This window comes from Sphingobium sp. FG58 (assembly GCF_057809055.1).
Window position 1 is genome coordinate 1 of sequence record NZ_JBMDJF010000002.1, and the last position, 112186, is coordinate 112186.

Below are 112186 nucleotides of genomic sequence, written 5' to 3' on the forward strand. Positions count from 1 at the left end.
CCCGCGACCTCCGGCGTGACAGGCCGGCACTCTAACCAACTGAGCTACACCCGCGCAGGGTGACATCCGTTCGGGATTTTAGTCCCCAGACGATGCTGTCTGATCCACCTTATTCCCACCTTCCGGTCAAGGAAAGTGGCGCGAGTGACGGGGCTCGAACCCGCGACCTCCGGCGTGACAGGCCGGCACTCTAACCAACTGAGCTACACCCGCGTTCGGTGTGGAAGCGCCGTCTATGTGCGTCCGCCGGGACTGTCAACCGTCCGCATCGGCTGTTTTCGCATTCTCGTCACTTTCTTTGCGCGGCGCGACCGTCAGCGTCCCCTGCTCGAACAGGAAACCGGCGATATCGGGCGTGCCAGCGGCCGAAACGACGGTCTGGATGATGATCAGCAGCGGCACGCCCAGCAGCGCGCCCGGCGTCCCCCACACCCAGCCCCAGAAGGTGAGCGACACGAGAATCAGCAGCGGGTTCATCGTCAGCCGCCGCCCCAGCACCGTGGGGGTGATCACATTGGCCTCGACCAGATGAAAGCCAACCTGGAGCGCGGCAGGCATCAGCGCCACCCACACATCGTCAAACACCATCAACCCGCCCAGCGCCAGCAGCACCGCCGCCAGCATCGGCCCGAAATAGGGGATGAAATTCAGCAGCGCGACGATACCGCCCCACATCAAAGGCGATGGCATCCCTATCAGCCACAGTGCCAGCGCGACCGCCAGCCCCAGGCACAGGTTGATGACGGCAATGGTGATGACATAGGCCGATGTCGCGTCGACCACATTCTGGATCACCCGCGCCACCGCCAGCGCGCCGTCGAAACTGTCGCGACTGTTGATCGTGCGCCGCCGCAGCCGGGTCCAGCCCGCCAGGAAGAAGTAGATGATGAGCAGAGCGAACACCATCTGGATGATCGCCGCCGGCGCGGACATGGCGGCAAATTGGAGCAGCGATCGCGGCGTATCGACCGTGGCGGTCTGCGCTGCCGCCACCGGCCCGGTCGCCAGCATCTGCACCGTTTCATCGACGAAGCGCTGGAGGTTGGAATAAAAGTCGATGAGCGGGGCCAGGTTCGCCTGAATCTGCGGCAGTCGCTGCGGCAGGATGCGGAACCAGTCGGTCGCTGGCACGATGATCAGCACCAGCGCGGTGTTCGCCACAACCAGAAAGCCGATCACCGCCAGCAGCGCGGCCAGCCCCGACGGCAGCCGGTGCCGCTCCATCCATTCGAGCAGCGGCACCAGCGCGATCGCAATCACCAGCGCGGCGGTCAACGGCAGGAAAAACTCCGCCCCCGCGCGCAAGGCAAAGGGCAGCGCCAGCATCAGCCCGATCCCCGCCGTCAGCGCGATCGACGCCAGCAGCCGGTCGCGCCTGCGGTTGATTTCCTGCTGTTCGGGCAGTTTCACGGTGGATTGATTCTCCGGTCGAAGGACCCGTCCGATGTGCGCCCGCTGCCACCGGGCGTCAATTTGCAAAGCGGTGCCGGGCCATGTCCGGGCGCAGGAAAACAGCGGCTTAACCAAATATTGGCCCAGCCGTTCTAGGGACGAACATGGGAACGCAGAACGGGAATGGGCATGAAGGCAGCCACATTGTCATGGATGATCGCGCTGACGGGCCTTGTGGTGCCGCAGGCAGCATGGGCGCAACCGGGCGTCCGGCTCGATACGCAGATGTTCGTCGAGCGGGTGACGACCGACGTCAACGGTCGATCCCGCCGGATATTGGCCAGCGCAGACCGGGTTGCGCCTGGCGACCAGCTGATCGTCATCGTCCATTGGCGCAATGACGGCAGCGCGCCGCTGCGCGATCAGGCCGTGGTTCGCCCGCTGCCGCGTGGCGCGCAGATAGACCCGACCGATCCCACCATGCAGGTGTCCGTCGATGGTGGCGCGCATTGGGGCCGGATGGAGCAGCTATGGCTGCCCACGCCACTGGGCGGCACCCGCCGCGCCGTGGCCGCCGATGTCACCCATGTCCGCTGGTCGCTGCCGCAAGCGGTGCCGCCCGGTCATGCCGGACGGCTCAGCTATCGGGCAACGATGCGCTGATTTTTTAATCGACGAACAGCAGCGCCGGGTTTTCCAGCAACTTGCGGATCGCCTGCACATAGCTCGCCGCGTCCCAGCCATCGACAACGCGGTGGTCGCAGCTGATCGACAGGTTCATCAGCTTCGCCGCGACAATCTCCTTGCCCCGGAACACCGGCCGCTCGATCACCCGGTTGGGACCGATGATCGCGACTTCCGGTCGGTTGATGACCGGGGTCGTGGCGATGCCCCCCAGCGGACCCAATGACGTCAGCGTCAGGGTGGAGCCGGACAGCTCCTCCGACTTCGCCTTGCCTGACCGCGCAGCGTCGGCCAGGCGGCGGATTTCGGTCGCCAGCTGCCAGACATTGCGGTCCTGTGCGTCGCGGATCACCGGCACCATCAGTCCCGCATCGGTCTGCGTCGCCAGCCCCAGATGTACCGATCCATGGCGTGTCACCACGCCCGCCTCATCATCATAGCGAGCGTTGAGCATCGGGAAATCGGGCAAAGTCTTGCAGATGGCGACGATCAGCAGCGGCAACATGGTCAGCTTTGGCTTGTCGCCGCGGCTGGCGTTGAGCTGTTCACGCAGGGTTTCCAGCGCGGTGACGTCGATTTCCTCGACATAGGTGAAGTGCGGGATGTGCCGCTTGGACGCGGCCATATTCTCCGCAATGCGGCGGCGCATCCCGATCACCTTGACCTGCTCGTCGGGACGGCGCGCGGACGCCCCCGCCGCGCGATAGCCCTGTCCCTGCCCATAGAGCAGATAAGCGTCGAGATCGGCATGGCGGATATGGTCGCCCGCGGACTTCACCTGCGCCAGGTCTATGCCCAGGTCCTTTGCGCGGGCGCGGACGGCGGGGGAGGCGAGGATCTTTTCCTCCCCGGCACGGGGAGGGGGACCGCCCGAAGGGTGGTGGAGGGGGTTGGCCTCCCGCACGACATTCGATGGGTTCGCCAACTCTTCCAAGGGCGCGTCCAGACGCTCGCCCCCTCCACCACTCGCTTCGCTCGCGGTCCCCCTCCCCGTTTCGGGGAGGAATGGAACTTCCACCTCAATCACCTCGACCCGCGGCATCGGCGCGGCGACTTCTTCGCCCTCGACCTCAATCTCCACCAGCATTGCGCCGATCGAGACCTGATCGCCTTCTTCGCCCGCCAGTCGCACGACTATGCCTGCGACCGGGCTTTCCATCTCGACGGTCGCCTTGTCGGTCATCATGTCGGCGATCGGCTGGTCCTCTTCGACCCGGTCACCGACCTTGACGTGCCAGCCGACGATTTCAGCCTGCGCAATGCCTTCGCCGATATCCGGCAGCTTGAATGTGAACAGAGCCATGGCGCTCAATCCTTCATGATCTTGTTGATGGCTTCGCGGATACGGACGGGACCGGGGAAATAGGCCCATTCCAGACTATGCGGATAAGGCGTGTCGAAGCCGGTCACCCGCTCGATCGGTGCTTCGAGGTGATGGAAGCAGCGTTCCTGCACCTGGGCGAGCAATTCCGCGCCAAAGCCGCTGGTGCGGGTCGCTTCATGCACGATCAGGCAGCGTCCGGTCTTTTTGACGGACGCCTCGATCGTTTCGATGTCGAGCGGCACCAGACTCCGCAGGTCGACAATCTCCGCGTCCAGACCCAGCATCGCGACCGTATGTTCGACCACATGGACCATCGTGCCATAGCAGAGGATCGTCAGCGCTCCGCCCGCCCGCGCGATCCGCGCCTTGCCAAGCGGGATGCGATAATAGCCGGTTGGCACCTGCGCGTCGGCATGGCCGGCCCAACTGGTCGCGGGCGTGTCATATTCGCCGTCGAACGGGCCGTTATAGATGCGCTTGGGTTCAAAGAAGATGGTCGGATCATTATCCTCGATCGCCGCGATCAGCAGCCCCTTGGCATCATAGGGGGTGGACGGGATCACCGTCTTGATCCCCGAACAATGGGTGAAGATGCCTTCCGGCGACTGCGAATGCGTCTGGCCGCCGAAAATGCCGCCGCCAAAGGGCGACCGCACCGTCATCGGCGCGATAAACTCGCCCGCCGAGCGGTAGCGCAAGCGTGCGGCTTCCGACACCAGCTGGTCGAGCGCGGGATAAATATAGTCGGCAAACTGAATTTCCGGCACCGGCCGCAACCCATAGGCGCCCATGCCGACGGCCACGCCGATGATCCCGCACTCAGTGATCGGCGTATCGAACACGCGGTTCTTGCCATATTTCTGTTGCAGCCCGGCAGTGGCGCGGAACACCCCGCCAAAAAAGCCCACATCCTCGCCCATCACCACGACCGTCGGGTCGCGCTCCATCATCACGTCCATGGCGCTGTTGATCGCCTGGATCATGTTCATCTGTGTCGTGTCAGTCATAGCACCATCCTTCCCTCGCCCCTGCGGGGAGAGGGATGCGCAGACTTGGCAGCTTGCTGCGTAGTCGAAGCTGGGAGAGGGGGAACAGCGGTCGAGTAAAGAGCGGGCATAGCCCCCTCTCCAACCTTCGCTAGGCGGCGAGCCGCCAAGCTACGGTATCCTCTCCCCGGCGGGGAGAGGAGATGATGACGCGCCCTCACAGCCCCGCCGCCTTCCATTCGTCCAGCATCTGTTGCTGCTGTTCCTTCAGGTGCCAGGGCATTTCCTCGAACACATCCTCGAACATGCTTTCCATCGGGTGGTGCAGGCCGTGGCCCAAGATGCCGTTCTTCTCCGCCTCACGCGCGGCGTCACGAACCATCTCGGCCAGTTCCTTGTCCATCGCGGCGTGGCGATCCTCGTCCCAGATGCCCAGTGTGATGCAATGCTGTTTCAGCCGCGCGATCGGGTCGCCCAGCGGCCACAGGCTGCTTTCCTCGGCAGAACGATAGGCGGTCGGGTCGTCCGACGTGCTGTGGCCTTCGACGCGATAGGTGAAATGCTCGATCAGCGTCGGCCCGGCATTGGCCCGCGCCCGGTCCGCGGCCCAGCGGGTCGCGGCATAGACCGCCAACACGTCATTGCCATCCACCCGCAGCCCCGCAATGCCATAGCCCACGGCGCGCGCGGCAAAGGTGGTCGCTTCGGCCCCCGCGAACCCCGAAAAGCTGCTGATCGCCCACTGGTTGTTGACAACGTTCATGATGACCGGCGCGCGATAGACGCTGGCGAAGGTGCAGGCGCTGTGGAAGTCGCCCTCCGCCGTCGATCCCTCGCCGCACCAGGTCGCCGCGATCCGCGTATCACCGCGCGCCGCGCTCGCCATCGCCCAGCCGACTGCCTGCGGATATTGCGTCGTCAGATTGCCGGAGATGGAGAAGAAGCCCGCCTCACGCGCCGAATACATGATCGGCAGCTGGCGGCCCTTCAGCCGGTCGCCCTTGTTGGAATAAATCTGGTTCATCATGTCGATGATCGGCCAGTCGCGAGCGATCAGGATGCCCTGCTGGCGATAGCTGGGGAAGCACATATCATCGCGATGCAGCGCCAGCGCCGCACCGATCGACACCGCCTCTTCGCCGGTCGACTTCATGTAGAAGCTCGTCTTGCCCTGCCGCTGCGCCCGGAACATACGCCCGTCAAACGCGCGCGTCAGCGCCATGGTGCGCAGCATCCGCAGCAGCGTTTCGGGCGGCAGATTGGGGTTCCATTGCCCCACCGCCGCGCCATTCTCGTCCAGCACGCGCACCAGCCCATAGGCCAGGTCGCGCATCGTCGCAGGCTGCGCCGTCTCGTCAGGGCGCAGCGCTGCGTCGGCAGCGGGAATGTCGAAATGGGTGAAGTCCGCGCTCTCGCCGGGGCGGGCGGGCGGCTCAGGGACGTGCAGGCGAAGCGGGGGCAGATTACGCCCGGCCTCACCCTGCAATCGCGCCGAATCGTGCGGATCGGTCATCCTGCCTCCTATGCTGCATCGCAATAATGTTACTTGCTGCTAACATTATATTACGTCACCGCAAAAGGCAAGCCTTCCTTACCTATTTTTCCTTTTTGCTATGTCCGGCTCACTGTCGGGTTAGACAGCGACCGGCGCGGAAATATGGGCCTGCGGCGCGTAGTCGATCACCTCGAAATCCTCGATGGCGTAGCTGAAAATGTCCGAAGGCCGCCGATTGATCCGCAGCTTTGGCGCACCCGACGGAATTCTCTCCATCTGCGCCTCCACCAGTGCGGCATGGTTCAGATAAAGATGCACGTCGCCCCCCTGCCATACCACTTCGCCCGGCTCCAGATCGCATTGTTGCGCCAGCATCCGGGTGATCATCGACAGGCCGAATATGTTGAAGGCAAAGCCCAGCCCCAGGTCGCAACTGCGCTGGAACAGCAGGCCGTTCAGCTTCCCGTTCGATACCTGAAACTGATAGGTCATATGGCAGGGCGGCAGCGCCATATTGGCGACTTCCGCGACATTCCAGCCCGTGAACAGCAACCGCCGCGACCCCGGCGTCGCCCGGATCGCCGCAACCAGATCGGCAATCTGGTTATGCCCCTTCTCGGCCCGCCGGTAGAGGCCATCGCCCGCCGCTTCATAACGCGGCCAGTTGACCCACTGCGCGCCATAGACCGGACCCAGATTGCCCCATTTCAGCGCGAACCCTTCATCCTCGATGATTCGCGCCTCGAACGCATCGCGGTCGATCGCCTCGCCGGTCGCGCGGCGATAGGCGTCGAGCGGCCAGTCGGTCCAGATATGCACACCCTGCCGGACCAGTTCGCGGATATTGGTGTCGCCCGACAGGAACCACAGCATCTCCCGCGCCGCGACCTTCCAATAGACCCGCTTGGTGGTCAGCAGCGGGACTGCATCATCGGCCAGCGAAAAACGCATCGTCGCGCCCAGGATCGACCGGGTGCCGACACCGGTGCGGTCGATCCGCTCGTCACCATGCCGCCAGATGTGGCGCATCAGGTCGAGATATTGCTGCTCATAATGGGGCGTCGTGTCGCGCAAGGGCGGGCATCCTGAACTGAAAGGCTGTGGATTGCCACCGCTGTAGCCCAGCCAGTCCCGCCCGCCAATCTCCCCTTCGTTCTGGACCAGATTGCGGGTGCCTTTCACCATAATGGCGCGGCTTGCGCTGGCGAGGCGGAACCGGGCTGGGTCACATTTCCCCCATGGCTGGACTGGACCTGCTCATCCTCGATCGCACCTGGCGTCCGCGCGACCGCGTGCCATTGGCGCAGGACTGGCGTACCGTCATCGGCCAGTTGCTGGCGCTGGAGGGGCGATGGCTGGCCATCCACCAGCAGCGACCCGACGACACCCCCGCCCTGCCCCGCCCGGACGACATCACCCTGACCCGCGCCCTTGCCCGGCGGCTTCGCCCGCTCGACATGCGGCTGGCCGATCATATGATAGAGGCCGGGGAAAGCCGATTCAGCTTCCGCGCTGCCGGGCTTTTGTGAGGTGCAAAAAAAGCCGCTCTGGCCGCTTGCCAGTCCGAAAAGCCGTCTCTATAGGCTGCGGCCTGCCTTACGGGGTCGCCTCAAAGCGGCTTCGGCATCGGTCGGGGAATAGCTCAGCCTGGTAGAGCACTGTCTTCGGGAGGCAGGGGCCGGAGGTTCGAATCCTCTTTCCCCGACCAACTTTCTTCACAACATCATGAACTGATCCACCCCTTCACGGGGAACGGCCATCCGCGCCGGATTTTGTTGCGTCCACGCAACGTCCGGCCTGTTCCGCGCTGGCCAGCGACTTTCGACAGATGTCATATGTCGAAAGCGCGCGGCCCCAAGTTGCGCAGTCGTAAAAGATGTTTGACCCGGCCCCGCCCTGTCGCGATGATCCCGCCCATCGGTACGGCCGACCGGCCGCATCCCAAGCACAATCCGACCCGCGTCGCGCGGGCATTTGCAGGTGGAGACGAACCTTGCACAGAAGAGATTTTCTGGCCTTTGGCACCATGGGCGTGGGCGGCCTGATCCTGCCGTCAATGTTCGGCAAGGTCATCGCCGCAGAGGAACTGAGCAGCGTCATCGACGTCGCGGTCAAGAAGGCCTTGGCCGACGCAGCGATGAACGCAGCCAAGAGCGCGGGCGCAACCTATTGCGACGTGCGCGTCGGCCGCTACCTGCGCCAGTTCGTCATCACCCGCGAACGCAATGTGGAAAATATCGTCAACACCGAATCGACCGGCGTGGGCATCCGCGTGATCGCAGGCGGAGCCTGGGGCTTTGCCGCGACGAACGAGATGACCAAGGAAGCCGTGGCCAAGGCCGCGGCCCAGGCCGTCGCCATTGCCAAGGCCAACGCCCCGACCCAGTCCGCGCCGGTGCAGCTCGCCCCGGTCAAGGGTGCTGGCGAAGTCAGCTGGCGCACGCCGATCGTCAAGAACAGCATGACCGTACCGATCAAGGACAAGGTCGACCTGCTGATGGGCGTCAATGCCGCCGCCATGGATGCAGGCGCGGACTTCATCCGCTCGATCCTGTTCCTGGTCAACGAGCAGAAATATTTTGCCAGCACCGACGGCAGCTATATCGACCAGGACGTCCACCGCATCTGGGCGCCGATGGAGGTCACCGCCGTCGACAAGGCGACCGGCAAGTTCCGCGTGCGCGAAGGCCTGTCCGCGCCGATGGGTCTGGGCTTTGAATATCTGGATGGCGCGGCGTCCGGCAAGACCGTGCTGCCCAACGGTGTCACCGTCTATGGCAACAGCTATGATATGAAGGAAGATGCGATCGCCGCCGCCAAACAGGCGCGCGCCAAGATCAAGGCACCCTCGGTCAAGCCGGGCAAATATGATCTGGTGCTGGACCCATCGCATACCTGGCTGACCATCCACGAATCGGTCGGCCATCCGCTCGAACTCGACCGGGTGCTGGGCTATGAAGCCAATTATGCCGGCACCAGCTTTGCCACGATGGACAAGCTGAAGGCCAATTTCCAATATGGCAGCGACAAGGTGAATATCGTCGCCGACAAGACGCAGCCCGGCAGCCTGGGCGCGGTCGCCTTCGATGATGAGGGGGTCAAGACCAAGAAGTGGGATTTGATCCGCAACGGCAAGCTGGTCGGCTATCAGGCGATCCGCGATCAGGCGCATATCGAGGGCAAGAGCGAGAGCGACGGTTGCTGCTATGCCGACAGCTGGTCCAACGTCCAGTTCCAGCGCATGGCCAACGTCAGCCTTGAACCCGGCAAGGCCAAGCAAAGCGTGGCCGACATGATCGCCAATGTCGAGGATGGCATTTACATCATCGGCGACGGCAGCTTCTCGATCGACCAGCAGCGCTACAACGCGCAATTTGGCGGGCAGCTTTTCTACGAGATCAAGCAGGGCAAGATCACCCAGCAGATCGAGGATGTGGCCTACCAGATCCGCACGCCGGAATTCTGGAACGCCTGTGCGGGGGTGTGCGACGCCAGCGATTATCGCCTGGGCGGCTCCTTCTTCGACGGCAAGGGCCAGCCTGCGCAGGTTTCGGCCGTGTCGCACGGCTCCAGCACCGCGCGCTTCAACGGCATCAACGTCATCAACACCGCCCGTTCGCTCGGTTGATCGGTCAGGGAGAGAAAATATGAGCATCCTTTCCGAAGCACAGGCCAAGGCGATCCTGACCAAGGTCGTGGGCTTTTCCAAGGCGGACGAATGTACCGCGCAGCTGACCGGTTCGATCCGTGGCAATGTACGCTTCGCCCGCAACGACGTGTCGACCGCAGGCATCACCGACAATATCGAACTGTCGGTGCAGGTCGCCTATGGCAAGCGGGTCGGCATCGCGACCATCAACCAGTTTGACGACGCCGCGCTGGAACGCGTGGTGCGGCGGGCGGAGGAGCTGGCGAAACTGGCCCCGGAAAACCCGGAATTCATGCCCGCTGTCGAGAAGCAGACCTACAAGCCGACGCCCACATATAGCGCCGCTACCGCCGGGATCACCGCTGACTATCGCGCCAAGGTAGCGATCGATTCGATCGCGCCCTGCCGCGCCGAAAAGCTGATCGCGGCAGGCTATCTGGAGGATCAGGCCGGGTTCGTCGCCTTCATGAACAGCAAGGGCAATTACGGTTACCAGACCGGCACCAGCGCCGATTATACCTGCACCGTCCGTACCGAGGACGGGCGCGGGTCCGGCTGGGTCGGGCATAATGTGCAGGACGTCGCGACCTTCAACGCAGGCGAGGATATCCGCGTCGCCATGCGCAAGGCGAGCGCGTCGGCGGATGCCAAGGCTCTGGAACCGGGCAAATATACCGTCATCCTGGAACCGGCGGCGGCGGCTGGCCTCATCCAGTTCATGTTCTTCTATTTCGACGCGCGATCGGCTGACGAAGGCCGCAGCTTCCTGTCGAAAAAGGGCGGCGGCAACAAGCTGGGCGAACAGGTGTTCGGGCCGCAGGTCAATTTCTTCGCCGACCCGGCCTATCCGGGCGCTGCGGTTTACCCGTGGGACGAAGAAGGCCTGCCGCGCGGGAAAATGCCTATCGTCGAAAATGGCAAGCTCGTGAACATGGAATATTCCCGTTACTGGTCGCAAAAGCAGGGCAAGCCCGCCATGGCGCAGCCCGGTAATCTGATCATGACCGGCGGCACCAAATCCACCGCCGATCTGGTGCGCACGACCGAGCGCGGCATATTGGTGTCACGCACCTGGTATATCCGCATGGTCGATCCGCAGACAGTGCTGCTGACCGGCCTGACCCGTGATGGCACTTTCTATATCGAAAACGGCCAGATCAAATATCCGATCAAGAATTTCCGTTTCAACGAATCCCCCGTCATCATGCTCAACAATGTCGAGGAACTGGGCAAACCCGTCCGGGTGAAGGGCGACGAAGCGGATGCGCCCATGGTCGTGCCGCCAATGAAGCTGCGCGACTTCACCTTCACGTCACTGTCGGACGCGGTGTGATATCAACGGATATGATCCTCCCCTGTAAGGGGAGGTGGCTGGCCGTAGGCCAGACGGAGGGGTGTCGCCCTATCGAGAGCATGACACCCCTCCGTCAGCACTACGTGCTGCCACCTCCCCCGCCGGGGGAGGATTTTCCTGACGGATCAACTCCCGTTGCATGACTCTCAAATCCTGAGACGCAGGGCGTTCATGACGCTGATGGCGGGCGGTCTGGCCAGCGCAATGCTGGCCCGGCCGCTCGCCGCCGCCGGGGGCTATGATTTCTGGTTCACACGGCTCCGCTATGATTCGGGCGACTGGGATGTCGACCAGCGGATGCCGTCCAACCTGATCACGTCGCTGATCGACTATACGACGTTGCGGGTGGACCCGAAGGAGCATGTCATTGCCCTCTCGGACCCCAAAATGCTGACCGCGCCCTTCTGCTATCTGGCCGGACACAAGCTGGTCGAGTTTTCAGCCGCCGAACGGCGCAATTTCGAACGCTATGTCCGCAATGGCGGCTTCGTGCTGGTCGATGATTGCAACCACGACATTGACGGCCTGTTCGCCCGATCGTTCGAGGCGCAGATGGGCAAGATTTTCGGGGCCAGGGCGCTGAAGCAACTGCCCAATGCCCACCCGCTCTACCGGTCCTTCTTCAAATTTGACGGGCCGCCCAATACCGGCCTGGAATTGAATGGCTGGGGCGATGATCTGGTCCATGACTATCTGAAAGGGATCGAGATCGAAGGGCGGCTGGGCGTGCTGTACAGCAACAAGGATTATGGCTGCGAATGGGACTATGACTGGCGCAACAAACGGTTCCTGGCCGAGGATAATACGAAATTCGGGGTCAATATCGTGATGTATGCGCTGTCGGTGTGATCGATAATTTTTACGCCTCCAATCAAACCCCGTTCGGGCTGAGCCTGTCGAAGCCTTGTTCTTCCCTTCAAGAAGGACGCCCCTTCGACAGGCTCAGGGTGAACGGGATGCATGAAATTGCCCAGTAAGGGACCGTCTATGAACAGCATCACCGAAGCCGATATTCAGGACCAGCTTGCCCGCCTGACGCAATTGCGCGCCGCGATCGGGCAGGCGATCGTGGGGCAAGGCGAGGTTGTCGAACAATTGCTGATCGGCCTGCTGGCGGGTGGGCATTGCCTGCTGGAGGGGGTGCCGGGGCTGGGCAAGACCTTGCTGGTGCGCTCGCTGGGTGAAGCGCTCAAGCTGGAGTTTCGCCGCGTCCAGTTCACGCCCGACCTGATGCCCAGCGACATTTTGGGCACCGAATTGCTGGAGGAGGACCATGGCACCGGCCATCGCAGCTTCCGTTTCCAGAAAGGGCCGGTGTTCACCAACCTGCTGCTGGCCGACGAACTCAACCGCACCCCGCCCAAGACGCAGGCGGCACTGCTGGAGGCGATGCAGGAAAAAACGGTCAGCTATGCGGGGGTGACGCATCAACTGCCCGCCCCCTTCTTCGTGCTGGCGACGCAGAATCCGCTGGAGCAGGCCGGCACCTATCCGCTGCCCGAAGCGCAGCTCGACCGCTTCCTGCTCCACATCCGCGTCGATTATCCGACCGAACAGGAAGAGATGGATATCCTGTCCCAAACCACCGGAGCGAAGGCAAACGCCGTCCCTGCCGTCATGCATGGCGAGGAAGTGCTGGCATTGCAGGCCTGGGTGCGGCAGGTGCATTTCAGCGACGATCTGCTGCGCTGGGTGACCCGCATGGTCCGCGCCAGCCGCCCCGGCGAAGGCGCGCCGGACGATATCCGCAAATATGTGAAATGGGGCGCAGGGCCGCGCGCCGGCCAGTCGCTGATATTGGCGGCCAAGGCGCGCGCGCTGCTGCATGGACGGCTTGCCGCGACGCGCGAGGATATCGTCGCGCTGGCCGCGCCGGTGATGCGCCACCGTCTACTCCTGTCCTTCGCGGCGGAGGCGGAAGGACGCAGCGCCGACGACGTCGTGGCCGCCCTGCTCCGTGCCGTGCCGCTCAGCTGAGCTTGCGGGTGGTCGATCTCATTCCCCCGGACGTGCGCAGCAGGCTGAAAAGCCTGCGCCTCGTCACGCGCCGGGCGGTGGGGTCGCATGGCATTGGCCTGCACCAGAGTCACAGCCGGGGTGCGGGTCTCGAATTCGCGCAATATCGCGCCTATGAGCGCGGCGACGAGCTGCGTCAGATCGACTGGAAGCTTTACGCCCGGTCGGACAAATTTTTCGTGCGCGAAGCCGAGCGGGAAAGCCCGGTCGCGGTATGGATATTGATGGACGCCAGCGCGTCCATGACGCAGGCCGATGCGGCCCGCCCCGACTATAGCCGATTCGACGCGGCAAAAGCGCTGGCCGCCTGCATCGCCGATCTGGCGATGCGGCAGGGCGACCGTTTTGGCTGGATGGCGCTGAGCGATCAGGGGCTGGCGCTGCTGCCGCCTGCCAGCGGCGCACGGCAGCGGGACCGGCTGTTGCTGGACCTGATCGCGGTGGACGCGGTAGGCGGCTTTGCGCGGGAGGACCAGCTTGGCCCGCTGTGGGAGCGGATCGGCGCGCGCGATCTCGTCATCCTACTCAGCGACTGTTTCGATCCCGGCGCGGTCGAGCTAGCAGAAAAACTGGCCGCAGCGGGGCGCGAAACGCTGGTTATCGAAATGCTGACGGTCGCGGAGCGCGATTTTCCGTTCGATGGCGGCTATCGTTTCCACGATCCTGAAACGGGCGAGGAGTTGCTGGCGGACGGGGCGGCGTTGCGCGGCGAATTTCTGGCCCGTTTCGGCGCGGCGCGGGACGCGCTCCACGACCGGCTCGATGCTATGGGCATCCGTTACGCCACGCATGTGCTGGACCAGCCGATCGACCTGCCCCTGCGCCGCCTGTTCGGTGCGCATGAAGCGGCGGAATATTCATGACGCCAGCCCTGTTGCTGCCCGGCGCACTGGCGGCGCTGCTGGCGCTCGTCATCCCGCTGGTCATTCATATCGCCCGGCGCAGCGAACAGGTGCCGACCGATTTCGCCGCCTTGCGCTGGCTGCGGCAGAAGCCCAAGCCCCGATCCCGACTGCGGTTCGACGAATGGGTGTTGCTGTTGCTGCGCCTTATGTTGTTGGCGCTGGTGGCGTTGTGGCTGGCGCATCCGGTGCTGTTCGGGGCGGGCGACCGCACGCCGGTCGTGGGCGTGGTTCCCGGTGTCGATCCGGCGCGCGCGCCGACTGGCGACATCCGAACCATATGGCTCGCACCCGGCTTTCCGCCGATCGACCAGCCATCGCCGACCGGGACGCTGCCGGTTGCCAGCCTGATCCGTCAACTCGACGCTGAAATGCCCGCAGGGGTTCCGCTGACCATCATCACGCCGCAAGTGATCGAAGGTGCCGACGCCGACCGGCTGCGACTCTCGCGCAAGTTAAGTTGGCGCATCGTGTCCGGTGCCATATCCGCACCGCGCAGCCAGCCTGTCGCCATGCCGTTGCTGTCGATCCGGCACGATGACCAGCATCGTGGCGGCGTCCGCTATCTGCGCGCCGCTGCGCTGTCGTGGCAACCCGCTGGACGTGCGGCGGCGATCGACATTGGCTCGCTCAATGCGCCACTCCCGGACCAGCGCCACCTCCTCATCTGGCTGGGCGGCGGCTCGATGCCGGACGGTCTGACCCAGTGGATCGCGCAGGGTGGCACAGCGCTGGTCGCTTCGGTCCCTGCGGACAAGCCGCGCGTCCCGCTCTGGCGTGATCCCCTCGGCGAGCCGCTGGTCGAGGCGTTACCGTTGGGTCGAGGGCGGCTGTTGCGTTTCACCCGCCCATTGACCCCGGCGATGATGCCAGCCCTGCTGGAGGCGGACTTTCCAGCGCATCTGCGGGCTGTGCTGACGCCCCCTCAGCCAGCGCCAACGCGGGTTGATGCCGCTGATTATGCCCCGCTCACTGGTGGCCGCGCCTATGACCAGCCGCCGCAGGATATGCGCCCGTGGCTGGCCATGCTGATCGCGGCGCTGCTCATCGCCGAACGCTGGCTGGCGACCCGCCGCAGCCGGGGGACCAGTCCATGAGCGCGGCGGATTTGCTCACGCGTTGGACGGCCCCTGCAAGACGTCGGGTGTTGGCCGACAGTCTGGCGCTTGCCATCCCGCTGATTTTGGCGCTCGCCGCGATCGGCTGGCGCTTGTCCGGCATGGTCGCGGCCGTCGTGATTGTCGTGGTCGGTGTCGCTATCGCCCTGCTGGTCGCCCGCCATCGCGCCCAGCACTACGATCAGCGCTGGCTGGTCCGCGCGCTGGATGCCAATCGGCCGGAGTTGGAGGACAGCGCCGACCTGTTGTTCGCTGACCCGGCCATGCTCGGTCCACTCGAACGGCTCCAGCAGGGGCGTCTGGCGGACAGGATCGACGGCGACAGTCCGCAAAACCTGCGCCCCGACTGGTCGCGCCGCCTGATCCTGATCCTGTGGATCGCGGGCTTGATCGTGATCGGACTGGTGCTGTTCTGGCCTCGCCCCGGCCACGGCCCGCCGACCCTTGCCCCCAGCACCGAAGCACTCCCCGCAATTCCCGGCATACCGCGTCTGGTCGCCCAAAATCTGCGGATCATCCCGCCAGCCTATACCGGCCTGCCGCCGCGCGATTCAGCGTCGCTGGACGCCCGCGCGCCCGTGGGATCGCGGATCGAATGGACGTTGCGCTTTGATCCGCAGGCGACTGTTCCCGCGATCCAGCCGGTCGGCGGCGCGCGGCTTGCCCTGCGCCGGGATGGCGCCAACTGGATTGCCAGCCGCACGCTCGACGCTTCCTTTCTCTATCGCGTCGATCCAGCCTCTGGCCGTGGCCCAACGCCACCGCTCCACCGGATCGACGCCATTGCCGATAGCCCGCCGCAGGTGAGAGCAATCAGCCCCCCCGCCAGCCTGACGATGGTAACGGCCGGTCAACGCAGCTGGACCCCGGCCTTTGCCGCTACGGACGACTATGGCGTCACCGCCACCGCCCGACTGCGCGTCACGCTGGCGATCGGCGAAGGGGAGAATGTGACCTTCAGCGAACGTGAGATCGCCCTGTCCGGCAGCGGTCCGGCGCGCGACCGGCGTTTTACCCCACGGCTGGATTTCGGCGCTCTGGGCTTTGGCGCTGGCGGCGATATGGTGGTGCAACTGATCGTTCGCGACACGCGCCAGCCCGTCGCCAACGAAGTGCGCGGCCCCAGCCTGATCCTGCGCTGGCCATCACCCAAACAGCCCGAAAGCAGCGGCCTTCAGGGCATGGTCAACACCACCCTGCCCGCCTATTTACGCAGCCAGCGCCAGATCATCATCGACGCCGAAACGCTGATCAAGCAGAAGCGCCACCTTGCCGCCGATCGCTATCTCGCCCGTTCCGCCAGCATCGGCGGCGACCAGCAGATATTGCGCGGTCGCTACAGCCAGTTTCTGGGCGGCGAGGAGGAAGGCGCGCCCGAACCGCCCACCAATGACGGCGAGCAGCATAGCGACGATGACGGCCATGATCATGGCGGGCCGCCGCGCCAGCCCGCACCCGCCTTCGGCGCGCCGGAGGATGTGCTGGCAGATTTCGGCCACCCCCATGACGATTCGCCCGCCTCCAGCCTCGACCCCGAAACCCGCGCTATCCTGAAAAAGGCGGTCGATGAAATGTGGCAGTCCGAACTGCAACTGAAACAGGGGCATCCCGATCTGGCGCTGCCCTACGCCTATCGCGCGCTGCGCTTCATCAAGGAGGTGCAGCAGGCGACGCGCATCTTCCTGTCGCGGGTCGGACCGGAACTGCCGCCGATCGACGCCAGCCGCCGCATGACCGGCAAGCGGGAGGGGCTGGCGAGCCGCATTCTGGCGATCAGCCCTGTCGAGGGACGCGATGGTCCCGCCGCCGCGGCCTGGCGCGCTTTGGGCGATGGGCCGGGCGCAATCCGGGGACCGATCGAACTCGATGCACTTGATCGCTGGGCGCGGGGGCAGGCCGCGCATCTGCCCGATCCGCTGGCGCTGTCGGGCGCGATCGACGCGGTGCGTCGCGACCCGGCCTGCGTCGCATGTCGCGCCAAGCTGCACGCCTTGCTGTGGACCGCCATGGCGCGGCCGCCTGCGCATCTGACCCGTCGCCGTCCGGCTGATGCTGGTGGTGCAAGCTATCTGGGCGCGATGGGAGGCGGCACGCCATGACCCCCACATGGATCACCGCTGGTCTGCTGGGCGCGGCCGTGCTGTTGGCGAGCGTGCGGCTGATCCTGTGGTATCGCAGCGCCGCTGCGCCATCGCCCAAGCGCCTGATCGCGCTGCTGTTGCTCCAGCCAATCTGTGCGGTGCTGCTGTTCCTGGCGCTATTCCCGCCAGCGGTAACAACGGGTGGCGACGCGCTGCGTGTCGCGACGCAGCGAACGCCGCGTCTTGCCGCTATGGGTAGCCCGCTCATCCTTCTGCCCGAAGCCCCGGAGTTTGGCGCTGGTGAGCGCGTCCCGGACCTTGCGACCGCGCTGCGTCGGCATCCCGGCACGAGCGAGATTATCGTGCTGGGCAACGGCCTGACTCCTCGTGACATCGAAGCGGCCAAGACTGTTGCCGTTCGCTTCGACCCGCCGCCGGAGCGTGCGGGTATCAGCCATATCGCTCCCCCTGCGATCGTTGCGCCGGGGAGCAGTTTCAGCATCGGCGGACAGCTAAGCGCCCTGCCCCGCGCCACCGTCGAGTTGCTGGACCCCGCCGGACAGGTGACGGACAGCGTTCAGGCTGATGCCGATGGGCGCTTCGCGCTGACCGGCACGGCGCGCGCCGCCGGAGCCGTGCTGTTCACCCTGCGCGTGCGCGATGGGCGACGTACAGTCGAACAGGCTAATGTGCCGGTGCTGGTAGCGGACAGCCCCGCCCCGCGCCTGTTGATCCTCTCCGCCGCGCCCAATGCCGAGATCAAATATCTGCGCCGCTGGGCAAGTGATGCGGGCTTTGCCGTCACGACGCAGATGAGCGCGGGCGGCGGGATCGCGCTGGGTGATGCCCCGATCGCAATCGACGGCGCGACGCTGCGCCGGTTCGATGTCGCCATCATCGACGATCGGAGCTGGGCGGCGCGGCGTGGTGTGGTGATGGGCGCGGTGTGGGACGGGCTGGGTCTGATCCTGCGCGCCAGCGGGCCGATCGACGCGGCGACGCGCGGCCAGTGGCGGGCGTTGGGCTTTGGCTTGGCTGGCAAGGATGGCGTGGCACCGCTCGCTTTGCCCAAGGCTCTCCCACCCGCCATCGCCCGTACCCGTCAGGGCATCGGCAATGACGATGTGCCAGCCGACATTGCCTTGCCCGACGAGATGCTGCCGGAGATCAGCCGCCTTGGCCTGACACCGGACGGCGGCGATGCCGTGCCGCTGCTGCGCGATGCGGGTGGCGCGACGCTGGCGGCCTGGCGCGCGGTCGGCACCGGGCGGGTTGCGCTGTTCACCGGGATCGACAGCTATGCGTTGACGTTGACGGGGTATCGGACGCTCTATGGCGACTGGTGGAGTGCGATGCTGGCGACCGTCGCGCGCCCCGCGCCCGGCAGGCCCCCGATCACCACGTCAGGCTGGGCGAGCGAGCGCATGATCCTGTGCGGGCTAACCGCTGCGGCACAGGTCGAGCGCCCGGATGGACGGATGGCGAGCCTGTTGCCCGTGGGCGGCTGCGGCGCTTTCTGGCCCGACAAGGCGGGTTGGCACCTGTTGCGCAAACCCGGAGATAGCCAGTCGACGCCCTTCTACGTCCAGCCCGCCGATGCTCTGCCGATGATGCGTGCCACACGCGATAGAGACGCCATGCTGATGCTGCGCCCGCCAGCACGGGACGACCGGGCGGCGACCGGCCAGCCAAGCCCTGGATCGCCTTGGCCGTTCGCTTTGGGCTGGTTGCTGGTCAGTGCGCTGCTGTGGTGGCTGGAGCGGGCGCGGATCGGCCGCGCAACTGTGCCTCAATCGGCGAAGTAGAAATCCCGCAGCGCCCGCGCGTCATGCAGGGCGTTGTGCGGCACCCGGCTGTTGGCCGCCGCACTGAAGCCCGCCGCGTTGATCAATTCCAGCCGCAGACCGAAATCGACCCCGGCCATCAGCGCCGGTCCCTTGACCAGCAGGGCGCAGAAATGGGCCAGATCTTCCGGCCAGTCGGCGATGATCAGCGGATCGTCATCGCCCTCCAGATAGGCGGCGACATGGTCAGCGGCATCCACCCGGTTGAGTTCCAGATATATGCCCGGCGGCACATGGCGCAGATAGGGGACGACATGCTGCGCCACCCATGGCTCGACATCGTCGGGCAGTGGCAGCGCGACATAAAATTCCTGGTCGCCATGCTCCGGCACCAGCGCGACGCTCATCAGCGCGCCGCCAAAGCCGTTAAATTCGGTGTCGAGAAAATAGCGCATGAAAAGAGGAACTGCCTGCCGTTCGATATGTCTGGCCATCGCGCGACGGCATCTGGCACATGCCTGTAGCATTTGCGCCGTGCTTGCCAAGCTGCCATGCGCGCCAGCGACGCATCATAAGGAAAGACGCCAGCATGACCCCGCGCGAATATCTTGGCTCTGCCGCCATTCCGGGCGGGGAGGAATTGAAGCTCTACCGCCGGGGTGGCGATTTCATGATCGTGCTGGACCGCAACGAATTGATGAGCAGCCGGATGAGCGGTTCGGAAAAGGCGCTGGCCGTCATGACGATCGAGCGGCTGGCGGGGCGCAAGGCACCGCATCTGCTAATCGGCGGCTATGGCATGGGCTTCACCCTGCGTGCGGCGCTGGCGATCTTGCCCGCCGATGCGCGAATCACGCTGGTCGAACTGGTGCCGGATATCATCGCATGGGCGCGCGGGCCGATGGCGGAACTGGCGGCGGGATGCCTGGACGATCCGCGGGTCGAACTGGTTATGGGTGATGTCGCGACGGCGATCGCGGACGGGCGTGGGAGTTATGACGCGATCCTGCTGGACGTGGATAATGGTCCCGACGGGCTGACGATGGCGGCCAATGACCGGCTCTATTCCGCGCAGGGTCTGGCGGTGGCGCGCGATGCGCTGACCCCCGGCGGCATATTAGCCGTTTGGTCGGCGGGATCGGACGATGCCTTTACCCGTCGCCTGCGCAATGCGGCCTATGCTGTCGATGAAGTGGTGGTGAAAGCGCGCGATAATGGCAAGGGGCCGCGCCACGTCATCTGGTTCGCGGCGAAACGCTGATCTCTAGATACCGTCCGGCACTATGGGCCAACCGCCCTGTTCCAGCGCGGCACTGAGCGCTGCGACACACTGGTCTAGCGCGCTGGCATCGGTCGATCGGACCACGAAGTTGGCGCCGGTGCGGCCTTCGCGGAAAAAGGGATAGCTGCCGATCTGGCAGCCCTCATGCGCGCGTTCGGCGGCACCCAGCAGGTCGGCAATCTCACTTTCCGCGACCCAGCAGCCGATGGTGGCGGAGAGGACCGGCAGCCCACCCTCCAGCGTTCCCGTAAGGCTATCTAGCATCCCGGCGGTGATGTGCGGCACGCCGGCCATGATGAAGATATTGCCATGGCGGATGCCCGGCGCGCCCGACATGCGGTTTTCGATCAGGCTGGCCCCGGCAGGCACCCGCGCCATGCGCAGTCGCGCTTCGGTCAGGCCACCGCGCGTTTCATAATAGCCTGCCAGCATCGCCCGTGCCTGTGGATGCACCTCCACCGGCACGCCCAGTGCCGCCGCGATCGCATCGACAGTGATGTCGTCATGGGTCGGGCCGATACCGCCGGTGGTGAACAGATAGTCGTTGCGGGCGCGCAGGATATTGACCGACTCGATGATCGCGTCACTGTCATCCGCCACGACGCGCACTTCGCGCAGGCGGATGCCCTGGACGTTCAGCCAGGTCGCGATCTGGCTGACATTCTTGTCCTGGGTGCGGCCAGAAAGGATTTCGTCGCCGATCACGATCAGCGCTGCGGTCCAGATGCGGGTGGGATCGGCCATGGCGCGTCCATAGCCTGCCATGTCCGGCCTGCCTAGCCGCCCTCTCGCATTATGGCGCATCTGCCCCTATAGTCATGCCATGACCGAATATATGACGATGACGGCCGATGCGCCGATTTCCCGTTCGTCCGCGATCAAACTGTATGACGCGGCCGGTTTTGAAGGTATGCGCCGCGCCGGACGGCTGGCAGCGGAGATACTCGACGCGCTGGTGCCGCATGTCGTGCCGGGCGTGACGACGGGCGAGCTGGACGACATTGTGCGGCGCATGACACTGGATGGTGGCGGCGTGCCTGCGACCTTGGGCTATCGCGGCTATACCCATAGCTGCTGCACATCGATCAACAATGTCATCTGCCACGGTATCCCCGGCGACTATCGGCTGAAGGATGGCGACATCGTCAATATCGACGTCACCCCGCTGGTCGATGGCTGGCATGGCGACACGAGCCGGATGTTCATCGCTGGCGACGCGCCGATCAAGGCGCGGCGGCTCGTCGAGGTGACCTATGAATGCCTGATGCTGGGCATCGAGCAGGCGAAACCGGGCAACCATCTGGGCGACATCGGCCATGTGATCCAGCGGCACGCGGAAAAGCACCGCTATGGCGTGGTGCGCGATTTCTGCGGCCATGGTCTGGGCCGGGTGTTCCATGACAGCCCGGAGGTCGTCCATATCGGCCGCCCCGGCACTGGTCCTGAACTCAAGCCCGGCATGTTCTTCACGATCGAGCCGATGATCAATATCGGCAAGCCCGGCGTCAAGATGATGGACGATGGTTGGACCGCGGTAACGCGCGACCGAACCCTGTCCGCCCAGTTTGAACATAGTATCGGCATCACCGAAACGGGGTGCGAGATTTTCACCAAAAGCCCTGCCGGACTGGACGCGCCGCCCTATAGCTGAGCGCGCGCCATGCCCTGCTTAAAAAACGGGCAGTTTGGCACGAAAATGCCCTGAATCCGGGCAATATGGACAAAGATTGCTGCATCGCCGAAAGCATGTTCTAGCGATTCGCCATTTGGCACGGTAATTGGATATCAAGAGGGACGGCGCTTGGCCTTTGGGGGGACATGACGATCGTCACTTGAGGAGAGAGGGATGCGGGTCGCGCCCGCATTCTGTCGTGCGTCATGGGTTGGGATTACAAGTGATGAAAAAGATAGAAGCGATCATCAAGCCGTTCAAGCTGGACGAGGTGAAGGAAGCGCTCCACGAAGTGGGCGTATCGGGCATTACCGTGACCGAGGCCAAGGGCTTTGGTCGGCAGAAGGGCCATACCGAACTCTATCGCGGCGCTGAATATGTCGTCGATTTCCTGCCCAAGGTGAAGCTGGAAGTCGTCGTTGATGATGCGCTGGCGGACCGTGTGGTCGAGGCGATCTGCGCCGCTGCGCAGACCGGGCGCATCGGCGACGGCAAGATCTTCATTTCCAACGTCGAGGGCGCCGTGCGCATCCGCACCGGCGAGCGGGACAGCGACGCGATCTGATTTCACGCAAATTCTCGTCACCCCGCTATCGGGCTGACGGAACAACGGGCATCCATCTACCCCTTCGGGGGGGTAACAAACGAGAAGGGCAAGCGCACATGGCCAATACGCCAAAAGACATTCTCAAGATGATCGAAGAAAAGGAGATCGAGTGGGTCGATGTCCGTTTTACCGATCCCAAGGGCACCTGGCATCACCTGACGATGTGCGCGAACGTCATTGGCGAAGATGAGCTGACCGACGGTCTGATGTTCGACGGTTCCTCGATCGAGGGCTGGAAGGAAATCAACGAATCGGACATGATTCTGAAGCCCGATCTGGACGCGGTGTTCTTCGACCCGTTCAGCGCGACGCCGATGATGATCCTGGTATGCGACATTGTGGAACCTGAAGATGGTTCGCTCTATTCGCGCGATCCGCGTTCGACCGCCAAGCGCGCCGAAATGTTCCTCCAGTCGACTGGCCTTGGCGACACCGTCTATATCGGCCCGGAACCTGAATTCTTCATGTTCGACAGCGTCGAATTCGACAACACCTATAATGGCAGCTTCTACAAGCTGGACGATGTCGAGCTGCCGACCAACACCGGCACGAAATATGATGGCGGCAATATGGGCCACCGTCCGCGCGCCAAGGGTGGCTATTTCCCGGTCGGCCCGGTCGATGTGACCACCGACATCCGTGCGGAAATGGTGACCACGCTGATGGAAATGGGCCTGCCCATGGACAAGCATCACCATGAAGTCGCGGGCAGCCAGCACGAACTGGGCCTGACCTTCGGCAAGCTGGTCGAAACCTGCGACCGCATCCAGATCTACAAATATGTCGTGAAGATGGTGGCCCAGGCCTATGGCAAGACCGCGACCTTCATGCCCAAGCCGATCAAGGCCGACAATGGTTCGGGTATGCACACGCATATCTCGATCTGGAGCAAGGGGCAGAATACGTTTGCCGGTGACGGCTATGCCGGTCTGTCCGACACCTGCCTCTATTTCATCGGCGGCGTGATCAAGCACGCCAAGGCGCTCAACGCCTTCACCAACCCGACCACCAACAGCTACAAGCGTTTGGTGCCGGGCTTTGAAGCCCCCGTGCTGCTCGCCTATTCGGCGCGCAACCGGTCGGCTTCGTGCCGTATCCCCTATGGTGCCGGCACCAAGGCGAAGCGCGTCGAATTCCGCTTCCCCGATCCGCTCGCCAACTCCTATCTTGCCACATCGGCGCTGCTGATGGCCGGGATCGACGGGATCGAGAACAAGATTCATCCAGGCGAAGCCATGGACAAGAATCTGTACGACCTGCCGCCGGTGGAACTGGCCAAGGTGCCGACCGTGTGCGGTTCGCTCCGCGAAGCGCTGGAAAGCCTGGAAAAGGATCAGGACTTCCTGCTCAAGGGCGGCGTGTTCACCAAGGACCAGATCGACGCCTATATGGAACTGAAATGGCCCGAAGTGTATCGCTGGGAAATGGCGCCTTCGCCGGTCGAATTCGACATGTATTATAGCGGCTGATCTTTTTCAGCTCTGTACAAAGGAAAAGGCCCGGTCGCTTCCAAGCGGCCGGGCCTTTTCCTTTGCAGTCACGCTGGGGCAAAATTTCTTTACAGGCGCGAAATGTTAAGGGCTGGCGGCCTATGGTCGGGCGGGAATGGACCAGAAGCACAGGGCGGTAATGCGGAACGAGCGGATTGGGATGGCGCGGGCGACGCGAGGCGACATGCTGTTCGCTGCGCCATGGTCCGCGCTCGAACGGCTGCTGCTGGCGGCGATCTGCGCCGCGACGCTGTTCTTTGCGGTGGTGACGCCGCCCTTTCAGGCGCCGGACGAAAACCAGCATTATATGAAGGCGCTGCTGCTGTTGGAAGGCGGCGTGCTGGCGACGCAGCATGGCGAGGCGATCGGGGCGCAATTGCCTCGCGCAGCGATCAACCTTCATGCAGTAGATTTCCCGACCGATGTGCCTGCCACTGTGCGCCGGTTCGACACCGCAATGCTGGCGCACAGTTGGAACGCGGATGCCTCGCGGCCCGGCACCGTCTTTGCCGAATTCCCCAATGTCGCCAGCTATGCGCCGACGCTTTATGCGCCGGGCGCGGCGGGGTTGCTGATCGGCGATGCGCTGGGCCTGCCGCGATTGGGCAGTTTCTATGTCGGGCGGATCGTCAATGCGCTTGTCGCGCTGGCCCTGCTGATCGCGGCGCTCCGGCTGTTGCCCTTTGGCCGGATGGCGATGCTGGGCGTCGCGCTGCTGCCAACCTTTGCTTATCAGATTGGCTCGCTCTCGCCCGATGCGGTGATCAATGGCATGGGCTTTCTGGGGCTGGCACTGGCGCTGCGCGTCGGGTTCATGGGGCAGGCGTCGGCGGGACTGTTCCTGGCCGCGTCGTTGCTGGCGTTAGCCAAGGGCGTCTATCTGCCTTTGACGGCGGCGGGCCTGCGCTGGCCGCAGCATCGGCGTGATATGCGGCCGTGGCTGATCCTGGGCGCGATGGCGCTGGGCGCGGCGGTGTTCATAGGCTGGATGAAATTTTCGGGCGGCAGTCAGGCGCTCTACCATATCATGTCGCGCAAGACCGGCGAGAGCGTGTTGACCGCGCCGCTGGCCGATCAATTGGCGGTGATCCTGAACGATCCGGTCGGCTATGTCCGCATCCTGACGTCCAGCGTGATCGAGCGCGCGCCGGTCTATGCGCTCCAGATCGTCGGGCGCTTTGGCTGGAACGCCATCCTGCTGCCGTTGATCGCCTATCCGCTGGCAGCCGTGATGCTGGGCGCAGCTGTGCTGAGCGGAGCGGAGGCGCGTTTTGGTGCAGCGCAGCGACTCTGGTGGCTGGCTGTCGCAGGCGGGGTCGCGCTGCTGATCGAAACCGCCATGTATCTGACCGGCACGCCGCCGGGCGCGGATTTCATCCAGGGGACGCAGGGGCGCTATTTCCTGCCTGTCCTGCCGCTGATACTGCTTGCGCTATCCCCCGACCGGGCGGTGCGTGGCGCACGGGCAGCGCTTGCCACCTCCGCGCTGCTCCTCCTGCTGATCGCAGCAGCCAGCGCCTATGACAGTTTCTGGGTCCATGGCTTCATCACCAGCGACGGGATGCCGCCGCATGACAGCCTGACGCGCGCGTTGCTGCTACCCTCGCCGCGCTGGTAGCCAGACGCGGCACAAAGCGAGCCAACCCAACCCTTCGATCCATCCGGCGGTCACGTCGCTCGGCCAATGCACGCCCAGCCAGACACGGCTGGCCCCGATCAGCGCGATCATCACGCCCGCGGCCCAATAGGCGCTACGCCGTCCTGCCAGCATCGCCAGCGCACCGAACATCATCATATTGCCCGCCGCATGGCCGCTGGGAAAGCTGTAGCTGTGGACGATGTCGAGATGCGGCAGCAGGTCCGGGCGCGGCGCGGCGAAGATCTGCTTGAGGATCAGGTTCAGCGCGGTCCCGCCCGCCATCATCAGCGCCAGCCAGAGCGCGTCGGCGCGGCGGTGCCGCCACAGCAGCGCAGGCAGGACCAGCGCCAAAATCGCAAGCCTGCCGATCGTGTCGCCGATCGCCGTCGCCAGCCGCATCACCGGCGTCAATTGCTGGCCGATCCCGCTATCGCGCGCCGTCCCAGCCCAGCCCATCAGCCCGACATTCAGGCCATCCAACCACCCCGCCCGCTGCATCAGCGCAACGCCCAAGACGCAAAAAAGCGCGAGAGCCAAAGCCCCCGCGCCTTTCAGCAGTGATGTACGCCGATCAGATATGGAGCGCACGGCCATAGGCCGCCAGTACGCTTTCATGCATCGATTCCGAAATGGTCGGATGCGGGAATACCGTGTGCATCAATTCCGCCTCGGTCGTCTCCAGCGTCTTGCCGATGGTATAACCCTGGATCATCTCGGTCACTTCCGCGCCGATCATGTGTGCGCCCAACAGTTCGCCGGTCTTGGCGTCGAACACCGTCTTGGTGAAGCCTTCGGATTCGCCCAACGCGATCGCCTTGCCATTGCCGATGAAGGGGAACATGCCGACCTTCACATCGTAACCGGCTTCCTTCGCCTTCGCCTCGGTCAGGCCGACGCTGGCGATCTGCGGGTGGCAGTAGGTGCAACCGGGAATGTTGCGCACGTCCATGGCGTGGGGATGGACATCCGTGTTGCCCAGCGCCTGCGCGATCGCCTCGGCGACGATGACGCCTTCATGGCTCGCCTTATGCGCCAGCCATGGCGGCGCGGTGACGTCGCCGATCGCCCACATGCCGTCGACATTGGTGCGGCCATAGGCGTCGGTCTTGATGTGGTAGCGCTGGTCGGGTTCGATCCCGACATCTTCCAGACCCAGATTTTCGACGTTGGGGACGATGCCGATGGCGACGATGACATGGCTATAGTCGGCCTCGATCGCCTTGCCTGCCTTGTCCTTGATGGTCGCGGTCACGCCCTTGTCGCCGGTCGCGATCTTCTCGATCTTCGCGCCGGTCAGCACGGTCATGCCCTGCTTCTTGACCGCCTTTTCGAGGAAGGCGGACACGTCTGCATCCTCGACGGGAACGATGCGGTCCATCATCTCGACCACAGTCACGTCCGCGCCCATGTCATTATAGAAGCTGGCAAATTCGATGCCGATCGCGCCGGAGCCGATGACCAGCAGCTTGGTCGGCATTTCGGGCGGCGTCATCGCGTGGCGATAGGTCCACACCCGCTTGCCGTCGGCCTTGAGCTGCGGCAGGTCGCGGGCGCGCGCGCCGGTGGCGATGATGATATGCTTGGCGGTCAGTTCCTCGACCTTGCCATCCTTGGTGACGGTCAGCTTGCCTTTGCCGGTCAGCTTGCCATCGCCCATATGGACGGTGATCTTGTTCTTCTTCATCAGGCCGGTAACGCCCTGATTAAGCTGCTTGGCAACGCCGCGCGAGCGCTTCACCACCGCTTCAATGTCGGCGGTGATATTGTCGGCGGCCAGGCCATAATCCTTGGCGTGCTGCATATAGTGGAAAATCTCGGCCGAACGCAGCAGTGCCTTGGTCGGGATGCAGCCCCAGTTGAGGCAGATGCCGCCCAGATTTTCGCGCTCGACAACGGCGGTTTTCAGGCCAAGCTGCGCGGCGCGGATCGCGGCGACATAGCCGCCGGGGCCGGAGCCAAGGACGATGAGATCGTAGGTATCAGCCATGGGTCACACTCGCTTCTTATGATTAGGCTTCCGCGATTGGCGGAACGGAACGGGGCTGGCGATCCTCTCCGATCGCTACGAAAGTAAAGGTCGCCTGGGTCACGCGATAGGAACGGTCGTCATGACGGGCGCGCCGCCAGGCTTCGACCATGATCTTCATCGACGTGGAGCCGACCGACGCCAGGCTGGCAAACACCGACACTTCATCGCCGACAATGACCGGGCGCAGGAACGTCATCCCCTCGACCGCGATCGTCACCGCCCTGCCTTTTGAATGACGGGCGGCGACTGATCCAGCTGCCGAATCCATCAGGCTCATCAACCAGCCGCCGAAAATATCCCCATGGGGATTGGTATCGGCGGGCATGGCGATGACGCGCACCGCCGGACTATATTCCGGCGGCTGCTCGTCGATCAGCGCCATCAGGCCAGCATACCGATCGGGTTTTCGATCAGTTCCTTGAACGCCTTCATCAGGCGCGCGCCGTCAGCGCCGTCAATGGCGCGATGGTCGAAGCTGCCGGTCGCCGACATGACGGTGGCGATCTGGAGGCTGTCGTCGATGACATAGGGCCGCTTTTCGCCCGCACCGATCGCCATGATCATGGCCTGGGGCGGATTGATGACCGCCTCAAACTGCTTGATGCCGAACATGCCCATGTTGGAGAGCGACGCGGTGCCGCCCTGATATTCATTGGGCGACAATTTGCCCGCCTTGGCGCGATCGGCCATATCCTTCATCTCGGTCGAGATAGCGGCAACGCCCTTGGCATCCGCGCCGGTCACGATCGGGGTGATGAGGCCACCGGGGATCGACACGGCGACGCTGATGTCGGCGCGCTTGAATTGCAGCATCTGGTCGCCCGCGAACTGGACGTTACATTCGGGGACTTCGATCAGCGCGACACCCAGCGCCTTGATCAGCAGGTCGTTGACCGACAGCTTGACCTTGCGGCTGGCGAGACCCGCATTCAATTCGCCACGCAGCTTGAGCAGCTTGTCGAGCTGAATGTCGACGGTCAGGTAGATGTGCGGCACCTGCTGCTTGGATTCAGTCAGGCGGCGCGCGATCGTCTTGCGCATACCGCTCAATTTGACGACGTCGTGCGGGATGCCGAAATCCTGCGCGCCGCTGGCGGCGGCGGGTGCCGGGGCTGCTGCGGGTGCCTTGGCTGCGGGCGCGGCGACAGGTGCGGGCGCAGCGGCTGGCGCGGCGACGCCTTCCTTTGCGCCGTCCAGGTCGCCCTTGACGATCCGACCGTTGGGACCGGTGCCGGAAACAGCGGCCAGATCGATGCCCTTGGCCTGCGCCAGACGGCGGGCGAGCGGGCTGGCCTTGACGCGGGCGTCGGCGGAGGCTGGCGCAGCGGGGACCGCGTCTGCCTTCGGCGCGGCAGCGGCGGGGGCTGCGGCCTCTGCCTTGGCGGGAACGGCGTCGGCCTTGGGCGCGGGCTTGCCGCCACTGGCAGCGGCAGTCGCGACATCCTCGCCCTCTTCGGCGATAATGGCGATGACGGTGCCGACCTTCACGCCTTCGGAGCCTTCGGACACCAGGATCTTGGCGACGATGCCTTCATCGACAGCTTCAAATTCCATTGTCGCCTTGTCGGTTTCGATTTCCGCCAGCAGATCGCCGGACGATACCGTATCCCCTTCCTTAACCAGCCATTTGGCCAGCGTCCCTTCCTCCATGGTCGGGGACAAAGCGGGCATCTGGATCGTCTTGCTCATGCGTTCGGGGCCTCTTCTTATCTGTACGGCACGCGCCAATGGCTGCCCGTTTTCACCCATTCGCCGGATCGGTCAAGCGAGCGCTTGCGGAAGGGGCAAATATGGCCCACATTTCACCGCACTGGTTAGTTGGACCGGCAATGACCCCCGGCGGGGCCATAAAAGCGACGCGGGGGCGATGGAAAGTGCGGACATATCTGGTTGTCGTGGACGAATCGCCGGAAGCGGAAACCGCGCTGCGTTTTGCCGCGCGGCGGGCAGCCCAGACGGGCGGCGCGGTCCGCATCCTGGCCCTGATTCCGCCTGCCGAGTTCGTCCAGTGGGGCGGCGTGCAGGCGACCATGGAGGATGAGGCGCTGCAACGCGCCGAAGCGCTGGTGACCAGCGCTGCGGGGACGCTGACCGACGAGTCCGGCATCCGCCCCAGCATCACTGTGCGGCAGGGCGATGCGGTGACCGTGGTGCGCCGGACGCTGGACGAGATGGACGATGTCGCCGCGCTGGTGCTGGGTGCCGCGGCCAGCGGGCCACCCGGCGCGCTGGTGTCGCATTTTGCCGGGGCCGATGCGGGGCGGATGCCCTGCCCGATCATGATCATTCCTGGCGCGCTGGACGCTGAGGCGATTGATCGGTTGAGTTGAGTCTATTGATTGATCCTCCCCTGCAAGGGGAGGTGGCGGGCGCAGCCCGACGGAGGGGGGAGGCGTATCAACGCCGTGCGGGTGGATGGCCCCCTCCACCACTTCGTGGTCCCCCTCCCCGTGCCGGGGAGGATCGAGGTTAGCGCTTATGCTTGCCCCGCTTGCTTCCGATATGGCGCACATTGGTCGGCCGTCCGCGATGGCTGCCCGGACGAGTGCGGTCGCGTTTGATCGGGCCGCCACGTGAGGGAGGCGTGTCGGGCAATTCGAAGCGCAGCGCGCCGTTGATCGGATCGGCCTCCGCCAGTCGCAATTCCAGCCGCTGGCCTACGGTATAGCGATCGCCGCTTTCCACGCCTTCCAGCGCCCTTCCTGCCTCATCGTAGAAAAAGCGTTCGCGGCCCATGGTCGATACCGGGACCAGCCCGTCGCCGCCCAGTTCCTCGACCGTGGCGAAGAAGCCGAAATTCTGGACGCCGGTGATCCGTGCCTTCACGATTTCGCCGACATGGGCAGAGAGGAAAGCGGCGACGTAGCGGTCGACCGTATCGCGTTCCGCCTCCATGGCGCGGCGCTCGAACTGGCTGATCATTTCGCCGACACGGCCCATATTCTCATAATCCTCGACACTCAGCGAGGATTTGGCCGGGATGGTGCCGCCCTTGGGCGCGGGCAGTTCCAGGCCATGGGCGCCGACCAGCGCGCGATGGACCAGCAGATCGGCATAGCGGCGAATGGGTGAGGTGAAATGGCCGTAGGAGCCGAGCGCCAGGCCGAAATGGCCCATATTGACCGGGCTGTAATAGGCCTGGGTCTGGCTGCGCAGGATTTGCTCCATGATCAGCGGCTTTTCCTCCGCTTCCCCTACCCGCTTGATCAGATGGTTGAAGGTCGCGGGGCGAATGACCTGACCGAGAGCGAAGTCGATGTCGAAGGTCGCGAGATAATCTTTGAGCGCGACCAGCTTGTCACGACTGGGCGGTTCGTGGACGCGGTACATGACCGGGGCCTTTTTCTGCTCCAGCGCCTTGGCCGCTGCCACATTGGCGGCGATCATATAATCTTCGATCAGCATATGGGCGTCGAGCCGTTCGCGCACCGCGACGCTGACGATCTTGCCCCATTCGTCCAGCACCACACGCCGTTCGGGCAGGTCGAGCGCCAGCGGCTCACGCTTTTCCCGCGCCTTGTGCAGCAGCGCCCAGCAGGCCCAGAGCGGCCTCAGCGCAATGTCGAGCATCGGGTGATCGGCCTTGCCGTCGATCGCAGCTTGCGCATCTTCATAGGCCAGCACGGCGGCGACGCGGATGATGGCGCGGGAGAAGCGCCATGACGTCACCTTGCCAGCGGCGTTGATGACGAGGTGGCAGGCCATCGCCGCGCGGTCCTGCCCGGCGCGGAGCGAACACATGTCGGAGGACAGCTGGTGCGGCAGCATCGGCACGACGAGGTCGGGGAAATAGACGCTGTTGCCGCGCTTGCGGGCTTCGCGGTCCAGCGCACTGCCGGGGCGGACATAGTAGCTGACGTCGGCGATGGCGACGATGGCGCGGAAGCCGCCGGGGTTGCCCTCATCCTCGTCCGGGGTCGCCCAGACCGCATCGTCATGGTCGCGGGCGTCCACCGGGTCGATCGCGACGATCGGCAGATGACGCAGATCCTCGCGCTTTTCGGCATGGAGGGGGAGGGCGGAGGCGGTGACGGCTTCCTCTTCCACCGCGTCGGGAAAGACGTGGGGGATGCCATGTTTGTGGATGGCGATCATGCTGAAGCTGCGGGGGGCGAAGGGGTCGCCGAGAATGTCGGTGACGCGGGCGCTGATCCGGGGCGGGCGGCCAGTCGGCTCGGCCAGCACCAGATCGCCCTTTTTGGCCGAACCAAGATCGCTGATCGGCGTGTCCTTGCGGATTCGCTTGTCGACCGGGCGTAACCACAGCTTGCCGTCGGCCATTTCCTCGACCACGCCCAGCAGCATTTCGGTTGCCTTGGGCAGCTTCTTCATCGGATGGGCGATCCAGCCCTTCCCGGCTTCCTCGGTGCGGGCGAGGATGCGGTCGCCAACAGTCAGCGCGCCGCGTTTGCCGCGCTCGACGATGCGCAGGCGGGGCGCGGGCTGGCCTTCGGCTTCCCACCGTTCGGGGGTGGCGATCAGGGTGGTGTCGTCGACATCGATGATGCGCAGCACCGTGACCTTGGGTACGCCGCCCAGCTTGTGGAAAGCGCGGGCGGGGCCGAGGTCGATCAAGCCTTCGTCGGCCATATCCTTCAGCAAAGCCTTGAGCGCGATCTTTTCCTGGCCCTTGAGGCCGAACGCCCTGGCGATTTCACGCTTGCCCGCTGGCTGGTCGGACGTGGTGATGAAATCCATGATTTCGTTGCGGGTCGGGAAACCGGCGGGGCGCACTTTGTCGCGGGCGGGGCGCTTGGGGGCGGGCGCCTTTTTGTCGTTGGATGTCATAGGACAGCTATAGGGGGCGCGCCAGCGCTGCGCCAGAGGGATGGCAGAGAGGCAGAATGTTGGAAATGCGAGGCTTAACTTCGCATATTTCCCGGTAAATGCGATATTTTCGGTCCTTGGTGAGTAATAATAATATAAGATGCACTTGTGCGGATTTACGCGGGAAAGAGCCGGGTGGCGGTATAGCAGGATGGGGGTTTGTAGGACAGAGAACGGCGCGCCGTTCCGTTCCCCCTCTTCCAACTTCGCCTAGGCGGCACGCCGCCAAGGCTTCATATCCTTCTCCCCCAAGGGGAGAAGGGCTAGGGGGCGAGCCTGCGGGCGCGGTCGCGCCAGGCTTCGGCCAGGACCGGGGTGTTGGCGAGGGTGCGGACGGCGGACGGGTCGCTTTTATGACCGCCGCCGATCAGCAGGCGAAAGACGCGGGCGATGCTCCAGTCAGGGAGCGGGCGGTCGATCAGGGTCATGGCGGTGCCTGCCTGCGCCTCCCCCTGCTGGATCACGCGGAAATAGAGGCCGCTGCGCGCGGTTTTCACGATGGTCGCCATGACGTCGCGGGCGGCGAAGCGGTGGTCGAGTTTCCAGCAGGGCTGGCGGCCATGGCTGACCTCCACGATCGCGCTGCCCAAGGTGAAGCGATCGCCCAGGCAAATCTGATCCTCGGTCATCCCGCGCGAGGCGATATTTTCGCCAAAGGCGCCGGGCGCGTCGAGCAAGGGCTGACCGGGTTTGCGATCGCGCCACCAGTCATAATGATCCTGCGGGTAGAGATGGATCGCCTTGTCCCAGCCGCCATGGTGGATCGGGTCGGCGACCTGATTACCGACGAAGCCGTCCCATGTGATCTGCACCGGGCCGGTGACAGGCGTTTTGGCGATGGCGCTATAGTCGCCGTCGCGAAAGGGGACGGGCGTGCCGACAAGCAGCGCGTCGATGGTCATGAAGGGCGTGTCCATGCCCCGTCATGCCATGGCTCCGCCGACGATGCGAGAGGCCGGCTGCAAGCCAGTGGCGTCAGGCGGTGTGGATTTCGGAACTGAGTTTCAGCACCTGTGCGCCATTATCGGCGTGGATCAGATAGGCGGGATTGGCGGGCGATCCGTTGCGGCGAACAGGCACGCCTTCGATATGGCGCTCGACGGGACGGTCGAACCGTTCCGCTATATGTCCCCGGCCGACGCCCTGCCCCCAATTCCATCTGACTCGCGCACCTTTACGGAATGTCTGCGGCATCGGGGCATCCTCTATCCCTTGGGCGCAACCGCGTCAGCCGGTGTCCCAATCCTAACTAAGGGCATAATTCCCAAAGGCTTACCCGGTTCCCTTGGGTTTTCACATTTCTTGGGCTAAGGGGGCTGCGATGGATGCTAGCGGCCTTCGCATTGCCCTGTTCAGCGGCAATTATAATTATGTGCGCGATGGGGCCAATCAGGCGCTCAATCGCTTTGTCGGCTATTTGCTGCGGCAGGGCGCGGCGGTGCGGGTCTATTCGCCCACCACCGATACGCCGGCCTTCGCGCCCGCAGGCGACCTGATCAGCACGCCGTCCGTGCCGGTGCCGGGCCGCAAGGAATATCGGATTCCCTATGCGATGTCGGCCAGGGTTCGCCGCGATCTCAAGGCGTTCGCGCCCAATCTGATCCACCTGTCCAGCCCCGATCCGCTAGGCCATCGTGCGCTCAGCTGGGCGCGGCAGAATGATTTGCCGACGGTTGCTTCGGTGCATACGCGGTTCGAGACTTACCCGCGTTACTATGGCCTCGCCTTTCTGGAGCCGGTGATCGAGGGGATATTGCGCCGCTTCTATCGCCGCTGCGACGCGATCGTTGCGCCGTCCGAATCGATGGCCCAACTGCTGCGCGAACAGCGGATGAGTTATGATGTCGGCATCTGGACGCGCGGCATAGACCGGGAGATTTTCAATCCGGGTCGCCGCGATCTCGATTGGCGGCGGTCCATCGGCATCCATGATGACATGCCCGCCATCGGCTTTATCGGTCGGCTGGTGATGGAAAAGGGGCTGGACGTGTTTTCCGATACGATCGACCAGCTTGCGACGCGCCAGGTGGCGCACAAGGTGCTGGTGGTGGGCGAAGGGCCGGCGCGCGAATGGTTCCAGAACCGCCTGCCCGGCGCGATCTTCACCGGTTTCCAGCAGGGGCATGATCTGGGCCGCGCGGTCGCCAGCATGGACATGCTTTTCAACCCGTCGGTGACCGAGACGTTCGGCAATGTCACGCTGGAGGCGATGGCGTGCGGCGTGCCGACTGTTGCGGCGCGGGCCACAGGCAGCGAAAGCCTGTTGAGCGATCGGGTGACCGGGCGGCTGATCCGCCCCGGCGCGATCGGAGCCTTTGCCGATGCCTTGCAGGATTATTGCCTGGACTGCGATGCGCGCGGACAGGCGGGCGCGGCGGCGCAGACGCGGGCGGAGCGCAACGGGTGGGATCAGGTCAATCAGGCGCTGGTCGACACCTATTTACGGATCATCCGCCAGCGTGAGCAGGGCATGATGCCGCGATCCAGCCCGGTTCCCTGAGCGCGCATTCATCCCTATATCACCAGGCATGGCCGACCTTTTCGCTTCCGATGACGCCCTGACCGGCACTGACGCCGTCAGCGATACCGCGCCGCTGGCCGACCGCTTGCGTCCACGCAGCTTGGCGGAGGTTGTCGGGCAGGAGCATCTGACCGGGCCGGAGGGGGCGATCGGGCGGATGGTGGCGGCGGGGCGACTGTCCTCCATCATATTGTGGGGACCGCCCGGCACCGGCAAGACCACGACCGCGCGCCTTTTGGCCGATGCGGTGGGGATGCGGTTTGAGCCGATTTCGGCAGTGTTTTCCGGCGTTGCGGACCTGAAGAAAGTCTTTGCCGCCGCCAAGGAACATGGGCGTCGGGGCGACAAGACCCTCTTGTTCGTGGACGAAATCCATCGCTTCAACCGGGCGCAGCAGGACGGATTTCTGCCGTTCGTTGAAAATGGCACGGTGACGCTGGTTGGCGCGACCACCGAAAATCCGAGTTTCGAGCTGAATGCGGCGTTGCTGTCGCGGGCGCAGGTGTTGATCCTGCGAAGGCTGGATGCGGGGGCGCTGGAGCAGTTGCTGGACCGGGCCGAAGCCGTGACGGGGCGTCCCCTGCCGCTGGATGCAGACGCGCGCGAGGCGCTGGTGGCGAGTGCGGATGGCGACGGGCGCTTTTTGCTCAATCAGGTCGAGACGCTCTATGCGATCGACATTGCAGAGCCGCTCGATCCGGCGGGGCTGTCCGCCCTGCTCCACCGCCGCGTCGCGGTATATGACAAGGATCGGGAGGGGCATTATAATCTCATCTCCGCGCTGCATAAGTCGCTGCGCGGGTCGGACCCGCAGGCCGCGCTTTATTATATGGCGCGGATGCTGGTGGCAGGCGAACAGCCGCTTTATGTGCTGCGGCGGCTGGTGCGCTTTGCTGCCGAGGATATTGGTCTCGCCGACCCGCAGGCGCTGGTCCAGTGTCTGGCGGCCAAGGAGGCTTACGACTTTCTGGGCAGTCCCGAAGGCGAAGTGGCGATCGTGCAGGCCTGCCTCTATTGCGCGACCGCGCCCAAATCCAACGCTGCCTATATGGCGATGAAGGCGTCGTTCAAATCGGCGCGCGACACCGGATCGCTGATGCCGCCGCAGAATATATTGAACGCGCCGACCAAGCTGATGAAGGATGTCGGCTATGGCAAAGGCTATCAATATGATCATGACGCGGCGGACGGCTTTTCCGGCGCGAATTACTGGCCGGACGAGATGACGCCGCAGACCTTCTATGCGCCGACCGACCGGGGCTATGAGGCGCGGATCGCCGAGCGGATTGCCTATTGGCAGCGGTTGCGGGCGGAGCGCGGCGCAGGGTGACGCCCGGCTTCACGCGCTTTGTCGCTATCGACTGGTCGGGCGCTAAGGGCGCGCGGCATAAGGGGATTGCGGTCGCACTGTGCGAGGCGGGGAGCGCGGTGCCGCGGCTGGTGGAGGCGCCGGGCGGGGTCTGGTCGCGGACCGGCGTGGCCGATTGGCTGGTGGGAGTAGCGGGCGAGGCCCCTACCCTGTTCGGGTTCGATTTCAGCTTTGCGCCGCCCTTTGTGGCGCGGGGCGGCTATCTGCCGGGTGACGTCGTGCCGGACAATGGGCCGGACTTCTGGGCCTATGTCGATGCCGTATGCGAGGATGCTGACCTGGGTGCGGCGAGCCTGCTGGAGGTGGCGCACCGGCGGCATTTCTACTTCGGCAAGGCGGACGGGGTGAAGGCCGACTATATGCATAATCGCGCGTGCGAGGCGCATTATCTGGCGGGTGGCGGGGGCAAGCCGTCGACCGTCTATGACGCGATCGGCGCGGCGCAGGTGGCCAAGGCGAGCTTTGCCGGGATGCGATTGCTGCACCGAGTACGTGGAGATGTGCCGGTATGGCCGTTCGATCCCTTGCCCGCGCACGGATCGCTGATCGTGGAAATTTACACCAGCCTTGCCGCGTCAGCGGCCGGACGGGCGAAGGGACGAGCCAAGATGCGCGATTCTGTGGCGCTGAACGATGCGCTGGAGAGGATCGGGTCGCAGCGGCATGAGGGCGCAATGCCCGACGATCATGGCGCGGACGCGATTGTGACGGCGGCGTGGATGCGGGCGGTAGCGGGGCAGGATGCGCTGTGGACGCCAGCCCCGCTCGATCGACAAATTGCTGTAACGGAGGGCTGGACGTTCGGCGTCATCTGATAGTAAGGGCGTGTCGCCTGACTGGTGCGCCGGATTAGCACAGTGGTAGTGCAGCGGTTTTGTAAACCGAAGGTCGCGGGTTCAAATCCTGCATCCGGCACCAGTTGGCGTGATGTTCTGATAATTGGAGCGTCATAGCTCCAGCCTGGGCGATGTTGAAACATCTGGTGAGCCAGCGCTTCATTGTTGGCACAACACCCCTCCACCACTTCGTGGTCGCCTTCCCCTGACGGGGATCGTTGCGAAACTTTATGACCTTACAAAACCGCGTCATTCCCGCGCAGGCGAGACACGTCAGTGCGCCGAAGGCAATCCATCTCCCACCATATCGCCTTGATTTTAAGTACGGAGATGGATCCCCGCCTGCGCGGGGATGACGGAGAAATCTATAAACTGCGAATTTCGCAACGATCCCCATCAAGGGGAGGAATTGGTCGCGTCCAGCCCTCTCATGTCAGCGCCAGGCTCCAAACGCAAAATGGGGGCCGACATTGCTGTCGGTCCCCACTGCCGTCGGGTCATGCGATCCGCTTCTCTGGCGAGAGGCGATCATCGGCCCGGCGTTGTCCTGGCACCGGCCTGAAAGGCTGTTTGCCAAAGACTGCTCCAGATCGGGCCAAGGGCAGCCGATCCGGCTCTGGTCCTCCAATATCCGATGCCCGACGTTCACTTTCGCGCGTACCCGGCAGCGGTCTTTTTGGACCGATCCGTTGGTTGATGTCGTCCTTGCGAACGGCGCCTTCCAGCGGACCTTCAGGACAGCATTAAATTCCTGTTTTACCAGGGATTTCTGGAAATGGATCGCTCCGTTTCCTACTGTTCCGATAGAGGGATGCTCTCACCAAAAGCGAGTCGCGCAAAGCGGAATCGGCAGTGGGGCGTATCAGGACTGTCACAAAGCTGTGGATAACTTTTGGCGGTCGTCAAAGTGATGGATTCCAGCCCGACCGCGCGAGGATGAACATCCCAATTCCGGCTTGCATCGCCCGTTCGTCCCTGCCCGGCGTGCATTCGTCTCAAAATTTAGTGTATTATAAACAACGACTTATCTCGTTGTGACAGGTTCATGCAACCTCAGCCAAAGTGCAGGGGTTCAAGCGTCAAATCAACGCAAATGGAGGAGATACTCATGCGTAAAGCCCTACTCGCCCTGGCCGCCGTCTCGCTGGCCGTTCCGCTGTCCATGGCCGTGCCGACCGATGGCGCACAGGCGCGCAAGGATTATCGGTACAAGGAATGGCGCGGTCGCGATGGCCGGACCTATTGCCGCAAGTCCAATGGCACGACCGGTTTGATCGTTGGTGCTGCAGGTGGCGCACTGCTGGGCCGCGCGATCGATACCCGCGGCGAACGCACGACCGGTACGATTCTGGGTGCTGTCGGCGGTGGTCTGCTCGGCAAGGAAGTCGACAGCAAGCGTCGCTGCCGCTAACCCGGCCCAACAAAAAAAGGCCGCTTCCCGTCGGAAGCGGCCTTTTTAATGGCTTGAAAGGCGTGACGCTCAGTTCGAGGCAGCGCCGCGCGCTTCGTCAACCTTGAACGTGACAGGCTGACCGCCCGAAACGCCGGAAACCTTGCCATTCTTGACCGAGAGGTTGAAGGCAACCGCATCGGGGAAACGACGGCCGGAAATCACCTTGCCCGACTTGGTATCCTTGACGTCATAGACGTAGGTATAGCCTTCGTGGGTGAAGCGCTGCTTGGCGGCTTCTTCAGCCTGGGCAGGGGCTACGAGGGCAACAAAAGCGCCAAGGGCGCTGGCGGCAACAAACTTGGACAGCATTCGCATGGGTAAACTCCTTGTGAATGCCGATCAAACACCTCTGTAATATTCTTATTCTGTTGAGGCGCTTCTATGTCGCAGCGCAGCAAAGCGACAATCGCAAAAAGCGCCGGAACAGTTGCGCAGAACGCAACCGGAACGATTCTTATGCCTTAAGCCTTTGATAGCGCGACAATATGATCAAACTCAGCCTTTGACACCGGTGACACGGACAGGCGTGATTGGCGCAGCATGACCATGCCAGCCAGGGCCGGATCGGCCTTCATCGTCTTGAGCGTGACCGGTTTGGCGAGCTTTTCGCGGGCATGGACATGGACCGCAATCCATTTGCCGCTATCGTCCGTGCTGTCGGGGGCCGCTTCCTCGACAATTTCCATGATGCCCACGGCCTCTACCCCGATATTGCTGTGGTAGAAGAGCGCCAGGTCGCCCCGGCGCATCGCCTTCATATTGATCTGGGCGGTGTGATTGCGCACGCCGTCCCATTCCGCCTTCCCCTTGGCGACCAGGTCGTCATAGGAAAAAACGTCGGGTTCCGATTTCATCAGCCAATAGTTCATTTTGCCTCCTTGCATCACCGCTTCGCCGCGATCAAGGATGGGAATATCGGTGCGCGTTCCCTATGTTGCGCGCCCTGCCCCCGATGTTTTCGGACCCAAGTTTTTGGAGAAGTGCAAAGTGTCGCAATCGGTGCTGGATCAGGTGCCCGTCCTGTCGATGGCGGAGTTGAGCAAGGCGGATTTCGCGCAAGGGTTCGGCGAATCCTTCCAGCGATTCGGCTTCGCGATGGTGCGCGATCATGGCATGGACCCGGCGCTGATCGACGCGGGATGGACGCTGGCCCGCGACTTTTTCGCCCTGCCTGAAGCCGCCAAGCGCGCCTATGATGCCAAATATAATGGCGGCCAGCGCGGCTATACCGCGTTCGGCACCGAAATCGCCAAGGGCGCGAGCGAGAATGACCTGAAGGAATTTTGGCATGTCGGGCGCGATCTGCCGCCGGGCGATCCGCTGGCCGAGACGATGCCGCCCAATGTCTGGCCCGACGAATTGCCTGCTTTCCACCCCGTCTTTTCCAAACTCTATGCCGAGTTCGACCGGGTCGGCGCGGAATTGCTGTCGGCGATCGCGCTCTATCTGGGGCTGGAGGAACGCTGGTTCGACGGGCCGATCGACCGGGGCAATTCCATCCTGCGATTGCTCCATTATCCGCCGGTGTCGCCAGAAGCGCCGGGCATCCGCGCTGGCGCACATGAGGATATCAACCTGATCACCCTGTTGCTGGGGGCCGAGGAAGGCGGGCTGGAACTCAAGGACCGCAACGGCAACTGGCTGCCGGTGGTGCCGCCGCCCGGCGCGCTGGCAATCAATGTCGGGGACATGCTCCAGCGGCTGACCAACCATATGCTGCCATCGACCAGCCACCGCGTGGTCAATCCGCCGCCGGAGCGACGCGGCCATTCGCGCTATTCGATGCCCTTCTTCCTGCATCTGCGCCCCGACGTGATGATCGACGCGCTGCCGCAATGTGTGAGCGACGCCAATCCGCGCCGCGACCCGCCGATCAGCGCGCATGATTACCTGACCGAACGGCTGATCGAGATCGGGCTGATCAAGAAGGGGTGAATTGCGTGCTCCCGCGAAGGCGGGAGCATAGTTGAAGCCCCGGAACTGGACTCCCGCCTTCGCGGGAGCACATTCCGTCATTTGGAGCCGTTATTTCCGGCTGCGGCCAAGCGTGATGCCGATTTCCTCGCCACGTTCGGACAGGGCCAGTTTGACGATCTTCACTTCGACATGGGTCACATTGTCGCCATGAAGGAAGATGGTGTCGATGATATGGTCCGCCACCGCCTCTATCAGGGTGAAATGGACCCCGTCGGGCAAGGCGGTCGAGGCCGCATGTTTGAGGTCCATGTAATTTTTGGACTGCGTCAGCGGCGTCGCAGGATCATAATGATCGGCGATCGTCAGCCGCGCGCGGATGGAGATGCGCAGCGGCTGGGGGAGATGCGTCTCCTCCGAATAAATGCCGGTCAGCACATCGACATGGAGGTTATTGACCTCCAGCGTCAAAAAATCGTCAAATCCAGTCTGCATGGCCCGCCATATCCGGCCCTTTCCTGCTGTCAGGCGGGGCCAGTTTAGTCTTTCATTTTGCGATGCGGGCGGTAAAGCCCGCCGCTCCCGGCGCGGTCCATGCGCCATTGATGGCGGATCGGCAAGACGTGTCTATGATTGTCCCTCTTGAAAGCCAGCGGCCAGACGCAATCGAGCGGCTGCTCGACGATGCGTTCGGGACGGATCGGCATGGACGGACGGCCTATCTGATTCGCGGGACGGTCGCGTGGATTCCCGCGCTGTCCTTTGCGGTGGTGGACGATGACGGTGCGCTGATCGGATCGCTGCAAAGCTGGCCGGTGGCGTTGACGCAGGATGACGGAACGCAGCGTCCCTATATCATGGTCGGCCCGGTGGCGGTCGATCCGGCGCATCAGGGCGGTGGCCATGGCCGGGCGATGATGGACGCCGTCGTCGCCGCTGCAAAGGCGCAGGGGACCGCGCCGCTGATGATGATCGGCGACCCGGAATATTATGGCCGCTTCTGGGGCTTTAGCGCCGACGATACCGGCGGATGGCGCGCGCCTGGCCCAGTCGAGCAACGGCGGTTGCTGGCGCTGTCGGTCGATGGTCGCAGCGTTGGTGGCACGGGGATGCTTGGCCCCGATATTCGCGTCACCGCCTGATTCCCCCTTTGCCATCAGGGCGCAGCGATCCTATCTGCTAGGCCATGCCGATGGACCCATTGCCCGACCTGGCCGACCTGTCGCTGAGCGACATTGCGCGTCTGCTTGCCGAAAAAAAACTGCCGCCGGTGGAGAAATGGAACCCGGCCCATTGCGGCGACAGCGAGATGCGGATCGCGCGCGACGGCACATGGTTTCATCAGGGATCCCCGATCGGGCGCGAGGCGATGGTGCGGCTGTTTTCCACCATATTGCGGCGCGAGCCGGACGGCAGCTATGTGCTGGTCACCCCGGTCGAGAAGCTGAGTATCGCGGTCGAGGATGCGCCGTTCGTGGCGGTCGAACTCAAGAGCGAGGGCGAAGGGCGCGAACGGGCGCTGGCGTTTAGGCTGAATACCGGCGACCTGATCGCGGCTGGGCCGGACAATGCGCTGCTGATCCGTGAGACGGCGGACGGGCCGCATCCCTATCTGCATGTCCGCGCCGGACTGGAGGCGCTGGTCGTGCGCAGCGTCTATTATGAGCTGATGAATCTGGCGCTGGACGAAGGGGCCGAGCGGATCGGCCTGTGGAGCAATGGCGCCTTCTTCCCGCTGGACGGCGCGGCATGACCCTGGCGGAGCGGCTGCGCGCCGCGCTGGCCGAGGGGCATAGCCGCGATGGCGTATTTCTGCCGTCCGACACGCGCGATCCGCGCATCGACGGGGATATTGCACTGTCACCCGCCGCCGTGCTGGTGGCGATTACCGACCGGGCAGAACCGGGGCTGATCCTGACGCAGCGGTCGGAACGGCTGCGCAAACATGCCGGGCAGATCGCCTTTCCCGGCGGGCGGGTCGATGCGAGCGATGCCGACGAGATTGCAGGCGCGCTGCGCGAGGCGGAGGAGGAGATCGGCCTGCCGCCGCATCTGGCGCAGGTGATCGGCACGTCCGACCGTTATCATACCTTCACCGGATTCGACATCGTGCCGGTGCTGGCGGTGATCCCGCCCGACCTGCCGCTGCGGCCGCAGGAAAGCGAGGTGGCGGACTGGTTCGAACTGCCGCTCGCCTATGCGCTGGACCCGGCCAACCGGACGCAACATACCGTCGAATTTGAAGGGGCGGTGCGGCACTATTATGAGATTATGTGGCAGGAACGGCGGATATGGGGCGTGACCGCCGCGATCCTGGCGAACCTGTCGCGCAGGCTGGGGGCGGCATGAGCGTGCTCTTGCCCGATGCGCCATGGCGGCATCGTCCGGGGCTTGATGACTTGCTGGTGGCGCTGGATGCGGCAGGCAGCAAGGCGCGCTTCGTCGGCGGGGCGGTGCGCGACGGGTTGCTGGGGTTGCCGGTCAACGACCTGGACATTGCGACGACGCTGGACCCGCATGATGTGGTCGACCGGCTGAAGGCTGCGGGGATCAAGGCGGTGCCGACGGGGATAGAGCATGGCACGATCACCGCCGTGATTGCGGGCTGGCCGGTAGAGATCACGACGCTGCGCCGTGACGTCAGCACGGATGGGCGGCGCGCGATCATCGCCTATACCGACGACTGGCGCGAGGATGCGGCGCGGCGGGACTTTACGATCAACGCGCTCTATGCCGATCCGCTGAGCGGGGAAATTACCGACTTTTTCGGCGGGATTGCTGATCTGGAAGCACGGCGGTTGCGCTTCATCGGCGATGCTGACGCGCGGATTGCCGAGGATCATCTGCGCATATTGCGCTATTTCCGCTTTCTGGCGCGCTATGGCGACGATGAACTGGACAATGTCGCCTATGCAGCCTGTGTCGCGGCAGCCAACAGCCTGATGGCGCTGTCGCGTGAGCGGATTGCCGATGAGCTGCTGAAATTGCTGGGGGTGGCGGCACCGATCCATGCGCTGCGGCTGATGGTGGATGGCGGGATATTATTGCCGGTCCTGCCCGAAGTGGATGGCGCGGGGATCGACCGGCTGGCGCGGTTGATGGCGCGCGAGGAAGCGGCAGGCGTCGCGCCATCGGCGCTGCGGCGGCTGGCGGCTCTGTTGCCGCCAGATGCGGCGCGGGCCGATCTGGTGGGGGCGCGGCTCAAATTGTCGAACAAGGCGCGCAAGCGGCTGACGATCGCGCTGGAGGCTGGATTGGGCGATGCGCCTTTACGAGCGCTGGCGTGGCATATCGGGGTTGAGGGGGCGATCGACCGGTTGTTGCTGGATGGTGATGCGGACCTGTCGGGCGTGGCTGCATTGGCCGACTGGACCCCGCCCAAATTGCCGATTAGCGGTGGCGCGCTGATCGCGCGGGGGCTGGCGCCTGGCCCCGATGTCGCCAAGGCATTGAATATCGTGCAGGATATGTGGGTAACGGAGGGATTCCCGGATGCCGCGCGGGTTAGCGCGATCGCCGATCAGACGGTTTCGAAATTCCAGCGGGCGCGCCAATAGTCGAAGGCGTCCTGTTCCGCCATCGGCTTGGCGAAATGATAGCCCTGCCCCTGCCAGCATCCCATTTGCTGGAGCGCATGGGCGAGTTCCTGCGTCTCTATCCCTTCGGCCGTGACCTTGAGATTGAGCGATTCGGCGAGCGAGAGGATGGTGCGGACGATGACCGTCTTGTCGCGATCCTCCAGCATGGACGACACGAAACTGCGGTCGATCTTCAATATGTCGATCGGCAGGCTGTGCAGGCTGGCGAGGTTGGAGAAGCCGGTGCCGAAATCGTCCATCGCGATCGACATATGTAAATCCTTGAGCGCGAACAGCAATTTGCGCGCCTTGTCGGGATCGGCGATGATCGCGCTTTCGGTGACTTCGGCGGTCAGGCGACGGCCTGCTATCCCCGAATAGCGCAGCGCTTCCTCAAACATGGAGGCAACGTCATCGCGCGCCATCTGGATCGGCGAGAGGTTGACGTTGACGCCGACGGGCATGGGCTGGCCGAATTTGGCGTCCCAGCGCGATAGCGCCTGCGCCGCTTCATAGGCGGCCCAGCGGCCCAGCGGGGTGATGAGGCCGCTTTCCTCAGCCACGGCGATGAATTCGACCGGGGAGACGTTGCCCAGTTCCTCGTCATCCCAACGGGCGAGCGCCTCGAACCCGGTAATCTCGCCAGTCTGGAGGTGGATGAGCGGTTGATAGGCCAGCGACAGGCCGCCCTGGGCCAGTGCGTCGCGCAGCCGGCTTTCGATCGAAAAGCGACGCTGCGCTTCCTTGAGGACGCCGTTACGGTAGATTTCCACCTTGCCGCTGCGCTTGGCGATCTTGACCGCGGCCTGCGCCTTGCGGACGATATCGTCGGGGTCATCGCTCAGGCTGGTCGACAGGGCGCAGCCGATCGCGCAGTCGACCCGGATTTGCAGATCGCTCAGCCGAATCGGCGAACTGAGCGCTTCCTTGATCCGCTGGACGATATGCAGTGCGTCGGACAAGCCATTGTTGAGGCGCGCAAATATCGCAAAATCATTGCCGCCGATCCGCGCCAGCACATCGCCCTGCCGCAGGCTGGACTTCAGCCGCTTGGCGACTGTGATCAGCAATTCATCGCCCGCCATTGGGCCGAGCGATTCATTGACCCGGCTGAACCGGCTAAGGTCGATGGCGATGATGCCAAACTGGGCGCTGTCGGGCCAGATCGTGTTGGTGATCCGGTCGTCAATCTCTTCACCAAAGCCCGTGCGGTTGGGCAGCGCGGTCAGGCCGTCGGACAGCAGCTCGCGGCGCAGATTTTTTTCGATCGTGCGTTCGCTGGTGCGGTCGGTCGCGGTGAACAGATAAAGTTCGGGGTGATCCGAATCAGCCGGGAGGCGGCCGATGGTACACATGAAATATTCCGGCCCCAGCTTCCCATCACGGCGGATTTCGAAACTGTCGGCGGTCTGATTCGAATGGATGAATTTCAGGATGCGATCGCGCCATGTCGTCGCGGACGGCGTGATGGCACCGTCCTTTTCCTGATGCTGGCGAAAGGCTTGCAGAAAACGCTCATTGCCTTCGACCAGCGATAATATGCTGTCATCATGCGATAAAATTGCGGCCGCCTGCGACAGGGCGGCCAGCCATTGGGTCGGCGCTACGACGAACGATGGATGCGCGCCCGCATCCCCTGACGAGGGGTCACTGCTGGTCTTGCCGACTGGCCAGTTGCGCACCGAAATGGATTCCATGCGTTGGCCATATCGGGAAGCGGTAAATTTTCAGGAAACGATGCGGCAGTCGTTGTAAAAAATGGTCATTAAAAACGATTGTCGCGCGGGAAGCCGGTGGGCGGCATCCGTCCTGCTGCCCCGCGAGCCACTTTCCACGGCGTCATGTCCGATTCGGTGCGGGTCCGGCCGGTTTCACCACCCATGGTCCAGCTGAGGCCATCGGACAGGCGAAAAGCGATCGCGTCGGACAGGCCGCCGTCGCGATAACGCTGCATCTGCACCCCCTGCCCGCGCGCCATGCGCGGCATTTCATCGAGCGCAAAGACGAGCAATTTGCGATTCTCGCCGATCACCGCGACGCTGTCCGCGCCCGGCGCGACCGGGCGGATGACGGCGAGCTTCGCGCCGGTGCGGATGTTGACGACCTGACGTCCTTTACGGGTCTCGGCCATGATCTCCGCCACCGCCGCGATGAAGCCGCGTCCGTCGGAGGAGGCGAGCAACAGGTCCGTGCCAGAGCGCGCGGGCATGAAAGCGACGATCGTGCCTTCATTGTCCATGTCGACCAGCGAACGCACCGGATCGCCAAAGCCGCGTCCGCCCGGCAGCTTGTCCGACCCCAGCGTGTAGATGCGGCCGGTGGAGGTGGCGAGCAGCAGCTTGTCGGTGGTGTAGGCGTGGAAGGCAAATTGCGGACCATCGCCTTCCTTGAATTTCAGCGTATCGGCGGCAGCAAGATCGCGGTGACCGCTCATCGCCCTGATCCAGCCGCGTTCGGAGAGGATGACGGTGATCGGTTCGCGCTCGATCATCGCCTCCAGCGGGATTTCCCGCGCGGGTCCGGCTTCCTCGACCAGGGTGCGGCGATGGCCAAGGACAGTATCCGGGCCGTAGCGCTTGCGCAGCGCGGCGATGTCGCGCTTCAGCTTGGCGCGCTGGCGTTGCGGGCTTTCGACCAGCTTTTGCAGATCGTCCCGCTCCGCCACCAGATCGGCATGTTCGCGGCGCAACTCCATCTCTTCCAACTTGCGCAGCGAACGCAGCCGCATGTTGAGAATGGCTTCGGCCTGCCGGTCGGTCAGGGCAAATTCGTCCATCATCACCAGCTTCGGCTCATCCTCTGTACGGATGATCTCGATCACCCGGTCCAGGTTGAGATAGGCGATGATATAGCCGTCGAGCAGTTCGAGCCGGTCGGCGATCTTGGCGAGGCGATGCTGCGCGCGGCGGACCAGCACGTCGATCTGATGCTTGAGCCATTCGACCAGCACGGCGCGCAGCCCCAGCACGCGCGGCGTATGGGTGGCGTCCAGCACGTTCAGATTGAGCGGGAAGCGGTTTTCCAGATCGGTCAGCCGGTAGAGACTGTCTTTCAGCACCTGCGGATCGACATTGCGGGTCTTGGGCGTGATGACGATGCGGATCGTCTCATCGCTTTCGTCGCGGACATCCTCCAGGATCGGCAGCTTCTTGTCGTTGATGATGGCGGCAATCTGCTCGATCAGCTTGCCCTTCTGCACCTGATAGGGGATTTCGCTGACGACCAGTTGCCAGGTGCCGCCGCTCAATTTCTCGATGCCGGTCGGTTCCCAGACGCCCTGATCGTCCTTGCCGGTCGAAAAGCGCGCACGGGTGCGAAACGCGCCGCGCCCGGTGGCATAGGCTTCGGCGATGATCGCCGGGCTATCCACCAGCACGCCGCCGGTCGGGAAGTCCGGCCCCTTCACCACGGCCATCAGCGCGGCATGATCCGTATCGGGATTGTCGATCAGCAAGCCTGCTGCGTCGAGGATTTCTGTGACATTATGTGGCGGGATGCTGGTCGCCATGCCGACTGCAATGCCGCTGGCGCCATTGGCGAGGAGATTGGGGAAGAGGCCGGGGAAAATCTCCGGCTCTTCATCCTCGCCATTATAGGTCGGGCGGAAATCGACCGTGCCTTCGTCCAGCCCCGCCATCAGATCCGCAGCGGGCTGGGTCAGGCGCGCTTCGGTGTAGCGCATGGCGGCCGCATTATCGCCATCGATATTGCCGAAATTGCCCTGCCCGTCGACCAAAGGCGTGCGCAGGACGAAATCCTGCGCCAGCCGCACCATCGCGTCATAGACGCTGCTGTCGCCATGGGGGTGATATTTGCCGATGACATCGCCCACGACGCGGGCGCATTTCTTGTAACTGGTGCCGTTGCGGGCCGGGTTGGCGACCAGCACGTCGGGCGATGCGCCGGACGGTTCCATCTTGAGCAATCGCATCGCCCAGAGCAGGCGGCGATGCACGGGTTTCAGCCCGTCGCGCAGATCCGGCAGCGACCGCGCCGTGATGGTGGACAGCGCATAGACGAGATAGCGTTGCGACAGCGCAGCGTCGAACGGATGGTCCTTGATACTGTCGAAGGGATCGCGAAAATCGGTCATTACAGGCGGGATAGCAGCACGGGGACGAAACGGAAACGGAGATTTGGCCGGGATCGGACGGGCGCGTTAAAATCCCACCAGCAGCATGTCGAGCGCGGCGGCGATGGCATCCTGATGACGATCAAGCGAAAGGAGACGCTTGCTCAGCAATTTCACCGGCACGGATGCGGCCATGTGCGTCGCCATAACATAAGCACGTCCATCAATCTCGAATTGTGGATGCAATCGACGGATTGGTGCTGGAATCTTCTCAGGCGGAATGAGAGGCACGACAAAGCGCCTGTCGAGATAATCCAGAAGGTCCGCCTGACAATCGACAACCAGTGTATCGTTCAAGTTGTAAACGTCGAACCGCGCCATCAGAATTGCCGATATTTGTCGAGCGGCGAACCATGCTCCTGATGATAGGCATTCCAGGCTGCGATCGCCTCCTTATTCTCCTCCTGCCAGCGTCGTCCGCGTTCGGCGGCGATTTCCTTGCGCAGCGCATCTTCGCATGTGCGTGACAGATTGATTCCCAAATCCCGCGCATCCGCAACCAGCCCTGTGTCCAGCGACAGGTTGGTTGCCTTGCGCGTCCCGATCCGTTCATGCTTGGTCACAACCGACTCCTGCATATCATATGCGCATGAACATACGCATCATGCGTCACGGGGCAAGTAGCGTCCTTCCGGGTCATCGGCGATGGCGGCGGCAAATTCGGCGCTGATCCAGTCGCGAAAGGCCTTCACCTTGGGCGTGTTGCGGGCGTGGGGCGGATAGACGATCCAGTAGCTGGCAAATTCGCGGACATAGGAGGGCATGGCTTCGACCAGCAGGCCCGCCTCCACCTCCGCCTTCCACAGGAACAGGTTGAGGATGGCGATTCCCTGCCCGCCAATGGCAGCACGACCTTCCATCACCTGGCTGTCGAGCGCGATGCCGGGCGGCCCGTCAGCCGGGTCAGCCTCCACCCCCATGGCCGCGAACCATTCATGCCACCACATATCGTCGGGCGACAGGCGCGGCAGGGCGTGGAGCGCCTGCGCATCGGCGACGGGACCATTGCGCGCCAGCCAGGCGGGGCTGCACATCGGCGCTAGGCGGTTGTGGGTCAGCAGCCGTGCCTCCAGCCCCGGCCAGTCGCCCTTCCCACCGCGGATCGCCAGATCCGCCCCGGCGCGGGCGAGATCGACCACGGCATCCTCCGCCTGAATTCGCACGGCCAGCCCCGGATGGCGCATCTGGAACGCACCGATCCGGGGCGCGAGCCAGAGATGGGCGAAGCTGTTGGTGCAGCTGATGGTGAGGACAGTCGAATGATCCTGCGCCAGCGCGGCGAAACCCTGCCGCATCTGATCGAAAGCGCGGATGATGACCGGCGCGATCTCCCGCCCCTTGTCGGTCAAAAACACGCGGCGGCCAGCACGCTGGAACAGACTCAGCCCCAGCCGTTCCTCCAGCAATTTGACCTGATAGCTGACGGCGGCCTGGGTCATGCCCAGTTCGTTTGCGGCTGCCGTGAAATTTTCGAGCCGGGCGGCGGCTTCAAACACGCGGACGGCGGAGAGCGGGGGCAGGACGGACATGGCTTTACATAAGGCAGGCTTATTATTGCTGTCCATGCTTTTGTTGGTGATCGCTAGGGAAACGGCGCATTGGGGGTTTCGCAAAGCTGCACTATTTCAATCGAAAGGATCGCGACCATGCGCGACCAGTATGACGCCCAATTGTGGACTGAGAACCATGTCGAAACCAGCAAGGGGATCGACCGGCTGATCGCGCGGATCATGCAGGCATTCCGCGTGCTGCATGGCATAAACTGGTCAGCCCCCTGGTCCGACAACAGCCGGTGCGGCGCGTAAAATCGAGAACGGGGCTTGTGTATCGCGGGCGAGACGCCACTTTGCGCCCGTGCTTGACCATCCCCTACCCCCGCCCCCGCCCGCACTGTTGACCGGTGCCGCGCTGTTTCTCGACTTTGACGGGACGCTGACGCCCATCAGCGCGACCCCGGACGGGGTGATCGTGGACGATGGGCTGGTGCAGCTGCTCCTGACATTGCGGGAACGGCTGGACGGGCGGCTGGCGATCGTCAGCGGACGGTCGGTTGCGACATTGCGGGAGTTGGGCTTTGGCGATTTCCTGCTGGCGGGGACGCATGGGCTGGAATTTGCGCGGCCCGGCGGCGCGGTCGAGGCGCCACCGCGCCCGGCGGCTATTGATGATGCCGAAGCCGCCTTCTATGCCTTCGCCGCCGACAAGCCCGGCGTGCTGGTCGAACGCAAGTCGATCAGCGTCGGGCTGCACTATCGCGGCGCGCCGGTCTGGCAGGAGGCCGCCCATGCGCTGGCGCGCCAATGGGCGGCGCATGATGGGCTGGCGCTCCAGCAGGGCAAGATGCTCTATGAATTGCGGCCCGATGGCGCCGACAAGGGCAGCGCGGTCCATGCGCTGATGGCGCAGGGGCCGATGGCGGGCGGCGTGCCTGTGTTTATCGGCGACGATGTGACTGATGAGGAGGGCTTTGCCGCCGCCGCCGATCTGGGCGGGGCTGGCATATTGGTCGGGCCGAAGCGGGCGACACGCGCGGCATATAGTTTGGAACAGGTTGCGGCCGTCAGGCATTATCTGAATGAAGGGGTCGCGCGGCTCGGCTGATCCGCGTCCCCTCCACCAGCCAGATATGCATGAGGGGCAGACCGATAAACAGCATCCACCACCCGCTATTGGGCGGCGACGCCCGCACGTTGGACCTTTGGCCGATCGGCAATTGCCAGGCGTCGGCCTTGATCGACCGGGCCGGTCGCATGGTGTGGGCCTGCGTTCCGCGCGTCGATGGCGATCCGGTCTTTTCCGCACTGCTGGACGATGCCGAATGGGAGGATGACGCGGCCCGCGGCTTCTGGGCGATCGAACTGGAAAATTGCGTTGCGGTGGAGCAGCATTATCTGCGCAATACGCCGGTGCTGGTCACGCGGCAGAGCGATGCGCAAGGCAATGCGATCGAGATTTTCGATTTCTGCCCGCGCCACAAGCATAAGGGCCGTATGTATCGGCCGGTCGCCTTTGCGCGGATCGTGCGCCCGGTGGCCGGTTCGCCGCGCATCAGGGTGCGGCTGCGCCCCACGACCGCGTGGAATGCGGAAAGCGTGCCGATCAGCTATGGCTCCAACCATATCCGCATGGTGCTGTCCTATATGGCGATGCGGGTGTCGACCGATGCGCCCATCGGCCTGATCGCGCAGGAAAGCTGGTTCCGGCTGGAACAGGATGCGCATTTCTTCATGGGGCCGGACGAGGGTTTTTCCGACGCGCTGCGCCCGGCGATCGAGCGGATGCTGGACGATACGATCGAGGAATGGCGGCTGTGGGTCCGGGGTCTTGCGATCCCGGCGGAATGGCAGGAAGCGGTCATCCGTTCGGCCATCACGCTGAAACTGTGCCAGCATGAAGAGACTGGCGCGATCGTCGCCGCGCTGACGACCAGCATCCCCGAACATGCCGATTCGGGACGAAATTGGGACTATCGCTACTGCTGGGTGCGCGACGCCTATTATACGGTCGAGGCGCTCAACCGGCTGGGCGCGCTGGATGTGCTGGAAAGCTATCTCGTCTATCTGCGCAACATCGTCGATGGCGCAAAGGGCGGGCATATCCAGCCGCTCTATGATGTGCGCGGCAAGGCGACGCTGACCGAATGGGAAGCCGACAAGCTGCCCGGCTATCGCGGCATGGGTCCGGTCCGGGTGGGCAATGCCGCCTATAGCCAGATCCAGCATGACGCCTATGGCCAGATCGTGCTGTCGTCGGTGCAGGGCTTTATCGACCAGCGTCTGCTGCGCATGGCGGGCCACGCCGATTTCGAGGCGCTGGAGGCCGTGGGTGAGCGGGCCTGGACCGTCTATGATCAGCCGGACGCAGGCCTGTGGGAATTGCGGACCCGTGCGCATGTCCACAGCTATAGTGCGGTGATGTGCTGGGCGGCGTGCGACCGGCTGGCCCATGCGGCGCAGGCGCTCGACCTGCCGCTGCGCGCGGCGCACTGGCAGAACCGGGCCGATACGATGAAGGCGCGGATCGTCGAAGCGGCGTGGCGGGCGGACAGTCAGGCGATATCGGCCAATTTCGAGGATGATTCGCGCGACGCATCGCTGCTGCAACTGCTCGATCTGCGCTTCCTGACGGCGGATGACCCGATGTTCATGGGCACGCTGGCGGCGCTGGAAGCGGACCTGCGGCGGGGCAATGACATGCTGCGTTACAGCACGCCTGACGATTTCGGCGAACCGGTGACCGCGTTCAACGTCTGCACCTTCTGGCTGATCGAGGCATTGTATCGCACGGGCCGCACGGAGGAAGCGCGCAGCCTGTTCGAGGAGATGCTCAGCCGTCGCACCGCCGCAGGTCTATTGTCCGAGGACATCGATCCGGCGACCGGCGAATTGTGGGGCAATTATCCGCAAACCTATTCGCTCGTCGGCATCATCAACTGCGCCGTCCTGTTGAGCAAACCGTGGAGCGTGATGCGATGAGCCGCCTTATAGTCATCTCCAACCGCGTGTCGCGGCCCAACAAGTCGGGCAATCAGGGCGGGCTGGCGGTCGCGCTGGCGCAGGCGTTGCGGGAGAGCCGGGGGACGTGGATCGGCTGGTCGGGCGAGGTCACCGACAATTTCACCGGCCATATCGGCTTTTCCGAGGATGATGGCGTCAAGACGGCGACGATCGACCTGGAAGAGCAGGATGTCGACGAATATTATAACGGATACGCCAACAAGACGCTGTGGCCGCTGTTCCATTTCCGCATCGATCTGGCCGAATATGCGCGCGATTTCGAGGGCGGCTATAACCGGGTCAACCAGCGCTTTGCCGACACCGCCGCGCCACTGATCGAACCGGAAGATATCATCTGGGTCCATGATTATCACATGATCCCGCTAGGGCAGATGCTGCGCGACCGGGGCCATCGCAACAAGATGGGTTTTTTCCTGCACATCCCCTGGCCGCCCACCCGGCTGCTGGTGTCGCTGCCCCATCATAGCAAGCTGGTCAGCACATTATTCGCCTATGATGTGGTGGGTTTCCATACCGAAGAATGGCTCGAATCCTTCCGCCATTATGTCGAGCGCGAGATGGGCGGCAGCGTGAACGGCGATTTCGTCACCGTGGGCGACCGGACGATCCAGGCGGTTGCCTGTCCGATCGGCATCAACGCGAAGGAATTTGCCGACGCCGCCGTCAGTCAGCCCGCGCAGGACATGCACGAACAGGTGCGCCGCTCCCTGCAGGATCGGGCGATGATCGTCGGGGTCGACCGGCTGGACTATAGCAAGGGGCTGGAGGAGCGCTTCACCGGCTATGCCCGCTTCCTGAAGGATCATCCCGACTATCATCGCAAGGTGGTGCTGACCCAGATTGCGCCGCCATCGCGCGGCGAGGTGGAAAGTTACCAGCAGATCCGCGCGACGCTGGATGCGTTGGCGGGGCGGATCAACGGACAATATAGCGATGTCGACTGGAGCCCGATCCGTTACGTCAACCAGGGCTATCCGCGCGATAAGCTCGCGGGCATCTATCGCAGCGCCCGGATCGGGCTGGTGACGCCGCTGCGCGACGGGATGAACCTGGTCGCCAAGGAATATGTCGCAGCCCAGAACCCGGACGATCCGGGCGTGCTGATCCTGTCGCGCTTTGCCGGGGCCGCGATGCAGTTGAAAGATGCGTTGCTGATCAATCCCTACAGCCCGGAGGAAATGTCCGACGCGATCGTGCGCGCACTCTCCATGCCGCTGGACGAGCGGCAGCGGCGTTGGCGCGCGATGATGGATAGTGTCGAGCAGCAGGATATCAGCTGGTGGCGGCAATGTTTCACCGGGCGGCTGATGGCGGTGGAGCGGGATACGGCGCGGGTTGAGCCGGAGGGTGCAGACGGCTAACAACAGCGGATGATCGAGGATGATGACGAACCGCGCGGGCTGGCCGCGACCCTGCGCGCCCGGTCGGGCGTCATCATCGGCGCGGTTGGCATGGTCGCCTGGTTGGCGCTGATCTGGGCGATGTTCGGGGATGTGCTGTAGGCGGATTTTGGTTGGCGCATCGTTGAACATTGAGCAGACTTGTCGATGGGCCGCACCGGCCCGGAAAGGCGCTCATGTTCGATCGACGTTCCTTCCTTGGCGGCGCGGCGGCAGCGGGACTGGCCCAGCCGGTCGCCGCGCAGGCGCTGGCCACTATTCCCCTACCCGCCGCCGATCTCCACGGCAGGAATGAGGACGCCTATTGGGCGGCGCTGCGCCAGCAATTCCTGATCCCGGCCGATGTCGTGAACCTGAACGTCGGCACCGTCGGTTCCTCCCCCCGCCCCGTGCTGAAAGCCATTTTCGACGGGTTCGAGACGACCGAGCAGATGACGCAGGCGGGATCGGAAGATTATCCGATCTGGGGCTATGGGTCGTGGGAGGAATATCGCAAGCCCTTTGCCGATTTCATGGGCGCGACCGTCGATCAGATGGCGATCCTGCGCAATTGCACCGAGGCGAACAGTTATGTCGCCAATGGTTTCGACATGAAGCCGGGCGACGAAGTGCTGATGTCGGACGAGGAACATGGGTCGGGCGAAATGCCCTGGATGCTGCGCCAGCGCCGCTATGGCGTGGTCGTCAAGAAATTCGCCATGCCCAAACCGCCCAGGGATGCGGCGGACATATTGAACCGCATCAATGATGCGATCACGCCCAGAACCCGGATCATCTTCGTCAGCCATATCAGCACGGCGACCGGCGTGGTCCTGCCCGCCAAGGAGATTGCCGCGCTTGCCCGATCAAAGGGCATCCTGTCCGCCTTTGACGGCGCTCATGCCCCCGGCATGATCAAGGTCGACCTCAATGACATTGGCTGCGACATCTATACCGGGTCGATGCACAAATGGCTGTTCGCAACGAAAGGGACCGGCTTCCTCTATCTGCGTGACGAGGATGTGATGGACCGGGTGTGGAGTACCGTCGTGACCGGCGGTTATGACGATCCGACGCGCAAGGCGGACCGTTATATGCAGATCGGATCATCCTGCATCCCGACGCTGATGGGCCTCAATGCCGCGATTGGCTTGGCCAACGCGATCGGGATGGACCGGATCGAGGCGCGCAACCGGATGCTGGCGGACTATATCCACGATCAGATGGTGAAGCGCGGAGCGCAAAGCTGGACATCGCCAGACCCGGCGCTGCGCGGGGCTATCGCTACGGTCAATGTGCCGCCGGTGCAGCGGATGGAATTGCAGGACTGGCTGTGGACCAACCACAAGGTCCGCATCCGCGGCGGCGCACCCAGCAAGCTGCGGCTGGCGACGCCCTATTTCCTGAGCAAAGCGGATATCGATCGCTTCCTGGGGCTGTTCGACGAATTTCGCAGGATGAAGGGGATCAGTTAACTCCCTTCTCCCCTTGGGGGAGAAGGGTATGAAGCCTTACGAGCGCAGCGAGTTCGGCGAAGTTGGAAGAGGGGGCGGGCGCTGAGCAATCTCCGATCTGCCCAAGGGGAGAGGGAACAGGGTGCAATTGCACGTCCGCACGCTTTGCTCTATGGGCGAGGCCCAAGCAGCCCCGGCACCCGCTGATCCTTCTCGATTCGCGATTGTCGGGGCGCAGTATTTTTGACCAGACAGGAACGCGCATGGCCCGTCGCCGCCAGATTTACGAAGGCAAGGCAAAGATCCTTTATGAAGGCCCGGAACCGGGCACGATCATCCAATATTTCAAGGATGACGCAACCGCCTTCAACGCGCAGAAGAAGGGCACGATTTCCGGCAAGGGCGTGCTGAACAACCGGATTTCCGAGCATATCTTCACGCTGCTCGGCCAGATCGGCGTGCCGACCCACTTCATCCGTCGCCTCAACATGCGCGAGCAGCTGGTGCGTCAGGTGGAGATCGTGCCGATCGAAGTCGTGGTGCGCAACGTCGCCGCCGGATCGCTCAGCAAGAAGCTGGGGATCGAGGAAGGCACGCAGCTGCCCCGCACGCTGATCGAATATTGCTACAAGGACGATGCGCTGGGCGATCCGCTGATCTCCGAAGAGCATATTGCCTGCTTCGGCTGGGCGACGCAGGAAGAGATGCACGACATTGCCGACATGGCCATCCGCATCAACGACTTCATGTGCGGCCTGTTCGCCGGCATCGGCATCCGCCTGATCGATTTCAAGCTGGAGTTCGGGCGCCTGTATGACGGCGATTATAGCCGCATCATCCTGGCCGACGAGATCAGCCCCGATGGCTGCCGCCTGTGGGACGCGGTGACCAACGAGAAGCTGGACAAGGACCGGTTCCGCCGCGATCTGGGCGGCGAAGTCGAAGCCTATCAGGAAGTGGCGCGCCGTCTGGGCCTGCTACCCGAAGGGCTGGACACCACGGTGCTGGACCTCGACACCCATCGCAAGAAGCGCGAGAAGGAATAAGGCCTTCGATCCGCCGTCATCCTGACGCAAGTCAGGATCCAGGGTTAGGACCGATCGACATTCAGATGATGACGTGTCGAAAATGGTGGTTTTTCGTGACCCGGCGCGCAGCCTACTAAAAGTAGGTGAGCACCGGAAGCGCGGAAAACCGCCATTTGCAGGCCGTCAGGGCTGAATGTCGATTGGGCCTAGTGCAAAGCCGCTCTGGGTGCCGGATCAGGTCCGGCATGACGGTATTGGATCACGCCATCAGCGCGTCGGCGATCAGCTTGATGCCCAGCAGCACCATCAGCACATAGATGAGCGTGTAGAAGCGCGCGGCGTCGACCCGGCGCACCAGTGCCACGCCCGCCAGCGTCGCGACCACCGCGACCGGCACCAGCATGGCGGTGGCGGTCAGATTGGCGCGAGTGAATTGGCCCAGCGCGGCATAAGCTGGCACCTTCATCCAGTTCATCGTGGCAAAGGCGACCGCCGTGGTCCCGACCAGCATGTCGCGCGACAGCCGCTTTGGCAGCACCCACATCTGGAAAGGGGGCGAGCCGGCATGGGCGATCTGGCTGGTAAAGCCGCTGGCGACGCCGAACAGCATCCCCACCCAATCGGGCGAGGTGGACGGCAGGACGACCGCCCCACCCCGTTCGATCCACAGACGTTGCAGCCCGAACAGCATCGAAATCGCGCCCAGAACGCCCAGCACCGTCGTTTCGGACACTTGCGCCGCGAATGCATAGCCAAGCGCCACGCCGGCAGCCATGCCAGGCAGCATCACGCGCAAAATATGCCCGTCCCAGCTTTTGCGGAAGGCCCACACGCTGACCGCGTCCTGCAATATCAGGATCGGCAGCAGGATCGCCGCGCCGCGCACCGGATCGACACCCAGCGCCATGATCGGCATGGCCAGCGCACCAATGCCGCCAAAGCCGCCCTTGGCGAGGCCCGAAATGGCAACAGCGATGAAGGCGCAGGCGAAATAGAAATAGTCCGGGGTCATGCCGGTCGCCTAGCGCAAGGGGCAGGCAATTGGCATTGAAAAACGCTTAACGATTGGCGCGATAGCCGACCATCAGGCCGAAACTGAAGGTGGCGAGCAGGGCAAGCTGTACCTTTCCTTGCGGGTCCTCATAACCCACAATCTGCTGCCCCCATGCGAACAGCCCGACAAACATCGCCAGCGCCAGCCCGGACATGCCCCAATGCTTCCCCCGAATTTCTACAGCATGACAGTATCGCGACAGTCGCTAACAAAAGCATAATGGCTTGCCTCCCCGCCGCGTGGGGACTAGGGGAGCCGCAAAGTCGATACCCCCGCAACCGCATGGTTCGGTCCTGTCCTTGTCAAGGAGTTCGCCCCTCATGAAAGCCCGCATCTTCGTCACCCTCAAGGGCGGTGTCCTCGATCCGCAGGGCCGGGCGATCCACCATGCGCTGGAAGGCCTGGGCTTTGATGGCGTCAATGATGTGCGCGCGGGCAAGCTCATTGAGCTGGACCTGGCCGACGGCACAAGCGACGAGGATATCGACGCCATGTGCCGCAAGTTGCTGGCCAATACGGTGATCGAAAATTACCGCATCGAAAAGGTCGCCTGAGCCATGAAAAGCGCCGTCATCGTCTTTCCGGGCAGCAATTGCGACCGCGACCTGGCAGTGGCGTTCGAGGCCGCGACCGGTGCGAAGCCGACCATGGTGTGGCATCGCGACACGCAGCTGCCCGACGACATCGACCTGATCGGCGTGCCAGGCGGCTTTTCCTATGGCGACTATCTGCGTTCCGGCGCGATGGCCGCACGGTCCCCGGTGATGCAGGCGGTGGCGCAGGCGGCGGATCGCGGCGTCTATGTGCTGGGCATCTGCAACGGTTTTCAGGTGCTGACCGAAAGCGGCCTGCTGCCCGGCGCGCTGCTGCGCAATGCCGGCGGGCATTTCGTGTGCCGCGACGTCGCGCTGACGGTGGAAAATGCGCAGAGTGCCTTTACCAGCCGCTATGCTGCGGGCGAGACGATTTCCTATCCCGTCGCGCATCATGACGGCAATTATTTCGCCGATGATGCTACGCTCGACCGGCTGGAAGGCGAAGGCCGGATCGCGCTGCGCTATGCCGAAAATGTCAACGGCTCGGCGCGCAATATTGCGGGCATTCTGAACGACAAGGGCAATGTGCTGGGCATGATGCCGCACCCGGAGCGCGTCATCGAAGCAGCGCACGGCGCGACCGATGGCAAGCGGCTGTTTGACGGGCTGGTCGAAGGACTGCTGGCGCGGGCTTGATCGCGCGCTTTATCCCCTCCCCTTTAGGTGATCGTTGCGTAATTAAATAAACCTATAGAAATTCGTCATTCCCGCGCAGGCGGGGATCCATCTCTCACCTTATCGCCGTGATTTAGGTTCGGAGATGGATCCCCGCCTGCGCGGGGATGACGTAAAAATCTGTAAACAGCGAATTGCCCAACGATTCCCTGCAACGAACGGATGTTGGCGTTTGCCTCACCCCCCACGGTGATAATCATATTCCATCGCCCGGCCCTGCTGCTTGGTCAGGATCGCGCCGATGATGGTGCCGCCCGCGCGGCGCAGGCGGTCCACGGCGGCGCGCAGGCCGCCATGATGGTTACGGCCCCATTCGACCACGAGCAGGCTGGCCTGCACCTTGCCCGCCAGCAATAACGCATCCGTTCCGCCCAGGATCGGCGGCGCGTCGATCAGCACCGTGTCATAGTCCTCCCGCACCGCCAGCAGCAGGGCTTCGAGCGCCGGGGTTGCCAGCAGTTCCGCCGGGTTGGGCGGCACCGCGCCGCAGGGAAGCAGGGCGACGCCCGCCGTGCCGGTCTCGACGATGACCTGATCCGCGTTCGCCTGCCCGGTCAACAATTCGCTGATGCCGCGCCCGGCGGGCAGGCGGAACAGGCTGTGCTGGACCGGGCGGCGCATGTCGCCGTCGATCACCAGCACGCGCTTGCCCAGCCCCGCCAGCGCCAGCGCCAGCGCGTGGAGAGTCAGCGACTTGCCCTCCCCCTCCTGCGCGCTGGTGACGAGGATGGAGCGTGGCAGGCCACCAGCCGACGCCAGCAGCAGCGAAGAAGCAAGCGGCGAGAAGATATCGACCGGCTGGGGCGCATCGCCGGTCACCGGCACCGCGCCCAGCAGCGGCAGCCCGACCCGCTCCGCCAGCGTATCGGCGGACGTCACGGCATCGTCAAACATATGCCGCGCCGCGACCAGCAGCAGGCCCAGCGCGATCCCGCCGAGCGACGCCAGCAACAGCGTCACGCCGATCCGCGGCGAGAAAGGCCGGGTCGGCACGGCGGCGCGATCGAGCGGCTGAATGCGGCCTGCCTGAAACCCGGCCTGCGACGCCATGTCGCGATAGCGCTGGAGCAGGCTGTCATGTAGCATCCGGTAGGTATCGACCGATCGCTCCAATATGCCGGTCTGCACGTCCCGGCCGCGTTCGGCCTGCGCCTGCCGTTCCAGATCGGCGATTTCGGCCGCGATCTGGGTCTCGCCATGCACCGCGACCTCATATTGTTCGCGCAGCGATGCGCGGATCGTATTGGCCATCACCTCCGCCTGATCGTCCAGCGCGGCGAGGCGCGCGCGGGCTTCGCGCATGTCGGGATGGGCGTCCTTGCGGAACTGGCGTTCCTCGACAATCGCGGCGCGGGCTTCGGCGCGGCTGGCCATCAGCGTCTGCATCGCGCCATTGCCCAGCACTTCGGGCAGGGTTTCGGCGCTGGCCCGGCGTGCGCCCTCCCAGCGTTTCTGCGCCGCGATCCGATCCGCCAGAGCCTGCGCATGATAGGCGTTGAGCTGGGCGAGACGGGCGGAGATGGTGCCTTCCGGTGGGCGTTGCGTGTCGCTCTCTTCGCCCGTCGCCGTGCTGGTGCGGGCGGCATAGACCGCCAGATCGCGCTCCGCCCGTGCCAGATCGTTGCGCGCGCCGTCCAGTTCGCCGAGCAGGAAACGGCGGGCCTGCACGCCCGATTCAAAGCCGCGTTTCAGGTCCGCGCGGATCAGGCTGTCGGCATAGCTATTGGCGACGCGCGCCGACAAGACCGGGTCGGCGCTGACGAAGCTGATGCGCAGCACACGGGACTTGCCGGGCAATTCAACTTCCAGATTGTCGCGCAACAGGCGGATGACGGCGTCCTGTTCGACCTGCCGCTGAGTCAGGCTGCCCGCGCCTTCGGTGGGGCGCTGGCGGTCCATACCGGCAAAGAAAGTGGGCGTGCCAACCAGCGCCAGGTCTCGCGCCACTTCTTCGGCCAGCGCACGGCTGCGCAGCACTTCCAGTTCGGTCTGCATCAGCGATTCGATGTCGCCCGGCGCAACGCGCGGGGTGGCCTGCGCCCCTGCCCCGGCGGCACCTGCGGGTATGTCCTGCACCTCGACCGAGGCCGTCGCGCGATAGTCAGGCGTGGACATGAGGATGAACAGAGCGCCCGCCAGCAGGCATAGCGCCATGGTGACGAACAGGATGACGCGATGGCGGCGCAACACGGCCCAGCCGTGGCGCGTGGCGGCGGCGAAGCGGGCGGCACGGCCTTCGTCCGATGCGATGATCTCAGAAGCGCTCATCAATTCTTCCCGTCAAGCGCGATGAACCCGGCAGCCAGCGCGGGCGCGGCCAGCAGGGAACCGCCGAGAATCGCCTTGGCCCGCGACAGGCCGACGATGATAGTATCACCGGGCAGGATTTCGGGATCGGCGGCCTTGCCCCGGCGGATCGCGGCAAGATCGAACATAGCCGCCTGCCTTTGCCCGTCAATCTGCCGCACGACAATGATCTGCGAGAGGCTGGCGAGGCGGGTCGGCCCCTTGGCCAGCGTCACCGCCTGACTGAGGGTCAGCCGCCCGTCGAGCGGAAACAGGCCCGGTTCGCGCACTTCGCCGTCCACGGTGATGCGGCGACCGACGGCCTTCTTCACGAAGATCGTGACTTGAGGCGACACCAGATAGCGCTGGCCCAGCCGCGCGGCGATCAGGTCCGCCGCGTCGCCCGATGACAGGCCAGCGACCGGCACGTCACCGATCAGCGGCATCCGCACCATGCCCGCCGCGCTGACCTGCGCATCCTCCAGCGACAGGCCCGGCTCATGATAGACCTGGATGCGCAGCACATCGTCGGGGGAGAGGCGATAATCGGCACCGATGGCGGACGCTGGCGGGATGAGCGCATAGGCGGCGTCACCGCGCGGTGCCTGCTCGACGCTGGCGCAGGCGGACAGCAAGGCGCAGCCTGTCATCGCGGCATATATCTGCCTGATGGTCATCTGCACATCTGCCCCCTTATGGCCCACTTGAGGCCGGGGGGTAGCGATGCGGCACGGCGATGGCAACCACAGGCGCGACGGGTCGCGCCCGATGGCCGATTGTCAGACGGCGACGCGCCCCGGTGCCGGTTCGGCGATGCGGCGTGGCTGGTCCGGCCAGATGCCGCGCGTGTCATAGACCGCCTTGCCGACACGTTCATCGACGGGGACAGATTTGAACATGTCATGATCGACAAGAATGACGAACACGCCACATTGTTCCAGAGCCGTATCGAGATCGATCAGTTCCGCGCCGGTCCCGGCAAATTCCATCGGCAGGGCGTGGGCATAGGGTTCGACCAGCTTGATCCGGCGACCATAGCGACGGGCGAGCCGCGCGGCGACCTTCACCGCCGGGCTTTCGCGGAAATCATCGATATTCGCCTTGAAGGCGAGGCCGAGGCAGGCGACATTTTCGTTCGCGAAGGCGTCGATCATGTCGGATGCCTTGGCCACGACATAGTCGGTCTTGCCGTCATTCACTTCGCGTGCGGTGCGGATGATGCGGGCATTTTCCGGGTCGCCATGGACGATGAACCAGGGGTCGACCGCGATGCAATGGCCGCCGACGCCGGGACCGGGCGACAGGATGTTGACGCGCGGGTGGCGATTGGCCAGCCGGATCACCTCCCACACGTCGATGTCCATATTCTCCGCGATCACCGAGAGTTCATTGGCGAAGGCGATGTTGACGTCGCGGAAGCTGTTTTCCACCAGCTTGACCATCTCCGCCGCGCGGGCCGTGGTGGTGATGCAGGCACCGCGCACGAACTGGCGATAGAAGCCCAGCGCCTTGCGCGCGCAACGGGGCGTGATGCCGCCGATGCAGCGGTCATTGTCGATCAACTCGACCAGGATACGACCGGGCAGAACCCGCTCCGGGCAATAAGCGATGGCGATGTCGCCCTGCACGCCCTTGCCGGGCATTTTGAGATCGGGGCGCATGGTGCCGATGACGTCGCGCATGGCTTCGGTCGTGCCGACCGGGGACGTGGATTCCAGGATCACGGTGTCGCCTGCTTTCAACACCGGGGCGATGGTGCGGGCGGCTTTCAGGACATAGCTGATGTCTGGCGCGCGATCTTCCGATACCGGGGTCGGCACGGCGATGATGAACACGTCGCTTTCCTCGACCTCCAGGCTGGCGCGCAGATTGCCGCGCGCGACGACGCCCTGCACCAGCCCGTCCAGATCGACCTCCTCGATATGCACGCGGCCCGAATTGACGGTTTCCACGACATGGGCGGACACATCCACGCCCACCACCTGCGCGCCGCCACGGGCGATCAGGGCTGCGGTCGGCAGGCCGATATAGCCAAGGCCGATGACGGAAACCTTCTGCTTGGTGTCGACGGGCATGGAGGGGCAGTCCTTATGAGGCTAAGATTTGCCCCAGTTTCTGCCCGGAAATGCTGAAGATTTCGGTAACGGTGGCACGAAGATCGATCTTCTCCCCGTGGGGGAGAAGGATATGGAGCCTTACCCGATCCGAAGGATCGGTTAGGCGCAGTTGGATGAGGGGGCTGCGCGCCAACGTCAGGGCGGACGCCCTCACCACTGCGACTAAGGCAGCAAGCTGCAAGTCTCGTTGCCTCTCCCCTGCGGGAGAGGAGATTATGACGCTCTATCCCGCGATAACGCCAGCAATCCGCTCCGCCGCTTGACCATCGCCGAACGGATTATGCGCCCGCGCCATGGCGTCATAGGCGTCCTCATCGTCCAGCAACGCCAGCACCTCGCGCACGATCAACGCGCGGTCGGTCCCGACCAGTTTCGCCGTTCCAGCCTCCACCCCTTCGGGCCGTTCGGTGGTTTCGCGCATCACCAGCACCGGCTTGCCGAGCGAAGGGGCTTCTTCCTGCACGCCGCCGCTGTCGGTCAGGACCAGGGTGCAGAGATCGAGCAGGCGGACGAAATGGGGGTAATCGAGCGGCTCGATCATCGCGACATTGGGCAGGTCGCCCAGCACGGCGTCCATGATCGGGCGGACATTGGGGTTGGGATGGACCGGGAAGATCACCGCGACGTCAGGCCGGGCAGCGATGTCGGCGATGGAGCGGGCGATCGCCTCCATGCCGCCGCCGAAATTTTCGCGCCTATGGCTGGTGACGGCAATGATGCGCTTGCCCGCAAAGCGCGCGGCGAGATCGTCGAGACCGCTGGCAAGCGTGGGATCGGCCAGCACCCGGTCGCGGGTCGCGAGCAGCGCGTCGATCACCGTATTCCCCGTGATGTGGATGCCCGCCGCGTCGCGGCTTTCGCGCAGCAGCGCGTCGGCAGCGGCTTGCGTAGGGGCGAAATTCATGTCGGCGATGCAGGCGACGACGCGGCGGTTCACCTCTTCGGGCCAAGGGTGGTGGATGTCGCCGCTGCGCAGGCCCGCCTCGACATGGGCGACCGGGATCTTGCGATAATAAGCCGCAAGGCTGGCGACCATGGTGGTCAGCGTGTCGCCATGGACGACAATGCGATCGGGCTTTTCGGCGTCGAACGCCTTGCCCAGTTCGACGATCAGCTTGGCGGTCAGCCCGTCGAGCGTCTGGTTTGGGACCATGACGTCAAGATCGACATCAGGCACGATTCCGGCAATCTCCAGCACCTGATCGAGCAGCCCGCGATGCTGCGCCGTCACGATGACGCGGGTTTCCACGCCGGGCCGCGCACGCAGGGCGTGGATCACGGGGAACATCTTGATCGCTTCGGGACGGGTGCCGAACACTATGGCGATCTTCATCATTAATCTCTCATGCTGCAAAGCGGTATCGCAGCCCGATGTGGCAGAGAAATGTAACCATCGCCTGAACGCGGGGTCGCCAACCCATGGTTTTGCAACTGCTCGATGCTATGCTGGCGCATCCACACTTGCGCGGGTAATGCTCACTTTATGAAATGTGCGACGATCGAGGTGAGCTTTGCGTCCACGCGCTTTGGCGGTGTCGGCCATTGATGTGGCCGTGGGACGAAGAGGCGCACGACAGCGCTCTGCCCCGCTGGCGTCACTGGCTGATGGCTGCGGCGATAGTGATCGTCCTCAGTGCCATCATGCCGATCCTCGCCGCCTTTTCCTGAGCGCTACGCCTTGATCTTCCAGCCGCGCTTCAACAGCGTATAGCAGAGCGCACCAAGCCCGATATTGAGCGCCAGCAAGACGCCGCTGCCCACGATGATATTGGTGTCCGCCGCCGCGACGAAGCCATAGCGGAAGCCGGAGATGATGTAGAAGAAGGGGTTGGCGTGGCTGATCGCCTGAAAGAAGGGCGGCAGCCGGTCGATAGAGTAGAAGGTGCCGGACAGCAGCGCCAGCGGGCCGATCAGGAAGTTGGTGACCGCGGCGTTATGATCGAACTTGTCGGCCCAGATGGAGGTCAGCACCCCCAGAAAGGCGATGAAGCTGGTGCCGATCAGCGCGAACCACAGCACCGCCCACAGATGCGCCGGGGTGACATGAACACCCGGCCACAGCGCCATCGCCGCCCACAGCGCCGAACCGACGAACAAGGCGCGCGTGACCGAGGACGCGACCAGTGCGCCCAATAATTCGCCGACCGAAATGGGGGGCATCAGATAATCGACCAGCGTCCCCTGTACCTTGCCCACCATCAGCGGAAAACTCGCATTGGCGAAGCAGGCGTTGATCATGCCCATGATGATGAGGCCGGGCGCAACGAAATCGGCGAAAGGCACCGCCTGCCCGCGCAGCATCACGGTGCGGCCGCTGCCGCCCAGGGCGACGATGAAGATGACCAGGAACAGCAGGGTCGTGATCGCCGGTCCCCACACCGTCTGAAGCTGCACCTTCATGAAGCGGCGCACTTCCTTCAGATAGAGCGCCCAGCTGCCCGCCCAGTTGATGTTGCGAATCACCGGCACCCCCGGTTCGGGGAATGGCGGCAGGGCCGGGGCGGATGGGGCAATTTTGGGCTGGTCGTTCATGGATGGATCGACTATCGGCTGAGAGGATTTGCTGCAAGGGCGCTGTTCACACATTTGAACCTGCGCACCGGCTTCCCATATAGGGACGCAGCCAGATATTTTGAGGAGTGTTTCATTGTCCTGGACCGACGAGCGTATCGACCAGCTCAAGGGGATGTGGGAGCGCGGCCTGACCGCCAGCCAGATTGCCGAGGAACTGGGCGGCGTCAGCCGCAATGCGGTGATCGGCAAGGCCCATCGCCTTGGCCTGCAATCGCGTCCTTCGCCGGTCAAGGCCAATGACGCGCCCAAGAAAGCCGCGGTGCCGGCGCGCAAGCCGGCAAGCGCCGCTCCGGCAGCCGAAGTAGAGGCAGCGCCGCGTCCGGCCGCGCCAGCAGCCGAAGCCCCGGCCCCGGTCCGCGCCTTCACACCCGCAGCCGCGCCCGCCGCGCCTACGCCCGTCACGGACGAAGCACCGGTCGTCGCGCCCAAGCCGCAGCCGCGCATCGTGTCGGTCGGGCCGGGTGGCTTCCTGCGTCAGGGTCCGGGCGATCAGCAGGCACCGATCCCCCCAGCACCACCCCGCCGTCTGGTTCCGGCCAAGCCGAGCGCCGAGATTGCAGGCAAGACATCGCTGCTCGACCTGACCGAGCGGATCTGCAAATGGCCGATGGGGCATCCGGGTGAGCCGGACTTCCATTTCTGTGGCGAACAGGTGAATCCCGGCTTCCCCTATTGCGTCGAACATTGCGGTCGCGCCTATCAGGCGCAACTGCCGCGCGGCACCCGCCGCCCGCCCCCGCCGCTACCCTTTGGTGGCCCGCGGGTTCGATAGAATGAAATTCACCCGTTCGTCCTGAGTAGCCGTTGAGCGAAGTCGAAATGGCGTATCGAAGGATCGCGCCAAATACTTCGATACGGGCCTTCGACAGGCTCATACCAATATGCGATGATTGTGACTCGTCTCCCCTCCCCGGCGGGGAGGGGTTGGGGGAGGGGGAGCGAGGCGAAGCTGAGCGTCTACGCTGGCGGCAGCACACCCCCACCCAACCTCCCCCTCAAAGGGGGAGGGGTCTTATGGGGCAAGATCACCGCAATGTGGTATCAGTTCCTAATCAGCACGAACGGAGGGCGATTGGGCTGTAGTTGTCCTATGCCTACAACCAACCCAAACGAAAAAGGGGGCCGGTTCCTTCGCAGGAACCGGCCCCCTTTTTAATGCCTGGATCAGAAGCGGAAGCTGGTCGTCACCATCACGCTCTGCGTGTCGAACTTGTCGCCGCGATTGATGCTGGCGCCGCCCGACGGCGTGATTCGGAACGGGTTGGTGGCAGGGGCGCTGCCCGCGCCGACATCGACGCGATAGTCGCCGACATTATAGCGGGTCCACAGATAGCGGGCGCCGATCGAGAAATTGTCGGACACTTTCGCTTCGATGCCGCCGCCTGCGGTCCAGCCCCATGCATCTTCCTTGGCATCGACCTGCGTAAAGCTGTTCGCGCCATTGCTGGTGCCAAAGCTGTTCTTGACCTTCGCATAGGCCAGGCCGCCGGTGATGTAGGGCATGATGCCGCCGGGCGTGGTGTAACCCAGGCGCGCACGCAGATTGCCGTTCCAGTCGATCCGGCGCGTCATGGTGTAGAAGGCAGGCGTGGTCGAATATTCGCTCACGCTGTCGCTGATATAGGCCTTGCCTGCTTCGGCGACGACACCGGCTACAATGCCGCCAAACTGCATGTCATAGCCGACATGGCCCATCCAGCCGATCGCATCCTTGTCGTCGTCGCAACCCTGAACCGGGGTAGAGCCACGCGCCGCGCCGCCGCAGGTGCCGGGCGAGAAAGCATTGGCACCGGTCGTCGTGCGGATGACGTCATTATATTCGCCATCAGCGTTCGTATCGAAACGCAGATGTTCGCCCTGATCGCTCTTCTGCCAGTTATAGCCGAACGACCCACCCACATAGGGACCGGTCCAGTCGACCGTGCCGCTATCCTGCGCGAGGGCGGGCGCTGCCGCCAGAACGAGCGCCAGGGTGGCGCCAAGCGGCGCGATACGGTTGAAATGCATTGAAAAATCTCCTCGCCTGATCGGGTGTAAAAACCCAACTGCGATCCGCTAACGGCTTGAACTGCGCTTTTGTTTCACATCGCAATGCAACATTTTGTTGCTGTTGCCATTTCAGCACAGCGCTTGCGCGGATCGCCCGCCTGCCTATAGCTTGTCGGCATGTCCGATGACCTGTTCGCCGCCCAGCCCACATCCTCCCCCGGCTATGATGCCTCCGCCATTGAAGTGCTCGAAGGACTGGAACCGGTCCGTCGTCGTCCCGGCATGTATATTGGCGGCACGGACGAGCGCGCGCTGCACCATCTGGCGTCCGAAGTGCTGGACAATAGCATGGACGAGGCGGTCGCGGGCCACGCCACCCGGATCGAGGTGACGCTGGAGCCGTGCAACCGGCTGACCATCACGGATAATGGCCGCGGCATCCCGGTCGATCCGCACCCGAAATTCCCCGGCAAGTCCGCGCTGGAGGTCATTATGACCACGCTCCATTCGGGCGGCAAGTTCACCGACAAGGCCTATGCCACGTCGGGCGGTCTGCATGGCGTGGGGATCAGCGTGGTCAACGCGCTGTCGACCACCACCATGGTAGAGGTCGCCCGCAACAAGGAACTGTTCCGCCAGAGCTTTTCGCAGGGTCACCCTACCAGCGCGCTGGAAAAGGTCGGCGCGGCCCCCAACCGGCGCGGCACGTCGGTCAGCTTCGTTCCCGATACGGAGATTTTCGGCGAGCAGAAGTTCAAGCCTGCGCGCCTCCACCGCCTCGCCCGGTCCAAGGCCTATCTGTTCGCGGGCGTCGAGATACGCTGGAAATGCGCGCCGGAGCTGATCAGCGACGATACGCCGGCCGAGGCCGTGTTCCAGTTTCCCGGTGGCCTTGCCGATCATCTGAAGGAACAGGTTGGCGACCGCGAATGTGCGACCAGCGTCTTTTTCGCGGGCAATCAGGATTTCCCCGGCACCGCCGGGCGGGTCGAATGGGCGGTCGCCTGGCCGCTCTGGTCCGACGGCAGCTATAGCTGGTATTGCAACACCATCCCGACCCCCGATGGCGGCACCCATGAAGCGGGACTGCGGACTGCGCTGGTCAAGGGCATCCGCGCCTTTGGCGACCTGATCGGCCAGAAAAAGGCCAAGGACATCACCGCCGACGACATCATGACGTCATCGGAAATCATGCTGTCCGTGTTCATTCGCGATCCGCAATTTCAGAGCCAGACCAAGGATCGCCTGACCAGCCCGGACGCGGCGCGGCTGGTTGAAAATGCGGTGCGCGATCATTTCGACCATTTCCTGACCGACCATATGGATCGGGGCAAGGCGCTGCTTGCCTATGTCATCGACCGGATGGACGAGCGGCTCAAGCGCAAGCAGGAGAAGGACGTCAAGCGCAAGACCGCGACCAGCGCGCGCAAGCTGCGCCTGCCCGGCAAGCTGACCGACTGTTCGACCGACAATCCCGAAGGCACCGAAATCTTCCTGGTCGAAGGCGATTCGGCCGGTGGCTCCGCCAAGCAGGCGCGCGATCGCAAGACCCAGGCGATCCTGCCCCTGCGCGGCAAGATTTTGAACGTTGCGTCGGCCAATAATGCCAAGATATTGGCCAATCAGGAAATTGCCGACATGATCCTGGCGCTGGGCTGCGGCACGCGCAAGGACTGCAACCCCGACAATCTGCGCTATGACCGCATCGTCATCATGACCGACGCGGACGTGGACGGGGCGCATATCGCAACGCTGCTGATGACCTTCTTCTTTCAGGAGATGCCGGAGCTGGTGCGGCGCGGGCATCTCTATCTGGCGCAGCCGCCGCTCTACCGGATCGTGGCTGGCGGCAAGAGCCTCTATGCCAAGGATGATGCGCATCGCGAGGAACTGATGCGCAAGGAGTTCAAGGGCAAGAAGGTCGAGGTCAGCCGCTTCAAGGGGCTGGGCGAGATGAACCCGATGCAGCTGCGCGAAACCACCATGGACCCCAAGACCCGCAGCCTGATCCGCATCACCCTGCCCGCCGATGTCGAGGAACGCGCCAGCGTGCGCGATCTGGTCGATCGGCTGATGGGCACCAACCCGGCGCACCGCTTCGCCTTCATTCAGGAAAATGCCGCAGCGGTGGACGAAGAAGCGATCGACGCATGAAATGTCGTCTAGCCCGGATACGGATCTAGCGTGTGCGGCTCTGGTCGATCCTCATCACCCTGTTTGTGATTTTCCTGCCGACCGGCAGCCTTGCCCAACCCACTGTCGCCTATCAGCAACGGGCATCGCAACTGCTCGACATGCTCAGCGCCCCTGGTGGCGAGGACGCCTATTTCTCCACCCTGTTCCTGGACGCCGTGCCGGTCGCGCAATGGCGCGCGCTGGCCGCCGATCTGCGCAAGCAGCATGGCAAGCCGGTGGCGCGCGGGGCGGTGCAGGTGGAAAGCCCGACCACGGGCGTGGTGGAAATCCGCTATGAGCGGGCAACGGTCGGCTTCACCCTCGTCGTAGCGCCGCAAGCGCCGCACCGGGTCATCGGCCTGCAACTGGTCGGCACGCGGCAAAGCAGTGACAGCATGGACCGGGTATTGGCCGAGATTGCCGCCCTGCCCGGTCAGGCGGCCCTTTCCATAGCCCGGCTGGACGAGGCTGGACCGGTCTGGCTGCATGGCCACTGGGCCGATGCGCTGATGGCCACCGGGTCATCGTTCAAACTCTATATCGTGGCGGAACTCGCCCGCGCCGTTGCGTCGGGGGAGCGGCGCTGGAGCGATGTGATCCCGCTATCGCACAAAAGCTTTTCGGGACGGCTGCTGACAAGCCCGGAGGATGCGCCGATGACACTGCACAGTCTGGCGCTGGCGATGATCGCGGAGAGCGACAATAGCGCGGCTGATACGCTGTTGCTGGCGCTGGGGCGGGCGCGCGTGGATGCGATGGTCGGGACGAGCGGCCATGCCCGCCCGGACGCGACACTACCGCTGCTGACCACCGCGGAGGCGTTCGCGCTCAAAATGCCCGCCAATGCCGACCTTGCGCGCCGCTATGTCGCCGCGACGCCGGATGCGCGCAGCGCGCTGATCGCCGCCGAGGCCAAACGGCTGACGGCGGGCGCGGTGGACATCGGCACGGTCGCGGAAGTGCCGACCGCGATCGACAGCATCGAATGGTTCGCCACGCCGCGCGATATGGTCCATCTGCTCGACTGGCTGAGGCGCAACGGCGGCGACGCTCTGCCCATCATGGCAGTCAACCCCGGCATCGCGCCCGCCGACGCGAAACGCTGGCGCTATCTGGGCTATAAGGGCGGATCGGAGCCGGGCGTCATCGCCATGAATTTTCTGGTGCAGGCGCGCGATGGCCGCTGGTTCGCGATTGCGGCCAGCTGGAACGACAGCGCCGCCCGCGTCGATGAAGCCCGCTTCGTAGCGCTACTGACCCGCGCGCTGAACCTGATCGCGCAATAAGACAGGGTTCAGCGCAGCGGATCAGTCATCATCATTCAATATGCGCAGGGCGGACCCGTCGGGATCGTCAAATTGCCCGGCCGTCAATGCCCAGAAGAAAGCACCAAGGCCGACAAGTCCCAGCAGCAGGGCAATGGGAATGAGGAAGGCAAGGCCGATCATCGCGCAGCCCGCCGCAACCGCAGGGCATTGGCAATGACGATCAACGACGAACTGGACATGGCGAGAGCCGCGACCAGCGGCGTGACCAGCCCGGCAATCGCCAGCGGCACCGCCAGGACATTATAGCCGACAGCCAGCAGGAAATTCTGACGCACGATCGCCAGCGTCCGCCGGGCCGCACGCACGGCAACCGCGACGGAGGCCAGGCTGTCGCCCAGAAACACGACATCGGCGGCCAATTGACTGACGTCACTGGCGGAGGATGGCGCCAGGCTGACATGCCCCGCGGCGAGCGCCGGACCGTCATTCAGGCCGTCCCCCACCATCAGCACGCGATGCCCCTGCGCCTTGAGCCGCTCGATCATCGCCAGTTTGGCCTGCGGGCTCATATGGCCGGTCGCCAACATGCCCGTCGCGGCGGCGACATCGTGGAGCGCCTGCGGCCGGTCACCGCTTGCGATGATCGGATCAAGGCCAAGAGCGCGCAGGTCGGCTGCCGTCGCGGCGGCATCGGGACGCAGCATGTCGGCAAAGGTCAGGAGACTATGGCGCTCACCGTCCCGATACTCCGTGGACAGGCTGGTCCAGTTGCCCGCATGTTCCGGTCGGGCAAGCGATACGGCCCTCCCCTGCCACAGCCCGCTTACGCCAACGCCGGCCTCCTCGCGCAGGTCGGACAGTGTTGCCGCAACGACGCCCTGTCGTTGCAGCGCCTCGGCCAGCGCCGCGCTGAGCGGATGGCGGCTGGCGCGGGCCAGCGCCAGCACGACGGGCCGGGCATCGGACGGCAGCGCATCCAGGTTCACCGGCATTGGCCGTCCGAGCGTCAACGTACCGGTCTTGTCGAAAATCGCGCGGTCGGCCTCTGCCAGCCGCTCCAGCGCGGAGCCGTCCTTGACCAATATGCCGCGCCGCATCAGCGCGCCGCACGCCACCACCTGCGCGGCAGGCACGGCAAGGCCAAGGGCGCAGGGACAGGTGATGAGCAGCACGGCGGTGGCGATCAGCAGCGCCTGATGCAGGCCAGCGCCCGCGATCATCCACCCCACAAACGACAGGGCGGCCAGCAGATGCACGGCAGGCGCGTATAGCCGCGCCGCCCGGTCGGCAATGCGGACATAGCGGGACTTGCCCTGCCCGGCCGCGTCCATCATCCGCGCTATATCGGCGATCAGCGTATCCGCACCCGCCGCGCGCACGACGACGCTGAGCGGCCCGTCCATATTGAGCGCGCCCGCATGAACGCCGTCACCGACCCCGACGGCCATCGGCTGGCTCTCGCCAGTCAGGAAGGCAAGATCGACGCTGCTTTTGCCTTCGCGAATTTCGCCATCGGCGGCGAAGCGCTCGCCCGCAGCCACCTGCATCATCATGCCCGGCACCAGCGCCCGCGCGGCGACCCAGCGACGCTGGCCCGCTTCGATCACATAAGCGCCCGGCGCGGTCTGGCGCAGCAGCGCGGCAACGCCGTCGCGCGCGCGGCCCCGCATCATGGCGTCCAGGCATCGCCCGGCCAACAGGAAGGTCAGCAGCATCACCGCGCCGTCGAACCAGGCATGGGCGCCGCCAGTGATCGTCTCATACAGGCTCATGCCCGTTGCCAGCAGCACCCCGATGCTGATCGGCACGTCCATATTGGTCCGCCCGGCACGCAGCGCCGCGAAGGCGGAACGGAAGAAGGGCTGCCCGGCATAGGCGACGGTCGGCAGGGCGATCAGGGCGGACAGCCAGTGGAACAGCTCACGGGTCGCGCCCATCGCCCCGGACCAGATCGATACCGACAGCAGCATGATGTTCATCGATGCAAAGCCCGCGACGGCCAGCGCGCGCAACAGTCGCTTGTCCTGCGCGCTCTCCACCTCGATCGTCGGATCGGCCAGCGGCTCGGCGGCAAAGCCGATGCCCGCTATGGCCGCGCGCAGATCCGGCACGGTCAGCGCCGGATCGTGGGTGATGGCGACGCGCCGGGCCGAATAGTTGACACGCGCGGCATGGATGCCCGGCAGCATGGCCAGCCCGCGCTCGACCTTGGCGATGCAGCCGGCGCAATGCATGTCCGGCACCGCGAATATGCTATGGGCCGGCTCCAGCACGACCGGATCGGGCGACAAGGTGACAGGCTCGCTGCGCATCATCCGTTCCTTTCCACAAAGCGCATGGCATGGCCGTCGGCCTGGACGGTCCAATGGATGATCCATCGCCCCGCGGGCAGCGGGGTTGCCGCGCGCCACTGGCCGTCCGCCAGCACATCAAAGCGCAAAGGGATGTCGGCTGCGCGCCCCAGCGGATGCTCGGCCGTCGCGGCAACCGACGTCGGGGTTGCGCTTGGCCCTTCCAAAGTCAGGACCAGATGGCGTCCGGCGTCCAGCCGCGTTTCCTGCCGCCAGCCACGCGCATCCTGCTGCCGCGCCATGGCCAGCCATTCGTTGAAGCGCTGGCTGGCGACATAGCTATTGTCGACCACCGTGCCGCCAAAGCCCCCGATGGCGTAGCTCGCCATCAGGACATTCACCGCGATGACCACGGCAAAGAAGCCGACGAAAATCCCCGCGACATGGCGACCGTTAAGGCGAAAGCCGGACATTATTGCGGCCTTTCAAAATGGGCGGGTTCACGGTCAGCGCCACCTTCGCGATCAGTGGCGCGGACGGTGAAGGCAAAGTCCTGACGCTGCGGGCCATTGGCTGGCGCGGCGAGGAAGAGGCGCAGTTTCGCCACGCTGTCGGGCGGGACGATCGTGTCGATCGCCGTACGTGCATCGGCCCGGCCATCCCGGTCGGTCCACAGGCTGACCCCGGCCAGCCCCTCCACCGTGACCCGCATGGGCCGGGGTCGCGATTCCATGTTGCGCAGCTTGACGGTGAAGGCGTTGCGGACCGTGCCGTCGGACAGGCGCATGGCGACAGGGTTGCGGTCCTGCTGCGCGCTGATGTCCATGCGCGTGCGGGTGCCGAGCGCAAACAGCATCGCCGCGCCGACCGCGCTCCACAGCGTCAGATAGACGAGCGTGCGAACGTGGAGCAGCGACCGGATGACGGGGCGCGGGGCGCGGCCTGCCCTTTCGGCATTGGCGTCATCCTCGGTGCAATAGTCGATCAGGCCGCGTGGCCGCCCGACCTGTCCCATCACCTTGTCGCAGGCGTCGATGCACAGCGCGCAGGTGATGCAGCCGATCTGCGGCCCTTGCCGAATGTCGATGCCGGTGGGGCAGACCGCGACGCACTGGTCGCAATCGATGCAATCGCCAAAGGCGTCGGGTTGCGCCTGCGCCTTCTTGAGGCTGCCGCGCCGTTCGCCGCGCCAATGCTTGTAGGTGACGACCAGCGACTTTTCGTCGAGCATCGCGGTCTGGATGCGCGGCCAGGGGCACATATAGATGCACACCTGTTCGCGCATGAACCCGCCCAGGATGAAGGTCGTCGCAGTCAGGACGGCGACGGTGGCATAGGCGACACTCGCCGCCGTCCCGGTCCAGAACTGATGCTGGAGCGTCGGCGCGTCGGCAAAATAGAATATCCACGCGCCGCCGGTGCCAAAGGCGATGACCAGCCAAACGCTCCATTTGGCGACCCGCCGGGCGATCTTGCCGGCGGTCCAGGGCGCCTTGTCGAGCCGGATCTGGGCATTGCGGTCGCCATCCATCCACCGTTCGACATGCTGGTACAGGTCCGTCCACACCGTCTGCGGACAGGCATAGCCGCACCAGGCCCGCCCGACGGCGGAGGTCACCAGAAACAGGCCGACCCCGGCCATGACCAGCAGCCCAGCAACATAGTAAAATTCATGCGGCCATATCTCGATCGCGAACATGTAGAAGCGACGATGGGCGAGATCGATCAGCACCGCCTGATCGGGCGCGTAGGGACCGCGATCCCAGCGCAGCCAGGGGGTGATCCAGTAGATGGCGAGCGTTACCGCCATCACCGCCCATTTCAGGCGACGGTAGAATCCATCGACCGCCTTGGGATAAACGCCCTTGCGCTTTTCGTAGAGGGACAGGGGGGCGGTGGTCATTTCCCCATTCCTCCCCTGCAAGGGGAGGGGGACCGGCGGAGCCGGTGGAGGGGTGTCACCGTCTCGATAGGTGGACACCCCTCCGTCTGGCCCTTGGCCAGCCACCTCCCCTTGCAGGGGAGGATGTGGTGGGCGTCAGTGCGCACCATTGTCCGCCGCCATCACCGGCGCAGCCTCGCCGCCGCCCAGACTGTGGACATAGGCCGCCAGCATCCGCACCGTCGCTGCATCCAGCCTGTCGCCCCAGCGCGGCATCACGCCCTGACGGCTGTTCCAGACGGTCTGGTGAAGGGAGTCCCCATCGCCACCATAGAGCCAGATGCCATCGGTCAGGTTGGGCGCACCCAACTGGCGATTGCCCTTGCCCGCCGGGCCGTGACAGACCGCGCAATTGTCCGCGAAAAGCTGCGCGCCGCGCTGCGATGCAGCATCCCCCTTTTGCTGGCCGCTGATCGCGCGGACATGGGCGACGACATCATCGACCTGCGCGGCCTGCAACAGCTGGTCGCGGCCAAAGGCTGGCATGATCGACAGGCGGGTTGCGGCATGATCGGGATTGCGGATGCCATCGACGATCGTCTTTTCGATGGTGGCCAGATCGCCCCCCCACAGCCAGTCGTCGTCATTCAGGTTGGGATAGCCTTTCGATCCCGCAGCACCCGACCCGTGGCACTGCACGCAATGCACCTTGAACGCCGCGCGGCCACCATCGACCGCGGCCTGCATCAATGCGGGCCTGGCCGGAAGCTGATCGATCGGGGTCGCCGCGATGGCGCGGTGGATCGGTGCTACCTTCGCCGCCTGCGTCGCCATCTCCTTGGCCAGATCGCCACGGCTCGACCAGCCAAGCGCACCCTTGGTATAGCCCTCGATCAGCGGCCAGGCCGGATAGGCGATGACATAGCCCAGCGAAAACAGGATGCAGGCGTAGAAGGTCCACAGCCACCAGCGCGGCAGTGGCGTATCCAGTTCCTCGATCCCGTCCCATTCATGCCCCATGGTGGGGGTGCCGGTCGGTTGGTCGATCTTGCTCTTGGTCGGGTCAGCCATGGTCGCTTCCCTTCGGTTCGCTGTCGGTAAAGATCATCGTGGTAGCATCCCCGCTGCGGCGGCGCGCGCCGGGCCGAAAATGCCAGCCGATGAGGATCAGATAGGTGAGGCCCATGAAAACCAGGCCCCAGCTGTCGGCGAAATGGCGCATCGCGTCATAGCTCATCGCACCGTCTCCTGCGCGGCGGCGGCCTTGGTATCGACCAGCGTGCCGATCATCTGGAGATAGGCGACCAGCGCATCCATTTCGGTCAGCCTGTTCGGATCGCCGTCGAAATCGCGCACCTGCGCCTTGGGATAGCGCTTCACAAGCGCCGTGCTGTCCGCGGTGGGATCGGCCTGCGCCTTCAAATCCTCATTGGCGGCAGCGATCGCGGCCTTGTCATAGGGGACGCCGACCCGCGACAGGGCGGTCAGGTCGCCGCTCATGTCGCCTGCCTTCAATTCCCGCTCCGCCAGGAAGGGATAGGTCGGCATGATCGATTCCGGCACGACCGCGCGGGGATCGACCAGATGCTGGACATGCCATTCATCCGAATAGCGCCCGCCCACACGGGCCAGATCCGGCCCGGTACGCTTGGACCCCCACTGGAAGGGGTGATCATACATGCTTTCGGCGGCCAGGCTGTAATGGCCATAGCGTTCGACTTCATCGCGGAACGGGCGGATCATCTGGCTATGGCAATTGTAGCAGCCTTCGCGAATATAGATGTTGCGCCCGGCCAGTTCGAGCGGGGTGTAGGGGCGCATCCCCTCCACCTTCTCGATCGTGCTGTCGATCCAGAAGAGCGGCGCGATTTCCACGATGCCGCCAATGGCGACGACGATCAGCGACGCGATCCCCAGCAGGGAGACGTTACGCTCCAGTCGGCCATGATCGAAGAATTTGCGTTTTGTCTTGGTTTCCATGTCGGTTTCTCCGTCACGCGGCGTGCGGCTGGAGGGGACGATCCGCAGCAGGATCGAAGGCGGCGTCGCGCATCGGCTTTTCGTCCCGCTGGCGCCCCGCGATGGTCAGGCCGATATTGACCGCCATGATGATCGCACCGGCCAGATAGAGCAGGCCGCCCGCCGCGCGGATGACGTACATGGGGAACATGGCCTTCACGACTTCGGAGAAGGCGTAGACGAGGTAGCCGTCGCTGCCATATTCGCGCCACATCAGCCCCTGCATGATGCCCGCCGTCCACATCGCGGCGGCGTAAAGAACGATGCCGACGGTTGCGAGCCAGAAATGCCAGTTGATCATGCGCAGCGAATAGAGGCGTTCCCGGCCCCACAGGCGCGGCGTCATATAATAGAGGCAGGCAAAGGTGATCATGCCGTTCCAGCCCAGCGCGCCGCTATGGACATGGCCGATCGTCCAGTCGGTATAATGGGACAGGCTGTTGACCGCCTTGATCGACATCATCGGGCCTTCAAAGGTCGACATGCCGTAGAAGGCCAGCGCCATCACCATCATGCGGATGATCGGATCGGTGCGGATCTTGTCCCATGCGCCGTTCAGCGTCATCAGGCCGTTGATCATCCCGCCCCAGCTGGGCATCCACAGCATGATCGAAAACACCGTACCCAGCGTCTGCGCCCAGTCGGGCAGCGCGGTGTAATGCAGATGGTGCGGACCGGCCCAGATATAGAGGAAGATCAGCGACCAGAAGTGGATGATCGACAGGCGATAACTATAGACCGGGCGCTCGGCTTGCTTGGGGACGAAATAATACATCATCGCCAGGAAGCCGGCGGTCAGGAAGAAGCCGACCGCATTATGGCCATACCACCATTGGGTCAGCGCATCCTGCACCCCCGCAAAGGCGCTATAGCTTTTGGACCCCAGCAGGCTGACCGGCATCGACAGATTGTTGACGATGTGCAGCATGGCCACGGTGATGATGAAGGCCAGGTAAAACCAGTTGGCGACATAGATATGCGGTTCGGACCGCTTCAGGATCGTGCCGCCGAACACCAGCAGGTAACAGACCCACACAACCGTCAGCCACAGATCAACATACCATTCCGGCTCGGCATATTCCTTACCCTCGGTAATCCCCAGCAGATAGCCGGTCGCGGCCAGCACGATGAACATCTGGTATCCCCAGAACACGAACCGGGCCATTGTCGGGAAGGCGAGCCGCGCGCGGCAGGTGCGCTGCACCACGTAGAAGCTGGTCGCGATCAGCGCATTGCCGCCAAAGGCAAAGATCACCGCCGACGTATGCAACGGCCGCAACCGCCCGAAGCTGGTATATTCGATGCCCAGGTTCAGCGCCGGAAAAGCCAGCTGGAGCGCGATGTAGAGACCGGCGAGAAATCCCGCCAGCCCCCAAAAAACGGTCGCGATCACGCCCCAGCGGATCATGTCGTCATCATAGCGCCCCGGATCGGGCATTTTGAGCGCGCCACGCACGATCGCGCCATAATCGGCGCGATTGAGAGTGAGCGCCGCGAGCAGCAATCCCGTCGCTGCGACGATCGTCATATGGACGGCAAAGCCGGTGTCCGCCGCCATGACGGCAGCAGCGGCTGCAAGCAGGGCCAGCGCGAACCATCCGCCCGCCTTGATGACCAATTGTTCCATGTTATCCCCCAGGAGATATGTTCGTCGCCGCGCCTGCACGGGCGGGCATCGACTGTCCTTGTCCTCTGTCAAAAGGGGGGAGCGGGGTCTGTAGGGGAATGTCCCTAGCGTGTGATGGCTTTAGGCACACAAGCTCCGTTCGCCCTGCGTAGGGGCTGAGCTTGTCGAAGTCCCGTATCGAAGGGTTGCGTCCAAACGCAGTCCTTCGATACGCCATTTGACCTACGGTCGTCTGCGACTCCGACTTCGCTCAATGGCTACCCAGAGCCTGCGCCCGCGAAGGCGGGGGACGAACGGAACAGGGTAACGTCATCGCGCTCTAGCTGCGCCGATATGCACCGGTCAGGCCGCTTCGGCGCAGCAGGCCAACTGGTCGCGGTCCAGAATATCGACCGTACGCCGGTTCGGCAGCGCGATGATCCCGGCGCGCTTCATGTCGGTCATCTGGCGGCTGACCGTCTCGATCGTCAGGCCCAGCACATCGGCGACCTGCTGGCGCGACAGGGGCAGGGCGAAGCTGTCGAGCGGCCCTGCGCCCTCCCCCGCCAGCCGGTGCGACATGTCGAGCAGGAAGGTCGCGATCTTTTCCCGCGCATTTTTGCGGCCCAGCAGCAACATCCAGGCCCGCGCCCGATCGAGATCATCCAGCGTGCGTTGCAGCAGGCGATGGCCCAATTCGGGATGAGTGCGGGCAAAGCCGTCGAACGCGCCCCGCGTGAACAGGCAAAGCCGGGCATCGGTCAGTGCGGTGACGCTGTGCGGCGTGCTGCGGCCAAAGGGGCGGCCGATGAAATCGGACGGATAGACTACGCCGACAATCTGTTCGCGCCCGTCGCCGGTGGAGGCCGACAATTTGAGCGTGCCTTCGATGACATTGGCGACGATGGTGGCGTCGTCACCCTCCCACATCACCGTTTGTCCGGCCTGCACCATGACCCGCCGACCAAGGCGATTGAGCGCTGTGCGCTCGTCATCCTCCAGCGTGCCGCAAATGGCGCGCGCGCGCACGTCGCATTGCTGGCAATAGCTGGCATCCTGGCAAGGAACCGGGGCGGCGGCGGGCGCGGTTTGCGCCAGATCAAAATGCATCATCATGATCGCTGCCTGACGCAGCGACAGGCATGGGCCTATCCGTAATGTCCCTGATCGGGCGTCATTTCAGCCCGGCCTGGAACGCGATGCGCAAAGCTTCGGACAGGCTGCGCACGTCCAGTTTCTGCATCAGATTGGCCCGGTGGATTTCCACGGTGCGCGGGGAAATGCCCAGATCATAGGCGATCGACTTGTTGGGCAGCCCCTCGACCAGCCCGTTCAGCACCTCACGCTCACGATCGGTCAGGATGTTGAGGCGCGCCTGCGCCTCGTCGCGCCGGGCGCCCGCATCGCGGTGCGCGGCGACCTGCGCGCAGGCGGCGGCGATGGCGTCCAGCAGCGCCGCCTTCTCGAATGGCTTTTCGATGAAGTCGGTTGCGCCCGCCTTCATCGCGGCCACTGCCATGCCGACATCGCCATGGCCGGTCATGATGATGACGGGCAACAGGATGCCCCGCGCGCGCAGTTCGCGCTGCACCTCCAGCCCGTCCATGTCCGGCATCCGCACGTCCAGCAGGACGCAGCCCTGCTCCAGCCCGGCGGCGTCCTTCAGGAACGGGATACCGCCCGAAAAGCTCTGCACCGCAAAGCCGCTGGTCTTGAGCATGAAGCTGAGCGATCGGCGGATCGCCTCATCATCATCGACGACATAGATGAGGGGTTGAGTCATGGCGTCAATCCGCAGGGTCAAGGGTGAAGTGAAAGGCGACCCCGCCCCAGCGCGACCGGCTCGTCCAGATGCGACCGCCATGCCCTTCGACAATGGTGCGGCTGATCGACAGGCCAACTCCCATGCCGGTGGGCTTGGTGGTGCTGAACGGGGTGAAGAGCGATTTTTCGGCGGCGGGATCAAGGCCGGGGCCGCTGTCGGCGATGATGATTTCCACCCGGCCTTCCTCATCGGGGGCGGCGGAGAGATGGAGGATGCGCATCGGCCGCCCCTCCATGGCCTCAACCGCATTGCGGACCAGGTTGATGATCACCTGCTGCACCTGCACCCGATTGGCCATGATCCGCCCGACGCGCGGATCGACGGCAATGTCCATGTCAATGCCCCGGCTGTCGATGCCGATAAAGGCCAGCGCCACCCCTTCCGACAACAGGGTTGCGACGGTTTCGGGCTGGCGGTCGGCTTCGCCCCGGCGGATGAATTCGCGCAGCGACCGGATAATCTCCCCCGCGCGCAGCGCCTGGGTCGCGGCCTCGTCCATCGCCTCGCCCAGCAAGGCACGGTCGATCGCGCCCTCCTGCGCCAGCAGGTCGCGGCCCGCCTCCATATAGTTGGCGATTGCGGTCAAGGGCTGGTTGAGTTCATGCGCCAGCGCGGCGGCCAGCGTCCCCATGGCGGTCACACGCGACGCATGGCTCAGTTCGGCCTGCAAATCCTGCACCCGCCGCTCGGTCCGCTGCCGCTCGGTCAGGTCGCGGATGAAGCCGGTGAACAACGGTTCCCCCTGATCATGCACCTCGCCCACCGCCAGTTCGATCGGGAAGGTCGACCCGTCCCGCCGCCGGGCCGTGGTCAGGCGACCGATGCCGATGATCTTCTTTTCGCCCGTGTCGCGATAATGGGCCAGATAGCCGTCATGCCGCTCCCGATCGGGCGATGGCATCAGCATCGCCACATTCTCGCCCAGCACATCGGCTTCGCTATAGTGAAACATGCGCTGCGCCGCCGGGCTGAACGATATGATGCGCCCGCGCGCGTCGATGACGATCAAGGCGTCAGGCACCGTCGCCAGGATCGACCCCAGCAGCGCCTGTTCCAGGCTGTGCGCGTCATCGCGCGGATCGACATCGTTGATCGCCATCGCCCATCACTGGCCGGAAATCAGTGCGCCAGCAAGAGCGGAACCCGCGCTTCGCCCAGCAGGTAGCGGGTGACGCCGCCAAAGATGGTCTCGCGCAGGCGGCTATGGCCAAAGGCTCCCATGGCAATCCAGTCCGCGCGCAGTTCGTCCGCGGCGGCGGCCAGCGCCTCCTCAACCGTGCGGCCCTTGCGCGGCCATTCGTGAATTTCCGACGCGATGCCGTGGCGGGAGAGATATTCGCTGGCGTCGATCGGGGGGAAATCGCGCTTGGTCTTTTCCTCGACCGTGACGACATGCACTTCGCTGGCCAGCGCCAGCAGCGGCCGGGCCGCGCACAGGGCAACGGCGGCCTCATGCGATCCGTCCCACGCCACCATCGCCCGCCCCTGACAGGCAAAGCGCTGGCACCCCTGCGGCACGGCCAGGATCGGCGCGCGACTGCTGATCGCAAGGTCCGCAACGATCGGCAGCGGATCGCCAATCGCCCGGCGGCCCTGCGCCGGCAGGGTTACGACGATCGCATCGACCAGCCGCGACGCGGACAGCAGGCATTGCACGACATCGCCGTCACTGTGCCGCCAGTCCCAAGCCACGCCCTCGCGCTGCATCCGCGCTTCGACCTTTTCCTTTTCTTGCGCCTCGGCGACGCGAATATTGTCGATGTCGCTGGGCAGCACATAGCTGCCGCCATACATATCCGCCGAAACATAATCGATTACCGGCGTGACCTGAAGGCAGCGGATATGCGCGCCGGTCGCGCGGGCAATGTCCAGCGCAACCTCCATCCTGCTCGTCTGGGCGCTATCCTCATGGATGTGCAGCAGGATGGTTTTCATGGGGTGAACTCCGGGCATAAGGGCGTCAGGCGATTGCCTTCCTGATTATGCCCGGCCAGCCGCCCCCTCCATCCGCAAATATCCCTATGCGCGCCCGGCAGCAGCGGCACGCGCCTTGCCCTGCCAGTCCGTCAGATCAGATAGCCGACCTCATACAGGCCCCAGCGCCGCCCTCCGAACAGCAGCGGCACGAACACGCTGCGCAGCGCGCGATAGCGGCCCTCGCCCAGATCCTGGCGGTAGGTGAACAGGAAGAAATCCCCCTCCCCGTCCAGCGCGCGGCGGGTCTGGCTGTCCATGAACATCTGCCGATTGCGCGCATGTTCCATGTTCCATCGCGGATCGCCCGGCCGCTGGGGCTGGCTGCGCGTGCTGATATGGGTGGGCAGATAGCCGTTCATGTCGATCAGGCAGCAGCCCACAATCGCACTGTCCTCGCTGGTACGCCGGTCCAGCGTCGGGCGCAGCAGCGCGTCCGCAAAGGCGGTGAAGCGGGTCTGATATTGGGTAGGGTTGGCCCCCTCGATCGCGCGATAGTCCGTGTCGAACAGGTCGGCCAGGCTCAGCTGATTGTCGGCAATCCCCTGCTGGATCACCGCCATCACCTCGTCCGCGCCCTCCTCCGCCAGCGCGATATAGCGGCTGTTGCGGGTACGCTGCGGCCCGTGCGCGGCGGTGTCGAGCATGGCGTTGGCCATCCCCTCCAGCCCTTCCAGCTGCCCGCGCGCCTCCTCCACGCGCGTCGCGCTTTCGCTCGCCGACTGGCTGAACAGCGCCAGCCCCTGCCGCAGCGCCGCGACATCGCCATCCGCTTCGTCGGTGCAGGTCACGATCGCGTCGGACCGTTCGGCAAATTGCGTCACCAGCGACGCGATCTCCGCCATGCTCATCCGCAGCCGGTCGATATGCGTGCCGACATCGCGCCCCCGCACGATATTGGCCTCGACCCCGCCGATCAGCCGCCGCGCATCGCGATCCAGCTGGCCCAGCTTGTCGCCGACCGACGCTGCCGATTCGCCCGCCTGCCCCGCCAGCCGCCGGATTTCGTCCGCCACGACAGCAAAGCCCTGCGTCGCCTCCCCGCCACGCGCCGCCTCGATCGCGGCATTGATACCCAGCAGCCGCGTCTGCCGCGCGATCGCGCCCAACTCGTCGGAAATGTCGCCAACCGCCTCGATCACCGACAGGAACTGGCGCAAATGTCCCTCCAGCCCCGTGACATGCTCGACCAGGCCCGCCACTTCGCCCAGCGACAGGGTAACGACCTCATGCCCGTCGGCGATGATCCGCCCGGCCCGGCGCGCGGTCAGGCTCAATTCCTGCGCAGCAGCCACGCTTTCATTCTGGCTGGTGGCGAGCGTGTTCATATTCGCCTGCAAATCGGACAGGCGCGCCGAATCCTGCTGGATGCGCCGGTTCAGCTCGCTCAGAAAGCCCGCCGTTTCGCTGCATTGCAACGCGATGTCACCTGACCGTTCACCAAGGTCAGCCAGCAAGTCCCTGTTTTCCAAGCGTGCGCCCCAAATTTTCGGATCAACGGATAGTGACGCATTAACCATGCACTGCAACACTTAATATTCCGACAAGCCATCGCCCCGGCCGCTTGCATCGCGCGCCGCGCTGCCCGACAAGGGCGGCCATGCTGCTCAATTTTCTCGATGCGCTCCGGGCCGCTGGCATCCCCGCCAGCATCAAGGAGCATCTGCTGCTGCTGGAAGCGCTGGACCGCGACGTCATCGAACGGCGGCCAGAGGATTTCTATTATCTCGCCCGCGCCACCTATGTGAAGGATGAAGGGCTGCTCGACCGCTTCGATCAGGTGTTCGGACAGGTGTTCAAGGGCGTTCTGGGCAGTTCAGGCGTAGAGGCGGAGATACCGGAGGAATGGCTGCGGCTGGTCGCCGAAAAATATCTCAGCCCCGAAGAGATGGAAAAGATCAAGTCGCTGGGCGACTGGGACGAGATTATGGAGACGCTCAAGAAGCGGCTGGAGGAGCAGCAGGGGCGGCATCAGGGCGGCAATAAATGGATCGGCACCGGCGGCACATCCCCCTTCGGCCATGGCGGCTATAATCCCGAAGGCGTCCGCATCGGCGGAGAGAGTAAACATAAGCGCGCGATCAAAGTGTGGGAAAAGCGCGACTTCGCCAATCTCGACAACACGAAAGAATTAGGCACCCGCAATATCAAGGTCGCGCTGCGCCGCCTGCGCCGTTTCGCGCGCGAAGGATCGGCGGAGGAACTGGACCTCGACGAAACCATCCGTGGCACCGCGCGGCAGGGCTGGCTCGACATCCGCATGCGCCCGGAACGGCATAATGCGGTCAAGCTGCTGCTGTTTCTCGATGTCGGCGGATCAATGGACCCGTTCGTCAAGCTGTGTGAGGAACTCTTCTCCGCAGCCACCAGCGAATTCAAGAATATGGAATTTTTCTACTTCCATAACTGCCTTTATGAAGGGGTGTGGAAGGATAATCGCCGCCGCTTTGCCGAGCGCACCCCGACCTGGGACATCCTCCACAAATATGGTCATGACTATAAGGTGATCTTCGTCGGCGACGCGGCGATGAGTCCCTATGAGATCAGCCATCCGGGCGGCTCGGTCGAACATATGAATGAGGAAGCGGGCGGGGTGTGGCTGCAACGGGTCGCCCATACCTATCCCGCGACGGTGTGGCTCAACCCGACGCCGGAGGCGCATTGGGGCTATAGCCAGTCGACCCGACTGATCCGCGAGGCGATGAACGACCGCATGTATCCGCTGACGATCGAGGGTATCGACGCGGCCATGCGGGAGCTGACCCGCAAGCGCTGATGGCGGGCGTGGCGGCAGAGGCGCTGGCGCTGCTCCAGCGCGGCGACAGCGCGTCGGCGCAGGCGCTGGTCGATGCCGGTTGCGCGCGGGGTGATGGCGACGCGCTGGCGATGCGGGCGCTCTGGCGGGTCGAAGGGCGGCTGGTGCCGCGCGACCTGCCTGCTGCGCGCGCTGATCTGGCCGCTGCCGACACGATCGGTGCAGCACGGATTCTGGCCGGTTTCCTCGCCATCGGGATCGGTGGCACGCGCGACTGGGCCGGTGCGCTGGCGATGCTGGATGATTGGGCGAACCGCGATCCGATCGCCGCGCAACAACGCGCCCTGATCGCGGCGATGGCGATCGACGCCAAAGGCGATCCGCTTGCTCTGCCCACGCCTCAGCCATTGTCCGACAGCCCGATGATCCATGCCTTGCCCGGCCTGCTCACCGCGCCGGAATGTGACCTGCTCGCCACCCTGTCCGACCGGCGGCTGCGTCCGGCGCTGATCTTTCACGAAGGGCAAAGGCGCTTCGTCGCCGATCCTGTGCGCGATTCAGACGCGGCGGGGTTTCCCATCGTATCCGAATGGCCCGCCATCCACGCGATCAACCGCCGCCTCGCCGCCATCAGCGGCACGGCGGTCGAACAGGGCGAAACGCTCCAGGTGCTGCGCTACCGCCCCGGCCAGCAATATCGCCCCCATCTGGACGCTGTGCCGGGCCTCACCAACCAGCGCAGCCTGACCCTGCTGGTCTATCTCAACGATGCGTATGACGGCGGCGAAACCCACTTTACCCGCCTGCCCCTCACCCATCGCGGTCGCAAGGGCGACGGCCTGCTGTTTGCCAACACCCTCCCCGACGGACGCCCCGACCCGATGAGCGAACATGCCGGGCTACCGGTGCAATCGGGCATAAAACTGATCGCCAGCCGCTGGATCAGGCAGCGACCGCCCGAAGGCCCGGACGGCTTCGGCCAGCATGAGGCGGCGTCGCCATGACCCCACTGTCCTACAGCAAACCAGCTTGCTATGATTCGCCACGCCCTTTGCGATAGGATCACGCCCACGCAATATAATGGCGTATTTACCGGGAAATATGCGAAGTTAAGCCCGAAACAGCACCCCGCCCGTAATCGGCTCCGGCGCGCCCGTAGTGCCGGGAAAGCTGATCGGCATCCCCTCCAGATGGCGCACCGCCATATAGGCAAAACCCTGCGCCTCCAGCGCGTCGCCGTCCCAGCCCAGCGCATCCACAGCCCGAACATCAACCCCGCAACGCGCCGCCAGCATCGCCATCAGCGTTTCATTATGCCGCCCGCCACCCGCGACATGCAGGCATAGGGGCCGCTCGGTCAGATGGTCTATCCCCCGCGCCACCGCTGCCGCTGAAAAGGCGGTCAGCGTCGCCGCGCCATCTTCGAGGCTCAACCCCTGCACCGCCTGGATCGTGAACGCCTCCCGGTCGATGCTCTTGGGCGGCGGCACGGCAAACCAGGGGTCGGCCAGCATCGCCGCCAGCCGCGCCTCATCGACCGTCCCAAGCGCCGCACAAGCCCCACCCGCGTCATAGGCCGCATCCCCATGCGCCTGCATCCAATTGTCGATCAGCCCGCTCGCCATCCCGGTGTCGAAAGCCGTCAGCGCCCCGTCCGATCCGATCGCGGTGATATTGGCGACCCCGCCCAGATTGAGGACCGCCACCGGCTTGTCCAGCCCGGCAGCCAGCGCGCGATGATAGACCGGCAACAGCGGCGCGCCCTGCCCGCCCGCCGCCACGTCCGCGCTGCGCAGGTCGCCGACGACCGCTATGCCGAACGCCCCGGCCAGCGCCGCGCCGTTACCAATCTGCCAGGTCCAGCGCCGGTCGGGCCGGTGCGCCACGGTATGGCCATGAAAGCCGATGACGCCGATATCCTCCGCCACATGCCCGCTGCGCCCCAACAGGTCGGCCACCGCCTCGACATGCAATTCCGTCAGTTCCGCCTCGACCGATGCGATCAGCGGCTCGAACCCCGGCGCTTCCATCGTCATGGCGCGGGCGCAGGCTTCGGCCAGCCGCAGCCGGAAACCGTCATGATAGGGTTGCGCATGAAAAGCGACCGGCTTCACATGCCCATTCCCGTCCGTCTCGATCAGCGCCGCGTCGATCCCGTCGCGCGATGTCCCCGACATCAGGCCGATTGCCAGCATTTACGACTCTCCGCCTCTTTTACAGCCGCCCTCCCAATGCTACAGGCGCGCGCCATGAGCAACTATCAGTCCGACCTCCTGCGCCTGCTCGACACGCGCGGCTATATCCATGACGTCACCAATGCGGCGGGTCTCGACGCGCTGGCGCAGAAGGAGATCGTACCCGGCTATATCGGTTTCGATCCGACCGCGCCTTCGCTCCATGTCGGCAGCCTGGTCCAGATCATGATGCTGCGGCGGATGCAGCAGGCGGGCCACAAGCCGATCGTTCTGATGGGCGGCGGCACCGGAAAGATCGGCGACCCCAGCTTCAAGGACGAAGCGCGCAAGCTGCTGACCGACGATCTGATCACGTCCAACGTCGCCAGCATCAAGCGGGTGTTCGAGAAGTTCCTGACCTTTGGCGATGGTCCGACCGACGCGGTCATGGTCGACAATGCCGACTGGCTCGACAGGCTGGAATATATCCCCTTCCTGCGCGACATCGGCCAGCATTTCTCGGTCAACCGGATGCTGAGCTTCGATAGCGTCAAGATGCGGCTAGAGCGCGAGCAGTCGCTCAGCTTCCTCGAATTCAACTATATGATCCTGCAAGCCTATGACTTTCTGGAACTGTCGCGCCGTTCGGCCTGCCGGTTGCAGATGGGCGGATCGGACCAGTGGGGCAATATCGTCAACGGCATCGAACTGTCGCGCCGGGTCGAGGGCACGCAGGTTTATGGCCTGACCAGCCCGCTGATCACCACGGCGGACGGCGGCAAGATGGGCAAGACGATGAACGGCGCGGTCTGGCTGAACGCCGACGCGCTGCCGCCCTATGATTATTGGCAATTCTGGCGCAATACCCAGGATGCCGATGTCGGTCGCTTCATGCGGCTGTTCACCGACCTGCCGCTCGACGAGATCGCCCGGCTGGAAGCCTTGCAGGGCGCGGAGATCAACGAGGCGAAAAAGATACTGGCCGACGCCGCCACCGCCATGGCCCATGGCGCGGAGGCAGCCGCCGCTTCGGCGGAAACGGCCCGCAAAACCTTCGAGGAAGGCGCATCCGACGCCAACCTGCCGACCGTCAGCATCGGTGCGGAGGCGCTGACCGTAGTGCAGGCCAATGTCGCGCTCGGCTTTGCCACGTCGAACAAGGAAGCACGTCGGAAATTGTCGGAAAATGCGATCCGCGTGAACGGCAATGTGGTGAACGATCCTGCCCTGGCGCTGAAACCGGGCGACAAGGTGAGTTTCGGCACGAAAAAGCATGGGATCGTGGTCGCCTGACGCAGAAAGAATGTTAGGGGGAAATTAACGCTTTCCCCTAGCAAAGCGTCCATCTTCGTCGCCCTAGGCTGCGGCTATGTCGTCGCTGTTCGCCAACCTCAATCATGTCATGCGCTCGCGCGATCCAGCGGTGGATCAGCGCCGGGCCACCCGTGATCTGGTCGATATGGTAAGCCATGTCACCGCGCGCGGCCGCACCCATGGCGTACGGATCATCAACATTTCCGCGCTCGGTGCGATGTGTCGCACCGAAGGCGAATTGCTGATGGGCGAGCGGCTGACCCTCTGGCTGCCGATCCTGAAGGACCATCCCGCCGAAGTGCGCTGGGTCGAGGACGGACGGCTGGGCATCGAATTTCTGAAACCCATCGCCCCGCGAACCTATGACGCGCTGATGGCCCTCGTCCCGCCACGTCGGACGGTCTGGTAGCGGGTCGCGATCGCGGTCGCTGGTAGTTTATTTATCTCCGTTCGGGCTGAGCCTGTCGAAGCCCTGCACTTCTTCTTGCTCGCGGAAAAGTACAGCCCTTCGACAGGCTCAGGGCGAACGGATATGGTGTGAGCTTAGCCGCCCCGCAGCAACCCTACCGCCGCATCCCGCTCGAACAGATAGAGGCAAGTCCGCGCTGCCTGCCCGCGTGGGCTGTCGAGGCCGCCATCGCGGTCGATCAGCAAGTGCGCGTCATCGCGCGCCGCGTCCAGCAAGGATGCCAGATGCTCCGGCGTGGCGAGCTTCAACTGCTGCTCGCCCGACTGGCGCGTCCCCAGCACTTCGCCCGCGCCGCGCAGTTTCAGATCCTCCTCGGCAATGCGGAAGCCATCGTTCGTCTCGCGCATCAGCGCCAGCCGCGCCCGCGACGTCTCGCCCAGTGCATTGCCACGCAGCAGCAGGCAGACCGACGGCTTGTCGCCGCGTCCCACGCGCCCGCGCAACTGGTGCAACTGGGCCAGTCCAAAGCGATCCGCCCCTTCGATGATGATCAGGCTGGAGTTTGGCACATCGACGCCGACCTCGATCACCGTGGTCGCGACCAATATCTGGGTCCGGTTGGCGGCGAAGGCCTCCATCGCGGCGTCCTTGTCCGGCCCTTTCATCCGGCCATGGACCAGACCCACCCGATCGCCAAAGCGCAACTTGAGCGATTCGGCGCGGGCCTCCGCCGCGGCCTGATCGCTCGTCTCGCTCTCCTCGACCAGCGGACAGACCCAATAGGCTTGTCCGCCGCCCTCGACATGGCGGGCCAGCGCATCGACCACTTCGTCCAATCGCGTGGCGGCCATCACCACGGTCTGGATCGGCTGGCGACCCGGCGGCATCTCGTCCAGCTTGGACACCTCCATCTCGCCATAATATGTCAGGGTCAGTGTCCGGGGAATCGGCGTCGCGGTCATCACCAGCAGATGCGGCGCGCGCTCCGCCTTGTTCGCCAGCATCATCCGCTGGGCCACGCCAAAGCGATGCTGCTCGTCGATCACCGCCAGCCCCAGATGCTTGTACTGCACCGCCTCCTGAAAGATGGCGTGGGTGCCGACGAGGATGTCGATGCTGCCATCGGCCAGCCCCATCAGCGTGGCCTCCCGCACCTTGCCCTTGTCGCGCCCGGTCAGGATGGCGATCTCCACCGGCAGGCCCGACGCCATCTTGCGCAGCGTCTCATAATGTTGCCGCGCCAATATCTCGGTCGGGGCCAGCATCGCGCCCTGCATCCCGGCCTCGACCGCGTTGAGCAACGCCATCAACGCCACCAAAGTCTTGCCCGACCCGACATCGCCCTGGAGCAGCCGCAGCATCGGCGTGGCCTGCGCCATGTCGCCCTCAATCTCGCCGAACGCGCGGCGCTGCGCCCCGGTCGGCGCAAAGGGCAGCTTGAGCATCGCCCGCAGCCGGCCGTCGCCCGCGATCGGCACGCCCCGCCGCCGCCGCGACGATTGCCGCACCAGCATCAGCGCCAGTTGCCCGGCGAAAATCTCGTCATAGGCCAGGCGTTCGCGGGCCAGGGCGTCGGACGGGTCGGCATGAATCCGCGCCAGTGCCTCGCGCCAGCCGGGCCAGTCCTTGCGGGCCAGCAGGCTGGGTTCGATCCATTCGGGCAGGTCCGGCGCACGGGCCAGCGCCTGCCCCACCAGATCGCGCATCCGGTTGTTGGTCAGCCCTTCGGACAGGCCATAGACCGGCTCGCGCGCGGGGATGGTCGCGGCCTCGTCGGGCGGCAGTACATGGTCGGGGTGGACGATCTGGAGATTGTCGCCATAGGCCTCCAGCTTGCCCGACACGAATTTGGGTTCATTGAGCGGCAACAGCTTGCGCGGCCAGGCGCTGTTCCTGCCGAAATAGGTCAGCGACACATAATTGCCATGCCTGTCGGTCGCATGGACGCGGAACGGCGCGCGGGCGCTGCCGCTGGCGCGATAGTCCACCGGGGTCAGGACGATACCGATCACCCGGCCCGTATCGGCCATATCCAGCTCGTCGGTCAGGACGCGATCGACCCAGCTGACCGGCAGATGGAACGCCACATCGACCGCGCGCGCCAGCCCCAGCCGCTCCAGCGGGCGGGCCAGCGCCGGTCCAATGCCCTTAAGGACAGAGATTTCGGCAAAGAGCGGATTGAGAATATCGGGTCGCATGTCTATCTGCTGCTCGTCTAGCTGAGCCGGGGCGCATACTCAAATGCGCGATCGGCCGAGCTGCTTTTACCCACCCTGCTCCCGTTCGTGCTGAGTAGGGACTGAGCGAAGTCGAAGGCCCGTATCGAAGCATCGCGTCCTGCGCCTCCTTCGATACGCCATTTCGACTTCGCTCAATGGCTACTCAGGACGAACGGATAGTGGAATGACCATGAACGATGATCCCCAGATGCGCCGCCTGAAATTCCGCGCCTGGCACCGGGGGACGCGCGAATCCGATTATGCGGTGGGCGGCTTTTTCGAGCGCTATCACAAGGAATGGAACGCGCAAGAAATCGCCTGGTTCGAGCGGTTCATGGATGAACAGGATGCCGACATCATCGGCTGGGCGTTAGGCACCATCCCTGTGCCGGACGAATGGAAAGGGCCGATGATGGACAAGTTCCTGAAGCTCGATTTCGTGAAAATCGAGAACTGACACCGTCATCCCCGCGCAGGCGGGGATCCATCTCCGAACGAGGCAATCAGGCGCAAGGCCGGGAGATGGATTCCCGCCTGCGCGGGAATGACACAGCAAAATGACCGATCTCCAGAAAATCCTCCGCGCAAAAGCGCCGCTCACCCTGTCGGGCGTTCCTGCGGGATTCCAACCCTGGTTGCTGGCCGACATCGCCCGCGCTTCGCCGAGCCGCGCCGTGTTCGTCGCCTCCGACGAGCAACTGATGCGCGCGGTGGCGGAGACGGCGCATTATTTCGCGCCGGAGATCGAGATTATCGAAATCCCCGCCTGGGATTGCCTGCCCTATGACCGCGCCAGCCCGTCGCTTCGCACCGCGTCGGCGCGGCTTGCGGGGCTTCACGCCTTGCAGGCCACGCCCAAGGGACCGCAACTGGTACTGACCACGCTCAACGCTCTGACCCAGCGCACGCTCACGCCGTTCCGCGTCCGGCAACTGGTAGCCAAGCTCGCGCCCAAGGAGCGGATCGCGATCACGCGGCTGGCCGAAATGCTCCAGGCCAATGGCTATGTCCGCACCGATACCGTCCACGACCGGGGCGAGTTTGCGATTCGCGGGGGCATTGTCGATCTGTTTCCGGGCGGAGAGGAGCAGCCGCTCCGCCTCGATTTCTTCGGGGATGAGATCGAGACGGTCCGCCGCTTCGATCCCGGCGACCAGCGCACCACGGGCAGCGTCGATGGCTTCACCCTGCTCCCCGCGTCCGAAGCGTTGCTGGACGAGGATACGATCAAGCGTTTCCGCGGTCGCTATCGCGAGATGTTCGGCGCGACCGCGACCGGCGATCCGCTCTATCAGGCGGTCAGCGACGGGCGACGCCTGTCGGGCATGGAACATTGGCTACCCCTGTTCGAGGAAAAGCTGGTCCCGCTGTCCGACCATCTGGGCGATGATGCCGTCATCATCCGCGACCATGGCGTCGTCGGCGCGGCGGATTCCCGGTTCGAGGCGATCCGCGACTATCATGCCAACCGGGTGCAGGCGAAATCGTCGGACCCCGGCGCCTATCGCCCGCTCAAGCCCGACCTCCTCTATCTCGACGCCGCCGAATGGGACGCGATCGTCGCTCGTTGGCCGATGCACGTCGCGACGCCCTTTCATGAGCCGGACAGCGCCACCGTGCTGGACTTCGCCGTCGATGGCCCGCGCGATTTCGCGCCGGAACGCGCGCAGAACGCCAATGTCTATGAAGCAGTCGGCAAACATATCGGCACGCTGCACCGGACCAAGAAGAAGGTCGTCATCGCCAGCTATTCCGCCGGCGCGCGCGAACGGCTGTCGGGCCTGCTCGCCGACCATGGCGTCAAGCGGATGGCGGCGGCGGACAGCTGGCAGGAGGCGCTGGGACTGGCCGCCAGTGGCAGCGTGGTGCTGACCGTCCTGCCGCTCGACCATGGTTTCACCGCGCCCGATGTCGCGGTGTTGACCGAACAGGATATGCTGGGCGACCGGCTGGTCCGCCGGGCCAAGCGCAAGAAGAGCGCCGACGCCTTCCTCGCGGAACTGGCGACGCTCTCGCCCGGCGATCTGGTCGTCCATATGGACCATGGCATAGGCCGCTATGAAGGGCTGACCCAGATTCCGGTCAGCAAGACCGCGCATGATTGCGTCGCCTTAAGCTATGCGGGCGGCGACAAATTGTTCGTGCCTGTCGAAAATCTCGAAGTCCTCTCCCGCTACGGCTCCGACAGCGATGGCGTGAGCCTCGACAAATTGGGCGGCGAAGCGTGGCAGCGGCGCAAGGCCAAGATGAAGGAACGCATCCGCGAGATTGCGGGTGAATTGCTCAGGACCGCCGCCGAACGCGCGCTGCGCGCCGCCACCGTCGCCGAACCCGACAGCGCGGGCTATCCCGCCTTTGTCGATCGCTTCCCCTATCAGGAAACCGAGGATCAGGAGCGCGCCATCCTCGACGTGATCGAGGATCTCGGCGCGGGCAAGCCGATGGACCGGCTTGTCTGCGGCGATGTGGGCTTTGGCAAGACCGAGGTGGCGCTGCGCGCCGCCTTCGTCGCGGCGATGGCCGGGATGCAGGTCGTGCTGATCTGCCCCACCACACTGCTCGCGCGGCAGCATCATATGCAGTTTGAGGAGCGCTTCCGTGGCTTCCCGGTCAATATCGGTCGCCTCTCCCGCCTCGTCCCCGACAAGGAGGCCAAGGCGGTCAAGGCGGGGCTGGCCGACGGCACAGTGGACATCGTCATCGGCACCCATGCGCTGCTGACCAAGGGTATCGAATTCAAGCGCCTCGGCCTCGTCATCGTCGATGAGGAACAACGGTTCGGCGTGACCCACAAGGAGCGGCTGAAGTCACTGAAGACCGACGTGCATGTCCTGACACTGACGGCGACACCCATCCCGCGCACGCTGCAAATGGCGATGTCGGGGCTGCGCGAACTGTCGGTGATCCAGACCCCGCCGGTCGATCGTCTGGCTGTGCGCAGCTACATCATGCCGTGGGACGGCGTGGTGATCCGCGAAGCCCTGTTGCGTGAACATTATCGCGGCGGGCAGAGCTTCTTCGTCGTCCCCCGCATCGCGGACCTGACCGAGATTGAAGAGTATCTGCGCACCGAAGTCCCCGAAATCAAGGCCATCGTCGCCCATGGCCAGATGAGCGCGACGCAGGTGGAAGAACGTATGTCGGCCTTTTACGACAAGCGCTACGACGTGTTGCTGTCCACCACCATCGTCGAAAGCGGGCTGGACATCCCCAGCGCCAACACGCTGATCATCCACCGCGCCGACCGTTTCGGCCTCGCCCAACTCTATCAGCTGCGCGGGCGCGTGGGCCGGTCCAAGACCCGCGCCTATGCCTATATGACGACGCCTGCCAACCGCATCATTACCGAGACAGCAGAGAAGCGTCTGAAAGTGCTGTCCGATCTCGACACGCTGGGAGCTGGCTTCCAGCTGGCCAGCCATGATCTCGACATTCGCGGCGCGGGCAATCTGGTCGGTGACGAACAGTCGGGCCATATCCGCGAAGTGGGCTTTGAACTCTACCAGTCGATGCTGGAGGAGGCGATCCTGGATGCCAAGGCGGGCGGCGCAGGTCTGGAACCGCGCAGCGACAGCTTCTCGCCCCAGATCAGCGTCGATGCGCCGATCATGATCCCCGACGATTATGTCCCCGATCTCGACCTGCGCATGGGTCTCTACCGCCGCCTGAACGAGGTGGAGGACCGGCAGGGTCTGGAATCCTTCGCCGCCGAACTGATCGACCGTTTCGGCAAGCTGCCCGCGCCGACGCAAAACCTGCTCAAGATCATCGAGATCAAGCAGAATTGCGTCAAAGCCAATATCGCCAAGATCGACGTCGGGCAAAAGGGCGCGCTGGTCAGCTTCTTCGAGGATCGCTTTCCCAATCCCGCGGGTCTGGTCGCCTATATCCAGCGACTCGACGGCGTGGCGCGGCTGCGCCCCGACAGCAAGGTCGTGGTCAATCGCAACTGGGCCGATTCCGCCGCTCGTCTGAACGGCGCGCTGCAATTGTCGAAAGGGCTGGCCAAAGCGGCAGGGTGATGCCTTGTCGTCTGCCGGGGGATGGCTTAGGCTGAGCCATCAACGGGGTGGGAGATGAAGATCATGGCTGTCGAACTGTTCGTGCTGGCCTGGAGCATGGTGCTGCTCCTGATCCACATCTTCGCCGCCGCCCATGTCAAAACGAAGCAATATGGCACCAACTGGAACATGGGCGCGCGCGATGAGACATTGCCGCCGCTCAACCCGGTGGCCGGTCGCCTGGCCCGCGCCCAGGCGAATTTTCAGGAAACCCTGCCGATCGCCATCGTCGCGCTGATCGGCGTCGTGGTGGCTGGCCGATCGAGCGACATGACCATGCTCGGCGCCCATATCTGGCTGGGCGCGCGCATCCTCTATCTGCCGGTCTATGCGCTGGGCATTCCCAAGATTCGCACGCTGATCTTCCTCGTCAGCCTGGTCGGACTGGGCATGGTGTTGTGGCCGTTGCTGAGCCTTTAGAATGTAATACCCGTTCGTCCTGAGTAGCCATTGAGCGAAGTCGGAGTCGCAGACGACCGTAGGTCAAATGGCATATCGAAGGACTAGGCGCTGCGCATAATGCTTCGATACGAGCCTTCGACAAGCTCAGTCTCTACTCAGCACGAACGGATGTTAGGCAAACTAAGGGCATTGCACTTCAGCCCGCCAGCACCAGCGCGACCAGATCGGCGGACGATACGCCCGCCGATCGCAGGAAACCCTGATAATAATCGCATCCCTCACGCGCCAGCAAATCAAGCTGCTGCTGCGTCTCCACTCCTTCCGCCACGACCTTCAGGCCCAGCGACTTGGCCATGTGGATGACCCCGCGCACGACGATGCGGTCGCGCGCAGTCCCGGCAATATCCTGCGCCAGCCCGCTGTCGATCTTGAGATAGTCGAGCGGCAGACTCTTGAGATAGGCGAGGCTGGAATAGCCCGTGCCGAAATCATCGATCGCAACCGCCAGCCCCTCCGACCGGAGCGCAGTCAGAAGCGCGGCGGCGGCATCGACATCCTCGATCAGCCCGCTTTCAGTGATCTCCACCGTAAGCCTTGACCGAGGAAAGCCGCTGCTGTCCACGATCGCCAGCAACCCGCTCATGAAACCGGGCTGGGCAATGTCCGCAGCCGTCACATTGATCGACAGCCGCAGCGCCGACAGCGCGCGTGGCCATGCCGCTGCCTGCCGCAACGCCTCCACCTGAATATGCGCCGACAGCGGCAGCATATAGTCGGACCGTTCGGCGGTGGCGAACAATATGCCCGCCCCCAGCGGCCCATATTGCGGATGGTTCCAGCGCGCCAGCGCCTCGACGCCGCTGATGATTTCCGAATCCACCGGATATTGCGGCTGGAACACGATGCCGATCTCGCCCCGGTCGAGCGCCAGCCGCAGGTCGGTTTCCAACTGGTCGGGATCGACCTGACGACTGTGGCGATCGGTAGACAGGATGCGAATGCCCTCTCCGCCCGCCTGCCGCGCATCGGCCAGCGCGGTGCCGGCACGACGCAGCAAATGGGTCGCGTCATCTTCGGGGCGAGCTTGGGCTATGCCGCAACGGGCGATCAGGCGGATAAGGTGATCGCCCGCGCTGAAAGGGCGACCGATCGCCGCGATCAATTGCCGCGCCAGGAAGGTCGCGCGGTCGCTGCCCGCCACTTCGCCGGTCAGGCCGACCAGAAATTCGGTGCCGGTGATCCGTGCGACCATTGCGCCGGGCGCAACATCGTCGACCATCCGCTCGATCCGTCTGGCGATGCGCCCCAGCAGCGCGTCGCCGACGACCTGGCCATAGGCCGCGTTCATCCGCTCGAACTGGCTGATCGACAGCAATATGGCGGTAGTCGCCAGCCCGGTCCGCCGGTCGAGCCAGTCCAACGCCGCCTGCCGCGATCGCAGCCCTGTCAGATAATCGCGGCTCGCCAGATCGCGCTCCTGCGCGTCCGACAGCCACTCGACATCGGCCGCGACCACGCCATCCTCGATCCGCAGATGATGGACCAGCCGGTTGCCGGGTCGGTCAGGCAAATCATGCGCCAGCGCGGCGGGACGCCCCGCCCGCATCATCGCCCGCAGCGCCGTCAGCACCGCGCGCCGCTCCGCCCGTGGCAGGCGGCGGATCAGCGCCGCAGGATGAACCCGCGCCATCGGCAGATCGAGATGACGGGCGAGACTTTCGCTCAGTCGCAGCAGCGAATCGCTGCGCCCCAATTCCCAGTAGAGCGCGTCGCCGCGCCGGATTCGCTGGGCGCGCTGGCTGTGCGATGCGCCGCCGCCCAATCGCTCCACAAGCCGCTGCGCCGATGCCAGAGCCGCGCGCAACGACGCCTCGCTATAGGGTGCGGTCAGAAAATGGGTCGCCCCGGCATCCAGCAAATCGGGAATGATCGCTTCATCCGCCTGATCGACCAGCACGATCAGCGCGCCGCCGCCTGCCTCCATCGCCGGGACCAGCGGGGCCAACAGCTTCGCTTCCCCGCCACCCGCGCGCATATCGACCAGCGCGACCTGCGCCTCGCTGCGCAGATAGCGCTGCGGCGCCTCCCGCGCGCGGCGCGCACCAATCGCGCGCCAGCCAGCCGCCTGCGCGGCATGGCACAGCCCGTCCCGGTCGCCGGGCGACAGGATGAAGAGGCTGCGCTGTCCGTCTGCGGCCTGATCCGCGATCACTGATATGGTCCCCTGGGCGCGCGCATCCTGCCGCCTTAGCATCAACGGGTTACCGACGTCTTGCCTATCCCGCAACCGGGGTGCTTGCGCGGGGCAGGTCCATCCCCTAGCTAGGGACCATGGCCATGGCGGAACCCTCACGCACACAAATGACCGACGGCCTTGGCCGCCGGATCAGCTATTTGCGCATATCCGTCACGGACCGCTGCGACCTGCGCTGCCGCTATTGCATGGCGGAAAAGATGCAATTCCTGCCCAAAAATCAGGTGCTGACGCTGGAGGAGATCGCGCTGCTGGCCGACCTGTTCGTCGCGCGCGGCATCAACAAGATACGCCTGACCGGCGGCGAACCGCTGGTGCGCCGCGACATTGGCGATCTGGTGCGCCGGATCGGGCGGCATCTGGGCAATGGGCTGGACGAACTGACGCTGACGACCAATGGCACCCGTTTGATCAATCATGCCGATATGCTGGCCGATGCGGGCGTGCGCCGGATCAACGTAAGCCTCGACAGCCTGGACCCGGTACGTTTTGCCCATATCACGCGCGGCGGCGACATACAGGCGGTATTTGGCGGGCTGAAAGCCGCGCAGGCGGCGGGGCTGGCGATCAAGATCAACATGGTGGCGCTCAAGGGTGTCAATGACGATGAAATCCTGCCGATGCTGCGCTGGTGCGATGCGGAAGGCCTGGACCTGACACTGATCGAAACGATGCCATTGGGCGAAACGGGCGAGGATCGGACCGATCATTATCTGCCGCTAAGCCAGGTGGCCGACGATATCCGCGCGCATTACGCGCTTACGCCTGTGTCCGACCGCACCGGTGGCCCCGCACGCTATCACAGCGTTGCGGGAATGACGGCGCGGCTCGGCCTCATTACCCCGCTCACCAATAATTTCTGCGCCGATTGCAACCGCATCCGCATGACCTGTGAAGGCAAGATTTTCATGTGTCTGGGCCATGAGGACCATGTCGATTTCAAAGCCGCGCTGCGTGAAGGCGGCCTGCCAGCCGTCGAACCGCTGATCGACCGCGCCCTGCGTTTGAAGCCCGCTCGCCACGACTTCCGCATCGGCGCGGGTGAAACCGCGCCTGCAACCCGTCGTCATATGAGCGTCACCGGCGGATGAGCGGCGAGATTCGGCGCGCGCTGGTCGTGTCCCCTACCCAGGCAGCCAAGGCCGCCGAGGAGCGCCTGCGCGCCACCTACGACTTCGTGCCGGTCGATCAGGCCGAAATGATCATCGCGCTGGGCGGCGATGGCTATATGCTCCAGACGCTCCATTCGATGCTGGAAGCGCGGCGGATCGTCCCGGTGTTCGGCATGAACCTGGGCACGGTCGGCTTCCTGATGAACGAATGGCGGCTGGAGCGGCTGGAACAGCGGCTGGAAGCGGCCAAGATGTTCAAGGTCAATCCGCTGCGCATGATCGTCGATACGGTCGATGGCGAGCGTTTCTCCATCCCTGCCATCAACGAAGTGTCGCTGCTGCGCGAAACCCGCCAGACCGCCAAGCTGGAGGTGCAGGTCAATGGCCGCGTCGTCCTGCCCGAACTGGTGTGCGACGGCGTGCTGGTGGCGACGCCAGCCGGGTCCACCGCCTATAATCTGTCGGCCCATGGCCCCATATTGCCGTTGGGATCGGCGCTGGTCGCATTGACCCCGATCAGCCCGTTCCGCCCGCGTCGCTGGCGTGGCGCGATCCTGCCGGAAAACACCGTCATCCGCTTCACGGTGCTTGATCCGGTCAAGCGCCCGGTCAGCGCCGTGGCCGACCAGCGCGAAGTCCGCGACGTCGCCCAGGTGGAAATCAAGATCGACCGCGCGACCCCGCTAACCTTGTTGTTCGACCCGGAACATACGCTGGACGACCGCATCGCGGCCGAACAATTCATCGCCTGAACGGGGGCTTTAACGGGGCCAAAGCCCGGCCTGACGGGGACCCAAAAAAATCATCAGATTAGCGCTTGCCAATTCTTAAAAGCCGCTGCTATAGGCGCGGCCTGCCCGGCGGAAGTCGGGCTGCTCCCCGATAGCTCAGCGGTAGAGCATTCGACTGTTAATCGAATGGCCGTAGGTTCGAATCCTACTCGGGGAGCCAACATCGCTTCTCTGGCGAGATCAGCCAGTGTCAGAAACCTTGCAAATCCGTGGATTTAACTACAGTCACCGTCTCAGGCGGTATCACTGTAGAACACCGCAGCGCCCCTTTTGCGGGGGCACAACGGGGGGCATCATTTGCTGACGGATGTGCGGTGCCGGAACGCCAAGGGGAAGGACAAGCCCTACAAGCTGGCGGATGCTCATGGCCTATATCTGTACGTCATGCCATCCGGCACGCGATCATGGCGCCTCAAATACCGATTTGGGGGCAAGGAACACCGGCTGACATTCGGCACCTATCCCGACGTCTCGGTCACACAGGCGCGGGAATCGCGCGAACATGCCCGCAAGCTGCTGCGCGAGGGCATCAATCCGAAAGTCGATCGAAAGCAGCAGGCAGCGGTGGCGGCAATCGCCAGCGGCAATACGTTCGAAGCGATCGCGCGACAATGGCACGCGCAGCAGGAGAAGATCCGCGCGGCGCGCTACGCGGGTCAGATCCTCGATCGGCTATCGGCCGACGTCTTTCCGGCGATCGGCACCTTGCCCGTTTCCGCAATCACACCAGCTTTAGTGCTGACCGTGGTACGCGCGATCGAAGCCCGCGGCGCAATCGAAATGGCGCATCGGGTGCGTCAGCATATCTCATCGGTCTTTGTGTATGCGATCGGCGCTGGCTGGGCGGAGACCAATCCGGCCGCCATCATCCAGCCGGTACTGGAACCCCGACGCAAATCCCTGCGACCGGCGGTGCTGAAGCTGGATCAAGCACGCAAGGTGCTGCGCGACGTCGAGCAGCTCGACGGCACATATCTCGTGACGAAGCTGGCTTCCCGCCTGTTGGCGCTGACCGTCGTGCGTCCCGGCGTGCTGCGCCTGGCCGACCCCAAGGAGTTCGAGGATCTGGACGGCCCGGCCCCGATCTGGCGCATACCGGTCTCGAAAATGAAGCTGACGCGCGAACGCAAACAGGATGCGAGCTTCGAATTCATAGTGCCGCTCAGCCGGCAGGCGGTCGAAACGGTGAAGGCGGCGATGGAATGGGCAGGCACGAAGCCGCTGCTCTTCCCCAGCATTCGCAACTCGCGGCAACCGATCACGGACAGTACAATCAGCAAGCTCTATCGAACGGCCGGATACGCAGGCAAACATGTGCCGCACGGTTGGCGGGCTACCTTCTCCACAATCATGAACGAACTGGCCGGCCGGGAGAATCGAGTCGGCGATCGGGAAGTCATCGACCTCATGCTGGCGCATATTCAGGAAGGCGTCGAAGCAGCGTACAATCGGGCGGCCTATATGCCCCGCCGCCGCGAACTTGCGCAGGAATGGGCGGACATGCTGATGAAGGGTATGCCTTCCGCACGATCGTTGCTGGACGCCAAGATCGGCTGACCATCTGGGCGGTGGCCGCATGAGCGCCCCGTCCGACGCACGCGCGATCGCGCACCAGACCCGCAAAATATTGAAGAGTGCCGGAGCGGCCCTTGGAGGCAAGAAGCGCGGGCATGATCCCGTGCACCGCCACAGCTATGACGTCGATAGTCGACAGGCGGATGTATTCCGGCCGATCGCCGATGGCACAGTTGCTGGAGGCCTGGCCTGGGCGGACGATTACCTGCGCTTGGCAAAGGAGTATGACGTCATCCACAAGAAGAAGGGTGAGCGCAGTCCATTGATGGCAAACGGCATCCGCGTCCTGGAAGCGCTGCTGCGACAGTTCCTGGACTTCAAGACCGGCACGCTCGATCCGGCCATCACCGCGGTTATGAAGGTGACGGCGCTATCGAAGAATGCGGTGGTCGACGCGCTGCGTCGCCTGAAGGAGCATGGTTTCCTGGACTGGGTCCGGCGAAGCGAGAAAACGACCAACGTCGGGGAAGCCGGGCCACAGCGCCAGCAGGCAACCAACGCCTACCACTTCGACATAGGCCGACTGGGCAAGGCGCTGGGGGATGCAGGCAAGGCCGTCCGCGCGCGCTTCCTGAACCTGCGTGAGGCCCGCCGCCGCCGTGCGGCCCAAACCCCCAAGGCCGCCGCCCCTGCCCCTGTGGCAGCCCCAGAACCCGCCAAACCGGCCGACGCTGCCATGGAGGCGATCCTCAAACGGATCGAAGCCGGGGTAGAGGCGCGAGTTTAGAAATGGTGATGTTCACCCACACAGGGGTTTAAGAGGATAAGGTCAGCCTACGGCTGGCGCTATTTGAGGCTCTCCCGACGCACCCCCGCATGCTCGACAACACCCACGGCGTATTTCCGCGCCGTAGGGGACGGGGAGGCTGTGGCCTCCCCGCTTGGCTCCCCAGGGGGCCAAGAGGTTAGGATCGCCCTTTTACGCCCAGGGCAGCGTGGGCGGCACCGTCCAGAGCGAAGTTGGTGATGATCAGCTCACCCGCACGCTTCGCGCCACCGGATGTCGCGGTCGATATCGAATAGGTCGTTTCCACCTCGGCCAGGTCGAAGGCGGCAAAGGCAGCGCGCACCCCCGGCGTATCGTTGATCGAGACAATGAATTTGCCCGCGATCCCGCCGAGCAATGCCGCCAGCCGGTCGAAATCGGCGCGATCAAATACGCCGGCGCCATAGTCCGTTTCGCAATTCCAATATGGCGGGTCGAGATAGAACAGTATGCCCGGCCGGTCATAGCGCCGTATGAAGTCGGCATAGGGCAGCTGCTCGATGACGACCGGCTGAAGCCGGTCGCGGATCGCCACCAGCGTTGCGCGCAGCCGCGCGAGATTGAAGCGCGCCGGCGACCGGCTATCCACGCCGAAGTTACGGATGGCGACCTTGCCACCAAAGGCAAGCCGCTGGAGATACAGGAAACGCGCTGCGCGTTCGATATCGGTGAGCGCCGCGGGATCCATTGCGCGCAGGCGCTCGAACTCTGCCCGGCTGGCCAGCAGCCATTCCATCTCATCGACGAAGGCCTGATAATGGCGGCGCACCACCCGAAATAGGGTCGTTACGTCGCCCGATATGTCGTTGATATATTCCGCGCGTGGACGCGCAGCGCGCCGGAAGAAAATACCACCCATGCCGACAAACGGCTCGGCATAACCGTCATGGTCGACGGCCTGGATGATCGCGCAGATCCGTTTGGCCAGATTGCGCTTGCCGCCGATGTATCCGGCGGCGGGATTGATGGGGGTGATGTTCTCAAGCGTCATGGCGGAGCCTTCCGGTGGCCGCTCGATCGGCGGTCGGGTATGGGCTCGCAGGCCTCAGACAATTGAATGCGCCGCAGCGGCGGCACTTGATCTCGATGACGCCGGCGATCGCGCCGGGCTCGGATTTGAAAAGCAGGGCGCGGCAGGACGCGCATTTATTCGATACGCAGGCAGAATCATTTGACGAATGCATGAAGGTTCGCTCCAACGCCCGCGCCCGTATGCGCGGGTGCGGGGCGGCCAGTCGGCCAGCTGTGTCGTGGCGAGCTCTATTCTCGTCGGTCTATTGGGTTGCACCCCGATAGCCCCCGCTCCCGACGCTCGTCAGCGTCGGGACGAAGGAAGCCCATTAAATCATGGGATAAGCATCGCACCCCAGCGATCGAACAGGCTGCGGCGCTGGTCCAGCATCTCCGACCGGTTATAGGCGCGCTCGACCTTGCTGCGATCCGCCGGCAAATGCGCCAGCGCCATGTCGATCGCGCTGCGCTCCAGCGGGAACTGCTCATTGAGGATCGTGGAGAATGTTGCCCGCCAACCGTGCGGCACATGGCGATCGGCAAAGCCCGCCCGCTTGTAGAGCGCGCCGATCGCGGCCGGATGGATTGGGAAGACCATATCGCCGCCGTTAGCAAAATGGTCTCGCGCCTGGCGCAGCACTTCCACCGCCTGGCGCGACAGCGGCACCAGGTGATCATGCGCCGCATCGCCCTTCTTGGCCCGCGCGATCTTCATCCGCGCGGCTGGAATGCGCCACAACGGTGCTTCGCCGTCCAGCTGCTCGAACTCGCTCCAGCACGCGCCCAGCAGCGCGCCCATCCGCACCGCGGTCAGCGCCAGGAATCGCGACGCCAGCCGCACGATCGGCAGGCCACCCGCGCGATCGCACGCGAGGAGCAAAGCGCGGGCATCGTTGATCGCCACCAGCGCCGGCTGGCGGCGCGGTGGCGGTGAAGGGCGCAGCGCCTTGCCGACGACGGCCGCCGGATCATGATCGACCAAGCCCTCGGCAATGGCGAAGGCGAACACGGCCGAAATCCGCTGACGGATCCGCCGCGCTGTCTCGATCGACCCGCGCGCCTCGACCTCGCGCAACACCTGCAGCACCGCAGGCGCGCCGATCGCGCCGATCGGCAGCGGCCCGATATCCGAAAACACGTTGCTCTCCAGCGATCCGATCACATCGTCGGCGTGGCGATCCGTCCAGCGATCGCGCTGATGCGCGTGCCATTCGCGCGCCACCGATTCGAACGTGCGAATTTGCACATGCAAATTTGCACGGGACGATGGATCGACGCCCTGGGCGATCAAGCCCCGCGCCTCCTCGGCATTGGTCCTTGCATCGACCAGCTGCACGTCGGGCCATTGGCCGAGGCTCAGCAGCTTTTCCCGCCCGCCGATTCGATAGCGCATGCGCCAGGCGCGAAGCCCGGTCGGCGCGACGAACAGAAACAAGCCCCGCTCATCGAACATCTTATAGGCGCGCGAACGCGGCCGCGCGGCTTTCACCGCGGCGTTGGAAAGTGGCACTATGGAAATACCTCTAGACTTACCGAATGAAGCGCCCGAAGTTCTGGACGCCAACAGGAGACGAAAATGTCAGACTACGTTCGCTTAAAGAGTAAAGCTGGGCCAATTATTGCGGTGAACCCCGACCAGGTTCGTACCGTGGTGCAGCGCCCTACCCACACGGAGATCGTGTTCGACCAGAATTACCGGGAATTGATAGATGGAACGCTTGATGACGTTCTTGGCAAGCTACTGAGAGCAAAGTAGGGTCAGAGCTATTGGCGGTCAGTGGAGATCGCGCTCCATCTCAGCATAATGAAGGTGTCTCTCGCGGTCTCCCAGAGGCGTTCCCCAGAGAGGTAAAAGAATGAACTGGCATGCACGCACAAATTTTAGCGAAATCGCGCCGGGAGTAAGCCTGTGCATTTATATGAACGGTCAAATTGGAGGCGATCCGGAGCCTGCCTTTTCCGGTGAACACCCAATCAGCATCGAGGTTGGGCGAACTTGGATAGAAGCCAAGGTCGAAGATGCCAGCGGCTCAGCGGCGACCTTAGTGATGCCGGATGGAGTAAAGTATCAGATCACGCCTTGCCGTGAAGATGAGCGCTCGTCTGGAATCACGACTGGAACTATGTGGAGCAGAGACTGGCTGGTTCGCGGTCAAATCGCGCATGTCATATGATCATCGACGGACAACCCCTCCGTCGCCGCAATAGCCAAAGTGGCTCAAATGCGTCGTTCTGGCACTATTACCATACATAGTGATACCCCACGCAATACCCCAACTTTCGGGGTGAGCGATGCATCAACGGTCATAGCGGTATCCATGGGATGGACTGCTGGAGTATGGCCGAATAATAGGCCGATCCGTCCGCGTGTCCCAACGGCGCGGGATGCAGCAGATCGCCGTTGAACTGAGCCGGGTTCGCAATTCTTCCCGGCTCTCCAGGTATCGAAAAAACGCTGTTGACGTCGTAATAGCCAGCTACGTTCGCAACACCGCCCGCCTTCACAAGGCCAACAAAGTCAGAGATGCGCTGCTGGGTCGTGGTCAGCGCACCGACATTTGCGCCGCGCGGCAGGGGGAGCGCGATAAGAACACGGCACGGGATTATGCCGCCGTTCGGCCCGGCTTCATACGCTGCGATGTAATCCGCCGCCTCGGCCTCGGCGAGCACCCTCATCTGCTCAACGGTCTTGTTACCGGCGCTGGTGTCAAAATCGTTGGTAAAGGGCTGGAGGATGAACGTGTTGAAGAACGGGTATTTCTGTCGCCGCGCAGTGTTGCTCGCGCGATACACGGCCAACTGTGCCGCTGGCCTTCCCATCATGATCAGTGGGGTTTCGATGCCCGTTGCCAGTGCCGCCGCCCGAAAGCCGCGCCGCAGCATACCGCCGCCCTCAGCAGTGCGACCTTCGGCCCCGATCAACCCGCCATCACCCAGGGCAGAGTCGGTATTGTTATAGTAGATGCTGTCGGTCAGCGCGCCGAATGTGTAGGTCGGATGCTCCCCATAGGCGAGCCATATCCCGCCCTCCAATGAGCCTGCCGACAGGCTCGATGGATTGGCAGTCCCAAGCACGCTGGCCGCAGACCCGTCGTCGGCCCTGCGCCCGACGCCGGGCGGCAATGTGCCTGCCGCGTAGGGGATGGTCTGCACGGATTGCTGGCCCGATGTCAGCACCCGCTCTTTTTGCAGATCGAGAACATCGCCAGCCGACAACGAAAGGCCTGTGATCTCTGCCACCAGCGTCGCGCCGGAGCCATTTGGAACGACCACCGGGGCGGGAGATATCCCCAACAAAGTCGAACCGCGCAGAGCGGCCGCACGGGTCGGAATGTCATTGCCGACGCCGATCTCCAGCCCGCCCGAACCGCCGACATAATAGGCCTGGCCGTAGCATCGCAGCGCCGTGACATTGTTGGCGGCCAACTTGGCTCTCTGCGTCGTCAGGGCACGAACGGTGATGCTGTTGGTAGCCTGCGGGCCGATGCCGGTGTCGTTGTACTGGCCAATGATCTGCCACGACTTGACTCGGACCGGCGGGCCACCACCCGGCAGCCGCCTGCTCTTATCAAAGCCGAAGCCGCTGCCGAACGTCCTCACGCGGTTATTACCGCAATCTTCTCGGCCGCACCGGTCGCGACGAACGATCGCGAACTGCCGGCGGGTAGAAAATGGGCATCGCCGTCCGCAGCGTCCGGCGCGGTGGCGAACTTGACCCAGACGGCCGTGTCGGTCGCGACATGCCAGAAATCACCCTCGGCCGCATTCGCCATGATCGTGCTCACCTGGCTGGTACCGCTGGGCACGAACTTCTGCTTGCGGGCCGGCTGCGAGGATTCGACGGCCATGGTCGAACCGGTGCTGGCGCGCGCGGTGACGGGGCCACAGGTCACATGCGTGATCGCCATTAAGCGTCTCCCTCGGCGTCCGGACTCGCGGCAGCGTCAGCGGCTTTGGCCTGCTTGCCCTTAACCTCCCGCACGACGGATTTGCCCAGGCGGAACAGGAACAAACCGGCCTCCAGGGCCAGGCTAATGCTTGTGAGCTTGCCGCCCAGTTTCTCGATCTTCATATGCATTTCTCCATGGAAACATTGCCGATGCGGTGGTTGACCCAGCCCTTGCGGAAGACCTTGAGCCTTGGATTTGCACGGATCAGCCGGTCATATTCGGCCAGCTGTTTGGCATCGAGGCGGGGCAGCATCGCCTGGCACATCAATGTGCGCTGGCAGCGTGCGTAGCCCGCGATGGTGGCAGGCCCGACCTGGCCGTCCACCTTCAGCTTTAGCGCTGGGCAAATCTCGTTGAGCGACTGCTGGAAAAAGCGCGACGGCCGCGCCGGTCCCATGTTGACCGACGTATCGAAAAGCTCGGCCGTAACCGCCGGGTCGAGCGCGATCAGCGGCACATAGCCCGGCTTCACCAGGTAGGACTGATAATAGATGCTGACGGCTACGGAATGCGGCAACGTCTTCATCGGATCGGTGTAGCCATGCTCGACGGCCACACGCTTCGTGATCCCTTTGTTCGTTTCCCCGCCCGGATCATTGGGATGGTTCACATATCCTCCCTCGATCGCGATCGTCGGCTCGATGATCTCGATCGCGGCAGGCGAAATAAGGGCGAGCGCTGCGGCGGATGCCGCAACGACGATCTTCATCTTGCTCATGTTGATTTCAGTCCTTTCGACCGAACCAGCGCTGGACAGTCTCCGTTTCCCACACGCGAATACACATCCAGACGAAGGTCATGAGGGACGCGAGAGATGGGAGGATATTGGCAAGCGTGCCGATCAGCACACCGAACGACAGGCCATCTGCGATATGCTTGACCGCTCCATGTTCTAGGTCGTGCATGGATGTCTCCGTCAGATTACGATAATGGCTTGTTGGGATTGCGGACATGGCCGCTGAGTTTGTCGCTCATGCTTTCAGCGTCGCGGCGGGGGTGTAGGTGTCACCATGCCAGCGACCGCCGACGCCGCAATTCTGCTGCCAGAGGCGGCGGTTGAGATAGCTCGCTTCATCATAGCCCAGGCCCGATACGGTCAGGTCCTCCAGCACGAAGCGCCGAAAAATCCATGACGCCGCCTTGTTCTGCGCCACCGACGACCATGCACCATAGGCACCCCAAAGAGCGAGGAAGTTTTCAAGATCGGCGGCAGTGCTTGGAGCGCTGTTGGTCCAGCGAAAGCTGCTTCCATCGCGGTAGAATTCCGCGCCCTCGGTGTTCGGGTTCGCCGGGTCGTTCAAAGCGCCATATTCGGCACCACCATTCACGCCCATCTCGGTCCCGGCATCGTCACCGGACGTGAACAGCATTTGATAGTTGATCGATGAGCCGACTTCATTGAACAGTCCCGCCAGCGGGAGGGCATTGCCGGATGAGTAGAGGGCTTTCCGCGTTGTCCGACCCTCGATCGACATGAAGTATCGGTGCGACGGGTTCGCGAAAACATAGGATTTGATGGCGTCTGCCGCCTCGATTCGGGCATTGCGCCCCGCACTCATCCCGGATCGGGAACAGGCCCCATGCAGGCCGCCCTTGGCCGTGCGCTCAAAAGCGATGTCCGCCGCCTCAAAGCTCGAAACGATCCGGCAGTCCATATCCTCTTCATCGCCGCCAGTCAGCAACGACGCCTGATAGGACGCGATGTTCCTGAGAGTGAAGACCGACCCTTCCACCGGGACATCGGTGTCATCGTCGGGATAGTTTTGCGAGTGCGCCATATCGAGCAGGATCAACGTGCCGGCGCGAAGCTGTGAATCGCGGATGCCCTCCAGGACGTTGCCGACGTCGCCAAAGGGAAAGACCTCTTTGCTCTGGTTGAAGATGCCCATGGATCAATACCTTTTCGAGCGGAAGCGGCGGAAAACGAGCTGCGCGATAACCGCAGCCCAGAATGTGTTGGGGTGCAGCCCGTCGGTGCGCAGCGATGTCGGAATGATGCCTGCGGCTATGTCGACGGCATCCTGCGCGGCATAGGTCGCTTTATGGGTCGGCCACGCGGCCAAGCCGCCGCTGTAGAATGGCGCGAAATAGCCTTGGCCATGCAGGATATCGAGATCACGGATCGCGTTAGCTAGGCTGTATCGCTGCACGTCGATGAAGTCGTCGCCATAGGTGAAGGCCAGATCGTCCAGCGCAGCGTAGAGAGCCGTATTGCGGGCAGTGCCATTGGACTCGTCCGCATATCCGCTGGGCGAACCATCCGGATTTTCGGTCGATGCGTTCGTGAAGCCGAGGATGATGCCGCCCAGCGAAACATCGAGGTTCGCGGTCTGCATCCGGCGCATCGCGTCAATTTCCTGGCGGATGATAGCGAGATCGAAATTGGCCGTGTTGCGACCCGCCGCGATGATGACATTCGTCTTGCGATGAAAGAAGCCATCGGTGCGCGCCGCCGAGTTCGCCGGGATCGCAATGGCCGATCCCGGCGTCTCACGATGCCAGGTGTAGCTTCCGTCGCTGTTGCGCTGGAGCGTCCCCCAGACACCCGGATTGATGGCGAGGCGGCAAATCTGGGGACCGCCCACAAGCGGAGGCTCCGTGGTCGCAGTGATGATCTGCGGCGTCAGGTTCGTGACCGTGACCGAACCGCTGGCCGGGATGGTATTGCCCGCCAGCGTGACGAGAATGGACCGTGCGCCCAAACGCCCGGCGATCTGCGACGCGTCCTGACCGCCTGATCCGAACGGCTCCGCTACATAGCGGTTGTCGCCCCCCGCCGCCATCATGTCGCGGAAATGCTGCCACCACTGATAGTTGGGGCCGACGCCCTGGACAAAGCTGTCGCCGAAAATCTGGATGATGGGGTAGGGCGGCGCAGGTTGCGGTGTCTCGCCCCATGTCCCATCCAGGCGAAGGCCGGCACCAAGACGGCGGCTCGCATCGCCCACCGCATAGAGAAAGCCGCTTTCGGGAGGAAGGGTCGCTGCCGCATATTCGTCGCCAGCGAGCGCGGATAGCGGGGCGGTGTATACCAGCGCATCGTTGATCTCAGCCGCGTCCAGGCTGTTCAGCTTGGCCTTGTCAGTGGCGGACATTTGGCCGGCCGTCGATTCCGAAGCGGGCGAGAGGGCGGCGGCAAGGTCGGCGGACTGCTCCGTAGTCAATCCTGGCCCGCGAAGCCCGCGAACCTCCCCGCTGAAATATTGGAAACTCATGCCTGCGTTACCCCCGGCTCAAGAAGGAAATTGCCCAGCGCGAGCTTGTCCTGCTCGTTATCGGCATATGTGATGATGATGTCGTAGGCGTAGGCGTCTGCCTCGCCCGGCTCAGGCTGGTTGAGGCCGGTAGGGAACGCCACCAGCGACGCGACACTGATAAACGGCGAGAGGCGCAGGCAGCGCCGGGTTTCCGTACCAGAAGCCGCAATGTCCTCAAACGCGACAGGCGAAACTGTCACGATCGCAGGATCCGGCGCGCCCGGATACAGGCGCACCTGCATCTTGATTTCTGCGCCGTCCAGCGGCAGTTCGTCGCCCGAATAGAACAGGTCTATGGTCGGCGACCACGCGATGTTGCGTGACGCCGCGAGGTCCATTTTCGCGGTCATGGTGTCTCCAGTGGAGAGAGGATTAAGGAATGTCGCCGCCGCCGGGAGGCGCGCCACCGGTGCCACCTGTGGAACCACCACCCGCTGCAGCTGTCGTGATCGACCCGACGAAATGGCGGACGGGATGATCTTGCGAAAGATAGGCGTCTGCGGTGGTGGTGGTGGCCATGAATGAAGGCGTTGTGTCGGAACGATCAGCGTCATCGTAATAAAGATGATAGGTCGTTGCATTGGCGAGGGCAGTGAGGGTGGCCCCCGTGATCGCAACGTCGCGATCGGTATAGCGCCGGGTGTGGCTGCTGATCGCGATATTGGCAGACGTCCCGCCCACGTCGCTGGACGTGATCGAAAGCCCTACAGGATAGCTGTTCTGGATCAGCAACTGTTCGTTGGTTGGATCGATGATCGCGCTGGAGATGTCATCGCGATCTTCCGGGGTCACAAGATCGGGCGGTGGCGGCGCAGTGCCGGTCAGGGCCAGCACGGTCGCGTGCTTGCCCGGCGTTTCCTCCATCAGGGTCAGCGTCACCACCATCGTTGCCGGGTCGATGCTGCGGTCCACAATCACGGCATCCACGCCGTCAAGGTCATGGTCCGGCAGTTGGAGCGTCAGCATATCGCCAGGCCCATATTTGCGCAGGCGCGGCTTGCAGGGCAGTTTCAGCGGGAAGCGTTCACGCCCGTTTACCAGCTCATAGCCCGCAAGCTGCGCGGCCTGATCCTTGCCCTGCACCAGATTATACTGGCGCTCCTCGTTCTTCTCCTCGCCATCCTCGGTCACATAGTCGGCGACCTGCACAAGGTCGGACGGGACATAATCCCACTTGTTCGCTTCCGACCGATATTTCGGGATGATCCCGTTGCGCCGCTCGCGCCAGGTCTGCATCGCCGTGATTTCGGCATCGTCATCGGCGAGGTCCGCGGGCGTGATCGTATCCAGCGA

At 64.0% G+C, this 112186-nt stretch carries 109 protein-coding genes and 4 tRNA genes (1 of these 113 cut by a window edge); 54 read left to right on the plus strand and 59 right to left on the minus strand.

Annotated elements, in window-relative coordinates; genetic code table 11:
* Nucleotides 1–136: 136 nt before the first annotated feature.
* Together ACODR8_RS02640 and ACODR8_RS02645 are read right to left on the minus strand one after the other, a co-directional pair.
* A tRNA-Asp gene (locus tag ACODR8_RS02640) sits at nt 137–213 on the minus strand.
* 42 nt (nt 214–255) lie between these two features.
* Complete coding sequence (locus tag ACODR8_RS02645; RefSeq protein ID WP_489005844.1) at nt 256–1410, minus strand: AI-2E family transporter; 1155 nt, start codon at nt 1408–1410, stop codon at nt 256–258.
* A 171-nt stretch (nt 1411–1581) separates the two neighbouring features.
* Between ACODR8_RS02645 and ACODR8_RS02650 the strand changes: the two genes are divergently transcribed.
* The gene (locus ACODR8_RS02650; RefSeq protein ID WP_489005845.1) at nt 1582–2055 is read left to right on the plus strand and encodes a hypothetical protein; all 474 of its coding nucleotides are present in this window, start codon (nt 1582–1584) and stop codon (nt 2053–2055) included.
* A gap of 4 nt (nt 2056–2059) precedes the next feature.
* Here ACODR8_RS02650 and ACODR8_RS02655 read toward each other — a convergent pair whose 3' ends face one another.
* The 4 genes from ACODR8_RS02655 to thyA form a co-directional block, all read right to left on the minus strand.
* Nucleotides 2060–3379 (minus strand): dihydrolipoamide acetyltransferase family protein, encoded by a 1320-nt coding sequence (locus tag ACODR8_RS02655; RefSeq protein WP_489005846.1) that lies wholly within the window; start codon nt 3377–3379, stop codon nt 2060–2062.
* 5 nt (nt 3380–3384) lie between these two features.
* Entirely contained in the window at nt 3385–4389 is a 1005-nt protein-coding gene (locus tag ACODR8_RS02660) for an alpha-ketoacid dehydrogenase subunit beta (protein WP_119747468.1), read from the minus strand.
* Between the two features lie 214 nt (nt 4390–4603).
* Nucleotides 4604–5899 (minus strand): 3-methyl-2-oxobutanoate dehydrogenase (2-methylpropanoyl-transferring) subunit alpha, encoded by a 1296-nt coding sequence (locus ACODR8_RS02665; protein WP_489005847.1) that lies wholly within the window; start codon nt 5897–5899, stop codon nt 4604–4606.
* A gap of 120 nt (nt 5900–6019) precedes the next feature.
* A complete protein-coding gene (gene thyA / locus ACODR8_RS02670; protein WP_489006165.1) occupies nt 6020–6955 on the minus strand; it encodes a thymidylate synthase in 936 nt (311 codons plus the stop codon).
* A 164-nt stretch (nt 6956–7119) separates the two neighbouring features.
* Between thyA and ACODR8_RS02675 the strand changes: the two genes are divergently transcribed.
* From ACODR8_RS02675 to ACODR8_RS02720, 10 genes are all read left to right on the plus strand, one after another.
* The gene (locus tag ACODR8_RS02675) at nt 7120–7410 is read left to right on the plus strand and encodes a JAB domain-containing protein (protein WP_489005848.1); all 291 of its coding nucleotides are present in this window, start codon (nt 7120–7122) and stop codon (nt 7408–7410) included.
* A gap of 102 nt (nt 7411–7512) precedes the next feature.
* A tRNA-Pro gene (locus tag ACODR8_RS02680) sits at nt 7513–7589 on the plus strand.
* 285 nt (nt 7590–7874) lie between these two features.
* Nucleotides 7875–9509 (plus strand): TldD/PmbA family protein, encoded by a 1635-nt coding sequence (locus ACODR8_RS02685; protein ID WP_489005849.1) that lies wholly within the window; start codon nt 7875–7877, stop codon nt 9507–9509.
* A 19-nt stretch (nt 9510–9528) separates the two neighbouring features.
* Entirely contained in the window at nt 9529–10863 is a 1335-nt protein-coding gene (locus ACODR8_RS02690) for a TldD/PmbA family protein (RefSeq protein WP_489005850.1), read from the plus strand.
* Between the two features lie 201 nt (nt 10864–11064).
* Nucleotides 11065–11733 carry a DUF4159 domain-containing protein gene (locus ACODR8_RS02695; RefSeq protein ID WP_489006166.1) on the plus strand — a complete coding sequence of 223 codons (669 nt, stop codon included), beginning with the start codon at nt 11065–11067 and terminating at the stop codon, nt 11731–11733.
* Between the two features lie 138 nt (nt 11734–11871).
* Nucleotides 11872–12861 carry an AAA family ATPase gene (locus ACODR8_RS02700; RefSeq protein ID WP_489005851.1) on the plus strand — a complete coding sequence of 330 codons (990 nt, stop codon included), beginning with the start codon at nt 11872–11874 and terminating at the stop codon, nt 12859–12861.
* 8 nt (nt 12862–12869) lie between these two features.
* Complete coding sequence (locus ACODR8_RS02705) at nt 12870–13763, plus strand: DUF58 domain-containing protein (protein WP_489005852.1); 894 nt, start codon at nt 12870–12872, stop codon at nt 13761–13763.
* Nucleotides 13760–14899, plus strand: a complete 1140-nt coding sequence (locus ACODR8_RS02710) for a BatA domain-containing protein (RefSeq protein ID WP_489005853.1) — start codon at nt 13760–13762, stop codon at nt 14897–14899. Before ACODR8_RS02705 ends, ACODR8_RS02710 begins: the two co-directional genes overlap by 4 nt.
* 47 nt (nt 14900–14946) lie before the next feature.
* Nucleotides 14947–17019, plus strand: a complete 2073-nt coding sequence (locus tag ACODR8_RS02715; protein ID WP_489005854.1) for a DUF4175 domain-containing protein — start codon at nt 14947–14949, stop codon at nt 17017–17019.
* On the plus strand, nt 17016–18806 hold the full coding sequence (locus ACODR8_RS02720) for a carboxypeptidase-like regulatory domain-containing protein (RefSeq protein WP_489005855.1): 1791 nt from the start codon (nt 17016–17018) through the stop codon (nt 18804–18806). Before ACODR8_RS02715 ends, ACODR8_RS02720 begins: the two co-directional genes overlap by 4 nt.
* Here ACODR8_RS02720 and ACODR8_RS02725 read toward each other — a convergent pair.
* Complete coding sequence (locus ACODR8_RS02725; RefSeq protein ID WP_217672428.1) at nt 18791–19240, minus strand: hypothetical protein; 450 nt, start codon at nt 19238–19240, stop codon at nt 18791–18793. The genes ACODR8_RS02720 and ACODR8_RS02725 overlap by 16 nt on opposite strands.
* 134 nt (nt 19241–19374) lie before the next feature.
* Here ACODR8_RS02725 and ACODR8_RS02730 point away from each other — a divergent pair, with 134 nt between their 5' ends.
* A complete protein-coding gene (locus ACODR8_RS02730; protein WP_489005856.1) occupies nt 19375–20046 on the plus strand; it encodes a spermidine synthase in 672 nt (223 codons plus the stop codon).
* 3 nt (nt 20047–20049) lie between these two features.
* Here ACODR8_RS02730 and ACODR8_RS02735 read toward each other — a convergent pair whose 3' ends face one another.
* On the minus strand, nt 20050–20811 hold the full coding sequence (locus ACODR8_RS02735) for a competence/damage-inducible protein A (protein ID WP_489006167.1): 762 nt from the start codon (nt 20809–20811) through the stop codon (nt 20050–20052).
* Nucleotides 20812–20890: 79 nt separating this feature from the next.
* Between ACODR8_RS02735 and map the strand changes: the two genes are divergently transcribed.
* The 4 genes from map to ACODR8_RS02755 all read left to right on the plus strand — a co-directional run bounded on the left by map (nt 20891) and on the right by ACODR8_RS02755 (nt 25454).
* Complete coding sequence (gene map, locus ACODR8_RS02740) at nt 20891–21718, plus strand: type I methionyl aminopeptidase (RefSeq protein WP_119747499.1); 828 nt, start codon at nt 20891–20893, stop codon at nt 21716–21718.
* Between the two features lie 247 nt (nt 21719–21965).
* Nucleotides 21966–22304 carry a P-II family nitrogen regulator gene (locus tag ACODR8_RS02745; protein ID WP_043151458.1) on the plus strand — a complete coding sequence of 113 codons (339 nt, stop codon included), beginning with the start codon at nt 21966–21968 and terminating at the stop codon, nt 22302–22304.
* Nucleotides 22305–22402: 98 nt separating this feature from the next.
* Nucleotides 22403–23815: a type I glutamate--ammonia ligase gene (gene glnA / locus ACODR8_RS02750; RefSeq protein ID WP_489005857.1), complete on the plus strand. Its 1413-nt coding sequence runs from the start codon at nt 22403–22405 to the stop codon at nt 23813–23815.
* A gap of 160 nt (nt 23816–23975) precedes the next feature.
* A complete protein-coding gene (locus ACODR8_RS02755) occupies nt 23976–25454 on the plus strand; it encodes a DUF2142 domain-containing protein (RefSeq protein WP_489005858.1) in 1479 nt (492 codons plus the stop codon).
* Here the strand turns inward: ACODR8_RS02755 and ACODR8_RS02760 are convergent.
* The 4 genes from ACODR8_RS02760 to ACODR8_RS02775 are packed head-to-tail and all read right to left on the minus strand — an operon-like array spanning nt 25434 to nt 29193.
* Complete coding sequence (locus ACODR8_RS02760) at nt 25434–26069, minus strand: phosphatase PAP2 family protein (protein ID WP_489005859.1); 636 nt, start codon at nt 26067–26069, stop codon at nt 25434–25436. The genes ACODR8_RS02755 and ACODR8_RS02760 overlap by 21 nt on opposite strands.
* Nucleotides 26047–27462, minus strand: a complete 1416-nt coding sequence (gene lpdA, locus ACODR8_RS02765; protein ID WP_489005860.1) for a dihydrolipoyl dehydrogenase — start codon at nt 27460–27462, stop codon at nt 26047–26049. Before lpdA ends, ACODR8_RS02760 begins: the two co-directional genes overlap by 23 nt.
* A gap of 22 nt (nt 27463–27484) precedes the next feature.
* The gene (locus ACODR8_RS02770) at nt 27485–27886 is read right to left on the minus strand and encodes an acyl-CoA thioesterase (RefSeq protein WP_119747510.1); all 402 of its coding nucleotides are present in this window, start codon (nt 27884–27886) and stop codon (nt 27485–27487) included.
* On the minus strand, nt 27886–29193 hold the full coding sequence (locus tag ACODR8_RS02775; RefSeq protein WP_489005861.1) for a pyruvate dehydrogenase complex dihydrolipoamide acetyltransferase: 1308 nt from the start codon (nt 29191–29193) through the stop codon (nt 27886–27888). Before ACODR8_RS02775 ends, ACODR8_RS02770 begins: the two co-directional genes overlap by 1 nt.
* 185 nt (nt 29194–29378) lie before the next feature.
* Between ACODR8_RS02775 and ACODR8_RS02780 the strand changes: the two genes are divergently transcribed.
* Nucleotides 29379–29834: a universal stress protein gene (locus ACODR8_RS02780; protein ID WP_217672427.1), complete on the plus strand. Its 456-nt coding sequence runs from the start codon at nt 29379–29381 to the stop codon at nt 29832–29834.
* Nucleotides 29835–29973: 139 nt separating this feature from the next.
* Here ACODR8_RS02780 and rnr read toward each other — a convergent pair whose 3' ends face one another.
* The 3 genes from rnr to ACODR8_RS02795 form a co-directional block, all read right to left on the minus strand.
* Nucleotides 29974–32292 carry a ribonuclease R gene (rnr, locus tag ACODR8_RS02785; protein WP_489005862.1) on the minus strand — a complete coding sequence of 773 codons (2319 nt, stop codon included), beginning with the start codon at nt 32290–32292 and terminating at the stop codon, nt 29974–29976.
* Between the two features lie 302 nt (nt 32293–32594).
* Nucleotides 32595–33248 (minus strand): MOSC domain-containing protein, encoded by a 654-nt coding sequence (locus ACODR8_RS02790; RefSeq protein ID WP_489005863.1) that lies wholly within the window; start codon nt 33246–33248, stop codon nt 32595–32597.
* Nucleotides 33249–33306: 58 nt separating this feature from the next.
* Nucleotides 33307–33525 (minus strand): hypervirulence associated TUDOR domain-containing protein, encoded by a 219-nt coding sequence (locus tag ACODR8_RS02795; RefSeq protein ID WP_217672253.1) that lies wholly within the window; start codon nt 33523–33525, stop codon nt 33307–33309.
* Between the two features lie 127 nt (nt 33526–33652).
* Between ACODR8_RS02795 and ACODR8_RS02800 the strand changes: the two genes are divergently transcribed.
* The 5 genes from ACODR8_RS02800 (at nt 33653) to ACODR8_RS02820 (ending at nt 38468) form a co-directional block, all read left to right on the plus strand.
* Complete coding sequence (locus ACODR8_RS02800) at nt 33653–34831, plus strand: glycosyltransferase family 4 protein (protein ID WP_489005864.1); 1179 nt, start codon at nt 33653–33655, stop codon at nt 34829–34831.
* A gap of 28 nt (nt 34832–34859) precedes the next feature.
* A complete protein-coding gene (locus ACODR8_RS02805; RefSeq protein WP_489005865.1) occupies nt 34860–36182 on the plus strand; it encodes a replication-associated recombination protein A in 1323 nt (440 codons plus the stop codon).
* Entirely contained in the window at nt 36179–37036 is an 858-nt protein-coding gene (locus ACODR8_RS02810) for a hypothetical protein (RefSeq protein ID WP_489006168.1), read from the plus strand. The genes ACODR8_RS02805 and ACODR8_RS02810 overlap by 4 nt, the downstream gene beginning before the upstream one ends.
* 28 nt (nt 37037–37064) lie before the next feature.
* Nucleotides 37065–37139 (plus strand) — tRNA-Thr (locus tag ACODR8_RS02815).
* 1026 nt (nt 37140–38165) lie between these two features.
* Nucleotides 38166–38468, plus strand: coding sequence for a glycine zipper 2TM domain-containing protein (locus ACODR8_RS02820; RefSeq protein WP_006959876.1), 303 nt, complete (start codon nt 38166–38168; stop codon nt 38466–38468).
* Between the two features lie 69 nt (nt 38469–38537).
* On the opposite strand, the gene ACODR8_RS02825 is transcribed toward ACODR8_RS02820, so the two are convergent.
* A complete protein-coding gene (locus ACODR8_RS02825) occupies nt 38538–38819 on the minus strand; it encodes a hypothetical protein (RefSeq protein WP_489006169.1) in 282 nt (93 codons plus the stop codon).
* Between the two features lie 152 nt (nt 38820–38971).
* Nucleotides 38972–39379 carry an EVE domain-containing protein gene (locus ACODR8_RS02830; RefSeq protein ID WP_489005866.1) on the minus strand — a complete coding sequence of 136 codons (408 nt, stop codon included), beginning with the start codon at nt 39377–39379 and terminating at the stop codon, nt 38972–38974.
* A 118-nt stretch (nt 39380–39497) separates the two neighbouring features.
* Here ACODR8_RS02830 and ACODR8_RS02835 point away from each other — a divergent pair, with 118 nt between their 5' ends.
* A complete protein-coding gene (locus ACODR8_RS02835) occupies nt 39498–40445 on the plus strand; it encodes an isopenicillin N synthase family dioxygenase (RefSeq protein WP_489005867.1) in 948 nt (315 codons plus the stop codon).
* Between the two features lie 90 nt (nt 40446–40535).
* Here the strand turns inward: ACODR8_RS02835 and ACODR8_RS02840 are convergent, their stop codons facing one another.
* A complete protein-coding gene (locus tag ACODR8_RS02840; protein ID WP_489005868.1) occupies nt 40536–40919 on the minus strand; it encodes a dihydroneopterin aldolase in 384 nt (127 codons plus the stop codon).
* A gap of 134 nt (nt 40920–41053) precedes the next feature.
* On the opposite strand from ACODR8_RS02840, the gene ACODR8_RS02845 reads away from it, so the two are divergent.
* Genes ACODR8_RS02845 through ACODR8_RS02860 form a run of 4 tightly spaced genes read left to right on the plus strand, consistent with a single transcriptional unit; the run spans nt 41054 to nt 43981 of the window.
* Nucleotides 41054–41566, plus strand: a complete 513-nt coding sequence (locus ACODR8_RS02845) for a GNAT family N-acetyltransferase (RefSeq protein WP_489005869.1) — start codon at nt 41054–41056, stop codon at nt 41564–41566.
* Nucleotides 41567–41610: 44 nt separating this feature from the next.
* Nucleotides 41611–42177, plus strand: a complete 567-nt coding sequence (locus ACODR8_RS02850; RefSeq protein WP_489005870.1) for a DUF1285 domain-containing protein — start codon at nt 41611–41613, stop codon at nt 42175–42177.
* A complete protein-coding gene (locus ACODR8_RS02855) occupies nt 42174–42773 on the plus strand; it encodes a CoA pyrophosphatase (protein ID WP_489005871.1) in 600 nt (199 codons plus the stop codon). Before ACODR8_RS02850 ends, ACODR8_RS02855 begins: the two co-directional genes overlap by 4 nt.
* Nucleotides 42770–43981, plus strand: coding sequence for a CCA tRNA nucleotidyltransferase (locus ACODR8_RS02860; protein ID WP_489005872.1), 1212 nt, complete (start codon nt 42770–42772; stop codon nt 43979–43981). The genes ACODR8_RS02855 and ACODR8_RS02860 overlap by 4 nt, the downstream gene beginning before the upstream one ends.
* On the opposite strand, the gene ACODR8_RS02865 is transcribed toward ACODR8_RS02860, so the two are convergent.
* The 5 genes from ACODR8_RS02865 to ACODR8_RS02885 form a co-directional block, all read right to left on the minus strand.
* Nucleotides 43945–45699 carry a putative bifunctional diguanylate cyclase/phosphodiesterase gene (locus ACODR8_RS02865; protein ID WP_489005873.1) on the minus strand — a complete coding sequence of 585 codons (1755 nt, stop codon included), beginning with the start codon at nt 45697–45699 and terminating at the stop codon, nt 43945–43947. The two genes, ACODR8_RS02860 and ACODR8_RS02865, sit on opposite strands and share 37 nt — an antisense overlap.
* 68 nt (nt 45700–45767) lie before the next feature.
* Nucleotides 45768–48095, minus strand: a complete 2328-nt coding sequence (parC, locus tag ACODR8_RS02870; RefSeq protein ID WP_489005874.1) for a DNA topoisomerase IV subunit A — start codon at nt 48093–48095, stop codon at nt 45768–45770.
* 66 nt (nt 48096–48161) lie between these two features.
* Nucleotides 48162–48455: a CcdB family protein gene (locus ACODR8_RS02875; protein WP_489005875.1), complete on the minus strand. Its 294-nt coding sequence runs from the start codon at nt 48453–48455 to the stop codon at nt 48162–48164.
* Entirely contained in the window at nt 48455–48697 is a 243-nt protein-coding gene (locus ACODR8_RS02880) for a type II toxin-antitoxin system CcdA family antitoxin (RefSeq protein ID WP_489005876.1), read from the minus strand. Before ACODR8_RS02880 ends, ACODR8_RS02875 begins: the two co-directional genes overlap by 1 nt.
* Nucleotides 48698–48736: 39 nt before the next feature.
* Complete coding sequence (locus ACODR8_RS02885; protein WP_489005877.1) at nt 48737–49663, minus strand: LysR substrate-binding domain-containing protein; 927 nt, start codon at nt 49661–49663, stop codon at nt 48737–48739.
* Nucleotides 49664–49780: 117 nt separating this feature from the next.
* On the opposite strand from ACODR8_RS02885, the gene ACODR8_RS02890 reads away from it, so the two are divergent.
* From ACODR8_RS02890 to purC, 7 genes are all read left to right on the plus strand, one after another.
* The gene (locus ACODR8_RS02890) at nt 49781–49939 is read left to right on the plus strand and encodes a hypothetical protein (protein ID WP_489005878.1); all 159 of its coding nucleotides are present in this window, start codon (nt 49781–49783) and stop codon (nt 49937–49939) included.
* An 85-nt stretch (nt 49940–50024) separates the two neighbouring features.
* A complete protein-coding gene (gene otsB / locus ACODR8_RS02895; RefSeq protein ID WP_489006170.1) occupies nt 50025–50735 on the plus strand; it encodes a trehalose-phosphatase in 711 nt (236 codons plus the stop codon).
* Between the two features lie 29 nt (nt 50736–50764).
* A complete protein-coding gene (locus tag ACODR8_RS02900; protein WP_489005879.1) occupies nt 50765–52609 on the plus strand; it encodes a glycoside hydrolase family 15 protein in 1845 nt (614 codons plus the stop codon).
* Nucleotides 52606–54012, plus strand: coding sequence for an alpha,alpha-trehalose-phosphate synthase (UDP-forming) (gene otsA / locus ACODR8_RS02905; RefSeq protein ID WP_489005880.1), 1407 nt, complete (start codon nt 52606–52608; stop codon nt 54010–54012). Before ACODR8_RS02900 ends, otsA begins: the two co-directional genes overlap by 4 nt.
* A 9-nt stretch (nt 54013–54021) precedes the next feature.
* On the plus strand, nt 54022–54153 hold the full coding sequence (locus ACODR8_RS02910; RefSeq protein ID WP_294134508.1) for a hypothetical protein: 132 nt from the start codon (nt 54022–54024) through the stop codon (nt 54151–54153).
* Nucleotides 54154–54227: 74 nt separating this feature from the next.
* On the plus strand, nt 54228–55505 hold the full coding sequence (locus ACODR8_RS02915) for an aminotransferase class V-fold PLP-dependent enzyme (protein WP_489005881.1): 1278 nt from the start codon (nt 54228–54230) through the stop codon (nt 55503–55505).
* 242 nt (nt 55506–55747) lie between these two features.
* Nucleotides 55748–56530 carry a phosphoribosylaminoimidazolesuccinocarboxamide synthase gene (gene purC, locus ACODR8_RS02920; protein WP_006959912.1) on the plus strand — a complete coding sequence of 261 codons (783 nt, stop codon included), beginning with the start codon at nt 55748–55750 and terminating at the stop codon, nt 56528–56530.
* 241 nt (nt 56531–56771) lie between these two features.
* Here the strand turns inward: purC and ACODR8_RS02925 are convergent, their stop codons facing one another.
* The gene (locus ACODR8_RS02925; protein ID WP_489005882.1) at nt 56772–57524 is read right to left on the minus strand and encodes a sulfite exporter TauE/SafE family protein; all 753 of its coding nucleotides are present in this window, start codon (nt 57522–57524) and stop codon (nt 56772–56774) included.
* Between the two features lie 46 nt (nt 57525–57570).
* A complete protein-coding gene (locus ACODR8_RS02930; protein ID WP_489005883.1) occupies nt 57571–57720 on the minus strand; it encodes a hypothetical protein in 150 nt (49 codons plus the stop codon).
* A 166-nt stretch (nt 57721–57886) separates the two neighbouring features.
* Here ACODR8_RS02930 and purS point away from each other — a divergent pair, with 166 nt between their 5' ends.
* Entirely contained in the window at nt 57887–58120 is a 234-nt protein-coding gene (gene purS, locus ACODR8_RS02935) for a phosphoribosylformylglycinamidine synthase subunit PurS (RefSeq protein ID WP_006959918.1), read from the plus strand.
* Between the two features lie 3 nt (nt 58121–58123).
* Entirely contained in the window at nt 58124–58798 is a 675-nt protein-coding gene (gene purQ, locus ACODR8_RS02940; RefSeq protein ID WP_489005884.1) for a phosphoribosylformylglycinamidine synthase subunit PurQ, read from the plus strand.
* A gap of 216 nt (nt 58799–59014) precedes the next feature.
* Here the strand turns inward: purQ and ACODR8_RS02945 are convergent, their stop codons facing one another.
* From ACODR8_RS02945 to wecB, 4 genes are all read right to left on the minus strand, one after another.
* Nucleotides 59015–61105, minus strand: a complete 2091-nt coding sequence (locus ACODR8_RS02945; RefSeq protein ID WP_489005885.1) for a GumC family protein — start codon at nt 61103–61105, stop codon at nt 59015–59017.
* Entirely contained in the window at nt 61105–61800 is a 696-nt protein-coding gene (locus ACODR8_RS02950) for a polysaccharide biosynthesis/export family protein (RefSeq protein WP_489006171.1), read from the minus strand. Before ACODR8_RS02950 ends, ACODR8_RS02945 begins: the two co-directional genes overlap by 1 nt.
* A gap of 102 nt (nt 61801–61902) precedes the next feature.
* A complete protein-coding gene (gene wecC / locus ACODR8_RS02955; RefSeq protein ID WP_489005886.1) occupies nt 61903–63198 on the minus strand; it encodes a UDP-N-acetyl-D-mannosamine dehydrogenase in 1296 nt (431 codons plus the stop codon).
* 265 nt (nt 63199–63463) lie between these two features.
* A complete protein-coding gene (gene wecB / locus ACODR8_RS02960; RefSeq protein ID WP_489006172.1) occupies nt 63464–64573 on the minus strand; it encodes a non-hydrolyzing UDP-N-acetylglucosamine 2-epimerase in 1110 nt (369 codons plus the stop codon).
* A 212-nt stretch (nt 64574–64785) separates the two neighbouring features.
* Here wecB and ACODR8_RS02965 point away from each other — a divergent pair, with 212 nt between their 5' ends.
* Nucleotides 64786–64908, plus strand: a complete 123-nt coding sequence (locus tag ACODR8_RS02965) for a hypothetical protein (protein ID WP_302849061.1) — start codon at nt 64786–64788, stop codon at nt 64906–64908.
* A gap of 3 nt (nt 64909–64911) precedes the next feature.
* Here ACODR8_RS02965 and ACODR8_RS02970 read toward each other — a convergent pair whose 3' ends face one another.
* Nucleotides 64912–65772, minus strand: a complete 861-nt coding sequence (locus ACODR8_RS02970; RefSeq protein ID WP_489005887.1) for an ABC transporter permease — start codon at nt 65770–65772, stop codon at nt 64912–64914.
* A gap of 115 nt (nt 65773–65887) precedes the next feature.
* On the opposite strand from ACODR8_RS02970, the gene ACODR8_RS02975 reads away from it, so the two are divergent.
* A complete protein-coding gene (locus tag ACODR8_RS02975) occupies nt 65888–66586 on the plus strand; it encodes a GcrA family cell cycle regulator (protein WP_489005888.1) in 699 nt (232 codons plus the stop codon).
* Between the two features lie 392 nt (nt 66587–66978).
* Here the strand turns inward: ACODR8_RS02975 and ACODR8_RS02980 are convergent, their stop codons facing one another.
* Entirely contained in the window at nt 66979–67821 is an 843-nt protein-coding gene (locus tag ACODR8_RS02980; RefSeq protein ID WP_489005889.1) for an outer membrane protein, read from the minus strand.
* Between the two features lie 159 nt (nt 67822–67980).
* Here ACODR8_RS02980 and parE point away from each other — a divergent pair, with 159 nt between their 5' ends.
* Both parE and ACODR8_RS02990 read left to right on the plus strand, forming a co-directional pair.
* Nucleotides 67981–69957, plus strand: coding sequence for a DNA topoisomerase IV subunit B (gene parE / locus ACODR8_RS02985; RefSeq protein WP_489005890.1), 1977 nt, complete (start codon nt 67981–67983; stop codon nt 69955–69957).
* A gap of 32 nt (nt 69958–69989) precedes the next feature.
* Nucleotides 69990–71264, plus strand: a complete 1275-nt coding sequence (locus tag ACODR8_RS02990; RefSeq protein WP_489005891.1) for a serine hydrolase — start codon at nt 69990–69992, stop codon at nt 71262–71264.
* A gap of 21 nt (nt 71265–71285) precedes the next feature.
* Here ACODR8_RS02990 and ccoS read toward each other — a convergent pair whose 3' ends face one another.
* From ccoS to ACODR8_RS03055, 13 genes are all read right to left on the minus strand, one after another.
* On the minus strand, nt 71286–71426 hold the full coding sequence (ccoS, locus tag ACODR8_RS02995; RefSeq protein ID WP_489005892.1) for a cbb3-type cytochrome oxidase assembly protein CcoS: 141 nt from the start codon (nt 71424–71426) through the stop codon (nt 71286–71288).
* A complete protein-coding gene (locus ACODR8_RS03000; protein ID WP_489006173.1) occupies nt 71423–73558 on the minus strand; it encodes a heavy metal translocating P-type ATPase in 2136 nt (711 codons plus the stop codon). The genes ccoS and ACODR8_RS03000 overlap by 4 nt, the downstream gene beginning before the upstream one ends.
* Complete coding sequence (locus ACODR8_RS03005) at nt 73558–74010, minus strand: FixH family protein (RefSeq protein WP_489005893.1); 453 nt, start codon at nt 74008–74010, stop codon at nt 73558–73560. The genes ACODR8_RS03000 and ACODR8_RS03005 overlap by 1 nt, the downstream gene beginning before the upstream one ends.
* Nucleotides 74010–75440, minus strand: a complete 1431-nt coding sequence (gene ccoG, locus ACODR8_RS03010) for a cytochrome c oxidase accessory protein CcoG (RefSeq protein WP_489005894.1) — start codon at nt 75438–75440, stop codon at nt 74010–74012. The genes ACODR8_RS03005 and ccoG overlap by 1 nt, the downstream gene beginning before the upstream one ends.
* Before the next feature lie 135 nt (nt 75441–75575).
* Complete coding sequence (gene ccoP, locus ACODR8_RS03015; RefSeq protein ID WP_489005895.1) at nt 75576–76490, minus strand: cytochrome-c oxidase, cbb3-type subunit III; 915 nt, start codon at nt 76488–76490, stop codon at nt 75576–75578.
* A complete protein-coding gene (locus ACODR8_RS03020) occupies nt 76483–76656 on the minus strand; it encodes a cbb3-type cytochrome c oxidase subunit 3 (protein WP_489005896.1) in 174 nt (57 codons plus the stop codon). The genes ccoP and ACODR8_RS03020 overlap by 8 nt, the downstream gene beginning before the upstream one ends.
* Nucleotides 76653–77399 carry a cytochrome-c oxidase, cbb3-type subunit II gene (gene ccoO, locus ACODR8_RS03025; protein ID WP_489005897.1) on the minus strand — a complete coding sequence of 249 codons (747 nt, stop codon included), beginning with the start codon at nt 77397–77399 and terminating at the stop codon, nt 76653–76655. Before ccoO ends, ACODR8_RS03020 begins: the two co-directional genes overlap by 4 nt.
* Nucleotides 77400–77412: 13 nt before the next feature.
* Nucleotides 77413–79065 carry a cytochrome-c oxidase, cbb3-type subunit I gene (ccoN, locus tag ACODR8_RS03030; RefSeq protein WP_489005898.1) on the minus strand — a complete coding sequence of 551 codons (1653 nt, stop codon included), beginning with the start codon at nt 79063–79065 and terminating at the stop codon, nt 77413–77415.
* Nucleotides 79066–79407: 342 nt separating this feature from the next.
* Nucleotides 79408–80160, minus strand: a complete 753-nt coding sequence (locus ACODR8_RS03035; RefSeq protein WP_489005899.1) for a Crp/Fnr family transcriptional regulator — start codon at nt 80158–80160, stop codon at nt 79408–79410.
* A gap of 58 nt (nt 80161–80218) precedes the next feature.
* Nucleotides 80219–80827 (minus strand): response regulator FixJ, encoded by a 609-nt coding sequence (gene fixJ / locus ACODR8_RS03040; RefSeq protein WP_489005900.1) that lies wholly within the window; start codon nt 80825–80827, stop codon nt 80219–80221.
* A gap of 4 nt (nt 80828–80831) precedes the next feature.
* Nucleotides 80832–81968, minus strand: coding sequence for a sensor histidine kinase (locus tag ACODR8_RS03045; RefSeq protein WP_489005901.1), 1137 nt, complete (start codon nt 81966–81968; stop codon nt 80832–80834).
* 20 nt (nt 81969–81988) lie between these two features.
* Entirely contained in the window at nt 81989–82804 is an 816-nt protein-coding gene (locus tag ACODR8_RS03050) for a universal stress protein (protein ID WP_489005902.1), read from the minus strand.
* A gap of 131 nt (nt 82805–82935) precedes the next feature.
* Nucleotides 82936–84300 carry a methyl-accepting chemotaxis protein gene (locus ACODR8_RS03055; RefSeq protein ID WP_489006174.1) on the minus strand — a complete coding sequence of 455 codons (1365 nt, stop codon included), beginning with the start codon at nt 84298–84300 and terminating at the stop codon, nt 82936–82938.
* 143 nt (nt 84301–84443) lie between these two features.
* On the opposite strand from ACODR8_RS03055, the gene ACODR8_RS03060 reads away from it, so the two are divergent.
* Both ACODR8_RS03060 and ACODR8_RS03065 read left to right on the plus strand, forming a co-directional pair.
* Nucleotides 84444–85619 carry a vWA domain-containing protein gene (locus ACODR8_RS03060; protein WP_294136469.1) on the plus strand — a complete coding sequence of 392 codons (1176 nt, stop codon included), beginning with the start codon at nt 84444–84446 and terminating at the stop codon, nt 85617–85619.
* On the plus strand, nt 85619–86602 hold the full coding sequence (locus tag ACODR8_RS03065) for a 2OG-Fe(II) oxygenase (protein WP_489005903.1): 984 nt from the start codon (nt 85619–85621) through the stop codon (nt 86600–86602). Before ACODR8_RS03060 ends, ACODR8_RS03065 begins: the two co-directional genes overlap by 1 nt.
* Nucleotides 86603–86707: 105 nt before the next feature.
* Here the strand turns inward: ACODR8_RS03065 and ACODR8_RS03070 are convergent, their stop codons facing one another.
* Nucleotides 86708–87793, minus strand: coding sequence for an anhydro-N-acetylmuramic acid kinase (locus ACODR8_RS03070; protein ID WP_489005904.1), 1086 nt, complete (start codon nt 87791–87793; stop codon nt 86708–86710).
* A 54-nt stretch (nt 87794–87847) separates the two neighbouring features.
* Between ACODR8_RS03070 and tyrS the strand changes: the two genes are divergently transcribed.
* Together tyrS and ACODR8_RS03080 are read left to right on the plus strand one after the other, a co-directional pair.
* A complete protein-coding gene (gene tyrS / locus ACODR8_RS03075; protein WP_489005905.1) occupies nt 87848–89065 on the plus strand; it encodes a tyrosine--tRNA ligase in 1218 nt (405 codons plus the stop codon).
* A 76-nt stretch (nt 89066–89141) separates the two neighbouring features.
* Nucleotides 89142–89495, plus strand: coding sequence for a PilZ domain-containing protein (locus tag ACODR8_RS03080; protein WP_489005906.1), 354 nt, complete (start codon nt 89142–89144; stop codon nt 89493–89495).
* 134 nt (nt 89496–89629) lie between these two features.
* Here ACODR8_RS03080 and recG read toward each other — a convergent pair whose 3' ends face one another.
* Nucleotides 89630–91693: an ATP-dependent DNA helicase RecG gene (recG, locus tag ACODR8_RS03085; RefSeq protein ID WP_489005907.1), complete on the minus strand. Its 2064-nt coding sequence runs from the start codon at nt 91691–91693 to the stop codon at nt 89630–89632.
* 211 nt (nt 91694–91904) lie between these two features.
* On the opposite strand from recG, the gene ACODR8_RS03090 reads away from it, so the two are divergent.
* From ACODR8_RS03090 to ACODR8_RS03100, 3 genes are all read left to right on the plus strand, one after another.
* Nucleotides 91905–92171 (plus strand): FAD assembly factor SdhE, encoded by a 267-nt coding sequence (locus tag ACODR8_RS03090; protein WP_489006175.1) that lies wholly within the window; start codon nt 91905–91907, stop codon nt 92169–92171.
* A 100-nt stretch (nt 92172–92271) separates the two neighbouring features.
* The gene (gene mfd / locus ACODR8_RS03095; RefSeq protein WP_489005908.1) at nt 92272–95736 is read left to right on the plus strand and encodes a transcription-repair coupling factor; all 3465 of its coding nucleotides are present in this window, start codon (nt 92272–92274) and stop codon (nt 95734–95736) included.
* Between the two features lie 63 nt (nt 95737–95799).
* The gene (locus ACODR8_RS03100) at nt 95800–96195 is read left to right on the plus strand and encodes an MAPEG family protein (RefSeq protein WP_217672207.1); all 396 of its coding nucleotides are present in this window, start codon (nt 95800–95802) and stop codon (nt 96193–96195) included.
* Nucleotides 96196–96373: 178 nt separating this feature from the next.
* Here the strand turns inward: ACODR8_RS03100 and ACODR8_RS03105 are convergent, their stop codons facing one another.
* Nucleotides 96374–98389: a putative bifunctional diguanylate cyclase/phosphodiesterase gene (locus ACODR8_RS03105; RefSeq protein WP_489005909.1), complete on the minus strand. Its 2016-nt coding sequence runs from the start codon at nt 98387–98389 to the stop codon at nt 96374–96376.
* Nucleotides 98390–98508: 119 nt separating this feature from the next.
* On the opposite strand from ACODR8_RS03105, the gene moaA reads away from it, so the two are divergent.
* The 5 genes from moaA (at nt 98509) to ACODR8_RS03130 (ending at nt 102636) form a co-directional block, all read left to right on the plus strand.
* Nucleotides 98509–99522 (plus strand): GTP 3',8-cyclase MoaA, encoded by a 1014-nt coding sequence (moaA, locus tag ACODR8_RS03110; RefSeq protein ID WP_489005910.1) that lies wholly within the window; start codon nt 98509–98511, stop codon nt 99520–99522.
* Entirely contained in the window at nt 99519–100295 is a 777-nt protein-coding gene (locus tag ACODR8_RS03115; protein ID WP_294136428.1) for an NAD kinase, read from the plus strand. Before moaA ends, ACODR8_RS03115 begins: the two co-directional genes overlap by 4 nt.
* A 124-nt stretch (nt 100296–100419) precedes the next feature.
* A tRNA-Asn gene (locus ACODR8_RS03120) sits at nt 100420–100494 on the plus strand.
* Nucleotides 100495–100631: 137 nt separating this feature from the next.
* Complete coding sequence (locus ACODR8_RS03125) at nt 100632–101891, plus strand: tyrosine-type recombinase/integrase (protein WP_489005911.1); 1260 nt, start codon at nt 100632–100634, stop codon at nt 101889–101891.
* Between the two features lie 19 nt (nt 101892–101910).
* Complete coding sequence (locus ACODR8_RS03130) at nt 101911–102636, plus strand: hypothetical protein (protein ID WP_489005912.1); 726 nt, start codon at nt 101911–101913, stop codon at nt 102634–102636.
* 178 nt (nt 102637–102814) lie between these two features.
* On the opposite strand, the gene ACODR8_RS03135 is transcribed toward ACODR8_RS03130, so the two are convergent.
* The 3 genes from ACODR8_RS03135 to ACODR8_RS03145 all read right to left on the minus strand — a co-directional run bounded on the left by ACODR8_RS03135 (nt 102815) and on the right by ACODR8_RS03145 (nt 105196).
* On the minus strand, nt 102815–103666 hold the full coding sequence (locus ACODR8_RS03135; protein ID WP_489005913.1) for a DNA adenine methylase: 852 nt from the start codon (nt 103664–103666) through the stop codon (nt 102815–102817).
* Entirely contained in the window at nt 103656–103859 is a 204-nt protein-coding gene (locus tag ACODR8_RS03140) for a Com family DNA-binding transcriptional regulator (protein WP_489006176.1), read from the minus strand. The genes ACODR8_RS03135 and ACODR8_RS03140 overlap by 11 nt, the downstream gene beginning before the upstream one ends.
* 161 nt (nt 103860–104020) lie before the next feature.
* Nucleotides 104021–105196, minus strand: a complete 1176-nt coding sequence (locus ACODR8_RS03145; protein ID WP_489005914.1) for a tyrosine-type recombinase/integrase — start codon at nt 105194–105196, stop codon at nt 104021–104023.
* Nucleotides 105197–105262: 66 nt separating this feature from the next.
* Here ACODR8_RS03145 and ACODR8_RS03150 point away from each other — a divergent pair, with 66 nt between their 5' ends.
* Nucleotides 105263–105442 carry a hypothetical protein gene (locus tag ACODR8_RS03150; protein WP_489005915.1) on the plus strand — a complete coding sequence of 60 codons (180 nt, stop codon included), beginning with the start codon at nt 105263–105265 and terminating at the stop codon, nt 105440–105442.
* 100 nt (nt 105443–105542) lie between these two features.
* A complete protein-coding gene (locus tag ACODR8_RS03155; RefSeq protein ID WP_489005916.1) occupies nt 105543–105860 on the plus strand; it encodes a hypothetical protein in 318 nt (105 codons plus the stop codon).
* A 130-nt stretch (nt 105861–105990) separates the two neighbouring features.
* On the opposite strand, the gene ACODR8_RS03160 is transcribed toward ACODR8_RS03155, so the two are convergent.
* The 9 genes from ACODR8_RS03160 to ACODR8_RS03200 form a co-directional block, all read right to left on the minus strand.
* Nucleotides 105991–107286, minus strand: coding sequence for a hypothetical protein (locus tag ACODR8_RS03160; RefSeq protein WP_489005917.1), 1296 nt, complete (start codon nt 107284–107286; stop codon nt 105991–105993).
* A complete protein-coding gene (locus ACODR8_RS03165) occupies nt 107283–107594 on the minus strand; it encodes a hypothetical protein (RefSeq protein WP_489005918.1) in 312 nt (103 codons plus the stop codon). Before ACODR8_RS03165 ends, ACODR8_RS03160 begins: the two co-directional genes overlap by 4 nt.
* The gene (locus ACODR8_RS03170) at nt 107594–107758 is read right to left on the minus strand and encodes a hypothetical protein (protein ID WP_489005919.1); all 165 of its coding nucleotides are present in this window, start codon (nt 107756–107758) and stop codon (nt 107594–107596) included. The genes ACODR8_RS03165 and ACODR8_RS03170 overlap by 1 nt, the downstream gene beginning before the upstream one ends.
* Complete coding sequence (locus tag ACODR8_RS03175) at nt 107755–108354, minus strand: glycoside hydrolase family 108 protein (protein ID WP_489005920.1); 600 nt, start codon at nt 108352–108354, stop codon at nt 107755–107757. The genes ACODR8_RS03170 and ACODR8_RS03175 overlap by 4 nt, the downstream gene beginning before the upstream one ends.
* Nucleotides 108355–108361: 7 nt before the next feature.
* Entirely contained in the window at nt 108362–108541 is a 180-nt protein-coding gene (locus tag ACODR8_RS03180; RefSeq protein WP_489005921.1) for a hypothetical protein, read from the minus strand.
* Nucleotides 108542–108607: 66 nt separating this feature from the next.
* Nucleotides 108608–109525 carry a hypothetical protein gene (locus tag ACODR8_RS03185; RefSeq protein ID WP_489005922.1) on the minus strand — a complete coding sequence of 306 codons (918 nt, stop codon included), beginning with the start codon at nt 109523–109525 and terminating at the stop codon, nt 108608–108610.
* Nucleotides 109526–109528: 3 nt separating this feature from the next.
* A complete protein-coding gene (locus tag ACODR8_RS03190; RefSeq protein WP_489005923.1) occupies nt 109529–110851 on the minus strand; it encodes a hypothetical protein in 1323 nt (440 codons plus the stop codon).
* Nucleotides 110848–111243, minus strand: coding sequence for a hypothetical protein (locus ACODR8_RS03195; protein ID WP_489005924.1), 396 nt, complete (start codon nt 111241–111243; stop codon nt 110848–110850). Before ACODR8_RS03195 ends, ACODR8_RS03190 begins: the two co-directional genes overlap by 4 nt.
* Nucleotides 111244–111265: 22 nt before the next feature.
* On the minus strand, nt 111266–112186 hold the 3' end of the coding sequence (locus ACODR8_RS03200; protein WP_489005925.1) for a hypothetical protein. The gene runs 1035 nt beyond the window's last position; 921 of the gene's 1956 nt are visible here — the last part of the coding sequence; its start codon lies off the right edge, out of view — the gene reads right to left on this strand; it ends in the stop codon at nt 111266–111268.

Excerpts from the sequence above, each read along its gene's own strand:
- ACODR8_RS02650 (WP_489005845.1), top strand. The coding sequence starts at position 1,582 with ATGAAGGCAGCCACATTGTCATGGATGATCGCGCTGACGGGCCTTGTG.
- ACODR8_RS02655 (WP_489005846.1), bottom strand. The coding sequence starts at position 3,379 with ATGGCTCTGTTCACATTCAAGCTGCCGGATATCGGCGAAGGCATTGCG.
- ACODR8_RS02660 (WP_119747468.1), bottom strand. The coding sequence starts at position 4,389 with ATGAACATGATCCAGGCGATCAACAGCGCCATGGACGTGATGATGGAG.
- ACODR8_RS02665 (WP_489005847.1), bottom strand. The coding sequence starts at position 5,899 with ATGACCGATCCGCACGATTCGGCGCGATTGCAGGGTGAGGCCGGGCGT.
- ACODR8_RS02675 (WP_489005848.1), top strand. The coding sequence starts at position 7,120 with ATGGCTGGACTGGACCTGCTCATCCTCGATCGCACCTGGCGTCCGCGC.
- ACODR8_RS02690 (WP_489005850.1), top strand. The coding sequence starts at position 9,529 with ATGAGCATCCTTTCCGAAGCACAGGCCAAGGCGATCCTGACCAAGGTC.
- ACODR8_RS02695 (WP_489006166.1), top strand. The coding sequence starts at position 11,065 with ATGGCGGGCGGTCTGGCCAGCGCAATGCTGGCCCGGCCGCTCGCCGCC.
- ACODR8_RS02700 (WP_489005851.1), top strand. The coding sequence starts at position 11,872 with ATGAACAGCATCACCGAAGCCGATATTCAGGACCAGCTTGCCCGCCTG.
- ACODR8_RS02710 (WP_489005853.1), top strand. The coding sequence starts at position 13,760 with ATGACGCCAGCCCTGTTGCTGCCCGGCGCACTGGCGGCGCTGCTGGCG.
- ACODR8_RS02720 (WP_489005855.1), top strand. The coding sequence starts at position 17,016 with ATGACCCCCACATGGATCACCGCTGGTCTGCTGGGCGCGGCCGTGCTG.
- ACODR8_RS02725 (WP_217672428.1), bottom strand. The coding sequence starts at position 19,240 with ATGCGCTATTTTCTCGACACCGAATTTAACGGCTTTGGCGGCGCGCTG.
- ACODR8_RS02730 (WP_489005856.1), top strand. The coding sequence starts at position 19,375 with ATGACCCCGCGCGAATATCTTGGCTCTGCCGCCATTCCGGGCGGGGAG.
- ACODR8_RS02735 (WP_489006167.1), bottom strand. The coding sequence starts at position 20,811 with ATGGCCGATCCCACCCGCATCTGGACCGCAGCGCTGATCGTGATCGGC.
- map (WP_119747499.1), top strand. The coding sequence starts at position 20,891 with ATGACCGAATATATGACGATGACGGCCGATGCGCCGATTTCCCGTTCG.
- ACODR8_RS02745 (WP_043151458.1), top strand. The coding sequence starts at position 21,966 with ATGAAAAAGATAGAAGCGATCATCAAGCCGTTCAAGCTGGACGAGGTG.
- glnA (WP_489005857.1), top strand. The coding sequence starts at position 22,403 with ATGGCCAATACGCCAAAAGACATTCTCAAGATGATCGAAGAAAAGGAG.
- ACODR8_RS02755 (WP_489005858.1), top strand. The coding sequence starts at position 23,976 with ATGCGGAACGAGCGGATTGGGATGGCGCGGGCGACGCGAGGCGACATG.
- ACODR8_RS02760 (WP_489005859.1), bottom strand. The coding sequence starts at position 26,069 with ATGGCCGTGCGCTCCATATCTGATCGGCGTACATCACTGCTGAAAGGC.
- lpdA (WP_489005860.1), bottom strand. The coding sequence starts at position 27,462 with ATGGCTGATACCTACGATCTCATCGTCCTTGGCTCCGGCCCCGGCGGC.
- ACODR8_RS02770 (WP_119747510.1), bottom strand. The coding sequence starts at position 27,886 with ATGGCGCTGATCGACGAGCAGCCGCCGGAATATAGTCCGGCGGTGCGC.
- ACODR8_RS02775 (WP_489005861.1), bottom strand. The coding sequence starts at position 29,193 with ATGAGCAAGACGATCCAGATGCCCGCTTTGTCCCCGACCATGGAGGAA.
- rnr (WP_489005862.1), bottom strand. The coding sequence starts at position 32,292 with ATGACATCCAACGACAAAAAGGCGCCCGCCCCCAAGCGCCCCGCCCGC.
- ACODR8_RS02790 (WP_489005863.1), bottom strand. The coding sequence starts at position 33,248 with ATGGACACGCCCTTCATGACCATCGACGCGCTGCTTGTCGGCACGCCC.
- ACODR8_RS02795 (WP_217672253.1), bottom strand. The coding sequence starts at position 33,525 with ATGCCGCAGACATTCCGTAAAGGTGCGCGAGTCAGATGGAATTGGGGG.
- ACODR8_RS02800 (WP_489005864.1), top strand. The coding sequence starts at position 33,653 with ATGGATGCTAGCGGCCTTCGCATTGCCCTGTTCAGCGGCAATTATAAT.
- ACODR8_RS02805 (WP_489005865.1), top strand. The coding sequence starts at position 34,860 with ATGGCCGACCTTTTCGCTTCCGATGACGCCCTGACCGGCACTGACGCC.
- ACODR8_RS02820 (WP_006959876.1), top strand. The coding sequence starts at position 38,166 with ATGCGTAAAGCCCTACTCGCCCTGGCCGCCGTCTCGCTGGCCGTTCCG.
- ACODR8_RS02825 (WP_489006169.1), bottom strand. The coding sequence starts at position 38,819 with ATGCTGTCCAAGTTTGTTGCCGCCAGCGCCCTTGGCGCTTTTGTTGCC.
- ACODR8_RS02830 (WP_489005866.1), bottom strand. The coding sequence starts at position 39,379 with ATGAACTATTGGCTGATGAAATCGGAACCCGACGTTTTTTCCTATGAC.
- ACODR8_RS02840 (WP_489005868.1), bottom strand. The coding sequence starts at position 40,919 with ATGCAGACTGGATTTGACGATTTTTTGACGCTGGAGGTCAATAACCTC.
- ACODR8_RS02845 (WP_489005869.1), top strand. The coding sequence starts at position 41,054 with ATGATTGTCCCTCTTGAAAGCCAGCGGCCAGACGCAATCGAGCGGCTG.
- ACODR8_RS02850 (WP_489005870.1), top strand. The coding sequence starts at position 41,611 with ATGCCGATGGACCCATTGCCCGACCTGGCCGACCTGTCGCTGAGCGAC.
- ACODR8_RS02855 (WP_489005871.1), top strand. The coding sequence starts at position 42,174 with ATGACCCTGGCGGAGCGGCTGCGCGCCGCGCTGGCCGAGGGGCATAGC.
- ACODR8_RS02860 (WP_489005872.1), top strand. The coding sequence starts at position 42,770 with ATGAGCGTGCTCTTGCCCGATGCGCCATGGCGGCATCGTCCGGGGCTT.
- ACODR8_RS02865 (WP_489005873.1), bottom strand. The coding sequence starts at position 45,699 with ATGGAATCCATTTCGGTGCGCAACTGGCCAGTCGGCAAGACCAGCAGT.
- parC (WP_489005874.1), bottom strand. The coding sequence starts at position 48,095 with ATGACCGATTTTCGCGATCCCTTCGACAGTATCAAGGACCATCCGTTC.
- ACODR8_RS02875 (WP_489005875.1), bottom strand. The coding sequence starts at position 48,455 with ATGGCGCGGTTCGACGTTTACAACTTGAACGATACACTGGTTGTCGAT.
- ACODR8_RS02885 (WP_489005877.1), bottom strand. The coding sequence starts at position 49,663 with ATGTCCGTCCTGCCCCCGCTCTCCGCCGTCCGCGTGTTTGAAGCCGCC.
- ACODR8_RS02890 (WP_489005878.1), top strand. The coding sequence starts at position 49,781 with ATGCGCGACCAGTATGACGCCCAATTGTGGACTGAGAACCATGTCGAA.
- ACODR8_RS02900 (WP_489005879.1), top strand. The coding sequence starts at position 50,765 with ATGAGGGGCAGACCGATAAACAGCATCCACCACCCGCTATTGGGCGGC.
- otsA (WP_489005880.1), top strand. The coding sequence starts at position 52,606 with ATGAGCCGCCTTATAGTCATCTCCAACCGCGTGTCGCGGCCCAACAAG.
- ACODR8_RS02910 (WP_294134508.1), top strand. The coding sequence starts at position 54,022 with ATGATCGAGGATGATGACGAACCGCGCGGGCTGGCCGCGACCCTGCGC.
- ACODR8_RS02915 (WP_489005881.1), top strand. The coding sequence starts at position 54,228 with ATGTTCGATCGACGTTCCTTCCTTGGCGGCGCGGCGGCAGCGGGACTG.
- purC (WP_006959912.1), top strand. The coding sequence starts at position 55,748 with ATGGCCCGTCGCCGCCAGATTTACGAAGGCAAGGCAAAGATCCTTTAT.
- ACODR8_RS02925 (WP_489005882.1), bottom strand. The coding sequence starts at position 57,524 with ATGACCCCGGACTATTTCTATTTCGCCTGCGCCTTCATCGCTGTTGCC.
- ACODR8_RS02930 (WP_489005883.1), bottom strand. The coding sequence starts at position 57,720 with ATGTCCGGGCTGGCGCTGGCGATGTTTGTCGGGCTGTTCGCATGGGGG.
- purS (WP_006959918.1), top strand. The coding sequence starts at position 57,887 with ATGAAAGCCCGCATCTTCGTCACCCTCAAGGGCGGTGTCCTCGATCCG.
- purQ (WP_489005884.1), top strand. The coding sequence starts at position 58,124 with ATGAAAAGCGCCGTCATCGTCTTTCCGGGCAGCAATTGCGACCGCGAC.
- ACODR8_RS02945 (WP_489005885.1), bottom strand. The coding sequence starts at position 61,105 with ATGAGCGCTTCTGAGATCATCGCATCGGACGAAGGCCGTGCCGCCCGC.
- ACODR8_RS02950 (WP_489006171.1), bottom strand. The coding sequence starts at position 61,800 with ATGACCATCAGGCAGATATATGCCGCGATGACAGGCTGCGCCTTGCTG.
- wecC (WP_489005886.1), bottom strand. The coding sequence starts at position 63,198 with ATGCCCGTCGACACCAAGCAGAAGGTTTCCGTCATCGGCCTTGGCTAT.
- wecB (WP_489006172.1), bottom strand. The coding sequence starts at position 64,573 with ATGAAGATCGCCATAGTGTTCGGCACCCGTCCCGAAGCGATCAAGATG.
- ACODR8_RS02965 (WP_302849061.1), top strand. The coding sequence starts at position 64,786 with ATGTGGCCGTGGGACGAAGAGGCGCACGACAGCGCTCTGCCCCGCTGG.
- ACODR8_RS02970 (WP_489005887.1), bottom strand. The coding sequence starts at position 65,772 with ATGAACGACCAGCCCAAAATTGCCCCATCCGCCCCGGCCCTGCCGCCA.
- ACODR8_RS02980 (WP_489005889.1), bottom strand. The coding sequence starts at position 67,821 with ATGCATTTCAACCGTATCGCGCCGCTTGGCGCCACCCTGGCGCTCGTT.
- parE (WP_489005890.1), top strand. The coding sequence starts at position 67,981 with ATGTCCGATGACCTGTTCGCCGCCCAGCCCACATCCTCCCCCGGCTAT.
- ccoS (WP_489005892.1), bottom strand. The coding sequence starts at position 71,426 with ATGATCGGCCTTGCCTTCCTCATTCCCATTGCCCTGCTGCTGGGACTT.
- ACODR8_RS03000 (WP_489006173.1), bottom strand. The coding sequence starts at position 73,558 with ATGCGCAGCGAGCCTGTCACCTTGTCGCCCGATCCGGTCGTGCTGGAG.
- ACODR8_RS03005 (WP_489005893.1), bottom strand. The coding sequence starts at position 74,010 with ATGTCCGGCTTTCGCCTTAACGGTCGCCATGTCGCGGGGATTTTCGTC.
- ccoG (WP_489005894.1), bottom strand. The coding sequence starts at position 75,440 with ATGACCACCGCCCCCCTGTCCCTCTACGAAAAGCGCAAGGGCGTTTAT.
- ccoP (WP_489005895.1), bottom strand. The coding sequence starts at position 76,490 with ATGGCTGACCCGACCAAGAGCAAGATCGACCAACCGACCGGCACCCCC.
- ACODR8_RS03020 (WP_489005896.1), bottom strand. The coding sequence starts at position 76,656 with ATGAGCTATGACGCGATGCGCCATTTCGCCGACAGCTGGGGCCTGGTT.
- ccoO (WP_489005897.1), bottom strand. The coding sequence starts at position 77,399 with ATGGAAACCAAGACAAAACGCAAATTCTTCGATCATGGCCGACTGGAG.
- ccoN (WP_489005898.1), bottom strand. The coding sequence starts at position 79,065 with ATGGAACAATTGGTCATCAAGGCGGGCGGATGGTTCGCGCTGGCCCTG.
- ACODR8_RS03035 (WP_489005899.1), bottom strand. The coding sequence starts at position 80,160 with ATGATGATGCATTTTGATCTGGCGCAAACCGCGCCCGCCGCCGCCCCG.
- fixJ (WP_489005900.1), bottom strand. The coding sequence starts at position 80,827 with ATGACTCAACCCCTCATCTATGTCGTCGATGATGATGAGGCGATCCGC.
- ACODR8_RS03045 (WP_489005901.1), bottom strand. The coding sequence starts at position 81,968 with ATGGCGATCAACGATGTCGATCCGCGCGATGACGCGCACAGCCTGGAA.
- ACODR8_RS03050 (WP_489005902.1), bottom strand. The coding sequence starts at position 82,804 with ATGAAAACCATCCTGCTGCACATCCATGAGGATAGCGCCCAGACGAGC.
- ACODR8_RS03060 (WP_294136469.1), top strand. The coding sequence starts at position 84,444 with ATGCTGCTCAATTTTCTCGATGCGCTCCGGGCCGCTGGCATCCCCGCC.
- ACODR8_RS03065 (WP_489005903.1), top strand. The coding sequence starts at position 85,619 with ATGGCGGGCGTGGCGGCAGAGGCGCTGGCGCTGCTCCAGCGCGGCGAC.
- ACODR8_RS03070 (WP_489005904.1), bottom strand. The coding sequence starts at position 87,793 with ATGCTGGCAATCGGCCTGATGTCGGGGACATCGCGCGACGGGATCGAC.
- tyrS (WP_489005905.1), top strand. The coding sequence starts at position 87,848 with ATGAGCAACTATCAGTCCGACCTCCTGCGCCTGCTCGACACGCGCGGC.
- ACODR8_RS03080 (WP_489005906.1), top strand. The coding sequence starts at position 89,142 with ATGTCGTCGCTGTTCGCCAACCTCAATCATGTCATGCGCTCGCGCGAT.
- recG (WP_489005907.1), bottom strand. The coding sequence starts at position 91,693 with ATGCGACCCGATATTCTCAATCCGCTCTTTGCCGAAATCTCTGTCCTT.
- ACODR8_RS03090 (WP_489006175.1), top strand. The coding sequence starts at position 91,905 with ATGAACGATGATCCCCAGATGCGCCGCCTGAAATTCCGCGCCTGGCAC.
- mfd (WP_489005908.1), top strand. The coding sequence starts at position 92,272 with ATGACCGATCTCCAGAAAATCCTCCGCGCAAAAGCGCCGCTCACCCTG.
- ACODR8_RS03100 (WP_217672207.1), top strand. The coding sequence starts at position 95,800 with ATGGCTGTCGAACTGTTCGTGCTGGCCTGGAGCATGGTGCTGCTCCTG.
- moaA (WP_489005910.1), top strand. The coding sequence starts at position 98,509 with ATGGCCATGGCGGAACCCTCACGCACACAAATGACCGACGGCCTTGGC.
- ACODR8_RS03115 (WP_294136428.1), top strand. The coding sequence starts at position 99,519 with ATGAGCGGCGAGATTCGGCGCGCGCTGGTCGTGTCCCCTACCCAGGCA.
- ACODR8_RS03130 (WP_489005912.1), top strand. The coding sequence starts at position 101,911 with ATGAGCGCCCCGTCCGACGCACGCGCGATCGCGCACCAGACCCGCAAA.
- ACODR8_RS03135 (WP_489005913.1), bottom strand. The coding sequence starts at position 103,666 with ATGACGCTTGAGAACATCACCCCCATCAATCCCGCCGCCGGATACATC.
- ACODR8_RS03140 (WP_489006176.1), bottom strand. The coding sequence starts at position 103,859 with ATGCATTCGTCAAATGATTCTGCCTGCGTATCGAATAAATGCGCGTCC.
- ACODR8_RS03150 (WP_489005915.1), top strand. The coding sequence starts at position 105,263 with ATGTCAGACTACGTTCGCTTAAAGAGTAAAGCTGGGCCAATTATTGCG.
- ACODR8_RS03155 (WP_489005916.1), top strand. The coding sequence starts at position 105,543 with ATGAACTGGCATGCACGCACAAATTTTAGCGAAATCGCGCCGGGAGTA.
- ACODR8_RS03165 (WP_489005918.1), bottom strand. The coding sequence starts at position 107,594 with ATGGCGATCACGCATGTGACCTGTGGCCCCGTCACCGCGCGCGCCAGC.
- ACODR8_RS03170 (WP_489005919.1), bottom strand. The coding sequence starts at position 107,758 with ATGAAGATCGAGAAACTGGGCGGCAAGCTCACAAGCATTAGCCTGGCC.
- ACODR8_RS03175 (WP_489005920.1), bottom strand. The coding sequence starts at position 108,354 with ATGAGCAAGATGAAGATCGTCGTTGCGGCATCCGCCGCAGCGCTCGCC.
- ACODR8_RS03180 (WP_489005921.1), bottom strand. The coding sequence starts at position 108,541 with ATGCACGACCTAGAACATGGAGCGGTCAAGCATATCGCAGATGGCCTG.
- ACODR8_RS03185 (WP_489005922.1), bottom strand. The coding sequence starts at position 109,525 with ATGGGCATCTTCAACCAGAGCAAAGAGGTCTTTCCCTTTGGCGACGTC.
- ACODR8_RS03190 (WP_489005923.1), bottom strand. The coding sequence starts at position 110,851 with ATGAGTTTCCAATATTTCAGCGGGGAGGTTCGCGGGCTTCGCGGGCCA.
- ACODR8_RS03195 (WP_489005924.1), bottom strand. The coding sequence starts at position 111,243 with ATGACCGCGAAAATGGACCTCGCGGCGTCACGCAACATCGCGTGGTCG.